This window comes from Streptomyces sp. NPDC088732, assembly GCF_044751205.1.
GTDB lineage: Bacteria > Actinomycetota > Actinomycetes > Streptomycetales > Streptomycetaceae > Actinacidiphila.
Genome location: NZ_JBIVLI010000013.1, coordinates 170,768 through 272,505 on the forward strand (window position 1 = coordinate 170,768; position 101,738 = coordinate 272,505).

The 101,738-nt window shown below is 73.2% G+C and carries 77 protein-coding genes, 1 tRNA gene and 1 pseudogene (1 of these 79 cut by a window edge); 38 read left to right on the forward strand and 41 right to left on the reverse strand.

The window, feature by feature from the left end; genetic code table 11:
• On the forward strand, positions 1–12,776 hold the 3' portion of the coding sequence (locus ACIP9H_RS22730; RefSeq protein WP_401960405.1) for a non-ribosomal peptide synthase/polyketide synthase. Its footprint begins 10,318 nt before the window's first position; only the last 12,776 of its 23,094 coding nucleotides appear in the window; the start codon falls outside the window, past its left edge; the stop codon is at positions 12,774–12,776.
• A 390-nt stretch (positions 12,777–13,166) separates the two neighbouring features.
• Entirely contained in the window at positions 13,167–14,486 is a 1,320-nt protein-coding gene (locus ACIP9H_RS22735; RefSeq protein WP_401960408.1) for a DUF4419 domain-containing protein, read from the forward strand.
• A 21-nt stretch (positions 14,487–14,507) separates the two neighbouring features.
• On the opposite strand, the pseudogene ACIP9H_RS22740 reads toward ACIP9H_RS22735, so the two are convergent.
• The 3 genes and pseudogenes from ACIP9H_RS22740 to ACIP9H_RS22750 all read right to left on the reverse strand — a co-directional run.
• A pseudogene (locus ACIP9H_RS22740) lies at positions 14,508–14,630 on the reverse strand (IS5/IS1182 family transposase); the annotation flags it as partial.
• 230 nt (positions 14,631–14,860) lie between these two features.
• Positions 14,861–16,111 carry an MFS transporter gene (locus tag ACIP9H_RS22745; protein WP_401960410.1) on the reverse strand — a complete coding sequence of 417 codons (1,251 nt, stop codon included), beginning with the start codon at positions 16,109–16,111 and terminating at the stop codon, positions 14,861–14,863.
• Between the two features lie 415 nt (positions 16,112–16,526).
• Positions 16,527–17,048 (reverse strand): cupin domain-containing protein, encoded by a 522-nt coding sequence (locus ACIP9H_RS22750; protein ID WP_401590464.1) that lies wholly within the window; start codon positions 17,046–17,048, stop codon positions 16,527–16,529.
• 294 nt (positions 17,049–17,342) lie between these two features.
• On the opposite strand from ACIP9H_RS22750, the gene ACIP9H_RS22755 reads away from it, so the two are divergent.
• The 6 genes from ACIP9H_RS22755 to ACIP9H_RS22780 all read left to right on the forward strand — a co-directional run bounded on the left by ACIP9H_RS22755 (position 17,343) and on the right by ACIP9H_RS22780 (position 23,114).
• Positions 17,343–17,996, forward strand: a complete 654-nt coding sequence (locus ACIP9H_RS22755; RefSeq protein ID WP_401590467.1) for a TetR/AcrR family transcriptional regulator — start codon at positions 17,343–17,345, stop codon at positions 17,994–17,996.
• Positions 17,997–18,062: 66 nt separating this feature from the next.
• Complete coding sequence (locus ACIP9H_RS22760; RefSeq protein ID WP_401590470.1) at positions 18,063–19,595, forward strand: FUSC family protein; 1,533 nt, start codon at positions 18,063–18,065, stop codon at positions 19,593–19,595.
• Positions 19,596–19,609: 14 nt separating this feature from the next.
• Positions 19,610–20,161 carry a MarR family winged helix-turn-helix transcriptional regulator gene (locus tag ACIP9H_RS22765; RefSeq protein WP_401590473.1) on the forward strand — a complete coding sequence of 184 codons (552 nt, stop codon included), beginning with the start codon at positions 19,610–19,612 and terminating at the stop codon, positions 20,159–20,161.
• Positions 20,162–20,296: 135 nt separating this feature from the next.
• On the forward strand, positions 20,297–21,088 hold the full coding sequence (locus tag ACIP9H_RS22770; RefSeq protein ID WP_401590476.1) for a GNAT family N-acetyltransferase: 792 nt from the start codon (positions 20,297–20,299) through the stop codon (positions 21,086–21,088).
• Positions 21,088–22,041, forward strand: a complete 954-nt coding sequence (locus ACIP9H_RS22775; protein ID WP_401590479.1) for a lysophospholipid acyltransferase family protein — start codon at positions 21,088–21,090, stop codon at positions 22,039–22,041. The genes ACIP9H_RS22770 and ACIP9H_RS22775 overlap by 1 nt, the downstream gene beginning before the upstream one ends.
• A 191-nt stretch (positions 22,042–22,232) precedes the next feature.
• Complete coding sequence (locus tag ACIP9H_RS22780; protein WP_401960415.1) at positions 22,233–23,114, forward strand: serine protease; 882 nt, start codon at positions 22,233–22,235, stop codon at positions 23,112–23,114.
• A gap of 15 nt (positions 23,115–23,129) precedes the next feature.
• Here ACIP9H_RS22780 and ACIP9H_RS22785 read toward each other — a convergent pair whose 3' ends face one another.
• Complete coding sequence (locus ACIP9H_RS22785; protein WP_401960418.1) at positions 23,130–24,953, reverse strand: AMP-dependent synthetase/ligase; 1,824 nt, start codon at positions 24,951–24,953, stop codon at positions 23,130–23,132.
• A 151-nt stretch (positions 24,954–25,104) separates the two neighbouring features.
• Between ACIP9H_RS22785 and ACIP9H_RS22790 the strand changes: the two genes are divergently transcribed.
• From ACIP9H_RS22790 to ACIP9H_RS22800, 3 genes are all read left to right on the forward strand, one after another.
• Positions 25,105–25,347: a hypothetical protein gene (locus ACIP9H_RS22790; protein WP_360899803.1), complete on the forward strand. Its 243-nt coding sequence runs from the start codon at positions 25,105–25,107 to the stop codon at positions 25,345–25,347.
• 173 nt (positions 25,348–25,520) lie between these two features.
• A complete protein-coding gene (locus ACIP9H_RS22795; RefSeq protein WP_401590488.1) occupies positions 25,521–26,996 on the forward strand; it encodes an SDR family NAD(P)-dependent oxidoreductase in 1,476 nt (491 codons plus the stop codon).
• Positions 26,997–27,044: 48 nt separating this feature from the next.
• Positions 27,045–29,384 (forward strand): FHA domain-containing protein, encoded by a 2,340-nt coding sequence (locus tag ACIP9H_RS22800; RefSeq protein ID WP_401590491.1) that lies wholly within the window; start codon positions 27,045–27,047, stop codon positions 29,382–29,384.
• A 1,108-nt stretch (positions 29,385–30,492) separates the two neighbouring features.
• Here ACIP9H_RS22800 and ACIP9H_RS22805 read toward each other — a convergent pair.
• From ACIP9H_RS22805 to ACIP9H_RS22815, 3 genes are all read right to left on the reverse strand, one after another.
• Positions 30,493–31,782 (reverse strand): streptophobe family protein, encoded by a 1,290-nt coding sequence (locus ACIP9H_RS22805; RefSeq protein WP_401960421.1) that lies wholly within the window; start codon positions 31,780–31,782, stop codon positions 30,493–30,495.
• A gap of 70 nt (positions 31,783–31,852) precedes the next feature.
• Entirely contained in the window at positions 31,853–32,308 is a 456-nt protein-coding gene (locus ACIP9H_RS22810; RefSeq protein WP_401960424.1) for a Crp/Fnr family transcriptional regulator, read from the reverse strand.
• 45 nt (positions 32,309–32,353) lie between these two features.
• Entirely contained in the window at positions 32,354–33,628 is a 1,275-nt protein-coding gene (locus tag ACIP9H_RS22815) for an alpha/beta family hydrolase (protein WP_401960427.1), read from the reverse strand.
• 84 nt (positions 33,629–33,712) lie between these two features.
• Between ACIP9H_RS22815 and ACIP9H_RS22820 the strand changes: the two genes are divergently transcribed.
• Both ACIP9H_RS22820 and ACIP9H_RS22825 read left to right on the forward strand, forming a co-directional pair.
• On the forward strand, positions 33,713–34,450 hold the full coding sequence (locus ACIP9H_RS22820) for a DUF72 domain-containing protein (protein ID WP_401590501.1): 738 nt from the start codon (positions 33,713–33,715) through the stop codon (positions 34,448–34,450).
• The gene (locus tag ACIP9H_RS22825; protein ID WP_401590503.1) at positions 34,447–34,731 is read left to right on the forward strand and encodes an acylphosphatase; all 285 of its coding nucleotides are present in this window, start codon (positions 34,447–34,449) and stop codon (positions 34,729–34,731) included. The genes ACIP9H_RS22820 and ACIP9H_RS22825 overlap by 4 nt, the downstream gene beginning before the upstream one ends.
• Here ACIP9H_RS22825 and ACIP9H_RS22830 read toward each other — a convergent pair.
• A complete protein-coding gene (locus ACIP9H_RS22830; protein WP_401590506.1) occupies positions 34,691–35,653 on the reverse strand; it encodes a DUF3800 domain-containing protein in 963 nt (320 codons plus the stop codon). The genes ACIP9H_RS22825 and ACIP9H_RS22830 overlap by 41 nt on opposite strands.
• Positions 35,654–35,923: 270 nt before the next feature.
• Between ACIP9H_RS22830 and ACIP9H_RS22835 the strand changes: the two genes are divergently transcribed.
• A complete protein-coding gene (locus ACIP9H_RS22835) occupies positions 35,924–37,120 on the forward strand; it encodes an amidohydrolase family protein (RefSeq protein WP_401960431.1) in 1,197 nt (398 codons plus the stop codon).
• A gap of 19 nt (positions 37,121–37,139) precedes the next feature.
• On the opposite strand, the gene ACIP9H_RS22840 is transcribed toward ACIP9H_RS22835, so the two are convergent.
• The 4 genes from ACIP9H_RS22840 to polX all read right to left on the reverse strand — a co-directional run bounded on the left by ACIP9H_RS22840 (position 37,140) and on the right by polX (position 41,693).
• The gene (locus ACIP9H_RS22840) at positions 37,140–38,570 is read right to left on the reverse strand and encodes a lipase maturation factor family protein (RefSeq protein ID WP_401960434.1); all 1,431 of its coding nucleotides are present in this window, start codon (positions 38,568–38,570) and stop codon (positions 37,140–37,142) included.
• 15 nt (positions 38,571–38,585) lie between these two features.
• Complete coding sequence (locus ACIP9H_RS22845) at positions 38,586–39,368, reverse strand: VOC family protein (protein ID WP_401590514.1); 783 nt, start codon at positions 39,366–39,368, stop codon at positions 38,586–38,588.
• A 119-nt stretch (positions 39,369–39,487) separates the two neighbouring features.
• Entirely contained in the window at positions 39,488–39,895 is a 408-nt protein-coding gene (locus ACIP9H_RS22850; RefSeq protein ID WP_401590516.1) for a hypothetical protein, read from the reverse strand.
• Between the two features lie 64 nt (positions 39,896–39,959).
• The gene (gene polX, locus ACIP9H_RS22855) at positions 39,960–41,693 is read right to left on the reverse strand and encodes a DNA polymerase/3'-5' exonuclease PolX (RefSeq protein WP_401960436.1); all 1,734 of its coding nucleotides are present in this window, start codon (positions 41,691–41,693) and stop codon (positions 39,960–39,962) included.
• A gap of 124 nt (positions 41,694–41,817) precedes the next feature.
• On the opposite strand from polX, the gene ACIP9H_RS22860 reads away from it, so the two are divergent.
• Positions 41,818–42,033 carry a dodecin gene (locus ACIP9H_RS22860; protein WP_360899761.1) on the forward strand — a complete coding sequence of 72 codons (216 nt, stop codon included), beginning with the start codon at positions 41,818–41,820 and terminating at the stop codon, positions 42,031–42,033.
• 104 nt (positions 42,034–42,137) lie between these two features.
• Positions 42,138–42,587: a VOC family protein gene (locus ACIP9H_RS22865; RefSeq protein ID WP_401960515.1), complete on the forward strand. Its 450-nt coding sequence runs from the start codon at positions 42,138–42,140 to the stop codon at positions 42,585–42,587.
• Positions 42,588–42,632: 45 nt separating this feature from the next.
• Here ACIP9H_RS22865 and ACIP9H_RS22870 read toward each other — a convergent pair whose 3' ends face one another.
• Entirely contained in the window at positions 42,633–43,271 is a 639-nt protein-coding gene (locus tag ACIP9H_RS22870; RefSeq protein ID WP_401590522.1) for a DedA family protein, read from the reverse strand.
• Between the two features lie 529 nt (positions 43,272–43,800).
• Between ACIP9H_RS22870 and ACIP9H_RS22875 the strand changes: the two genes are divergently transcribed.
• Together ACIP9H_RS22875 and ACIP9H_RS22880 are read left to right on the forward strand one after the other, a co-directional pair.
• The gene (locus ACIP9H_RS22875) at positions 43,801–45,039 is read left to right on the forward strand and encodes an aromatic acid exporter family protein (protein WP_401590524.1); all 1,239 of its coding nucleotides are present in this window, start codon (positions 43,801–43,803) and stop codon (positions 45,037–45,039) included.
• A gap of 363 nt (positions 45,040–45,402) precedes the next feature.
• Positions 45,403–46,764: a hypothetical protein gene (locus ACIP9H_RS22880; RefSeq protein WP_401590526.1), complete on the forward strand. Its 1,362-nt coding sequence runs from the start codon at positions 45,403–45,405 to the stop codon at positions 46,762–46,764.
• A gap of 70 nt (positions 46,765–46,834) precedes the next feature.
• Here the strand turns inward: ACIP9H_RS22880 and chvE are convergent, their stop codons facing one another.
• Positions 46,835–47,935: a multiple monosaccharide ABC transporter substrate-binding protein gene (gene chvE / locus ACIP9H_RS22885; protein ID WP_401590529.1), complete on the reverse strand. Its 1,101-nt coding sequence runs from the start codon at positions 47,933–47,935 to the stop codon at positions 46,835–46,837.
• Positions 47,936–48,206: 271 nt separating this feature from the next.
• Positions 48,207–48,629, reverse strand: coding sequence for an aspartate 1-decarboxylase (gene panD / locus ACIP9H_RS22890; RefSeq protein WP_401590532.1), 423 nt, complete (start codon positions 48,627–48,629; stop codon positions 48,207–48,209).
• Positions 48,630–48,859: 230 nt separating this feature from the next.
• On the opposite strand from panD, the gene ACIP9H_RS22895 reads away from it, so the two are divergent.
• Together ACIP9H_RS22895 and ACIP9H_RS22900 are read left to right on the forward strand one after the other, a co-directional pair.
• Positions 48,860–49,849: an alpha/beta fold hydrolase gene (locus ACIP9H_RS22895; RefSeq protein WP_401590534.1), complete on the forward strand. Its 990-nt coding sequence runs from the start codon at positions 48,860–48,862 to the stop codon at positions 49,847–49,849.
• 204 nt (positions 49,850–50,053) lie between these two features.
• The gene (locus ACIP9H_RS22900; RefSeq protein WP_401960440.1) at positions 50,054–51,883 is read left to right on the forward strand and encodes an AMP-dependent synthetase/ligase; all 1,830 of its coding nucleotides are present in this window, start codon (positions 50,054–50,056) and stop codon (positions 51,881–51,883) included.
• Between the two features lie 137 nt (positions 51,884–52,020).
• Here the strand turns inward: ACIP9H_RS22900 and ACIP9H_RS22905 are convergent, their stop codons facing one another.
• The 3 genes from ACIP9H_RS22905 to ACIP9H_RS22915 all read right to left on the reverse strand — a co-directional run bounded on the left by ACIP9H_RS22905 (position 52,021) and on the right by ACIP9H_RS22915 (position 54,301).
• Positions 52,021–52,539 carry an NUDIX domain-containing protein gene (locus tag ACIP9H_RS22905; RefSeq protein ID WP_401960443.1) on the reverse strand — a complete coding sequence of 173 codons (519 nt, stop codon included), beginning with the start codon at positions 52,537–52,539 and terminating at the stop codon, positions 52,021–52,023.
• 17 nt (positions 52,540–52,556) lie between these two features.
• Positions 52,557–53,756 carry a globin domain-containing protein gene (locus tag ACIP9H_RS22910; protein ID WP_401960446.1) on the reverse strand — a complete coding sequence of 400 codons (1,200 nt, stop codon included), beginning with the start codon at positions 53,754–53,756 and terminating at the stop codon, positions 52,557–52,559.
• Positions 53,757–53,851: 95 nt separating this feature from the next.
• Positions 53,852–54,301, reverse strand: a complete 450-nt coding sequence (locus ACIP9H_RS22915; protein ID WP_401590544.1) for an RrF2 family transcriptional regulator — start codon at positions 54,299–54,301, stop codon at positions 53,852–53,854.
• Between the two features lie 158 nt (positions 54,302–54,459).
• Here ACIP9H_RS22915 and ACIP9H_RS22920 point away from each other — a divergent pair, with 158 nt between their 5' ends.
• On the forward strand, positions 54,460–57,408 hold the full coding sequence (locus tag ACIP9H_RS22920; protein WP_401960449.1) for a SpoIIE family protein phosphatase: 2,949 nt from the start codon (positions 54,460–54,462) through the stop codon (positions 57,406–57,408).
• A 90-nt stretch (positions 57,409–57,498) separates the two neighbouring features.
• A complete protein-coding gene (locus tag ACIP9H_RS22925; RefSeq protein WP_401960452.1) occupies positions 57,499–58,443 on the forward strand; it encodes a D-2-hydroxyacid dehydrogenase family protein in 945 nt (314 codons plus the stop codon).
• Between the two features lie 61 nt (positions 58,444–58,504).
• Here ACIP9H_RS22925 and ACIP9H_RS22930 read toward each other — a convergent pair whose 3' ends face one another.
• From ACIP9H_RS22930 to ACIP9H_RS22950, 5 genes are all read right to left on the reverse strand, one after another.
• Positions 58,505–59,134: an MBL fold metallo-hydrolase gene (locus ACIP9H_RS22930; RefSeq protein ID WP_401960454.1), complete on the reverse strand. Its 630-nt coding sequence runs from the start codon at positions 59,132–59,134 to the stop codon at positions 58,505–58,507.
• Positions 59,134–60,219 (reverse strand): S-(hydroxymethyl)mycothiol dehydrogenase, encoded by a 1,086-nt coding sequence (locus ACIP9H_RS22935; RefSeq protein WP_401960457.1) that lies wholly within the window; start codon positions 60,217–60,219, stop codon positions 59,134–59,136. Before ACIP9H_RS22935 ends, ACIP9H_RS22930 begins: the two co-directional genes overlap by 1 nt.
• Before the next feature lie 186 nt (positions 60,220–60,405).
• Entirely contained in the window at positions 60,406–62,715 is a 2,310-nt protein-coding gene (locus tag ACIP9H_RS22940; RefSeq protein WP_401590557.1) for an FtsX-like permease family protein, read from the reverse strand.
• 5 nt (positions 62,716–62,720) lie between these two features.
• Positions 62,721–63,497, reverse strand: coding sequence for an ABC transporter ATP-binding protein (locus ACIP9H_RS22945; RefSeq protein WP_401590560.1), 777 nt, complete (start codon positions 63,495–63,497; stop codon positions 62,721–62,723).
• Positions 63,494–64,000: a PadR family transcriptional regulator gene (locus ACIP9H_RS22950; protein ID WP_360899707.1), complete on the reverse strand. Its 507-nt coding sequence runs from the start codon at positions 63,998–64,000 to the stop codon at positions 63,494–63,496. Before ACIP9H_RS22950 ends, ACIP9H_RS22945 begins: the two co-directional genes overlap by 4 nt.
• A 170-nt stretch (positions 64,001–64,170) precedes the next feature.
• Here ACIP9H_RS22950 and ACIP9H_RS22955 point away from each other — a divergent pair, with 170 nt between their 5' ends.
• From ACIP9H_RS22955 to ACIP9H_RS22975, 5 genes are all read left to right on the forward strand, one after another.
• Positions 64,171–65,448, forward strand: a complete 1,278-nt coding sequence (locus ACIP9H_RS22955; RefSeq protein ID WP_401960461.1) for an ABC transporter substrate-binding protein — start codon at positions 64,171–64,173, stop codon at positions 65,446–65,448.
• A 219-nt stretch (positions 65,449–65,667) separates the two neighbouring features.
• Positions 65,668–67,005, forward strand: coding sequence for an ABC transporter substrate-binding protein (locus ACIP9H_RS22960; RefSeq protein ID WP_401590565.1), 1,338 nt, complete (start codon positions 65,668–65,670; stop codon positions 67,003–67,005).
• A 9-nt stretch (positions 67,006–67,014) separates the two neighbouring features.
• Positions 67,015–68,364, forward strand: a complete 1,350-nt coding sequence (locus tag ACIP9H_RS22965) for an ABC transporter permease subunit (RefSeq protein WP_401590568.1) — start codon at positions 67,015–67,017, stop codon at positions 68,362–68,364.
• Entirely contained in the window at positions 68,361–69,287 is a 927-nt protein-coding gene (locus tag ACIP9H_RS22970) for a carbohydrate ABC transporter permease (protein ID WP_401960463.1), read from the forward strand. The genes ACIP9H_RS22965 and ACIP9H_RS22970 overlap by 4 nt, the downstream gene beginning before the upstream one ends.
• Positions 69,288–69,450: 163 nt before the next feature.
• Positions 69,451–70,722: an alpha-L-fucosidase gene (locus ACIP9H_RS22975; RefSeq protein ID WP_401960465.1), complete on the forward strand. Its 1,272-nt coding sequence runs from the start codon at positions 69,451–69,453 to the stop codon at positions 70,720–70,722.
• Positions 70,723–70,740: 18 nt separating this feature from the next.
• On the opposite strand, the gene ACIP9H_RS22980 is transcribed toward ACIP9H_RS22975, so the two are convergent.
• The 4 genes from ACIP9H_RS22980 to ACIP9H_RS22995 form a co-directional block, all read right to left on the reverse strand.
• Positions 70,741–71,721 carry a hydroxyacid dehydrogenase gene (locus tag ACIP9H_RS22980; RefSeq protein ID WP_401960468.1) on the reverse strand — a complete coding sequence of 327 codons (981 nt, stop codon included), beginning with the start codon at positions 71,719–71,721 and terminating at the stop codon, positions 70,741–70,743.
• A gap of 154 nt (positions 71,722–71,875) precedes the next feature.
• Positions 71,876–72,961, reverse strand: coding sequence for an adenosine deaminase (locus tag ACIP9H_RS22985; protein ID WP_401590577.1), 1,086 nt, complete (start codon positions 72,959–72,961; stop codon positions 71,876–71,878).
• Positions 72,958–73,386: a VOC family protein gene (locus ACIP9H_RS22990; RefSeq protein WP_401960470.1), complete on the reverse strand. Its 429-nt coding sequence runs from the start codon at positions 73,384–73,386 to the stop codon at positions 72,958–72,960. The genes ACIP9H_RS22985 and ACIP9H_RS22990 overlap by 4 nt, the downstream gene beginning before the upstream one ends.
• A 78-nt stretch (positions 73,387–73,464) precedes the next feature.
• Entirely contained in the window at positions 73,465–75,117 is a 1,653-nt protein-coding gene (locus tag ACIP9H_RS22995) for an amidohydrolase (protein ID WP_401960472.1), read from the reverse strand.
• Positions 75,118–75,267: 150 nt separating this feature from the next.
• Here ACIP9H_RS22995 and ACIP9H_RS23000 point away from each other — a divergent pair, with 150 nt between their 5' ends.
• Complete coding sequence (locus ACIP9H_RS23000) at positions 75,268–76,260, forward strand: NAD-dependent epimerase/dehydratase family protein (RefSeq protein ID WP_401590585.1); 993 nt, start codon at positions 75,268–75,270, stop codon at positions 76,258–76,260.
• A gap of 21 nt (positions 76,261–76,281) precedes the next feature.
• Here the strand turns inward: ACIP9H_RS23000 and ACIP9H_RS23005 are convergent, their stop codons facing one another.
• Positions 76,282–77,079 carry a tyrosine-protein phosphatase gene (locus ACIP9H_RS23005; RefSeq protein ID WP_401590587.1) on the reverse strand — a complete coding sequence of 266 codons (798 nt, stop codon included), beginning with the start codon at positions 77,077–77,079 and terminating at the stop codon, positions 76,282–76,284.
• 224 nt (positions 77,080–77,303) lie between these two features.
• Here ACIP9H_RS23005 and ACIP9H_RS23010 point away from each other — a divergent pair, with 224 nt between their 5' ends.
• A complete protein-coding gene (locus ACIP9H_RS23010) occupies positions 77,304–78,764 on the forward strand; it encodes an MDR family MFS transporter (protein ID WP_401590590.1) in 1,461 nt (486 codons plus the stop codon).
• Between the two features lie 107 nt (positions 78,765–78,871).
• Positions 78,872–81,295 carry a SpoIIE family protein phosphatase gene (locus tag ACIP9H_RS23015; RefSeq protein WP_401590593.1) on the forward strand — a complete coding sequence of 808 codons (2,424 nt, stop codon included), beginning with the start codon at positions 78,872–78,874 and terminating at the stop codon, positions 81,293–81,295.
• A 780-nt stretch (positions 81,296–82,075) separates the two neighbouring features.
• Here the strand turns inward: ACIP9H_RS23015 and ACIP9H_RS23020 are convergent.
• From ACIP9H_RS23020 to ACIP9H_RS23040, 5 genes are read right to left on the reverse strand one after another with little or no spacing between them, the layout of a single operon-like run.
• Complete coding sequence (locus tag ACIP9H_RS23020; RefSeq protein ID WP_401960477.1) at positions 82,076–83,110, reverse strand: lysylphosphatidylglycerol synthase transmembrane domain-containing protein; 1,035 nt, start codon at positions 83,108–83,110, stop codon at positions 82,076–82,078.
• The gene (locus ACIP9H_RS23025) at positions 83,107–83,994 is read right to left on the reverse strand and encodes a methyltransferase domain-containing protein (protein ID WP_401960480.1); all 888 of its coding nucleotides are present in this window, start codon (positions 83,992–83,994) and stop codon (positions 83,107–83,109) included. Before ACIP9H_RS23025 ends, ACIP9H_RS23020 begins: the two co-directional genes overlap by 4 nt.
• The gene (locus ACIP9H_RS23030; RefSeq protein WP_401960482.1) at positions 83,991–85,103 is read right to left on the reverse strand and encodes a glycosyltransferase family 4 protein; all 1,113 of its coding nucleotides are present in this window, start codon (positions 85,101–85,103) and stop codon (positions 83,991–83,993) included. Before ACIP9H_RS23030 ends, ACIP9H_RS23025 begins: the two co-directional genes overlap by 4 nt.
• On the reverse strand, positions 85,100–85,498 hold the full coding sequence (locus ACIP9H_RS23035) for a 6-pyruvoyl trahydropterin synthase family protein (RefSeq protein WP_401590604.1): 399 nt from the start codon (positions 85,496–85,498) through the stop codon (positions 85,100–85,102). The genes ACIP9H_RS23030 and ACIP9H_RS23035 overlap by 4 nt, the downstream gene beginning before the upstream one ends.
• 22 nt (positions 85,499–85,520) lie before the next feature.
• The gene (locus ACIP9H_RS23040; protein ID WP_401960485.1) at positions 85,521–86,501 is read right to left on the reverse strand and encodes a zinc-binding alcohol dehydrogenase; all 981 of its coding nucleotides are present in this window, start codon (positions 86,499–86,501) and stop codon (positions 85,521–85,523) included.
• Between the two features lie 92 nt (positions 86,502–86,593).
• On the opposite strand from ACIP9H_RS23040, the gene ACIP9H_RS23045 reads away from it, so the two are divergent.
• Entirely contained in the window at positions 86,594–87,385 is a 792-nt protein-coding gene (locus ACIP9H_RS23045) for a CDP-alcohol phosphatidyltransferase family protein (RefSeq protein WP_401960487.1), read from the forward strand.
• Here the strand turns inward: ACIP9H_RS23045 and ACIP9H_RS23050 are convergent.
• The gene (locus ACIP9H_RS23050) at positions 87,364–88,044 is read right to left on the reverse strand and encodes a RibD family protein (protein ID WP_401590612.1); all 681 of its coding nucleotides are present in this window, start codon (positions 88,042–88,044) and stop codon (positions 87,364–87,366) included. The genes ACIP9H_RS23045 and ACIP9H_RS23050 overlap by 22 nt on opposite strands.
• Before the next feature lie 696 nt (positions 88,045–88,740).
• Between ACIP9H_RS23050 and ACIP9H_RS23055 the strand changes: the two genes are divergently transcribed.
• Positions 88,741–89,601, forward strand: a complete 861-nt coding sequence (locus tag ACIP9H_RS23055) for an aminoglycoside phosphotransferase family protein (protein WP_401590615.1) — start codon at positions 88,741–88,743, stop codon at positions 89,599–89,601.
• Between the two features lie 406 nt (positions 89,602–90,007).
• Here the strand turns inward: ACIP9H_RS23055 and ACIP9H_RS23060 are convergent, their stop codons facing one another.
• From ACIP9H_RS23060 to ACIP9H_RS23075, 4 genes are all read right to left on the reverse strand, one after another.
• Positions 90,008–91,030 carry a TIGR03617 family F420-dependent LLM class oxidoreductase gene (locus ACIP9H_RS23060; RefSeq protein ID WP_401960490.1) on the reverse strand — a complete coding sequence of 341 codons (1,023 nt, stop codon included), beginning with the start codon at positions 91,028–91,030 and terminating at the stop codon, positions 90,008–90,010.
• 56 nt (positions 91,031–91,086) lie between these two features.
• A complete protein-coding gene (locus ACIP9H_RS23065) occupies positions 91,087–91,434 on the reverse strand; it encodes an MmcQ/YjbR family DNA-binding protein (protein WP_401585601.1) in 348 nt (115 codons plus the stop codon).
• 335 nt (positions 91,435–91,769) lie between these two features.
• Entirely contained in the window at positions 91,770–92,135 is a 366-nt protein-coding gene (locus tag ACIP9H_RS23070; RefSeq protein WP_401585599.1) for a PH domain-containing protein, read from the reverse strand.
• Positions 92,136–92,209: 74 nt separating this feature from the next.
• Entirely contained in the window at positions 92,210–92,770 is a 561-nt protein-coding gene (locus tag ACIP9H_RS23075) for an NADPH-dependent FMN reductase (protein ID WP_401585596.1), read from the reverse strand.
• 240 nt (positions 92,771–93,010) lie between these two features.
• On the opposite strand from ACIP9H_RS23075, the gene ACIP9H_RS23080 reads away from it, so the two are divergent.
• Positions 93,011–93,982 (forward strand): helix-turn-helix domain-containing protein, encoded by a 972-nt coding sequence (locus ACIP9H_RS23080; RefSeq protein ID WP_401960493.1) that lies wholly within the window; start codon positions 93,011–93,013, stop codon positions 93,980–93,982.
• 137 nt (positions 93,983–94,119) lie between these two features.
• Here the strand turns inward: ACIP9H_RS23080 and ACIP9H_RS23085 are convergent.
• Positions 94,120–94,193 (reverse strand) — tRNA-Pro (locus ACIP9H_RS23085).
• A gap of 183 nt (positions 94,194–94,376) precedes the next feature.
• Between ACIP9H_RS23085 and ACIP9H_RS23090 the strand changes: the two genes are divergently transcribed.
• Positions 94,377–94,667, forward strand: a complete 291-nt coding sequence (locus tag ACIP9H_RS23090; RefSeq protein ID WP_401960496.1) for a YiaA/YiaB family inner membrane protein — start codon at positions 94,377–94,379, stop codon at positions 94,665–94,667.
• On the opposite strand, the gene soxR is transcribed toward ACIP9H_RS23090, so the two are convergent.
• Positions 94,648–95,178 carry a redox-sensitive transcriptional activator SoxR gene (gene soxR / locus ACIP9H_RS23095; protein WP_401585588.1) on the reverse strand — a complete coding sequence of 177 codons (531 nt, stop codon included), beginning with the start codon at positions 95,176–95,178 and terminating at the stop codon, positions 94,648–94,650. The two genes, ACIP9H_RS23090 and soxR, sit on opposite strands and share 20 nt — an antisense overlap.
• Before the next feature lie 54 nt (positions 95,179–95,232).
• Here soxR and ACIP9H_RS23100 point away from each other — a divergent pair, with 54 nt between their 5' ends.
• Both ACIP9H_RS23100 and ACIP9H_RS23105 read left to right on the forward strand, forming a co-directional pair.
• Positions 95,233–95,934 (forward strand): transketolase, encoded by a 702-nt coding sequence (locus ACIP9H_RS23100; protein ID WP_401585585.1) that lies wholly within the window; start codon positions 95,233–95,235, stop codon positions 95,932–95,934.
• A 66-nt stretch (positions 95,935–96,000) separates the two neighbouring features.
• A complete protein-coding gene (locus ACIP9H_RS23105; protein ID WP_401960499.1) occupies positions 96,001–96,936 on the forward strand; it encodes a transketolase family protein in 936 nt (311 codons plus the stop codon).
• A 16-nt stretch (positions 96,937–96,952) separates the two neighbouring features.
• Here ACIP9H_RS23105 and ACIP9H_RS23110 read toward each other — a convergent pair whose 3' ends face one another.
• Positions 96,953–97,918, reverse strand: coding sequence for an aldo/keto reductase (locus tag ACIP9H_RS23110; RefSeq protein ID WP_401960502.1), 966 nt, complete (start codon positions 97,916–97,918; stop codon positions 96,953–96,955).
• Positions 97,919–98,053: 135 nt separating this feature from the next.
• Between ACIP9H_RS23110 and ACIP9H_RS23115 the strand changes: the two genes are divergently transcribed.
• Both ACIP9H_RS23115 and ACIP9H_RS23120 read left to right on the forward strand, forming a co-directional pair.
• On the forward strand, positions 98,054–100,729 hold the full coding sequence (locus ACIP9H_RS23115) for an alpha/beta fold hydrolase (RefSeq protein ID WP_401960505.1): 2,676 nt from the start codon (positions 98,054–98,056) through the stop codon (positions 100,727–100,729).
• Positions 100,726–101,616: an ABC transporter permease gene (locus ACIP9H_RS23120; RefSeq protein WP_401960508.1), complete on the forward strand. Its 891-nt coding sequence runs from the start codon at positions 100,726–100,728 to the stop codon at positions 101,614–101,616. The genes ACIP9H_RS23115 and ACIP9H_RS23120 overlap by 4 nt, the downstream gene beginning before the upstream one ends.
• Positions 101,617–101,738: the final 122 nt, after the last annotated feature.

The window sequence follows — 101,738 nt, forward strand, 5'->3', positions numbered from 1 at the left end:
GTGCCGAGGGCGTCACCATGTTCATGGTGCTCAACGCCGCGCTGGCGACCCTGCTGTCCCGCCTCGGCGCGGGCACCGACATCCCGATCGGCACGTCGGTCGCCGGCCGCACCGACGAGAGCCTGGACGAGCTCGTCGGGTTCTTCGTGAACACCCTGGTGCTCCGTACCGACGTGTCGGGCGACCCGTCCTTCCGCGAGATGCTGCGCCGCGTCCGCGAGCAGAACCTGGGTGCCCTCGCCCGCCAGGACGTGCCGTTCGAGCGGCTGGTGGAAGACCTCGCCCCCGCCCGGTCCATGGCCCGCCACCCGCTGTTCCAGGTCATGCTGGGGCTGCAGAACACCGCCACGCCCGTCCTCGACCTGCCCGGGCTCGGCACCGCCCCGCTACCGGCCGGCGAGCAGCCGGCCAAGTTCGACCTCGACGTCCAGCTCCAGGAGACCTTCGCCCCCCACGGCGGGCCGAACGGCCTGACCGGCGTCATCACTTACGCGGCCGATCTGTTCGACCACAGCACGGTCGCCACGCTCGTCGAACGGCTCGTCCGGCTCCTCGACGCCGTGGCCGCCGACGCCGAGCGGCCCGTCACCGGCATCGACCTGCTCAGCGCGGCCGAGCGCCGCCAGGTCCTCGTGGAGTGGAACGACACGGCCCACGAAGTACCGGCGTCCTCGCTCCCGGAGCTGTTCCAGGCGCAGGTGGCCCGCACGCCGGACGCCACCGCCGTGGTGTTCGAGGACACGGAGGTGTCCTACGCCGACCTCAACGCGCGCGCCAACCGGCTCGCCCGCCTCCTGGCCGCACAGGGCGCCGGACCGGAACAGCTCGTCGCCCTGGCGCTCCCCCGCTCGACCCATCTCATCGTCGCGCTGCTCGCCGTACTGAAAACGGGCGCCGCCTACCTGCCCGTCGACCCCGACCACCCCGCCGACCGCATCGCCCACCTGCTCACCGACGCGCGGCCGGCGCTCCTGGTCACCACGGAGGCCGTCAACCCGCAGGGGAACGTGCCGCAGGTCGTCCTCGACGACCCGGACACCGCGGGCGTCCTCGACGGCCTGCCCGCCGGCGACCTCGACGACGGCGAACGGCACGGCCCGCTGCTGCCCGCGCACCCGGCGTACGTCATCTACACCTCCGGCTCCACAGGACGGCCGAAGGGCGTGACCATCACCCACCAGGGCGTGGTCAACTACATCGCCCGCACCTGGGACGCCTATCCGCACCTCGGCGGAAGCACCCTGCTGCACGCGTCCATCGCCTTCGACCTCGGCGTCACGGCCCTGTACGGCGCACTCACCAGCGGTGGACGCCTCCACATCGCCACCTGGGACGAGACGCTCCCCGCCACCCTCGCCGGCCACGAGATCACCTTCCTCAAGGCCACCCCCAGCCACCTGGCGTTCCTCCAGACCCTCCCCGGCGACTGGGCGCCCACCGGGCAGCTCATGCTCGGCGGGGAACCGCTGCGCACGGCGCAACTCCAGCAATGGCACCGGGACCACCCGGACGTGCCCGTCGTCAACCACTACGGACCGACGGAGACCACCGTCGGCTGCACCGACCACCCCGTCGACCTCGCCGCCGGCGACGCCGGCCGGGGGATCACGCCCATCGGCCGCCCCATGTGGAACACCCGGACCTACGTACTCGACACGGCCCTGCGGCCGGTTCCCCCCGGTGTCCCCGGCGAGCTGTACGTCGCCGGCGCCCAGCTCGCCCGCGGATACCTGCACCGCCCCGCGCTCACCGCCGAGCGCTTCGTCGCCAACCCCCACGGCACGCCCGGCGAGCGCATGTACCGCACCGGCGACCTCGCCCGCTGGAACACCGACGGCCGGCTCGAATACCTCGGCCGCGCCGACGACCAGGTCAAGATCCGCGGCTTCCGCATCGAGCCCGGCGAGATCGAGGCCGCCCTCACCTCCCATCCCGCCGTCGCCCAGGCCGCCTTGATCGTCCGTGAGGACCAGCCCGGGGACAAGCGCCTCGTCGGCTACGTCGTCGCGGAAACCGACCTGGACGCCGCCGAACTGCGCGCCCACGTCGCCGGAATGCTGCCCGACTACATGGTGCCGTCGGCGGTCGTGGTCCTGGACGCGCTGCCGCTCACCTCGAACGGCAAGCTCGACCGCCGCGCGCTCCCCGCACCCGCGTACGGGACGACCGAGGAGAGCCGGGAGCCGCGGACCCTCCAGGAGCAGCTGCTGTGCCAGGTGTTCGCGGGCATCCTCGGCCTGCCGCACGTCGGGGTGGACGACAACTTCTTCGCATTCGGCGGCCATTCGCTGCTCGCCGTACGGCTGGTCAGCCGCATCCGCACGGTTCTCGGGGTCGAGGTCCCCATCCGGGCCCTGTTCGAGAGCCCCACGGTCGCCGGGCTCGCGGCTAGGCTGGGCGACGCGGGCGAGGCACGGCCCCGGATCACACCCAGGCCGCGGCCGGACGTCCTCCCGCCGTCCTTCGCCCAGACCCGGCTGTGGTTCCTGCGTCAACTGGAGGGCGAAAACGCCAACTACAACATCCCGGTGGTCCTGCGCCTGACGGGCGCCCTGGACGCCGAGGCGATGCGTGACGCCCTGCGCGACGTCCTCGTACGGCACGAAGTGCTGCGGACCGTGTTCCCGGCCCCCGACGGCACACCGCGGCAGTCGGTCCTCGCGCCGGAATCCTTGGCCTTCGACATGCCGCTCGTCGACATCGCCGAGGAGGACCTTCGGGACCGTATCGAGCGGGTCTCGCGCTCCGCGTTCGAGCTGCGCACCGACATCCCGCTGCGCGCCCGGCTCTTCAGGCTGCGCCCGCAGGAGCACGTGCTGGTGATCGTGGTGCACCACATCGCCGCCGACGCCTGGTCGTTGGGCCCCCTGGCGAGGGACGTGTCGGCCGCCTACGCCGCCCGTTCGGCAGGCCACGTTCCCGCCTGGGCACCGCTGCCCGTGCAGTACGCCGACTACACCCTCTGGCAGCGCGACCTCCTCGGTGCCCCCGACGACCCCGCGAGCCTGCACAGCGCCCAACTGGCCCACTGGCGGGAGAGACTGGCGGGGCTGCCGGAAGAACTCGCCCTGCCCGTCGACCGCCCCCGGCCCCGTACGGCCACCTACCGGGGCGGCACCGCCGCCCTGCACATCGACGCCGCCCTGCACCAGCGGATGACCGCCCTGGCCCAGGCCGAGGGCGTCACCATGTTCATGGTGCTCAACGCCGCGCTGGCGACCCTGTTCTCCCGCCTCGGCGCGGGCACCGACATCCCCATCGGCACCCCCGTCGCCGGACGCACCGACGAGAACCTCGACCAGCTCGTCGGCTTCTTCATCAACACCCTCGTCGTCCGCACCGACCTGTCCGGCGACCCCGGCTTCCGCGACGTGCTCCACCGCGTCCGCGACGAGAGCCTGGGCGCCCTCGCCCACCAGGACCTGCCGTTCGAACGCCTGGTGGAGGACCTCGCCCCCGCGCGGTCCACGGGCCGGCACCCGCTCTTCCAGACGATGCTCGTGCTGCAGAACGTCGCACCGGCCACGCTCGACGTGCCCGGCCTGGACATCGAGAGGATCGAGGTCGGCGACAACCCCGTCTTCGACCTGTCCTTCGTCGTCGCGGAGGCCTTCGACACCGGGGGCGATGCGGCCGGTGTGAACGGAATCGTCACCTACGCCGCGGATCTCTTCGACCAGGCGACCGTCGACGTGCTCGTCGCACGACTCGTCCAGGTGCTGGAAGCGGCAACGGCCGATCCGGACCTTCCTGTTGACCACCTCGATGTGCTGGGTGCGGATGAGCGCCGGCGTGTCCTGGTGGAGTGGAACGACACGGCGCGGGACGTGCGGGCGGTGACGCTGCCCGAGCTTTTCGAGGGGCAGGCCGCCCGTACGCCGGACGCGACCGCGGTCGTGTTCGAGGACGTCGAGGTGACCTACGCCGAACTCAACGCCCGCGCCAACCGGCTCGCCCGCCACCTCGCCGGACACGGCGTCGGACCCGAACGACTCGTCGCCGTGGCACTGCCGCGATCCGTCGACCTCGTCGTCGCCCTCCTGGCCGTGACCAAGGCCGGTGGCGCCTACCTGCCCATCGACCCCGCCTACCCCGCCGACCGCATCACCTACCTGCTCGGCGATGCCCGGCCCGCACTCGTCATCAGCAGCGAAACCACCCAGGACAAGCTGCCCGCAGCCGACGCCACGCACCTTTCCCTGGACTCCCGGTTGGGTCAGACCCTGGCGGCCCTGCCCGACCACGACCTCACGGACACCGAACGACACGGTCCCCTGCTGACCGCGCACCCCGCCTACGTCATCTACACCTCCGGCTCCACCGGCCGCCCCAAGGGCGTCACCGTCACCCACCACGGCCTGGCAAGCCTGATCACCGCCCAAACGGAAACCTTCGCCATCACACCCGCCAGCCGCATCCTCCAATTCGCCTCACCCAGCTTCGACGCCGCCATCGCCGAACTCACCGTCACCCTCGGCAGCGGAGCCTGCCTCGTCCTCGCAGCCCAGGACCACCTGGTGGACGAGCGGGCGCTGACCCGCCTCCTCGCCGCCGCCAAGGTGACGCACGTGACCCTGCCGCCCGTCATGCTGGCGGGGCTCGCGGCGGACAGCCTGCCCACGGTGACGACCTTGGTGACCGCCGGCGAGGCGCTGCGGCCGGACCTGGTCGGCCGGTGGACGGCTGGGCGGCGCCTCGTCAACGCGTACGGTCCGACGGAGTCCACCGTCTGCACAACGATGGCGGTGCTGGCCGACGACAGCGCGGTCCCGTACATCGGACAACCGATCGCCAACACCCGGGTGTTCGTGCTCGACGCGGCCCTTCGGCCGGTGCCGGCCGGCGTGGCCGGAGAGCTGTACGTGTCCGGGGCCGGCCTGGCCCGGGGATACCTCGACCGGCCGGGCCTGACCGCGGAACGCTTCGTCGCCAACCCCTACGGCGGTGCGGGCGAGCGGATGTACCGCACCGGGGACCTGGTCCGGTGGACCGCCGACGGGCAGCTCGAATACCTGGGCCGTACCGACGACCAGGTCAAGATCCGCGGCTTCCGCATCGAACTCGGCGAGATCGAGGCCGCCTTGGCCGCCCACCCGTCCGTCGCCCAGGCGGCGGTGGTCGTGCGCGAGGACCAGCCCGGCGACAAACGCCTCGTCGGCTACATCGTCCCGACCACCAACACCGACAACACCGAACTGCGCGCCCACGTCGCCAGCATGCTGCCCGACTACATGGTGCCCGCGGCGATCGTCGCACTCGACGCCCTCCCGCTCACCGCGAACCGCAAACTCGACCGCAAAGCCCTCCCCGCCCCCGACTACACCACCACGGCCACCAGCCGAGGCCCGGCCAACGCCCAGGAAGAAATCCTGTGCGCCCTGGCCGCCGAGACACTCGGCCTGCCAACCGTCGGAATCGACGACAACTTCTTCGAACTCGGCGGCCACTCCCTCCTCGCCACCCGCCTGATCAGCCGCATCCGATCAACATTCGCCGTCGAGGTCCCCATCCGGACCCTGTTCGAGGCACCCACCCTCCGCGAACTCGCACACCGCCTCACGGCCACCAGCCCGTCACGGCCTGCCTTGGTCCCGGCACAGCGACCGGACCTCCTGCCGCTGTCCTTCGCCCAGCAGCGCCTGTGGTTCCTGAACGAACTCGAAGGCCCCTCCCCCACCTACAACATCCCCATGGCCCTGCGGCTGACCGGCGCACTCGACACCGACGCCCTGCACGCCGCACTCCGTGACGTCGTGGCCCGGCACGAAGTCCTCCGCACCGTGATCACCACCGTCGACGGCCGGCCCCACCAGCGGATCACTCCCGCCGACGCGGTCGGTGACCTGCTCAGCGTCACCCCGGTGACGGAGGACGCTCTGCGAGCGTGGGTGAGCGAGGCCGCCAGGCACCGGTTCGACCTGGCCACCGACATCCCCGTGCGCATGTCGCTGGCCGAGATCGGTCCCGATGAGCATGTGCTGGTCGTGGTGCTCCACCACATCGCGGGCGACGGATGGTCCCTGGGCCCGCTGGCACACGACGTGTCGACCGCCTACACCGCCCGCACCACCGGCACCGCACCCACCTGGGAGCCCCTGCCCGTCCAGTACGCCGACTACGCCCTCTGGCAGCGCGAACTCCTCGGCGACGCGTCCGATCCCAGCAGCCTCCTGACCGAGCAACTCACCCACTGGCACAACGCCCTCCACGGAGCCCCCGAAGAACTGGCACTGCCCACCGACCGGCCCCGGCCCCCCATGGCCTCCCACCGCGGCGCCACCGTCGACCTCCACATCGACGCCGACATCCACCAAGCCGTCGTGGACCTGGCGCGCGCACACGGCGTGACCGTCTTCATGGTCGTCCAAGCGGCACTGGCCACCCTCCTGCACCGCCTCGGCGCCGGCGACGACATCCCCATCGGCACCCCCATCGCCGGACGCACCGACCAGGCACTCGACGACCTCGTCGGATTCTTCGTCAACACCCTCGTCCTGCGCACCGACCTGTCCGGCAACCCCGACTTCACCCAACTCCTCGAACGCGTCCGTGAGCACGCACTCCACGCCTACGCACACCAGGACGTGCCCTTCGAACGCCTCGTGGAAGAGCTCTCGCCCACCCGGTCGATGGCCCGCCACCCCCTGTTCCAGGTCATGCTCACCCTCCAGAACAACACGCAAGCCACGCTGGACCTGCCCGGCCTGGCCATCGAGGCCCTGCCCACCGGCGACAGCCCCGCCAAGTTCGACCTCGACCTCCAGCTCAACGAACACCTCACCGACGACAGCAAGCCCGCCGGCCTCCACGGCGCGATCACCTACGCCACCGACCTGTTCGACCACCACACCGCCGCCGCCCTCGCCGAACGCTTGACCCGGGTCCTGCACACCGTCACCGCGCATCCGTCAATGCCGGTCAACCGCACGGAGGTCATGGACGCCGCCGAGCGGGACCGGATCCTGGTCCGATGGAACGACACCGCCCGCGACGTTCCGCTCGCGACGCTTCCCGAGCTGTTCCAGTCGCAGGTCGCCCGTACCCCGGACGCGACCGCGGTGGTGTTCGAGGACACCGCACTGTCCTTCGCGGAACTCAACACCCGGGCCAACCGACTTGCCCGCCTGCTCGTCGACCGCGGCGTGCGGCCTGAGGACATCGTCGCTCTGGCACTGCCACGGTCGATCGACCTCGTTGTCGCCATCCTGGCGGTGATGAAGGCCGGGGGCGCCTACCTGCCGATCGATCCGCGCTATCCCGCGGACCGGATCGCCCACATGCTCACCGACGCCCGACCGGCGGTTCTCGTCACCGGTCAGGCAACGGAGGCCGAACTGCCGCCCACCGACGTCGTGCAGCTGTCGCTGGAGGACGCGCAGCTGCGGGAAGACCTGGCGGCCCGACCCGGCCACGATGTGACCGACGCCGAACGCCACGGCCCGCTGCTGCTCGGCCACCCCGCCTACGTCATCTACACCTCCGGCTCGACCGGCACTCCCAAGGGCGTCCTGGTCACCCACCGAGGGGTGCCGAACCTGGCCGCCGACCACATCGAACGCCTCCGGATCGGCCCGGACAGCCGGCTGCTCCAGTTCGCCTCGCCCAGCTTCGACGCCTCCGTGGCCGACATGTGGCCGGCGTGGCTGGCGGGTGCGGCCGTGGTGCTGGCTTCGGCGGACGACATGTCCCCCGGCGCGCCGCTGGCGCAGCTGGTCGCCCGCCAGCGCGTCACCCACGCGACCCTGCCGCCCGCGACACTGCCGCTGCTCGCCTCCGCGGGCGGTCTCCCGGAGGGGATGACGCTGGTGGTCGCCGGTGACGTGTGCCCGCCGGAGACCGCGGAGCGGTGGTCCCGCGACCGGCTCATGCTGAACATCTACGGGCCGACGGAAGCGACGGTCGCCTCGCTGGCCAGCACCCCCCTGTCCGGCGCCGGCGTTCCCCCCATCGGCGCGCCCCTGTGGAACATGCGCGCATACGTGCTGGACTCCGCTCTGCGACCGGTACCCCCCGGCGTCGCGGGCGAGTTGTACCTGGCGGGCGTGCAGTTGGCCCGGGGATACGTCAACCGGCCCGCGCTGACAGCGGAGCGGTTCGTCGCCAACCCGTACGGCACGCCGGGCGAGCGGATGTACCGCACCGGCGACCTGGCCCGCTGGAGCACCGACGGGCAACTCGAATACCTCGGCCGCACCGACCACCAGGTCAAGATCCGCGGCTTCCGCATCGAACCCGGCGAGGTCGAGGCAGCCTTGGCCGCCCACCCGTCCGTCACCCAAGCGGCAGTGGTGGTGCGCGAGGACCAGCCCGGCGACAAGCGCCTCGTCGGCTACGTCGTCACGGGTACCGACACGGACGGCGCCGAACTGCGCGCCCACGTCGCCGGCAAGCTGCCCGACTACATGGTGCCCTCGGCCGTGGTCGTCCTCGACGCCCTCCCGCTCACCGCGAACCGCAAACTGGACCGCAAGGCCCTCCCCGCCCCCGACTACGGTGCCGGTTCCACCGGCCGGGCCCCGGCCAACGCCCAGGAGGAGATCCTGTGCGCGGTGTTCGCCGACGTGCTCAACCTGCCCCGGGTCGGGGTCGACGACAACTTCTTCGAACTCGGCGGGCACTCCCTCCTCGCGGTGACACTGGTGGAGCGGGCTCGCGAGCGGGGCATCGCCGTGGATGTCCGCTCGCTGTTCGTCAGCCCGACGGTGGCGGCACTGGCCGCGGCCGTGAAACCGACGGCCGGGCAGGTGACCGTCCCGCCGAACGGCATCCCCGAGGGCGCCACGGCGATCACGCCGGAGATGGTGACGCTGATCGACCTCACCGCTGAGGAGATCGACCGGATCGCCGCCGCCGTTCCGGGAGGGGCAGCCAACGTCGCGGACATCTACCCGCTGGCCCCGCTGCAGGAGGGCATCTTCTTCCACTCGCTGATGGAGAGCGACAACGACAGCGACCCCTACGTCCTGCCGATCGCGCTGCGCTTCGACTCCCGGGCACGGGTGGACGCGTTCCTCGGCGCGGTGCAGCGGGTCGTCGACCGGCACGACATCCTGCGCACCTCCTTCGCCTGGGAGGGGCTGCGCGAGCCGGTCCAGGTGGTGGCGCGCCGGGCGACGCTCACCGTGCGCGAGGTGGACCTCGCGGCGGAGACGGACCATGACGGCCCGGACACGGCGGAACGGCTCCTCGCAGCTTGCCCGCCGAGCATGGACCTCTCGCGGGGCCCGTTGCTGCGCGCCCATGCGGCCCGGCAGCCGGGCGGGGACCACTGGACGGTGGTCCTCCAGGTCCATCACCTGATCCAGGACCACACCGCGCTGGACGTGGTCATGGGTGAGGTGGCCGCCTTCCTCGACGGGCGGCAGGACAGCCTGCCCGAGCCGCTGCCGTTCCGTGAGTTCGTCGGGCAGGCCAGGCTCGGAGTGTCGGCCCGGGAGCACGAGGCCTTCTTCGCGGCGCTGCTCGGCGACGTGAGCGAGCCGACCGCTCCGTACGGCCTGCTGGACGTGTTCGGGGACGGCCGTGACGTGACCGAGGCGCGGACGCCAATGGACGCGGGCCTCGCGGTGCGGCTGCGGGAGCAGGCGCGGAGCCTGGGTGTCAGCCCGGCGACGCTGTTCCACGTCGCCTGGGCGCGCGTCGTGGCGGCCACTTCCGGGCGTGACGACGTGGTGTTCGGCACCGTGCTGTTCGGCCGGATGAACGCCGGGGCCGGCTCGGACCGGGTGCCGGGACTGTTCATGAACACCCTTCCCGTCCGGATGGACGCAAGTGCCGGGGGTGTGCTGGAGGCAGTGCGGGGGATGCAGCGGCAGCTCGCGGAGCTGCTGGTGCACGAGCACGCCCCGCTGGCGGTGGCGCAGCAGGCCAGCAACGTGCCCGCCCAGACGCCGCTGTTCACCTCGCTCTTCAACTACCGCCACAGCGAGGCTGCCGCCGCCGGCGCCGGGCTTGACGGTGTCGCTCTGCTCCAGGCGCGCGAGCGCACCAACTTCCCCGTCGCCGTCAGCATCGACGACACCGGTGAGGGCTTCGTCGTGAAGGCGCAGGCCGTGTCCCTGATCGATCCGGGCGCCCTTGCCGCGATGGTGACCACGGCCGCCGAGGCCATCGTGACGGCACTGGAGACGGCACCGTCGACCGCGCTCGACCAGGTCGGGGTGCTGGAAACCGGCGAGCGGAAGCGGATCCTGGCCGACTGGAACGACACCGCGCGTGCCGTTCCTCCGGCGACGCTTCCCGAGCTGTTCCAGGCGCAGGCGGCCCGCACGCCGGTCGCGGCCGCGGTGGTCTTCGAGGACACCACGCTGTCCTACGCGGACCTCAACGCCCGGGCGAACCGGCTGGCACGACTGCTGACGGCGCATGGCGCGGGCCCGGAGCAGCGGGTCGCGGTGATGATGGACCGCTCGCCGGACCTCGTCGTCACGCTGCTCGCCGTCCTCAAGTCCGGCGCCGCGTACGTACCGATCGACCCCGAGTACCCGGCGGAACGCGTGGCCTACGTGCTGGGCGACGCCGCGCCGACCCTGGTGGTGACGACCCGCCAGTTCCAGGGCGCACTGCCCGAGGGCGCGGCACGGGTGGTGCTGGACGACCCCGCGACCGATCTGACGACGCAGGCCGACACCGACCCCGACCAGATGCCGCTGCCGGCCCACCCCGCCTACGTCATCTACACCTCAGGCTCCACTGGACGACCCAAGGGCGTCACCCTCCCCCACGCAGGCGTCGTCAACCGACTCGCCTGGATGCAGCACGCCTACCAACTCACCCCCAGCGACCGCGTCGTACAGAAGACCCCGTTCGGCTTCGACGTGTCCGTGTGGGAGTTCTTCTGGCCCCTCCTGGAAGGCGCCACCCTCGTCGTCGCCCGCCCCGGCGGCCACCGCGACCCCGACTACCTCGCCGAACTCATCCAGCGCCAGCACGTCACCATCGCCCACTTCGTCCCCTCCATGCTCCAGGTCTTCGTCGCCGAACCCGCGGCCCGCGAGTGCACATCTCTGCGCGCCGTGGTCTGCAGCGGCGAGGCGTTGGCAGCGTCGTTGCGCGACCAGTTCCACGCCGTGCTGCCGATCCCGCTGCACAATCTCTACGGGCCGACCGAAGCGTCCATCGACGTCACCGCCCACACCTGCGAACCCCACACGACCAGCGTCGTACCGATCGGCCGCCCCATCTGGAACACCCAGACCTACATCCTGAACGCCGCACTCCAACCCGTACCCCCCGGCGTCGCAGGAGAGCTGTATCTCGCAGGCAGCCAACTCGCCCGCGGCTACCTCAACCGACCCGCACTCACCGCCGAACGCTTCGTCGCCAACCCCCACAGCAGCACACCCGGCGCACGCATGTACCGCACCGGCGACCTCGCCCGCTGGAACACCAACGGAGAGCTCGAATACCTCGGCCGCACCGACCACCAAGTCAAAATCCGCGGCTTCCGCATCGAACTCGGCGAAATCGAAGCCGCGCTCCTCACCCACCCCGCCATCGCCCACGCCACCGTCATCGTCCGCGAGGACCAACCCGGCGACCAACGCCTCACCGCCTACCTCGTGCCGACGAGCGGCACGGACGGCGATGTGGACACCGCGGAGGTCCGCGCCGGCCTGTCAGCCGTACTGCCGGACTACATGGTCCCCTCCGCCATCGTCGTCCTGGACGAACTGCCGGTCACGGTGAACGGCAAGCTCGACCGCACCGCGCTTCCGGCCCCGGAGCACTCCACCGGGCACACGACCTGGCAACCGCGCACTACCGAAGAACACCTGCTCCGCGAGATATTCGCCGACGTCCTCGGCCTTCCCGCGGTCGGCGTGGACGACAACTTCTTCGAACTCGGTGGGCACTCACTGCTCGCCGTGCGGCTGTTGGGTGAGATCCGCAACGCCACCGGCATCCAGCTGTCCCTCGTGAGCGTGTTCCAGAACCCGACCGTGGCGGGCCTGGCGTCGCTGCTCGGCGCTGGCACCGAGGAGGACCTCTTCCAGCCGGTGGTCGCGCTGCGCGGGCACGGCGACCGGCCGCCGCTGTTCTGCCTGCCGCCCGCCAGTGGTTTCGGCCTGCCCTACGTGGGTCTGGTGCGGCACCTGGACGCCGACCGGCCCGTGTACGGACTGCAGGCTCCGGGCGTCACCCGGGCGGAGTCGGCCCCGTCCGACCTCGACGCGCTGGTCACCTGGTACGTCGACCACATCACGGGCGTCCAGCCGAGCGGCCCGTACCACCTGCTCGGCTGGTCCATGGGCGGCAACCTCGCGCACGCCGTCGCGGTACGGCTCCAGCAGGCCGGGCAGGAGGTGGCCCTGCTGGCCATGATGGACGCCTACCCGCCGGACGCCGACGCCGTCCATGAAGAGGCCGACGACCACACCGTCCTGGTCCAGCTCCTGCGTGCCCTGGGACGCCCGGTGGACACCGCGGACCACCCGCTCACCGTGCCCGGGACGCTGAGGATCATCAAGGAAGAGATCGCCGACCTGGAGGAGTTGACCGAGGACCACGTCCGCGGGGTTGTCCAGAACACCCGCGACAACTGGCGGATGGTCCGGCAGACGACGCCGGGACACTTCGCCGGCGACATCGTCCACTTCCCGGCGACCGGGACCGGCTACCCCCAGGAAGAGGTCCTCCAGCGGTGGGCGCCGCACTTCACCGGGCGCCTGCACATCCATCCCGTCGCCGCCGCGCACAACGACATGACCAAGCCCGAGCCCCTGCGTCAGGTGGGGACCGTGCTGGCCGCCGCCTTGGCGAGGCATCCGCAGTGAACGTCGTGGCCCACGCGCGATCTCGCGCGTGGGCCCCACGCGTCACGCGGCGTGCCCATCGAAGGCACCGATCGAATGCGGATCACGGCGTCGATTCCACCGCACCTGTGCCTTGGGCAGTCACTGCACGGGCACACCGTCGCGGGCGATGGTGTGCGACATCTTCGGAAGGTCGCGCAGCAAGCGCGGTGAGCGTCACGGCCAGCGGACTCCGCTGCTGCCGTCGGACACCGTCCTGATCGTCGAACGGCCCTCCGGGGTGGTCAAAGGTGGGACGAGGGGGGCTCACCGACACCGCTTGTCTCTTGGGTCACGCGAGCGGTGGGACAGAACCAAGGGGCTCATCAGCCTTTTAGGATCAGGGCCGATCACGGTTTCTGGGGGATACGGATGGCTTTCGAGATAGACCTGCCGCTCGCTGAAGACACCGAGGCCGCTCGGCTCGCTTCCGAGCTCACCGAACTCGGCAACGAGCGCTTCCTGCGGGCTGTGCTGCGCGACCAGGCGCGCTTCCACCACCGCAGCACCGATCGCCTCGTCGGCTGGTCCACCGACGTTCCGGAGATCACCGAGCCCACCTCCAGCCTCCTGCTGCGCGCCGTCCACCTGTGCTTCACGGCTCACCTGCCGCTGAGCCTCTCACCCGACCTGCTCTGGTACGCCGTCGTGCACGAGGTAGCCGTCCACGTCCGCCTGAACTCCAGAACATATGCGGGACTCTTCACCGAAACGCCGGAGCACCCGCAGACCATCGCCGTCCGCGACGACCTGGCCCCGCTGGATTGGGAGCGCTCGATCAACCTGGTCCAACAGTCCCTGCGCGCCCGCATCGGCGATGAGGTAGCCGACCTGTTCCAGCCCGACTTCTCGACCACCACCCCCACCGACGCCACTGCCGCGCTGGTGACGCTGATGGACGTGGTCAGCCCGTACTACCGCTTCCGGTGGACCTCGCTCTGCGGCATTCCCCGGATCCGGCTGGAGGGCACGGACCGGGACTGGCGCCTGCTGGCGGGCCGGGTGCGGGAGCTGGAGGGATGGTTCGAAGGCCTGCGGCCGTGGTTCGCCGCCTTGCACCCGGTGCTGGACTCGATCAGCGCGACGGCCTCGGGGTGGGGTGTCGACCAGGAGTTCTGGCGTTCGCTCTACAAGTGGGAGTCCGCGTCCGGCGGCGACAGGGTCACTGGCTGGATCACCGCTTTCTTCGCCCACCGATACACCGACGACGGACCGTCTCCCAAGCAGTCGTTCGGCCCGGGAACCACCGACGATGAGGACTTCCCTTCGCACGTCTCCCGCGTCCCGTTCCGCTGGGAGACGCCCACCGGGACATTCGAGATGGCCTTCCTCGGCGGTGTGCTCGGCACAGAACGCGACGGTGAGTGGATCCGGCCGTACCTGGGCCACGCCGTGGTGGAACTGCCCCCGGCTACCGAGCCCCGCGACGAGCGCCTGCCCGAGCCGTGGACCATGGCCGACATTCAGCGCGCCACTGGCTGCCCACAAGCCCAGTTTCTCACTACCCTCGGCACCGTCACCCTGCACGGCGAACCCCTCCAAGCCGACTGCGCGATAAACCTGGAGGGCCTCTGCGCGGTGCGGGCCGACGACGGCGACTGGTATCTCGGCGACCTTGTGTCCGACACCGGTGACATCCAGTGCTGGGGCAACTACGGCCCTGACCTCGGCCACGCCCTTCGCTCGCTCTAACTCTTTCCCTATTTGGTCTTGTCCGGCCCGGTAGCGGGTGGTGAGTCTGTCGAACCTGGTTGCCACCGATCGGAATTGCCTCAGCCTGGCGAAGCACCGCTCGACAATGTTCCGTCCCCTGTGAGCGGTCGCGTCGAAGGCTGGTCAGCCCGCCCCGGTACCGGCCAGCGCCTCGCGGCGAGCAACTGCCGCCGGAGCATCCGATTCATCCTCGAACCAATCCCCTTTACGGACGCCGGCGCGAGTCGATTGATACCGTCCACTCCGCGGACCCGGCCACGTCGCCACGGCCTTGGATCCTTGGCGCGCGTTGCTGCACCGCTCGACCTCGTTTCCGCGGGGCATACCGGGACCGGTCGAAAGCCGTGAGGCGCTCAGCGGGCCGGCGCCCCGGCGGGTTCGTCGACGGCGACCTCGACACGGGAGCCGATGAGAAACGCGCCGGCCAGGCACAGCAGGATCGCTCCGGCGAGGAAGGAAGCCCGGGGGCCGATGCCGTAGTAGACCAGCCCTGTCAGCAGGACCCCCAGGGCGCCCGAGCCCACATTGACCATCTGGAAGGTCATGGAGACCCGGCCCAGCAGACTCTCCGGAACCTGCGACTGGCGGAGTGTGGCCGCGGTGACGTTCCACACCAGGCTCACCGCCCCGTAGCAGGCGACGAACAGCACCGCTGCGGTGGCGGACCCGGCCAGGCCGAGGCCGGCGCAGATGCCCCCCATGATCAACGAGCCGAGCCACAGCACGCGGACCGGGCCGAGCCGGATCCCCAGGTAGGACGCGAGCGGCACACCCGCGATCCCGCCGACCGCGAACACCGACACCAGCAGGGCGTAGCCGGAGCTTCCCAGTTCCAGGGTCTGCCGCGCGTACAGCACCAGAACGGACATCAGGCCGGCCACCACGAGATTGACCAGAGCGGACATGGCGCACACACGACGCAGCAGAGCGTGCCGCCACAACCAGCCGAGACCGTTCAGGGCGTCCTCACGCAGGGACCGCCGCTCGGAAGGAGCGTCTCCGGGCCTGGCCGGAGGGCCGCCCGTCATCAGCAGAATGAATCCCGCGGATGCCATGAATGACAAGGTGTCAATGCCGAGCGGGAGTGCCGGTGTGATCTCGTAGAGCACCGCTCCCACCGGGGCGCCCAGCAGGCTCCCGGCGATCAACCAGCTCGCCTGGAGGCGGGCGTTCGCCTTGGTCAGCGATTCGGGCGCCACCAAGGAGGGCACGAGGCCGGCCCAGGAGCCGCTGTAGAGCGTGTGGCCGCAGCCGAGCAGAAAGGCGACCCCTGCCAGCAAGGGGATCGACAGGGCGTCGAACACCGTGAGCAGAGCGACACCGGCCATGGTCACTGCCCGCGCCATGTCGACGAGCCACAGCACACGACGGCGCTCGAGCCTGTCCGCGAGGACACCGGACAGCAAACTGACCAGGAGCCACGGAAGTTGTCCCGCGAAAGCCACCAGGGCGACCTGCCGGGCGTCGTCGGTGAGGTCGGCGGTGAGCAGGGGAAGGGCAACCTGCCGCATGCCGTCACCCAGACTGGAGACGGTCACGGCGGCCCAGACGCCGTAGAACTGCCGCGGCAGTTGCAGGCGGGGCTTTCGTCCTGGAAATCGCATAGGAGGTTTCGGTAGATCAGTGGACCTGGGACATCAGGGGTCGAGAGCGCGAATCCGGGAATCTCGAGGAAGGTCGCGACGACCGCGACGGCCGGATCGCAATCCAACCTCAATGGTTCGCCCATTTTTTCACCAAACGGAACACACCGGCGAGCACAAGATCATCGGCGGGTTTACGGTGCCCGAACTTTTGGAGATCCCCGACGTCACCCGACGTCACCCGACGTCCCCCAACACTGAACACGGGACGCGGACCGGATCGGGGCCCTGGGGCCGGCTGATCCGGTCCACGTCCGCGCGCGGGCCGCGGTAGTGCTGCCACCACTCGCTCTTGCGGGGCGCGACATCGATACGACCTGTAGGCGACTGGTCGCCTACTGCACCTCACGGAGATGCAGCCGTCGCGGACACCAGGTCAGCTCTCCGGCATCACGGGTGAGTCGACGTCCAGGTCGGCGAGCGATGCGCCGTACGCGGCGAACCGCTCGCCGTCCCACAGGGGCGCCGGCACGCCGGGTACGGGCTCGTCGCCCCGCATGAAGAGGACCTCGGGGCCGCCGGGGGTGAACAGGAAGAGCATCTTGGCGTGACGGGTGCTCTTGTTCAGGAAGCGGTGCCGGATGCCCGGCGGGACGTAGAGGAAGTCCCCCGACCGCGCGATGATCTTCTCGTCCCCGTTGAGGAACTCGAGTTCACCGTCCAGCAGGTAGAAGGCTTCGCTGTTGCGGTTGTGGACATGTGCCACCGGCCCCGCGCCGGGCGGTACATCCGCCTCGACGAAACCCAAGTGCCCGTCGGTGATGTCGGTGTGGACCTTGACGGAGTAGACGTTGTCGGACACCCACTTGGTGATGCCTTCGCCGGCGGGCACGTGGATGGCTCCACGTTTCGTCCAGCGAGGGTCGTCGGTGTCTATCTGCGGCATGGGAAGGCTCACCCAGGACTCCTCATAAGGGAAACAGGCGCGGTCGACCCCGGCGCCTGACAGCTGTCAGACCAGCCGCTCCTGACAGCTGTCAGGAGCGGGGGTCCCACCCCGATCCGCAGCACACCTGACCGGACCGCTACCTGCCCCCGTCAAGGGGCGGCGGTAATCTTCCGATCGGACGCCGCATCTCGTCGCCGGGAAGAGGGCCGTCGCGAACCATGTGGAAAGTGAAGGAACTTACGGTGTCCTCCGGCATTCCGCCGCTCGGCCCGTAAGAAATCAGAAGGATGAGTTGGGGTTTCAGTGGCGCAACAGGGCGCGATGGACGACAGGTCGGACCACCACCGCCGGACGAGAGCGCCGCAGGTCGACCTCGACGATTCCGAGATCCTTCAGCGCGGTCTTGAAGCATTCGCCGAATTGGGCTACTCGGGCGCGTCCGTCCGCGAACTGGCCAAGCGCATGGGCGTCAACCACAACTTCATCAACGACCGCTTCGGATCGAAGGAAAAATTCTGGCGCGCGGCGCTCGACCACGCCCTCAGGGCACCGATCCAGCAGCTCATCACCATCCTCGACGGCGACCTCGAGGACGTCGAGAAGTTCACGTGCGCCGTCAGAACCTTCCACTCCCTGGCCGCGAACATGCCCCACGCGAACCGCATCATCTCCGACGAGTCCGTTTTCGCGTCCGACCGGCTGAACTATCTCTACAGCGAGTACACCGGCCGATTCATGGCAAAGCTCGAACCACTCGCTCAGCGACTCATGACTTCGGGCCGAATGCCGGCCATGAGTATGGACGTCCTGTTCAGTGCACTCACCGGGCCCGCGGTCGTCATGACCCAAAGACAACTCGTGCACCGCATGAATGAAGCGGGAGATTCATCGACCGACGAGTGGCGGCAAAAGACCGCCGCCTTGGCCGAGGTGGTCCTTCGAGGCCTGCTCACCTGAACGACCGGCCCGCGTGCAGCCTTCGAGGATTATTTCACGAGTAAAACACCTGTTAAGCTTGTAGGCATGCCGAACCTCTTCCACCCCCTCCGCGACGCCCTGCGGCTGCGCACGGTCCAGGACCTCTGGCATCAGCGGGCCGTCAGCGTGGTCGTCGCCGTGGGGATCGTGGAGGGGGTGCTGCTGGCCCTGGGGCGGCTGGACCTGGTGCTCTATGCGGCGGGCGGTGGGCTGTGCGCGCTGTACGGGCACGGGCTGCCGTACGCCGCGCGGGCGCGGACGCTCGCGCTGGTCGTGCTGGGCATGGCGGCCGGCGGCGCGGTCGCGCTGACAACGGCCGCGCTGACGGAGGTGACGGCGGTGCGGGTCGCCGTCGCGGCGGCGCTTGCCGCGGCGCACAAGGTGGTGTGCGACGCGACGCGGATCGGGCCGCCGGGGAACGTGATCTTCACCTTCGTCGCGGCGAGCGCCGCGTTCGTGCCGCAGACCCCGGCGCAGGTGCCCGCGCACGTGGGGCTGATGGTGCTGGGCGGGGCCGTCGCCTGGCTGGTGGGCATGGCGCCGGCGCTGGTGCGCCCGCACGGTCCCGAGCGCGCCGCCGTGGCGCGGGCGCTGGAGGCCCGGGCGCGGGTCCTGGCCGACGACGGGAGCGCGGCGCGGGCCCGGCACGAGGCGACCGCGGCCGTGAACGCCGCGTGGCACACGCTGCGGGCCGCCGCGCCGGGCGCCCACCGCGCGGGGCTGGAGCGGCTGCTGGCCCGCGCCGATGCCACCGGCCCCGCGGGGGCGCGACGACTCGCCACCTGGGCCCGGGAACTGCGCACGGCACGGGCCTTGCCGGGGGCCGCGGGCGTCGCGACGGACAGGGAAGCCCGCACCGGGCCGCCGCCGGCGCCGTTCCACGGCCCCTCGATGCGGCACCTGGCCCCGATCGGCCTGCGGGTCGGCCTCGGCAGCGCGGCGGCGGGCTGGGTGTCGGCGGCGCTCGGCGTGGACCGTCCGTACTGGGCCGTCGTGACCGCCGCCGCCGTGCTGGCCGCCAACACCGCCCTGTCCTGGCGGCGGGCGCTCCAGCGCGTCGTGGGCAATCTGCTGGGCGTGCTGCTGTTCACCGCGCTCGTGCCCTTCACGGCCGCCGGCGCGGGTGCCCTGGTCGTGACCGCGCTGGCGTGCAACTTCGCGGCGGAGGCCACCATCGCCCGCAACTACTGGCTGGCCAGCGCGTTCGTGACGCCGATGGCCATGATCATGACCGAGTTCGCCGGCATGCAGCCCGCGGGCCGGCTGGTCGCCGATCGCTGGCTGGACACCGTCGTGGGCGCGGCCGCCGGGCTCGTGGTGTGCTTCGCGGTTCCGAACCGGCGCGCCGGACGGCGGGTCGGCACCGCCCTGGACCGACTGGAGGACGAGCTCGCCGCCCCGCTGCCGCGGGAGCCCCGGCTCACCGCGGCCCTGCTGGAGCTGCGCGAGGCGGCCGACACCGCCTCCGGCGAGTGGTGGAGCGGCCCCCTGCCCGAGGAGCGGATCACCGACGCGGAGCGGCGCGGGCACCTCGCGCTGGCGGGCCGCCGCGGTGGCCGGTCCGTCACCGCTGCTTGACGACGCGTACGATCATGCGGACGCCGCCGGAGCCGCCGGCGTACGAGGGAAGGACATCGCGCGTGGAGGACGCCGTCGCGACGGTGCTGCGCCAGTGGCAGGGCGTGCACCCGGAGCTGGACTTCGCGCCCGTCGCCGTGATCGGGCGCCTGAACCGGAGTACCGCGCTCCTGCAACTCGCCGTCGACGCGCCACTGAACCGCGAAGGCCTCACCCGACCGGAGTACGACATCCTCTGCGCGCTGCGCCGCGTCGGCGGCGAACTGACGCCCGGACGTCTGGCACGTGAAACCTTCGCGTCGGGGGCGGCGGTCACCAAGCGGATCAAGGTGCTGGAGGAGCGCGGCCTGATCGGGCGCCGGCCGGACGACCGCGACCGCCGGGTCTCGCACCTGCGGCTGACCCCCACCGGCCTGGCGCTGGTGGACCGCCTGCTCCCGGAGCAGCTCGCGTACGAGGAGGGTCTGCTGTCCGGGCTGCCGGACGGACGGCGCCACGAGCTGGCCGAAATCCTCGGCGAACTGCTGCTGCTGCTCGAAGGCCGCTTGGGCGCGCTTTCCGGGTGAAGCGGCACCGAACGGCACCGCGCCCCCAGTGATTCAGCGAGCGCACATCTCCACTCTCCGCAAAGGACATGCCAAGGCAAGGCGCCGACGGGACAGATAGGGGTGTCCCCGTCCCCCTGACCAGGGAATCGCGCCATGACCGCTTCGTACGAACTCGCTCCCGTTGTCGACAACGTCGTCGAACGCCCCCGCTATTCGGTGAGCCTCGCCCAGGACGAGGCCGAGGTGCGGGCCGCGCAGCGTCTGCGGCACCAGGTGTTCGCCGGGGAAATGGGCGCCGTGCTGGACACGCCCGAACCGGGCCTGGACGTCGACGCCCTCGACGCCTTCTGCGACCACCTGCTGGTGAAGGACGACCACACCGGCGACGTGGTGGGCACCTACCGGCTGCTGACCCCCGCCAACGCCCGCCGCGCGGGGCGCACCTACTCCGAGAGCGAGTTCGACCTCGCCCGGCTCGCCCCGATCCAGCACGACCTCGTCGAGGTCGGCCGCTCCTGCGTGCACCCCGACCACCGCGACGGTGCCGTCGTCGCGCTGATGTGGGGCGGCATCACCCGCTACATGGCGACCACCGGCCACAACTGGCTGGCCGGCTGCTGCTCGGTGCCGCTCGCCGACGGCGGCTCGACAGCGGCCGGCGTCTGGGACCGGGTCTCGGCCAAGTACATGGCCCCCGAGGAGTACCGGGTCACCCCGCACCGCCCTTGGGACCCGACGGGCCTGACCCGCCCGGCCCGTGCCGCGCTGCCCGCGCTGCTCCGCGGCTACCTGCGGCTGGGCGCCTGGATCTGCGGCGAGCCCGCCTACGACCCGGAGTTCGGTGTCGCCGACCTGTTCATCCTGCTGTCGCTGGAGCGCACGGACGAGCGCTACCTGCGCCACTTCGGCGCAATCGGTTCGCTCGGCTCCCTCGGAAGCTCCTGATGGCCGCGACATGGTGGTCGCCGGTCTCGCCCTGCACCCCGCAGGCCTGCGTGACCGGCGAAGGTCCCCTGGTGGGCCGGCTGCGCCGGACGGTGCGCTACGTCACCGTGGCCGTGGTGCTGCTGATCGGGATCGTCCTGGCCGTCCCGGTGGCCGTACTCTGCCCTCCGGCGCTGCGCGACTCCCTGGTCCGCACGTGGATGCGGTCGGTGGTGACGGCCTTCGGCATGGAGGTCCGGGTGCCGGTCCCACCGGCGGCGCGCGAGCGCGGCCGGGGGCTGCTGGTGGTCGCCAACCACGTGTCCTGGATGGACATCCTGCTGATCGCCTCCGTCCTCCCGGGACGCAACGTCGCCAAGTCGGAGATCCGGGGCTGGCCTGTGCTCGGCCCGCTGTGCGTGCTCGGCCGGACGATCTTCATCGACCGCGAGCGGTTCCGGACCCTGCCGGACACCGTCGGCGAAGTGCGGGAGGCGCTGCGCGGCGGGGCCACGGTCGTCGCCTTCCCGGAGGGCAGCACCTGGTGCGGCCGTGAGGAGGGCCGCTACCGCCGTGCGCTGTTCCAGGCGGCAGTGGACGCGGGTGCCGACGTGCAGCCCATCCGGATCCACTACCGGCTGGCGGACGGGTCGCGCAGCATGGCCCCGGCGTTCGTCGGGGAGGACACGCTGATGGACTCGGTGCACCGGGTGGTGGCGGGCCGCGGGCTGAACGCCGAGGTGTCGGTGCTCCCCGCGATCCCCGCGGGCACGTGGCCCGACCGCCGCGCCCTCGCCCTCGCGGCGGACCGGGCGGCGCACCGGGTCGAGGTGCCCGCCGCACGGCAGCCCGAGCTGCTGCCGGTACCGGTACCGGCGTCGGCCGAGGTGATCGAGGTCGTCGAGGTGGCGCCGCCGGTCGTCATCCCGTCCCCCGTCGTGCAAGCGGCCGAGCCGGCCGCGAGCCTCCCCTGACGCCCAGCGCCCGCGGATCCCACGGTGCCCGTCCCCGCCCCCGGGGGGACGGGCACCGTCGCGTCGTGCGCAACGGCCGCCGCCGGCCCCCGGGTTGGGGCTGCGCCATGCCCTCTTGTCCGGTCCCTCTCGAGTCATGACAATGTCCATGCCAAAACCGAAAGAACTTCGGTCTCGAGAGGACCCCCCACATGAAACGACCTCTCAGAGGTGCCCTGGCGGCCGTTCTGACCGCCCTCGCGGCAGTCGCCTGCCTCGGGTTGTCCACCGCGCCCGCCTCGGCCACGAGCCGGGACGCCACCGGTGTGCGCAACGCCGCGCCGGCCGCGCCCGCCGCGGTCACCGTGAACTTCGCCGGCACGGTGTCGCTCAGCAACTGCTCCGGCTCACTCATCCGCTTCCCGGCCTCGGCGTCCACCGACCCCGCTCTGGTGCTCTCCAACGGCCACTGCCTCACCAGCGGCTTCCTGGACCCCGGCGAGGTGCTGCTCAACCAGTCCTCGACCCGCACCTTCGGGCTGCTCAACGCCTCGGGCCGCAACATCGCCACGCTGCGGGCCACCAAGCTCGCCTACGCGACGATGACCGACACCGACATCTCGGTGTACCAACTCAACCGCACCTACGCGCAGATCCAGTCCTCCTACGGCATCTCCGCGCTGGAGCTCTCGGCCGCCCATCCCGTGCAAGGCGCCGCGATCAAGGTGGTCTCCGGCTACTGGAAGACCATCTACACCTGCAACATCGACGGCTTCGTCTACCGGCTCAAGGAGGGCGACTGGACCTGGAAGGACTCGGTCCGCTACACCTCCGCGTGCAACACCATCGGCGGCACCTCCGGTTCACCGGTGATCGACACCTCGACCGGCAAGGTCGTGGCGATCAACAACACGGGCAACGAGGACGGCGGCCGCTGCACCCTCAACAACCCCTGCGAGGTGGACCAGAACGGCACGGTCACGGTCCGCCAGGGCATCAACTACGCCGAGGAGACGTACGGGATCGGCGCGTGCGTGACCACCGGGAACCAGTTCAATCTCGGCCTGGCGGGGTGCACGCTCCCCAAGCCGTGACGCCCCCGGCGCCGCTCAGCGCCCGTACATCGCGTCGATCTCGGCAGCGTAGGCCTCCTCGACGGCCCGGCGGACGAGCTTGCGCGACGGGGTGACCAGACCCTCCTCCTCGGTGAAGGAGGCGGCCAGCACGCGGAAGGCACGGATCGACTCCGCCTTCGACACCCGCGTGTTGGCCGCCGACACCGCGCGCCGCACCTCCGCCTCCACCTCCGGGTCGCGCACCAGCTCGCGCAGCCCGGCCGGGGGCCTGCCGCGCAGCCGCAGCCAGCGTGCGGCGGCCTCGCCGTCGAGGGTCACCAGCGCGGTGACGTAGGGCCGGTCGTTGCCTATGACCAGGCAGTGCTCGATCAGCGGGTGCTCGCGGACGCGTTCCTCCAGGACCGCGGGCGAGAGGTTCTTGCCGCTGGTCGTGACGATGATCTCCTTCTTGCGGCCGGTGATGGTCAGATACCCCTGCTCGTCCAGGAAACCGAGGTCGCCGGTGGCGAGCCAGCCCTCGCGCAGCGCCTCGGCGGTTCCCTGCGGGTCGCCGAGGTAGCCGGAGAAGACCGTCGGGCCGCGCAGCAGGATCTCGTCCTGCTCGGAGATCAGCACCGAGGTGCCGGGCACGGGGTGCCCGACCGTGCCGTAGCGCACCTTGCCGGGTGGGTTGGCGGTGGCGGCGGAGGTGGACTCGGTCAGTCCGTACCCCTCGTAGACCGTCACGCCCGCGCCCTCGAAGAACAGCCCCAGCCAGCGCCCCATCGTCGAGCCGCCGCTGACCGCGTTGCGGACCCGGCCGCCCAGGGCCTCGCGCACCCTGGCGTACACCAGCCGGTCGTAGATCCGGTGCAGGACGCGCAGCGCCGCGCTCGGCCCGGGGCCGGTGCCGAAGGCGCGTCGCTCGCGGGCCTCGGCGAAGCGCACCGCGACGTCGGCGGCCCGGTCGAAGACGCCGAGGTTGCCGCCTTCCTCGGCCTTGGACCGCGCGGCGTTGAAGACCTTCTCGAAGACGTACGGGACGGCGAGCATGAACGTCGGCCGGAAGTCGGCGAGATCGGGCAGCAGCGCGGCCGCCGACATGTCCGGCTGGTGGCCCAGCCGCACCCCGGCCCGGACCGCGCAGATCTGGATCATGCGGCCGAAGACGTGCGACAGCGGCAGGAAGAGCAGCACCGAGGGCGGCTCCGCGGTGCCGGTCTCGAAGATCGTCCGCCAGTGGGCGATGACGTTGTCGCACTCGGCCATGAAGTTGCCGTGGGTGAGCACGCAGCCGCGCGGGCGGCCGGTGGTCCCCGAGGTGTAGATCACGGTGGCGACGGCGTCGGGGGTGACCGCCAGCCGGTGCCGGTGCACCACGTCCTCGCCGATCCGCTCGCCGTCCGCCATGAGCTGCTTGACGGCCCCGTTGTCCAGCTGCCAGACCCGCGTCACGGCGGGCAGGTGCTCGATCACCGAGCCGAGGGTCATGGCGTGGTCCTCGTGCTCCAGCACGCAGCCGACCGCACCGGTGTCGTGCAGGATCCAGCGCAGCTGCCCGGCCGAGGAGGTCGGGTAGACCGGCACCGGCTGGGCCCCGATCGTCCACAGGGCGAAGTCGAAGAGGGTCCACTCGTACCGGGTCCGCGACATGATCGCGACCCGGTCGCCGAAGCGCACGCCGTGCGCGAGCAGCCCCCGCGCCAGCGCCATGACCTCGTCACGGAACGTGGCGGCGGTCACGTCCTGCCACCGGCCGTCCTCCTTGCGGCCCATCCGCACCTCGTCCGGCACCCGCGCCGCGTCCTCGAACACGACGTCGGCGAGCCCGCCGACATGGGTCGCGGGGACCAGTGCGGGCAGACTGAAGGCACGCACACGTGCTCCTCGTGGGGTTGGAGCGGGCCGGGAGCGTAACGTAACCGATCTCTCACGCACTGTCCGGCCGAGGCCGGGCGGGACGGGGCTTCTTCACCAAACCTCCCCCCACGGGCGATCCCGAGAGATCATGGGATCAGGAGGTGACTCCATGACCACCAGGATCCGACTCCACGGCGGCCCCGGGGACGGTCTCACACTCGGCATCGCCCTGGTAGCCGGGGGCCCGCCCCCCGAGGGCATCCTGTACGACCCGATGGCGATCACCGTGCAGGACGCCGGGCTGCACCAGGCGTGGCCCGACAGTGCGGCCTTCTACAAGCGCCTGGAGCACATGGCCGACGAGCCCTGGGACTACGCGTACGAGAGCGAGGCCACCGCGCCCCTCGAGTGATCCCGCGCCCGGCGGCCGTCACGTCACGTGAGCGGTCACGCGGAGCGACCGCGCGGCGTGGGAGCACGGGACCAAAGTCCTCAAGGCCGCCGAGTTTTTGGCCGTCCGCCGCCGCGTTTCGTACAGTTCCCCAGGAAGCAGCGGGAACACACGAACCGGGGACGACGGCGGGCATGACGGCGACCGAGAACGAGCAGGGCACGGCAACGACGTGGGAGGGCGTCCCCGGCATCGACCCGGAGCGTCTGGAGCTGTGCCTCGGCGTCCTGCGGGAACTGGACGACCTGCCGGTGGACCACCCGGACGCGATCACCGTCCGCAAGGCCACGGCGGGCATCTACCGGACCGTGAAGCAGCGCCGCCGCCAGGAGCGGCGGGCGTCCAAGACCGCCCACGACAAGTTCGTCACCGAGGCCACCGCGACCGGCTCGGCGGAGCGCATCGACGACGAGACCCAGGGGCTGCTGCCCTCCTCGTCGACGCTGGGCGAGATCGCGGGCGTGCTGCAGCGGCCGCGCTCCTGCTACGTGTGCAAGCAGCGCTACGTCGAGGTGGACGCCTTCTACCACCAGCTGTGCCAGTCGTGCGCCGCCTTCAACCGCGCCCGCCGCGACGCCCGCACCGACCTGACCGGCCGGCGCGCGCTGCTGACCGGCGGCCGGGCGAAGATCGGCATGTACATCGCGCTGCGCCTGCTGCGTGACGGCGCGCACACGACGATCACCACGCGCTTCCCGGCCGACGCGATCCGCCGCTTCAAGGCGATGCCCGACAGCGACGAGTGGATCAGCCGGCTGAAGATCGTCGGCATCGACCTGCGCGACCCGGCCCAGGTCGTGGCACTGGCCGACTCGGTCGCCGCCGAGGGCCCGCTCGACGTCCTGATCAACAACGCGGCGCAGACCGTGCGCCGTTCCCCGCAGGCGTACGCCGAGCTGGTGGCCGCCGAGTCGGCGCCGCTGCCCGCCGGTGAACTGCCCGTCTCCGAGGTCCTCGGCACGTTCGGGAGCGGCGCCCAGCCGGCCCTGCCCGGCCCGCGCCGGGACGGCGCGGCGCGCGCCCAGGAGGTCACGGAGCTGGCGCTGGTCAGCGGTTCGGCCTCGCTCGCCCGGATCGAGGCGGGCACCGCGATCGACGCCGGCGGCCTGATCCCCGACCTGGACGCGGAGAACAGCTGGAGCCGCGCGGTCGGCGAGGTCGACCCGGTCGAGATGCTCGAAGTGCAGCTGTGCAACGAGACCGCCCCGTTCATCCTGGTCAGCCGGTTGCGCCCTGCCATGGCCGCCTCACCCGCGCGCCGCACCTACGTGGTGAACGTCTCCGCCATGGAGGGCAAGTTCAGCCGCGGCTACAAGGGCCCCGGCCACCCGCACACCAACATGGCCAAGGCGTCCCTCAACATGCTGACCCGCACCAGCGCGCGGGAGATGCTGGAGACCGACGGCATCCTGATGACCAGCGTCGACACCGGCTGGATCACCGACGAGCGGCCGCACCCGGAGAAGTCCCGGCTCGCCGACGAGGGCTTCCACGCCCCGCTCGACCTCATCGACGGCGCGGCCCGGGTCTACGACCCGATCGTCCGCGGCGAACTGGGCGAGGACCTGCACGGGGTCTTCCTCAAGGACTACGCGCCGACCGAGTGGTGAGGCCGCGCGGCCGGGCGGGACGGGCGGCGCGCGACTACGATCGACGGTGTGGCTGAGCGCCGACTCGCGCCGTCCGCGCCCGAACTCGTGCTGGAGACCGCCGGGGACACCCTGGTCCTGGTCCCGGGCAGGATGTACCGCGTCGGCCGTGATCCGGACAGCGACATCGTCCTCGACGACCCCCGTGTCTCGTGGCACCACGCCGTCCTGCGCACGGTCGCCGGGCAGTGGGTCCTGGAGGACGCCGGGAGTTCCAACGGCACCTTCGCGGACGGCAGGTACGTCCGCCAGTGGGGTGTGGGCGCGGGCAGTGTCGTCCGCTTCGGCCATCCGCTGACCGGGCCGTGGGCCCGGCTGACCCGGGCCTCGGCCGCACCGGTCTACCGGCCGCCCCCGATCGCCTCGCCGCTGGCGACCGGCACGTTCCGGCAGCCGACGTCGGTGCGGCCGCTGCCCGACGACACGATCCACATCGGGCGTGCGCCCGACAACGACCTGGTCGTCGAGGACCTGCTGGTCTCCCAGCACCACGCGGAACTGCGGGCGCTGGCCGGCGGCGGCTACGAGATCGTCGACCTGCACAGCCACAACGGCACCTATCTGGACGGCCAGCCCGTGGAGCGGGCGACGGTGCACCAGGGCGACATCATCGACGTCGGCCACGCGGTCTTCCGGCTGGTGGGCGACAAGCTCCAGCAGTTCACCGACACCGGCGAGGTGTCGCTGTGCGTCCGCGACCTGTCGGTGACGGTGGAGGGCGGCAGCAGGACGCTGCTGGACAACATCTCCTTCCCCGTCGGCGAGAAGAGCCTGCTCGCCGTCGTGGGCCCCAGCGGTTCCGGCAAGTCGACGCTGCTCAACGCGCTGACGGGGCTGCGCCCGGCGGACCGGGGCACGGTGCTCTACGACGGCCGCGATCTGTACCGCGAGTACGCCGATCTGCGCCAGCGCATCGGCCTCGTGCCGCAGGACGACATCCTGCATCTCCAACTGCCCGTCCGTCGCGCCCTGTTGTACGCCGCCGAGCTGCGCTTCCCCGGTGACACCGCCCGGGAGGAACGGGAGGCCCGGGTCGACGAGGTGATCGCCGAACTCGGGTTGCGGGCCCGTGCCGGCCAGCCCGTCCACACCCTCTCCGGCGGCCAGCGCAAGCGCGTGAGCGTGGCGCTGGAACTGCTGACCAAGCCGTCCCTGCTCTTCCTGGACGAGCCGACCTCGGGGCTGGACCCGGGCATGGACCGCTCGGTGATGACGATGCTGCGCGGGCTCGCCGACGACGGCCGCACGGTGGTCGTGGTGACCCACAGCGTGCTCAGCCTGGAGGTCTGCGACCGGCTGCTCGTCATGGCGCCGGGCGGACGCATGGCGTACTACGGACCGCCGGACGAGACACTGCCGTTCTTCGGCTTCCGGCAGTGGCCGGAGGCCTTCGAGGCGTTCGAGAACGAACGGCGGCGGGACTGGGCGGGCCAGTACGAGTCCTCCACGCTGCACGACGAGTACGTCACCGACGCGATGGAGCAGATGGAGCCGCCCGGCCCCACCTCCCGCCCGGCCGTGGCACCGCCCAAGCCCCAGCACTGGGGCGGCCAGTGGTGGACGCTGGTGCGCCGCTACACGGCGTCGCTCGCGGCCGACCGCACCTTCCTGGCGATCATGGTCGCGCTGCCGTTCGTCATGGGGGGCATGGCCCGCGCCCTGGCCGGCGGCGCGCTGACGCAGCAGAACACGCTCAACGTGCTGCTGATCCTGTGTGTCGGCGCGGTGCTCACGGGCGCCGCCAACGCGGTGCGCGAACTGGTCAAGGAACGGGTGATCTACCGGCGGGAGCGGGCGGTCGGCCTGTCCCGGTCGGCCTATCTCTGCTCCAAGATCGCGGTGCTGGGGCTGATCACGGTCGTCCAGGCGGTCGTCCTGACGATGGTCGCGCTCGTCGGGGCCCGGCTCAGACCGGGCGGCGGCAGCGGGGTCTTCACCAGCCCGCTGCTGGAGATCACGGCGGCCGCGGCACTACTGGCCTTCACGTCGATGATGCTCGGCCTGGTCGTCTCGGCGCTGGTGCGCAAGGAGGAGGTGACCATGCCGCTGCTGGTGCTCGTCGCCCTCGTGCAGGTTGTCTTCTGCGGCGCGCTGCTGAAACTGCACGGGGTGCCGGGGCTGGAGCAGTTCTCCTGGCTGGTGCCCGCGCGCTGGGGACTCGCGGCGATGGCCGCGACGCTCGATCTGGGCGCCCTGGTCCCGGGCCGCATCACCTCCGACCCGCTGTTCCGGCCCGACCCCTGGGTGTGGGCCCTGGACATGGGCGCGATGGCCGCCCTGTCGGTCGTCATGGCCTTCGTCGTCGCCCGCCTCCTGCGCCGCCAGGAGCCGACCGTGATGCGCCGGTAGGCCGTCGGCCCGTCCGCCCCGGCGGGCGGGGTCTCCCGCCCCGGGATCCGGCGGGCCGGCACTGCGCCCGCACGGCGGTGCCCGAGGCGTCCCGGATGCCGCACCGGCAGGCGAAGGCCGCCCGGCACAGGTAGGCCCGTCACCGCTGTGGGCCAGCCCCTCGACGTGCTGCGATCGGGCCCCGCCGCAGGGCCGACCACAAACGACGGAGCCGCCAAGGCCGGGGCGGCAGAAGCCGGCCGCCGTGCGCCGCGCCCCGCACGGCGAGGCTGCCGAGAAGACCGGTCGCGACACCTCACGCCCCGGCAACGCCGAACGCGGCCCCCAGGTCGAGGACGCGGATCACGAAACCGCCGAGACCGGCGGTGCCCGAGGCGTCCCGGATGCCGCACCGGCAGGCGAAGGCCGCCCGGCGCAGGTAGGCCCGTCACCGCGGTGGGCGGTGCGCCTCGGCGTGCTGCGATCGGGCCCCGCCGCAGGGCCGACCACAAACGACGGAGCCGCCGGTGCCAGAGGGGTCGCGGGTGCCGCGTCGGCAGAGGCAAGCAGCCATACGCGGGTAAGCCTGAGCAGGCGGCCCCGGCCGTCCCTCGATCCGCCCCGGCGGCGCTGCGCCCGCACGACGGTGACGGCACCCCACACCGCAGCACGGCCAACCGCCGACGGAGCCGCCGAGGCCGGGGCGGCAGAAGCCGGCCGCCGTGCGCAGACACGCCCGACGACCTGCCACCTCGGCGGACGGGCCCCCATCCATGCCCCGCGATCCGGCCCTGCGGCGCGCCCCGCACGGCGAGGCTGCCGAGAAGACCGGTCGCGATACCTCACGCCCCGGCAACGCCGAACGCGGCCCCCAGGTCGAGGACGCGGATCACGAAACCGCCGAGACCGGCGGTGCCCGAGGCGTCGCCAGTGCCGCGCCCGCAGAAGCCAGCCGTCATACGCAGGTATTGGCCCGGGCGGGCGGGCCCCCCGGCGGCGCCACGCCCGCACGGCGGTGACGGCACCCCACACCGCAGCAAGGTCAACCGCCGACGACGGAGCCGCCAGTGCCCGGGGCACCCCCGACGCCGTGCCGGCAGGGGAAGGCCGCCAGGCGCACGCAAGCCCGTCACCGCGGGGGGCGAGGTCTCCGGTCGCGCCGCGCTCGCGCGGCGAGGCTGCCGAGGAAGCCGGTCACCGCGCCCCATGCCGCGGCAAGGCCGACCGCGGCGGCCAGGTCGGGGACGAGGACGACGGAGCCGCCGAGGCCGCCGGTGTCCGAGGGGTCGCCGATGCCGAAGAGGGAGAGGCCGTAGTGGGCGTCGATCCAGGTGAGGAGGCCGACCAGCAGCATGGCGGCCGCGGCGGCCAGCGCCAGGCGGACGGCGTTGCGGAGGTGCCCCGCGCCCGGAGGGGCGCGGCGGGCGGAGGCCCAGCCGGCGGCGAGCAAGGCGACGGCGGCGGCCACGAGGAGCCACCAGGCGCGGCCGTCCTGCCGGGTGAGGGAGGCGAGGTCGAGGGTGACGTCGCCGTCGCCGCCGGTGCGCAGGACCCGGGCGAGCGGCTCGGGCACCGGTAGTCCGAGGGCGCCCTTCACATGGCCGTGCCAGCTCGCGCCGAGGCCCAGTCCGAAGGCGAGCCAGGCGAGGTTGGGCAGTCCGAGGAAGACGACGGCGAGGGTCTCGCCCGCGTCCGTCCGGGTGTCGGCCGTGACCAGGGCGGCGATCAGCGCCGCGACGACGTACGCCAGGAGCACCGCGGTCATCGCGCGGGCGGCGGGCCGCACCGCGGCGTGGGGCGGCCCGAGCCGGGGCGGCAGCGGGACGCGCCGGGACACGGCGAGGGCCAGCAGGAGGACGACGACCAGCCACAGCAGGCCCAGTCCCACGGTGGTGCCGACGAGGGCGTGGAAGCCGACGGTCGGGGTGGTGCCCAGCAATTGGGCGATCTCGTCGAGGTACTCGTTGCCCGCGGTGAGGGCGAAGCTGTGCCGGGCGCCGAAGGCGATCAGCAGCAGGGCGACGATCCACAGCAGGGCGGTTCGCAGGACGAGCCACAGCAGGTGGCCGCCCGACAACGCGGCGTGGGACCGCAGGGGCCGCAGGAACGCGTAGGCGGTCACGAGGGCCCCCGCCAGCGCCACGGAGAGCGGGACGGCGGTGATGCCCGCCTGCGTCTCGGCGATGAAGCCCGCGCCGCCGTCCAGGGCGACCCGTCCGCCGACGGCCATGACCACGGTCGCGGCTATGACGGGGACGAAGGCGCCCTGCGGCAGTTCCGAGGCGCCCGCGAGCCAGAGCCCGAGGGCGGCGACGACCAGCATGACGGCGAAACCGGCGACGACGACGCCGAGGGCGTGCAGCCAGCCCCGTGCCGGCCCGAGGACGGGGCGGGGAACGGGGGGCTCGTGGCGGCTCACGCTGTCAGGCTATGCAGCCGCGGCGCGGCCCGCCCGTCCGGAATGTCCTCTGTGTGGTGGCCCGCAGGGGCTAGGAGTGCTCCTGCAGACGGGGCCCGTACAGGTCGACCATCCGGGTGCGCGCCGCGCCGAGCCGCTGCGCGATCGTCTGGGCGGCGGCGAGCACCACGGCCTGGCCGAGCACGGGATCGTCCTTGAACAGCTCGCGGACCTCGGCCGCGACGAACTCGTACGCGCCCACCGTGCCCAGCGCGTGCGCGGCGAGCTGCCAGCGGTAGGGCGGGAACAGCCAGGACCAGCCGACCAGTTCGCCCGGGCCGAGAGTGTCCACGGAGACCGGGCCGCGGCCGGGCACGTCCATGTCGAGGGAGACGGCGCCGGACTCCACGACCCAGAAGCGGTCGGCGAACCTGCCCTCGTCGAAGATCCGCCAGTTCTGCGGAAAACTCACCCGCTTGGCGTGCTCCAGGAAGACCCGTCGGTGGTGCAGCGGCAATGAGTCCAGCATGGTCACCGTACTGCTCATGAACGTCCTCCCGTGCCGTCCGAGCCCTTTGACCTCAGGGTACGGTCACGGGCCGGGCGTCGCAGGAAGGTGTCCGGAGAACCAGTCACGCGCCAGGTGTGCGACCTCGTCGAGTGCGCCGGGTTCCTCGAACAGATGCGTGGCTCCCGGGACGACATGCAGCAGGCTGGGGCAGGTGAGCTCTGCCTGCGCGCGGCGGTTCAGTTCCAGGACGGTGTCGTCGCGGCCGCCCACGATGAGCAGGGTGGGGGCGCGCACCGTGCGGAGCCCGGGGCCGGTGAGATCCGGGCGGCCGCCGCGGGAGACCACGGAGGAGACCTCGGCCCCGGGGTCGGCGGCGGCCCGCAGCGCGGCGGCGGCGCCGGTGCTCGCGCCGAAGTAGGCGACGGGCAGGTTCTCCCGGCGGGCCCAGCGGGTGACGCCGGTGAGGCGTTCGGCCAGCAGTTCCACGTCGAAGACATTGGCCCGGTCGGTCTCCTCCGCGGGGGTCAGCAGGTCGAACAGGAGCGTGCCCAGCCCGGTCTGGTTCAGGGCGGCGGCCACGGCGCGGTTGCGGGGGCTGTGCCGGCCGCTGCCCGTTCCGTGGGCGAAGACCACCACGGCGCGCGCGTCGGCGGGCATGGTGAGCGTGCCGGCCAGCCGCACCCCGGCGGTCTCCACCTCGACGTCGGTGGTCCGGGGGCCGCGGGCCACGGCCTGCTTCAGCAGGCCCGAGACCTCGTCGTCCTGGGTCTGCGAGAAGTCGTGGTACCACTCCCCGACCGCGAAGAACACGGGCGGCACCGACAGGCACACCACGTCGTCGGCCGCGGCGCGCAGCGCGGGCATCGCCTGCGGCGCGGCCACCGGCACGGCCAGCACGACGCGTGCGGCGCCGCGGGTGCGGGCCACGGCGCAGGCGGCCAGCGCGGTGGCACCCGTGGCGACGCCGTCGTCCACGACGACGACCGTGCGGCCGGCCAGTTCCGTGCCCGGCCGCCCGTCGCGGAAGCGGTGCGCCTGCCGGGACAGCTCGGCCTCCTCGTGCCGCTCGACGGTGTCGATGTCGTCCGGGGAGACATGGCTCATCCGCACGATGTCGTCACTGAGCACCCGGGCGCCGCCCTCGCCGATGGCGCCGAAGCCGAGTTCGCGGTGGTAGGGGACGCCGAGTTTGCGGACCACGATGACGTCCAGGGGCGCGTGCAGGGCCTGGGCCACCTCGTAGGCGACGACGACGCCGCCGCGTGGCAGGCCGAGCACGACGGGGTTGTGGTCCTCCAGATGCCGCAGCCTCCCGGCCAGCTGCCGTCCGGCATCCGCGCGATCTGTGAAGTGCATGGTTCACCCCCGCGGGCGGGACATGCGGGACTCCTTACGGCCTACCCTGAATATGTCCAGCAAGCAAACGGCAGGGACCGCGCGATGCCCGTGCTCGTCGGAACGTCCGGGTGGCAGTACAAGGACTGGCGAGAGGTCCTGTACCCGCCGGAGGTCCCGCAGCGGCTGTGGCTGGAGGAGTACGCCCGGCACTTCCCGACGGTGGAGAGCAACAACGCGTTCTACCGCCTCCCGTCGCGGGACACCTTCGCCGCGTGGCGCGAGCACACCCCCGACGGGTTCGTCGTGGCGGTCAAGGCGAGCCGGTACCTGACGCACATGAAGCGGCTGCGCGATCCCGAGGAGCCGGTGCGCCGGCTGCTGACGCACGCCGAGGGGCTCGGCGACCGGCTCGGTCCGGTGCTGCTCCAGCTGCCGCCCAACCTGCGCGCGGACGGGCGCGTGCTCGACGGGTGCCTGCGGTGCTTCCCGCGCGAGGTGCGGGTGGCGGTCGAGCCCCGGCACCCCTCGTGGTGGACGCCGGAGATCCGGGCCCTGCTGGAGCGGCGCGGTGTCGCGCTGTGCTGGGCCGACCGGCGGGCCCGCCCCGCGACCCCGCTGTGGCGCACGGCGGACTGGGGCTACGTGCGGTTCCATGAGGGCATCGCCCGTCCCTGGCCGCGGTACGGTGCGCGGGCGCTCACCACGTGGGCCCACCGCATCGCGGACACCTGGCCGAAGGACTCCGACGTGTTCGTCTACTTCAACAACGACCCGGGCGGCGCGGCCGTCCTGGACGCCGACGCCTTCACCGCGGCGGTCCGCGGGGTGAGGCCGTCGTGATCCGGCGCAGTGTGCTCGTCTCCGGTGACGTGCAGGGCGTGTACTTCCGCGACACCTGCCGGCAGACGGCGCTGGAGGAGGGGGTGAGCGGCTGGGTCCGCAACCTGCCCGACGGCACGGTGGAATCGGTCTTCGAGGGCCCCGCCGACGCGGTCGGCCGGATGGTGGAATGGGCGCACGAGGGGTCTCCCCTGTCGATCGTGGACCGGGTCACCGTCCGCGAGGAGGAGCCCGAGGGCCTCACGGGTTTCGAGGTCCGCCCGACTCCGTGGCGGGGCTGAGCAGCAGTTTCCGGCTGGGCTCGTCGGCCCACAGGGAGTGCGGGTCCACGTGCGGGCGGAGCAGAGCGGTGAGCGGGGTGTCGGCGCGGCCGCCCAGGGCGTCCGAGGCGATCTTGCGGGCCACCCCGGCGAGGAAGTCCGCGAGCTGCACCCGGGGATCGGACCGGGACTCGACGAGGGTGAGCGACGCGAGCCGGGACGGCGGCGGCAGGATCGCCTCCAGCCGGTGGACGCGTTCCTCGGTGAGCGTGTTCTGCCGGTCGTGGACGACGGAGACGGGGTGTCCGTCGCGGCCGAAGTGGCCGATGGTGCGGGCCAGGGACGGGAGCAGCGGGTCGAGCTCCGGCAGCGGCGGCGGCCCGTCCGCGACGCGGGCCCGGAACGCCTCGGCGCGGGGCCGGGTGTGCCGCAGGCGCGCCGCGAGAGGCGTGCCGGGCAGCGCGTCGAGCGTGCGGAAGAAGGCGTCGACGGGCGCCGGTCCGGCGTCGCGGTTGCGGGTGCGGACGAGGTCGTTGGCCGACTCCAGGAAGCGGCGCCACTGCGCGGCCGGGAGGGCGGCCCGGCCCTCTCGGTAGAGCGGTGCGGCCTCGGCCCGGTCGTCCAGCAGCACCTCGGCGACGCGGCGCACGACGAGGAACGCCTTGTCGGTGAGGTGGACCCGGGCGTCGGGCGGGAGCGGCCCCGACGGGCCGAGGAACCACTCCAGGACCGGCCGGTGCTTCTCGCGGAGCAGGTGGTTGGCCTTGTACTCCTGGGCCGGTGAGCGGATCCGGTCGCGCATCTCGCGCAGGCAGGCGTCCGCGTCGGCGGGGTCCATCCGCACGCCGGCGTGGGCGAACACGTCGGTGTTGCCGCCGATGAGGTTCTCGCCGTCCGACCCGGACTCGTCGCAGGCGATCTCCAGGACGGGACCCGTCGTCACCGTGGCCTCCTCGGTCGTCCGGTCGTGGCCGCTCGCGGGCCATCCTCGGTGATCCGGGCGGCGCGCTCCAGGGGATTTCCGCGCGGTGCTCGGTACTTCTCCCGAGCCGCGGCCCGCCGGGCGCCCGTGTCCCGGCGGAAGATCGGGCATCCTCCCGATGCCCGCCGGTGTGTTCCCCTGTCAGCATCGGCAGGGCACGCGACCACGATCCGCACCCGCACGAGGCAAGCGAGGCCCCCTCCCGATGAACCACCGCACGCAGGGGGCGACATGACCCTCTCCCCCGCGCGGCCCCGGTCCGTCGCCGGAACCGGCACGGACGACGGCACCTGCGCGCTGCGCGCGGGCCGGATGTTCGACGGCTTCACCCTGTCCGGCGCGGCGACCGTGCACGTCAGGCGAGGCCGAATCGTCGCCGTGGACCGGACGGGGACGGTCCCGCCGGGCGTACCGCTGGTCGATCTGGGCGACGACGCGTGCCTGCTGCCCGGGCTGGTGGACGTCCGCGCCCATCTGGCCCTCGACGCGGGGCCGGACACCGCGGGCGCGCTCCTCGCGGCGGACGACGAGCGGCTCCTCGCGCGCATGCGTGTCGCCGCCCGCACGGCCCTGCGCGCGGGGATCACCACGGTCAGGGACGCCGGGGACCGCGGCTTCCTCGCCGCGGCCCTCGCGCGTGAGACCGCCGCCGATCCCGGTCTGGGGCCCGAGATCCTCGCCTCGGGGCCGCCGATCACCACACCCGGAGGGCACGGTCATCTCCTGGGCGGCGCGGCGGCCGGTACGCGCGCGCTGGTCGGCGCCGTACGGGAGCGGCACGCCCGGGGCTGCTCCCTGGTGACGATCATGGCGAGCGGCGACGCCCGCACGCCGGGCTCGGACCCGTCCCGGGCCCAGTACACGCGCGAGGAGCTGCGGACCGTGGTCTCCGAGGCCCATCGCCTCGGCCTCCCGGTGGCGGCCCACGCCCACGCCACCGAGGCGATCGCGGACGCGCTGGCCGCGGGGGCGGACAGCCTGGAGCACGCGTCGTTCCTCGGCGGCCGGGGGACGGTCGAGGAACTGAGGCTCCAGGCCCTGATCGCGGGCAGCGGCACCTTCGTCGGCATGACGCCGGTCCGGGAGGCGGGGGCGTACGCCGACGGCGTCCACACCGCGTACCGGGCCCTGGCCCGGCTCGGCGCCCGGATCACGGTGGGGTCGGACGCGGGCACGGCGCCCGACCGACCGCACGGCACCCTGCCGGACGCCGCGATGGAGCTGGCGGCACTCGGTGTGTCCCCGCTGACGGCGCTGAAAGCCGTCACCAGCCAGGCGGCGGCCGCGTGCGGGGCCGGGGGCCGCAAGGGCCGCATCGGCGCCGGTGCGGACGCCGACTTCCTCGTGATCGACGGCGACCCGCTCGCCGGGCTCACCTCGCTCCGCGACATACGCGCCGTCTTCCGCGCGGGCGTACGGATCCGCTGACACCCGCCATGGGGTTGCCCTACCCGTGGCGGCCCAAGCTGTCGCGGTCGACCGGCGGGAGGAAATCGCGCACCAAGGTGCGGTCCCACCAGGCACCGGTGCTGCGCAGGGTGCGCCAATCGGTGAAGCGGTACTGGTACAACCGCGCCCGCACATGCGTGGGCGGCGCCTGCGGGAACGGATTGCCGCGCAGCAGCCGCAGGGTCGCCGGGTCGTTGTCCAGGAGCTTGCCGACGAACGGCAGGAACCAGGGCCAGGCGTAGGAGGAGGAGATGGCGGCGAACCACATGAGCCAGTCCAGGCGCAGGTGGAAAGGGGCGAACTGGCGGGGCAGCCGGCGGGGGTCGGTGGGTTTGCCCTTGAAGCCGTACTCCTTCCAGACGGCACCGGGCCCGGGTTCTGCGGCGTCGGTGCCCTCGACGACGACCTCCATGCGCACGCGGTTGACGCTGCCGAAGGCGCCGTAGGAGTTCACCAGGTGCAGCCGGTTGAAGGAGACGTTCATCATCTGGCCGCGCGAGACCAGGTTGCGTGCCGGCCACCAGCTGAGCACGACGACCAGCGCGGTGGCGGCGAGCACCAGTCCCTCGTACCAGCCGGGCGCCGGGGCGGCCGCCCGCGCCGGGGGCGCGGCGAGCAGGGAGCCGTCGAACGCGGAGACGGCGAGCACGATGGTGAGCCAGTTCAGCCAGGCGAAGTTGCCGGACAGGACCAGCCACAGCTGGGTGACGATCACGATCGCGGCGGCGATGCTCGCGACCGGCTGCGGTGTGAACAGTGCGATGGGGACGACGAGTTGCGCGAAGTGGTTGGCCGCCGTCTCCACACGGTGCACCGGCCGGGGCAGCCGGTGGAAGAACCAGCTGAGCGGGCCGGGCATGGGCTGCGTCTCGTGGTGGTAGTCCAGGCAGGTCAGGTCGCGCCAGCACGCGTCGCCGCGCATCTTGATCAGTCCCGCGCCGAACTCCACACGGAACAGCAGCCAGCGCATCAGCCACAGGACGAGCACCGGGGGCCCGGTGTCGTCGTTGCCGAGGAAGACGGCGAGGAAGCCGGCCTCCAGCAGCAGGGACTCCCAGCCGAACGCGTACCAGGTCTGGCCGACGTTGACGACGGACAGGTAGAGCAGCCACAGCGCAGTCCACATCAGCATCGCCGCCCACAGCGGGACCATGTCGGCGGCCCCCGCGGCGACGGCGGCGGACAGCGCGGCGCCACCCCAGGCGACGGACGCGAAGAGGCGGTCGGAGTAGCGCCAGTGGAAGAGGCTGGGCGCCTGAGAGAAGGGGACGCGGGCGGTGAACCGGGGCACGGGCAGCAGCCCGTGCTCGCCGATGAGGGCGCGGAACTGGTGCGCGGCGCCGGTGAAGGCGACGAAGTACAGCACTGCGAGGCCGCGCTGGATGACGACGCGGCTCAGCCAGTACTCGGAGGCCGTGAACCACTCCATGGCGCTCCCGGCCGGTCAGGGGTGATCGCTGACCAGCGACAGCAGCCCGCCCTCGGGATCGCGGATGCCGGCGACGCGCCCGTAGGCGCTGTCGATGGGCTCGCCGGTGATCTCGGCGCCCAGTTCCTTGGCGCGGGTGACGGCCGCGTCGACGTCGTCGACGGCGAAGAACACATGCCAGCGCGGCCGCACCTTCGGGTCGGCCGCGGCCTCGACCCCGCCGCCCCGGATACCCGCCACGCTGTGCCCGTCCACGTAGAGCACGACACGGTCGTTCTCCCACTCCACCATGTAGCGGGGGCCGCGCCGGTCCCAGTGGAAGACCTCGCCGTAGAACAGGGCGGCGGCGAAGGCGTCACGGGTGCGCAGTTCGATCCAGGTGGGTGCCCCGTGCATGCGCAGTTTGCGCGGCGGGCCCTGCTCGCCCTCCCAGATGCCGAAAGCCGCGCCCATGGAGTCGGCGACGAGCGCCAGGCGCCCGGCGTCGAAGTCCAGCGGGCCCACGGCGACCGTGCCGCCGCGGTCGCGGATGTCGGAGGCGGTCGCGTCGGCGCTCTCCACGCCGAAGTAGGTCGTCCAGGCGACGGAGGTCTCCCAGTCGCGGGCGATGGCACCGATGCCCGCGACCTCGGTGCCGTTGATCATCGCCCGTTCGTACGCACCCCAGCGCGACGGGCCCGGTTCGAAGGTCCAGCCGAGCAGCGGCCCGTAGAACGCTTTCGCCACGTCCAGGTCGCGCGCCATCAGACTGACCCAGCAGGGTGCGCCGGCCACGCAGCAGATCTTCGTGGTGGACACGTCCTGGCCTCCTTGATCCTCGCCCGTTCCAAGGATGGGGGCAGTGGGTCAGGTGGGCATCTTCGACGGGTCCGCCGCACGGGGACGGCCGAAGCGGCCGCGCGCGCGGCGCAGGCGGTTCAGTGTCCGAACAGGTGCATGCGACTGCGGCGCGAGGGGACGGTGGCGGTGGTCTTCCCGGTGGTGGTCGTGGTGGTGTCGGCGGTCCGGTCGCCGGTGGTGGTGTCGGCAGGGGCCGCGGTGGCGGCGGTGGCGGCCTCGTGTGCCCGTGCCCGCCGGCGCAGGGCGCGCAGCTCGGCATGGCGGCTGCGCGAGCGCCCGGCGCCCGCCATCGCCATGCCCGCGGCCAGGCAGAACACCAGGCCGAGGGCGATGCCGGCGAGGAAGACGCCGAGGGTGTTGAGGGTGGCGATGTCGGTTCCGAACATCGTCACCGTGTAGTCGGGCCCTCCGGAAAGGTTGTCCGAGATCAGGAGCCCGGTGAAGGCGGCTGTCGCGCCCATGAGCAGAAGTCCCAGCAGCAGCATCGTGCTCTCCTCGATGTCCTGGCCGTGAATCTGGTCCGTTGTCGCTCGCCTACCCCGAGCGGGGTCACGGATGCGTCCCGCCCTCCTTGCGCAGGAAACGGCGCAGGCGGGTGAGGGGCCAGGTGTTGATCACGTCGTCCTTGGTGAGCCGGCCGCGCTGGGCGGTGCCGACGCCGTAGCGCATGAAGTCCAGGTGGAGCGTGGAGTGCGCGTCGCTGTCCACGGCGAACCGCACGCCGTGCCGGCGGGCGCGCAGGATCAGCTCGTCACCGAGGTCCAGCCGGTCGGGCTGGGCGTTGACCTCCAGCGCGGTGCCGGTGCGGGCGCAGGCGGCGAAGACCTCGTCGAAGTCGGCGTCGACGGCGGGGCGCCTGCCGAGCAGCCGGGTGGTGGGGTGGCCGATGATGTTGACGTGCGGGTTCTCCGCGGCCCGCACCAGGCGCCGGGTGAGGGCTTCGCGGCTCTGCCGGAAGTGCGAGTGGATCGAGGCGACGCACAGGTCGAAGCCCGCCAGGAAGTCGTCGGGCCAGTCGAGGCCGCCGTCCGGGCCGATGTTGAGCTCGGTGCCGTGCAGGACGCGCATACCGCGGTGGGCGCGGTCCAGGGCCCGGACGCGTTCGCGCTGGGCGAGGATCTTCTCGTCCGTCATCCGCTGCATGGCCAGGTCGGGCGCGTGGTCGGTGACGGCGTAGTAGGTGTAGCCGCGGGCCGCGGCGGCCTCGACCATCTCCTCCAGGCCGGCGAGACCGTCGGTGAGGTCGGTGTGGGTGTGCAGGTCGCCGCGGACGTCGCGGATGTCCACGGGCTCCGGGAGTCCACCCGCCAGCCCCTCCTGGATCTCCCCGCGGTCCTCGCGCAGCGTCGGCGGTATCCACGGCAGGCCGAGCCGCGCGTACACCTCCTCCTCGGTGCGGGAGACGATCAGCTCCCCGGTCCCGGCGTCGAAGAGTCCGTACTCGGAGAGCTTGAGCTTGTGGTGGACGGCCAGTTCTCGGGTGCGGATGTTGTGCGCCTTGGAGCCGGTGAAGTACTGCAGCGCGGCACCCCAGGAGTCCGGCGGCACCACCCGCAGGTCCACCTGGAGGCCCTTGGTCGTACGGATCGAGGTCTTCTTCTCACCGCGCACGACGGTCTCGGCGGCGTACGGCAGTCGGGTGAACGCCTCCATGAACGGGGCGGACCGCGCGGCGGCGACGAGGACGTCGACGTCGCCGATCGTCTCCCGCATCCGGCGCAGGGACCCCGCGAAGGCGCAGCGCCGGCAGCCGGTGACCTCCGACAGGGCGGCGACGACCTCCTCGGCGACCTCGGTGGCCACGTTCAGGGGGACCCGGCCGCCGGAGGACTGCATCAGGCCGATGCCGTGCAGGATGTTCTCCTCGGTCCTGGGGCCGAAGCCGGGCAGGTCACGCAGCCGCTCCTGCTCGATGGCGACGGCCAGTTCGCGCACGGAGGCGATGTGCAGCTCCTTGTAGAGCGTCATCGCGCGTCTGGGACCGAGGCTGGGGATCGCGGTCATCTCCCGGACGCCCGGCGGGATCCTGGCCCGCAGCTCCTCGACGGCCGAGACCGCACCGGTGCCCAGGTACTCGGCGACCTTCTCGGCGACGGACCTGCCGACGCCGGGGATCTCGCGCAGCGCCTTGCCGTCGAGCCGCGAGACGTCCTGGTGGTGGCCTCCGATGGCGCGGGCGGCCTTCTCGTAGGCGCGCGCCTTGAAGGCGTCGCCCCCGGTGATCCGGATGAGGTCGGCGTACTCATGGAGCAGGGCTTCGACCTCGTCGTTGGCCCTGGCCATGAAGGACGCCTTCCCGGCGACCGCCGCCCGCTAACGCGCCGCGGCTGTCGCCTCCCCTCGCGGGGGGACGGGCCGTGAGGCACGGTGGAGGGAGCGATCCGCCCCACGGCCCAAGGAGACCGCCATGACCGACCACACCTACCGGGTGACCGAGATCGTCGGCTCGTCGGAGGAGAGCATCGACGCGGCCATTCGCAACGGGCTCGCCCGCGCGTCGGAGACCCTGCGCAACCTGGACTGGTTCGAGGTCACCCAGGTCCGCGGCCACTTCGAGAACGGGCAGGTCGGCCACTACCAGGTCGGGCTGAAGGTCGGTTTCCGCCTGGAGTCCGCCGGCTGATCCGGCGGCGGACGTGACGGCCGCGGCCGTTGTCGGTGCCGTGGGGGAGCATGGCGGTCACCGGCACCGCCTCGGGCCGGCCGTATCCCCGGGAGGGACTGCCCATGGTCGCGTTCCAGCTGACGGTCGACTGCGCGGATCCGGCGGCGCAGGTGCGCTTCTGGGCCGCGGCGCTGCGGTACACGCCGGAGGAGGCACCCGGCGGTTTCCCCACCTGGCGGGAGTACTGGCTGAGCATCGGTGTTCCCGAGGAGGAGCTGGGCGACTCCGACTGCTGCGACTCCATCGTGGACCCGGAGGGGGCGGGCCCGCGGATCTGGTTCCAGCAGGTGCCCGAGGGCAAGTCCGTCAAGAACCGCCTGCATCTGGACGTGAAGGTGGGCGGCCGGCGGGAGGACGTACCGCTGCCGGTCCGCAAGGAGCGTGTCGACGCGGAGGGGGAACGCCTGCTCGCGGCGGGTGCCTCCCGGCTGCGGGTGCTCTCCACGCCGGGCATCGACCACTACGGGGTGGTGCTGCGGGACCCCGAGGGCAACGAGTTCTGCGTCGCCTGAACCGGCCGGGGCACGGAGCTCGACTTCCCTGCGGTAGCGGGGAGTTCACCGGGCGCCGCCGTCGCGACGGCGGCGCCGGAGGAGGTGCCGGGCCACGAGTGCCGCGACCAGCACGCCGAGGGCGATCAGCAGGTACAGCTGCGAACGGGTGACCCAGGAGTAGACCGAGCCCAGCCGGGTGCCCGCCGCGTAGCCGACCGCCGCCCAGGCCCCGACCCACAGCAGCGCCCCCAGCGTCGTGCAGGCGAGGAACCGCCACCAGGGCATGCGCGCGGTGCCGGCGATGATGCCGTTCGTCTGCCGCAGGACGTCCACGAAACGCGCGAAGACGATCACGAGGTCGGCGCGGCGGGCGAAGAACGCCTCCCCGCGCGCGAAGCGTGCCGGGGTCAGCAGCACGTAGCGGCCCCAGCGGTGCACGAAGGCCCGCCCGCCGCTGCGCCCGATGAGGTAGCCGAGGCTGTTGCCCAGCACGGCGGCGGCCAGGGCGACCGCGACGACACCGGCGAGGTCCATGCGGCCGGTGCCGGCGTAGGCGGCGGCAACGACCAGGACCGTCTGGCCCGGCACGGGGATACCGCAGTTGTCGAGCAGCACGAGCACGCCGACCGCCAGGTAGCCGTAGTCGTCCAGGAGCGGCGCCAGCCCGGCCAGTGGCCCGGGCAGCGGAGGCGGCCCGCCCATCCTCACCGTACGGCGGCGCGGCCGGCCGCCCCGGTCCCGCACCGGGCCCCCGCGCCACCCGACTCCCACCCGTCGGCGGGGACTCCGCTCCCGCGCACGGGCTGTACCGCTCGCGCCATGGGCACCTCGCTCGCCGGGACCGGACAAATTCCGCGCCGCACCATGAAGCGCCGAGCCGGGGCGGGCGACCCGGCTCCCGGGGCGTGTCGGGCAAGGGATTCACACCGGCGGGCTAGCCGGGCCGTGTCGTCGCATGAGCTCCCGGCTACCGCCGGAGGTGTCCCCAAGTGCGGTGCGTCCCAAGGCGCGGAGTCGTCTCACGATCGGCGTGGCCAGGCCGCTCGGACGATGCGACCACTCCCCCGGGCCGAGGGCTGCGTGAGTGCCGTGCCCGGGGGCACCTCCCGGCGATGTGACGACCCGGCCTCGCGCCACCGCGCGGTGCCCGCACCCGGGCACGTTCGGCAACACGCCTGGCGCGCCGCCCGCGGTCCGCTCCCCCGGCAGCACGGCCGGGGATAGTGACTGTGTGTCCGGTGGCCTCCCCCCACGCCTCGCCGACCTCGTGCGGCTCAACAGCGACCCGATCGCCGTGCAGACGGTGCGCTCGACGGTGGCCGCGGTCCTGTCCTACGCCGTCGCCGTCTGGGTGCTGCCCAACCCGGCGCCGTTGACGGCCCCGCTGACGGCGTTGCTGGTCGTCCAGGTCACCCTCTTCACGACGGTGACGACGGGAATCCGCCGGGTGCTCAGCGTGGTGGCGGGCGTGCTCATCGCGGTGGGGTTCAGTGAGCTGATCGGGCTCACCTGGTGGAGCCTCGGGCTCATCATCCTGGCCTCGCTGGTGACGGGGCACTTCATCCGGGTGGACGAGTTCGTCGCCGAGGTGGCGATCAGCGCGATGCTGATCCTGGCGGTGCCGGCGCCGTCCGGGGAGGCCGTGGACCGCGTCATGGAGACGCTGGTCGGCGCGGCCGTGGGCGTGCTGCTGAACGTGGTCGTGCCCCCGCCGGCGTTCGTCGAGCCGGCGGGTGAGGCGGTGCGGGAGCTGGCCGAGCACATGCGGCTGCTGATGATCCGTATGGGGGGCGAGCTGCGCGCCGGCGCGACCGCCGAACGGGCCCGCGCATGGCTGATGGAGGCCCGGCGGCTGGACAACGAGATCGCCCGCTTCGACGCGTCGTTGCGCCGGGCGGAGGAGGGCACCCGGCTCAATCCGCGGGTGAGGCCGGCGGAGGGGGCGATGGCCCGGCTGATCCTGCGCAGCGGCCTGGACACCCTGGAGGTCTCCACCGTCCTGCTGCGCACGCTGTGCCGGTCCCTGACGGAGATGGAGCGCGAGCGCGGGCCAGGGGAACCGCTCTTCTCCCGGGAGCTCGCGGACGGGATGGACGAGCTCTTCGCCGACATGGCCGATGCCGTGGACAGCTACGGCCGGCTGATCGCGGCGCAGGTGACCGCGGGCGCCGAGCAGGCGGAGGCACGGCTGGCGGACGCCCTGCGGCGCGGCCGCGAGGAGCGCGACCGGATCGCGGTGCTGCTCCGGTCGGAGACCGAACGGCGCTGGGAGAACTGGGACCTGTACGGGGCACTGCTGGCGAACATCGACCGGCTGCTGAACGAGCTGGACCTCGAACAGCGCTCCCGTTGGCTGTCCGAGCAGTTGGTCGCCGCCGCGCCCTCCTCGAAGGGAATGCCTGCCCGGCTGCACCGGCGGGCCCGGGCCATCGGCGGACGGCTTCGGCGCGGCGCGCGGCGACGGGGATGAATGTGCCGGACGGTCCCTCATACGGCTGGACGGGGAGGCGGGCGCACCTCCCGGACGACCCGCGGACCGGGCCGCCGCGGTCACGGGTACCGAGGTCCAGGACCGGGTCACGGAGGGCCAGTTCCCTTGGATTGAAGCGCAGTTGGACACGATCCCACGGCCGCACGACGGGGGCCGGTGGGCCGCCGGGACGCCCTGTCGCCGAGTCAGGAACGCCCTGATCACTTCGTGGCAGCGCGTCACTTCCTTGGCCACGTTGTCGCCCGGACGCTTCGCTCGACGGGCGGGCTCCGGCGGGGGGACGTACGACTGATCGCAGAGGCGGCGACCGCCGCCGACCACGCGTCCGAGGAGAGGACCCTCATGCGAACCAGTCTGACGCGCCGCACCGCTCTCGGTGTCGCCACCGGACTCCTGGCCACCGGCCTGATCGCCGCGAGCGCCGGCTCGGCCGCCGCCGCCGGCCACACGGTGCTCCGCGACAGCAGCAGCCAGACGCGGCTGCTCGACGAGGATGACAACAACGGCGGGAACGACAACGCCGCCGACAACGCGGCCGACAACGGCGGGAACATCGACCCGGCGGCCGACCCGGCCAACAACGGCGGCAACCTCGACCCGGCCGACGACGCGGCCGACAACGGCGGCAACCTCGACCCCGCCGACAACGCGGCCGTCGACCCCGCCGCGGACCCGGCCGGCAACATGGCCGCGGACCCCGCGAACAACGCGGCCGTCGACCCCGCCGCCGACCCCGCGGACAACGCGGCCGTCGACCCGGCCGCCGACCCCGCGGACAACGCGGCTGTCGACCCCGCGGACGACCCGGCCGACAACGGCGCCGACGACAACTTCGGTGACAACGGCGGCGACGACCTCGGCGCCCGCGACGGCGGCGGCCTCGGCGGCGAAGGCGGCGAGGGCTTCGGCGGCAACAGCGGCGGCTTCGGCGGCGGCGGCGAAGGCTTCGGCGGCAACAGCGGCGGCTTCGGCGGCGGCAACGGTGGCGGCTTCGGCGGCGGCGAAGGCGGCCGTGGCAACGGCGGTGGCTTCGGTGGCGGCGGCTTCGGCGGTGGCGAAGGCGGCTTCGGCGGTGGCGGCTTCGGCGGCGGCGGCTTCGGCGGTGGGTTCGGCGGCGAAGGCGGCTTCGGCGGCGGCAACATCGGGAGCGGCAACTTCGGCCGGGGCAACATCGGCAGCGGCAACTTCGGTCGCGGCAACATCGGCAGCGGCAACTTCGGCCGGGGCAACATCGGCAGCGGCAACTTCGGCGGCGGCTTCGGCGGCGGCTTCGGAAAGGGCGGTGGTCACGGGCGGAACGGGCACGGCGGCCGGAACAACGGCTTCGGGTACAGCGTGATCCGGATTGACGACTATGGCTTTGGCGGCGGCTTCGGCCGCGGGTTCGGCTTCGGCGGCTACGGCCTGGGCCGTGGCTTCGGCGGCTACGGCCTCGGCGGGTTCGGCCTGGGTCGCGGCTTCGGCTTCGGCGGCTACGGCCTGGGCGGTTACGGCCTCGGCGGGTTCGGCCTGGGTCGCGGCTTCGGCTTCGGTGAGGGCGGCCGCGGCTTCGGCGGCGGCTTCGGCGAGGGCGGCCGCGGTGGCCGTGGTGGCCACGGTGGCGGCAAGGGCCACAAGTTCGGCGGCCACGGTGGCGGCTACGGCGGTGGCTTCGGCTACGGCCGCGGCTTCTCGAACTTCGGTCTGCTCAACGTGATCTTCTGACACTCGTCCACGGCAAAAACAACGAGGGCCGGGCGGAACATTGTGTTCCGCCCGGCCCCGCGTCGTGGGTTCACTTCAAGTCGGAGGTCTTGATGTAGTGGCTGTCGACAAGCAGCTTCTTGTAGTTGGACTTGTCGACGCTGACCGGGGTGAGCAGGTACGCGGGCACGACCTTGTTGCCGTTGTCGTAGTCCGTGTCGTTGTTGATCTCCGGCTTCGCACCGGAGAGGACCGCGCCGGCCATCTCGACGGCACGGGCCGCGAGCTTGCGGGTGTCCTTGTAGACGGTCATCGACTGGTCGCCGTCGATGATCGCCTGGACGGACTCGACCTCGGCGTCCTGACCGGTGATGACCGGCATCGGCTTGGAGTCGGTCCCGTAGCCGTCCGCCTTGAGGGACTTGATGACACCGCGCGCGAGACCGTCGTTGGGCGCGAGGATGGCGTCGACGGTGGCCGACTTGTAGTAGTTGTGGAGCCGGGTCGTCATCGTCTCGGTGGCGATGTCGGCGTCCCACTTGAGCGTGGCGACCTGGCTGAGCCGGGCCTGGTCGCTCTTGATGACCAGCTGGCCGTTCTTGATGTACGGCTGGAGGACGTTCATCGCGCCGTTGAAGAAGAACTGCGCGTTGTTGTCGTCGGTGTCACCGGCGAAGATCTCGAGATTGTACGTGTTATCCGGGTGCTGCTTGAGACCGAGCTTGTCGACGATGTAGTCGGCCTGGAGCTGGCCGACCTTGTCGTTGTTGAAGCTGGCGTAGTAGTCCACGTTGCCGGTGCCAAGCAGCAGGCGGTCGTAGGCGATGACCTTGACACCGGCCCGGTGGGCCTGCTGCAGGACCTCGCCCAGCTCGAAGCCGTCGACCGCGCCGATGACGAGGACCTTGTCGCCCGCGTCGACCATCTTCTGGATCTGCTCGACCTGCGTGTCAACGTTGTCATCGGCGAATTGGAGGTCGGTCTTGTACCCCTTCGCCTCGAACTGCTTGACCATATTCTGGCCGTCGGCGATCCACCGCGTCTGCTTCTTGGTGGGAAGCGCGATGCCCACCGTGACAGGGCCCCCGTCGCTCCCCGACCCGCCGCCGCAGGCCGTGACGGCGGTCGACGCGGTGAGAGTGAGGACCACGAATATCGCGGTGCGCAGTCTGGCAGCTCTGCCAGCGTGCATGGGACTCAGTTCCTTTCGGGCCGAACAAAACGGTGCTCCGCCACCCGCTCACGCGGATGGCGGTGTCCGGGCCCGGGCACGAGGATTCCGTGTGCGCCCAGCCGGTTCACCGGGGCACGGAGAGCTGCTGGTACGTCAGGCCCGAGGCGTGCTGTGCGGGTACGGCCGCCGGCCGTGCTCCCCCACCGGTGTACCGCCCGTGGTCACGGGCTGTACCGAGACGGATACCTCGAAGTTGAGCGGACAATAGCACAGCCTTCACATGACCCCCTCAGGCCCCATACGCCACGTGCGGACTCGCCGTGGCGCCACCCCCCGGAACGGGCTCCGCGAGGTCGTCCCCGAGGCCCACCACGCGGTTGCCCGTGTCGACATGAACGACCTTGGGCCGCAGGTCACGGGCCTCCGCGTCGTCCACCTGCGCGTAGCTGATGAGGATCACCAGATCGCCCGGGTGCACCAGATGGGCAGCGGCACCGTTGATCCCGATGACCCCGGAACCGCGCCGGCCCTCGATGACGTAGGTCTCCAGCCGTGCACCGTTGGTGACATCGACGATGTGGACGAGCTCACCGGGGAGAAGGTCCGCGGCCTCCATCAACTCGGCGTCAATGGTGACGGATCCGACATAGTGGAGATCGGCCTCGGTCACCGTGGCACGGTGGATCTTGGACTTGAACATGGTGCGCAGCATCGCGATACTCCCGGACTCGGCTCCCTGCCCGCGTGATTGCAGGTCAAGGGCGCTCCCATGGTACGCCGGAGCGGGCACCGGTCAGCGGGCGCCCCCCGCGCCCCTTCTCTTGCGGGAACGGCAAGAAAACTCGCCCGCCGCACGGGACTCCGCACATGATCGGCCCTGGGCACGCAACGGCCGAAGGGCCGCGTGCCAGGACATTCCGGATCAGTGGTCGTGGAGGATGTATGACGCAACAGGGCGGTTCCGCAAGGCATCGTCTGGTCCCGTCGCCGGCGGGCCGGACCCATCTCGTGGAGCAGGGCGAGGGGCCGCTGGTGCTGCTCGTGCACGGCTTCCCGGAGGGCTGGTACTCCTGGCGCCACCAGTTGCCGGCACTCGCGGCGGCCGGGTACCGCGCGGTCGCCGTCGACGTCCGCGGCTACGGCCGGTCCTCCCGGCCGGACGCCGTGGCGGCCTACCGGATGCTCGACCTGGTGGCCGACAACGTGGCGGTGGTACGGGCTTTGGGCGAGGAGAGCGCCGTGGTGGTCGGCCACGACTGGGGTTCGGCCATCGCCGCCAACTCCGCGCTGGCCGAACCGGACGTCTTCCGCGCGGTGGGCATGCTCGGCGTCCCCTACACCCCACGCGGCGGACCACGGCCCGCCGAGGTCTTCGCGCGGATGGGCGGGGACGCCGGGCAGGAGGAGTTCTACGTCTCGTACTTCCAGGAGCCGGGCCGCGCGGAGGCCGAGATCGAACCCGACGTACGGGGCTGGCTGGCCGGCTTCTACGCGGCGCTGTCCGCCGGCACCATGCCGCCGCCGGGTGCCGCGAGCCCGTACTTCGTCGGCAGCGGCGGCACGCTCCGCGACCGGTTTCCCGCCGGACCGCTTCCGGCGTGGCTCGGCGAGGAAGGGCTCGACGTCTGCGCCGGGGAGTTCGAGCGAACCGGGACGACCGGGGCGCTGAACCGCTACCGGAACATGGACCGCGACTGGGAGGACCTCGCCGCCTTCGACGGCGCTCCCCTCGTCCAGCCGTCGCTCTTCGTCGCCGGTGCCCAGGACGCCTCCGTCGCGTGGCTGGCCGACGCCATCAGCGCCTTCCCCGACACCCTGCCCGGCCTGGCCGCCTCCCACCTCCTCGACGACTGCGGCCACTGGGTCCAGCAGGAACGGCCGGACGAGGTCAACCGGATCCTGACCGACTGGTTGGACGGGCTGCCCGCCTGAGGCGGCGTCGGGGCGCGGGGGCCGGGGCCCCCGGCCCCCGCCGGGTGGCCCCCCGGTCGGACGTCCGCGCCGACCGGAGGTTCCCCCTTCGCACCGGGACCGCCGCTTCCGCCCCACCTCTAGGCAGGTGGCCCATTGGCCGGATATCTTCCGTCCACGCCGGATCCGGGTGCGGCGTGGCACGGGCTCGGGGAAGGGGGCACCTTGCGCGAATTCGGCCTTCCGCCCCTGGCGGAGCCGCTGCGGTCGGGGGGACTGGCGGAATCGGTCTACGAGGCGGCCTGGAAGCGGCCCGGCGCGTCCGCCCTCGCCCGGCGCGACGCACCGGACGGCCAGGTCTGGCACGAGGTCTCCGCGGCCGGCTTCCGCGACGAGGTGGTCGACCTCGCGAAGGGGCTGCTCGCCGAGGGGATCAGGTTCGGCGACCCGGTCGCGGTGATGGCCAGGACCCGGTACGAGTGGACGCTGTTCGCCTACGCCCTCTGGTCGGTGGGCGCACGGATCGTGCCGGTCTACCCGACGTCGTCGGCCGAGCAGGTCCGCTGGATCCTCGCCGACTCCGGGGCCGTGGCCGTCGTGGTGGAGCACGAGGACCACGCCATGACCGTGGGCGCCGTCATCGGCACCCTGCCCGCGCTGCGCCGCATCTGGCAGCTCAACGCGGACTGCGTGCGGTGGCTCGGGGCACTCGGCGGGGCGGTTCCCTCGGTGCTGGTGGAGCAGCGCCGCTGGGAGGTGGAGCCGCAGTCGGTCGCGGTCGTGGCGTACACCTCGGGCACCACCGGGCCGCCCAAGGGCTGCCTGATCACGCACGCCAACCTGGCCGCCGAGTGCGACACCCTGCTGGCGGGCTACGGCTCCCTGTTCGCGCCGCCCGGGCGGCGGCCGTCGGTCCTGGCCTTCCTCCCCATGTCGCACATCTACGGCCTGATGATCTCGGTCTGCGCACTGCGCGGCGGTGTGCTGCTGGGCCATCAGCCGGACCTGTCCCCGCGCGCCTTGCTGCCGGCGTTCGCGACCTTCCGGCCGACGATCGTCCTGGCCGTCCCGTACATCTTCGAGAAGGTCCTCCAGGGGGCCCGCCGGGCCGCCGAGGGGGCCGGCAAGGCGCAGCTGTTCGACCGGGCCGCCGACGTCGCCGTGCGCTGGGCCGAGGCCGTGGAGCGGCACGCCGTGGACGGCGGGCCCGGCCCCGGTCCGCTGCTGCGGGCCGCGCACTCGGCCTTCGAGCGCATGGTCTACAGCCGCATCCGCGAGATCCTGGGCGGCCGGGTGCACTACACCGTCTCCGGCGGCTCCCCGCTCAGCCGCGAGCTGGCCCTGCTGTTCGCGGGCGCGGGGCTGACGATCTACGACGGCTACGGGCTGACCGAGACGACGGCGGCCGTCACCGCCCAGCCGCTGGGCCGGGTGCGCTTCGGCACGGTGGGCCGCGCCCTGCCGGGCTGCAGCGTGCGGATCGCCCCGGACGGCGAGGTGCTGGTGCGCGGGAGCACGGTCTTCGCCGGGTACCACGCCAACCCGGCGGCGAACCAGGCCGTCTGGCGGCCCGGCGGCTGGATGGCCACCGGCGACGTGGGGCGGCTCGACCCGGACGGCTATCTCACGATCACCGGGCGCAAGAAGGACATCATCATCACCAGCAGCGGGAAGAGCGTCGCCCCGCTGGTGCTGGAGGAGCGGCTGCGGGCGCACCCGTTCGTCTCGCAGTGCGTCGTCATCGGCGACAACCGCCCGTTCATCGCCGCGCTGATCACGCTGGACCGGGACGCCGCGCAATTCGGGGCGAACATGGCCGAGCGCGACTTGCGGGCCGAGCTCCAGCGCGCGGTGTCGGTCGCCAACGCCGCCGTCTCGCGCGCCGAGTCCATCCGCGCGTTCCGCGTCCTGCCGGAGGAGTTCTCCGTGGCCAACGGACTGCTCACGCCGTCCCTGAAGCTGCGCCGGGAGGCGATCCTGCGCGAGTACGCGACGCAGATCGAGTCGATCTACTCCTCCCAGCGCGGCAATGGGGGCCCGGGCGGGGATCTTTGAGGCTTCCCCGGCCGCGCGTGGCCGGGCCGGACCCGGCACCACCGCCGGGACCCCACGCCGCGTCGTCGCGTGGTCCGGGCAGCCCGACCGGCCGCGGGCCGACTCCCCGCCCCGCGACGCACCGCGACCGGCGGAGCTCAGATGACGACGGCCCCGCCGTCCCCCGCGAGGAACCCGCCGAGCCGGTCGAGGAAGGTGCGCTGCGCGGGCAGGATGCGGTCGGCGGCCACGTCGAGGGGGAACCACTCGGCGCGGTCGACCTCGGGGAACTCCCGGAGGTTCCCCGAGCCCCGGGGCCACTCCATGGTGAAGGTGCCGGGTACGACGAGGGCGGTGTCGAGGTCGCCCTCCAGGGCCCAGATAGTGACGATCTTGCCGTTGGGCTGGGTGGTCTCCCCCAGCGGCAGCAGCTCGCCGTCCGGGACGGGCAGGCCCAGCTCCTCCAGGAACTCGCGCCGGGCGGCCGCCTCGGCGGTCTCGTCCGGCTCGTACTCGCCCTTGGGGATGGTCCATCCCCCGGCGTCCTTCGACGCCCAGAAGGGGCCGCCCATGTGCCCCAGCAGCACCTCGGGCCCGGGGCCCGGGGTGCCGCGGAAGAGCAGGATTCCCGCGCTGCGCTTGACCGCCTTGCCGCCGGCCTTCCCCGCTGCTGTCATCCGACCAGTCTGGCCGGTCAGTCCCGGCCCAGCCACAGGTCGGGGCCGAAGACCTCGTAGTGCACGGCGGAGGCGGGGACTCCGCGCTCCAGCAGCTGGGTGCGGACGGCGCGCAGGAACGGCAGCGGGCCGCAGAGGTATGCCTGGAGCCCGTCGGGCAGCGGGACGTCGCCGAGGTCCACCCGGCCGCTCCGGTCCCCGGACAGGGCCCCCTGGAGGTCCTCGTACCAGAAGTGGGCGCTGCCCCGGGGCAGCTTGCCGGTCAGGGCGCGGTGGTCGTCGGCCAGTGCGTGGTCGGCCGGCGAGCGGTCGCCGTGGACGACGGCGACGGGCGCCTCGTAGCCGGTCCCGGCGAGCCGGTGGAGCATCGCGAGCATCGGGGTGCAGCCGATGCCGGCGGACGCCAGCAGCAGCGGGGCGCCCTCGTCGCGCAGGACGACGTCGCCGTAGGGGGCGGACAGTTCGAGCCGCGCGCCCTCGGCCACGTGGTCGTGGAGGTGCCCCGAGACCTCGCCCGCGGGGTTGCCGGCGTCACCGCGCACCCGCTTGACGCTGAACCGGCGGGTGGCCTCGCCCGGGGCCCCGGACAGGCTGTACTGGCGGATCTGCCGGGCGCCGTCGGGGAGTTCGACGCGCACGGACACGTACTGGCCGGGTCCGAAGTCGGGCAGGGGGCGGCCGTCGGCGGGGCGCACCCGGAAGGTGACGACGTCCTCGGTCTCGCGGACCCGCTCGACGACCTCCCACGGCCGCCAGGTGTCGCCGAGGAGGACGCCCTTCTCGGCGTACAGGCGCTCCTCGATGGCGATGAGGGCGTTCGCCATGAGCCAGTAGACCTCGCCCCAGGCGGCCGCGACCTCCTCGGTGACGGCGTCGCCCAGGACCTCGGCGATGCCGGCGAACAGGTGCGTGTGGACGACCTCGTACTGGCCGGGGCTGATGCCGAGGGAGGCGTGCTTGTGCGCGATGCGGGCCAGCATGGCGTCCGGCCGCTGCTCGGGGTGCTCGACGAGGGCGGTGGCGAAGTGGGCGATGGCCGCCGCGAGCGCCTGCCGCTGGGTGCCGTCGGCCTGGTTGCCGCGGTTGAACAGGTCGCGCAGCAGCTCGGGGTGGGCGGTGAAGAGCCGGTCGTAGAAGCGCTCGGAGATCTCGTTGATCGCCGCGCCGACGGCGGGCAGGGTGGCGCGGACGATCGTGGCGGACTTCTCGCTGAGCATGGACGGCTCCTTAATAGGCATATGACATTCGCATTAAAAGGCGCGCGAAGGCCCGCCCTCGGTGCATCGGCGAAGGGGACGCGGAACGGACCGCCTCAGGCGCCGGGACCGGACGGACCCCGCCCGACCAGCCCGACCAGGAGCGGCCCCGTCGGCGCGGCCGTCAGGTCCTCGACCGTGAGCGGGTCGAGGGAGGCGTAGAAGGCCTCCTGCGCGCGGCGCAGCGCCCCGCGCAGCCGGCAGGCGCCGGCCAGCGGGCACGGCACCTCCCCCTCGCAGTCCACCACGTCCCCGGCCCCCTCCAGCTCCCGCACCAGGGCGCCGATCGAGGCCGTGCGCCCGGCGGCGGTGAGGGTCAGGCCCCCGCCGCGGCCGCGCCGGGTCTCGACCATCCCGAGGTGCTGGAGCCGGGCCACGACCTTGGCGAGGTGCGAGTACGGGACCCGTACCGCGTCGGCGACGTCCCGCGCGGTGGACGGCTCGCCCTTGACGGCGAGGGCCATCACCGCGCGGAGCGCGAGGTCGGTGGACTTGGTGAGGCGCATACGTCGAGGCTAGATAATGCGCATCTGAGATTCAAGTTAAGGCGGGCCTGCTGCGGCCCATGTCACACGAGCCCCGCCGCGCACGGCGGCCTCGCACTGACGGCGCGCGCGCTCGGCGCTATGTTGGCCTCCGGAGGAACATCCGACGGAATGAGGGCATGATCCCGAACGAAGCCTCCGCCCAGGAACCGCGAGCGCCATCGGAGCAGCCCGGAGAGGACAGGCTGCGGCTGCTCCTGTCCACGGGCGACGACCAGGGCGAACGCGATGCGCTGCGGCTGGGGCTGCAACAGGCGGTGGGCGCCCTGGCAGGGCTGGGCGGGCTGGTGCACCTGCGCGGACGGCAGGCCCGCGGCGGGATCCCGCTGCGACTGGCCACCAGCATCGGGCTCCCCCGCAATCTCACCCGCGGCTGGGTCTACCTCGCCGACCACGACCGCACCGCACCCGGCCGGGCCACCGCGGAGAACACCCGGCTGTGGCTGCCCACGACCGCGGTGACCCCCGGCCCCCTCCCGCCCCGCTCCGGCGTCGCGGCGGTCCCGCTGCCCGGCCCCGAGGGTCCGCTCGGCGCGCTGTCCGTGGTGACGACCGGCGATCTGCCGCCCACCGACAGCCAGTGGGACCTGCTCGAACGGGTCGCGGCCTGGGTGGCCGACCGGCTCGGGCGTCCCGAACCGGCCGAGTCGCGCGAGCGCTGGCGGCTGGCCGAACGCAGGCCCGGCACCCGGCTCCCCAGCACCGCCACCGACGTGGGCGTGGGCACCTGGGAGTGGAACGTCCGCACGGGCGAGGCCTTCCTCGACGACACCGCCCAGCACGTCTTCGGCATGTCCCCCGACATGTACGACGGGCGTATCGAGACCTGGGTGGAACTCGTCCACCCCGAGGACCTGCCCTGGGTGATCGCCGACGCCGAGGACGCCGCCCGGGCGGTCGGCGGCTACGCCTCCGAGTACCGGGTCCGGCGCCCCGACGGCGGCTTCCGCTGGGTCCAGGCGCGCGGGCGCAGCGTGCACGGCGACGACGGCAGGCCGCTGCTGCTGCGCGGGGTGCTGTGGGACAGCACCGAGACCAGGGTCGCGATGGACACCGTGGGACGCGCGCTGCGGCACATGAGCGACGGCTTCCTCGCCCTCGCCCCGGACGGGCGGATCGTCTTCGCCAACGCCCAGGCCGAGCGGCTGCTCGGCGTCCACGGCAGGACCGGCGGCCGGATCCTGTGGGACCTGCCCGGGGTCCGCCCCTCGGGGCTGGAGGCCCGCTGCCGGGAGGCCGCCGACTCCGGGCACCCGGTCAGCGGCGACATCGCCTGGGACGGCGCGCACCGCAGGTACCGGGTGCGGGTGATGCCCGTGCCCGACGGACTGACCGTCTACCTCACCGACGTGTCCGAGCAGCGCCGGGCCGAGGAGGCGCGGGCCAAGGCCGCGCAGGCCGCCGCCGACCGCGCCGCGCACATCGGACGGCTGACCACGGCGCTCGCCGAGGCGGTGACCGTGAACGACGTCGTGCACGCCGTCGCCGAGCGCGTGCTGCCGCTGTTCGACGCGACCGGGCTGATCGTGCAGACCCTGGAGGGCGACCTCCTGCACGCCGTCGGCTTCGTGGGCTACCCCCCGGACCTCCTGCGGCGCACCGGACTGGAGCGGCTCGACCCCGGAACCCCCGGCGCCGACGCCCTCCGCGGCCGGGTGCCGCTCTACATCACCTCGGCCCGCGAGTACGACTCCCTCTACCCGGCCCGTGCCGAACTGCGCGAGTGGGCGCAGAAGCACGCCTGGGCGTTCCTGCCGCTGATCGTCTCCGGCAAGCCGGTCGGCTGCTGCGTCGTCTCCTTCTCCGAGCCGCGCCCCTTCGCCGAGGAGGAGCGGACCCTGCTCACCGCGCTCGCCGGGCTGATCGCCCAGGCGCTGGAGCGCGCCCGGCTGTACGACGCCGAGCACGGCAGGGCCCAGGAACTGCAGCGCGGCCTGCTCCCCCGTACGCTGCCGGTGCTGCCCGCGGTCACTGCCGCCGCGCGCTACCTGCCGGCCACCGAGGGGACGACGGCCGGCGGCGACTGGTACGACGTCATCCCGCTCTCCGCCGACCGCACCGCGCTGGTCATCGGCGACGTGATGGGCCACGGGATCTCCGAGGCCGTCACGATGGGCCGGCTGCGCACCGCCGTGCACACCCTGGCGGGTCTCGAACTGCCGCCGGACGAGCTGATGGCGCATCTCAACGACCTGGTCAGCGATCTCGGCGACGACTTCTACGCGACCTGCCTGTACGCCGTGTACGACCCCGCGGCGGGGCGCTGCGCCCTGACGCGGGCGGGCCATCCGCCGCCCGCGCTGGTCCGTCCCGACGGCACCGTCCACTTCGTCGGCGGCCCGCCCGACCCCCCGCTGGGGGCGGCCACCCCGCCCTTCGCCCTCGTGGAGTTCGCAGTGCCGGACCGGAGTCTGCTGGCCCTGTACTCCGACGGCCTGGTCGAGTCCTCGCAGCGGGACATCGACACCGGCATGGCCGAGCTCGCCGCTGCCCTGACCGGGGCCCTCGCGCAGGCGCCCGCCCAGTCCGGCGGCGGCCGGCACGACGAGCGGCGGGAGGAGGTGGACCGTCTGGAGCGGCTGTGCGAGGAGGTCTCCGCGGCCCTCGACATCGGCAAGGGGCACGCCGGCGACGACGCGGCGCTGCTGATCGCCCGCACCCACGCGCTGGCCCCCGGGGACATGGCCTCGTGGTCGCTGCCCGAGGACCCGGTCGCCGCCGGCGAGGCCCGCGACCACGTGCGGCGGCAGCTGGAGCGGTGGGGCCTCGACGACCTGGTCACCACCACGGAACTGATCGCCAGCGAGCTGGTCGGCAACGTCGTCCGGCACGCGCGCGGGCCGGTGGTGCTGCGGCTGATCCGCAGCCGGTCCCTGGTGTGCGAGGTTTCGGACGGCAGCCTCACCACCCCGCGCATCCGGCACGCCGCCCCCAGCGACGAGGGCGGCCGCGGGCTGCAGCTGGTCGCCGCGCTCTGCCTGCGGTGGGGCACCCGCTACACCCCGTACGGGAAGAGCATCTGGACCGAGCAGGCGATCCCGGCTCCGGACGCGCTGCGCGAACCCTGAGGCGGGCGGCGCGACCGGGCGGATTACCCTCGGCGGCAGCGATCAAGAACCGGCCGGCGCAGCACCGGTCCCGAGCCAAGGAGCCGAGCGATGCGCATCGCAGTGCTGGACGACTACCAGAGGGCGGCCCACCGCTTCGCCGACTGGAAGGCCCTGGGCGCGGAGGTCGTCTTCCGCCAGGACCACCTCGACACCACCGAGGCGCTGGCCGCGGCGCTGGACGGGTTCGACGTCGTGGTGGCCATGCGGGAGCGCACCCCGTTCACCGCCGAGCGCTTCGCGGCGCTGCCCGCGCTGCGGCTGCTGGTGACGACGGGCATGGCCAACGCGTCCATCGACCTGGAGGCGGCCCGGCGGCACGGGGTGACGGTCTGCGGCACCGACAGCCCCTCGCACGCCACGGCGGAGCTGACGTGGGGGCTGATTCTGTCGCTCACCCGGCACATCCACCAGGAGGCGGCCGGGATGCGGCGCGGCGAGTGGCAGCACAGCATCGGCGGGGACCTGTACGGCCGCACCCTCGGCGTCGTGGGCCTCGGCCGGCTCGGGGCGCGTGTCGCGGCGATCGGCAGTGCCTTCGGCATGCGGGTGCTGGCGTGGAGCACCCACCTCGACCCGGACCGGGCGGCCGAGCACGGCGCCGTGGCGGTGGACAAGGCGGAGCTGTTCTCGGCCTCCGACGTCGTCACCGTCCACTACAAGCTGAGCGAGCGCAGCACGGGCCTGGTCGGTGCAGCGGAACTGGCCCGGATGAAGCCGTCCGCACTGCTGGTGAACACCTCCCGCGGTCCGCTCGTCGACACTCCCGCGCTGGTCGCCGCGCTGCGCGAGGGCCGGATCGCGGGCGCGGCGCTGGACGTGTACGACACCGAGCCGCTGCCCCCGCGGGACGAGCTGCGCACCCTGCGCAACACCCTGCTCACCCCGCACCTCGGCTATGTCACGGAGGCCACGTACGACGTCTTCTACCGTCAGGCCGCCGAGAACATCGCGGCCTTCCGCGACGGGACGCCGCTGCGGGTGCTGACGTCCTGACAGCGGGCGGGACACGGCTCGGGGGAAGACCGGCGACCGGTCCTCCCCCGCCGTGTGCGGTTCAGTGGCCGCGGGCGATCCACTCGTCGAGATGCGGTGCCTCCGCGCCGATCGTCGTGCTGTCCCCGTGCCCGGTGCGGACGACCGTCTCCGGCGGCAGCGTCAGCAGGCGGTCGCGGATCGAGTCGACGATGGTGGGGAAGTCCGAGAAGGACCGCCCGGTGGCACCCGGGCCGCCCTGGAAGAGGGTGTCGCCGGTGAAGACCGTGCCGAGCCCGGGCGCGTACAGGCAGACGGCGCCCGGGGCGTGGCCCGGGGTGTGCAGGACGGTGAGGCCGGTGCCGGCGACGGCGATCTCCTGACCGTCCGTCAACTCGCCGTCGGGGGCGCGGTCGGGGTGGGTGTGCTTCCACAGCGGCAGGTCGTCGCCGTGCAGCAGGACCGGTGCCCCCGTCAGCGACGCGAGCGCGGGTGCCGCGTCGATGTGGTCGTTGTGCGCATGGGTGCTGACGATGGCGAGCAGGCGCCGTCCGCCGAGCGCGCGGGCGATGGCCTCGGCGTCGTGGGCGGCGTCGATGACGATCGCCTCGCTGTCGTCGCCGACGATCCAGACGTTGTTGTCGACGTCCCAGGTGCCGCCGTCGAGGGAGAACGTGCCGGAGGTGACGAGGTGGTCCACGCGGGCGGCCATCAGAGGACCACCACCGAACGCAGGACGTCGCCGCCGTGCATGCGCTCGAACGCCTTCTCCACCTCTTCCAGGGCGATGGTCTCGGTGACGAAGGCCGCCAGGTCGAGCCGGCCCTGCTGGTACAGGTCGATCAGCATGGGGAAGTCGCGGGAGGGCAGGCAGTCGCCGTACCACGAGGACTTCAGGGCGCCGCCGCGGCCGAAGACGTCCAGCAGCGGGAGCTCCAGCTTCATCTCCGGGGTGGGGACGCCGACCAGCACGACGGTGCCGGCCAGGTCGCGGGCGTAGAACGCCTGCTTGTACGTCTCGGGGCGGCCGACCGCCTCGATGACGACGTCGGCGCCGAAGCCGCCGGTCAGCTCGCGGATCGCCTCGACCGGGTCGGTCTCCTTGGAGTTGACGGTGTGGGTGGCCCCGAGCTTCCTGGCCGTCTCCAGCTTCCGCACGTCGATGTCGACGGCGATGATCTTCGACGCGCCCGCCAGCCGCGCGCCCATGACGGCCGCACCGCCGACGCCGCCGCAGCCGATGACGGCGACGCTGTCCCCGCGGCCGACGGCGCCGGTGTTGATTGCGGCGCCGAAGCCGGCCATGACGCCGCAGCCGAGCAGTCCGGCGACGGCCGGGCTGGCGGCGGGGTCGACCTTGGTGCACTGACCCGCGTGGACCAGGGTCTTCTCGGCGAAGGCGCCGATGCCCAGAGCCGGGGACAGCTCGGTGCCGTCCAGCAGGGTCATCTTCTGCTTGGCGTTGTGGGTGTTGAAGCAGTACCAGGGGCGGCCGCGCAGACAGGCGCGGCACTGGCCACAGACCGCGCGCCAGTTGAGGACGACGAAGTCGCCGGGGGCCACGTCGGTCACGCCCTCGCCGACGGACTCCACGACACCGGCCGCCTCGTGGCCGAGGAGGAAGGGGAAGTCGTCGTTGATGCCGCCCTCGCGGTAGTGCAGGTCGGTGTGGCACACCCCGCACGCCTGGACGCGGACCAGCGCCTCGCCCGGCCCCGGGTCGGGCACGACGATCGTTTCCAGGCTGACGGGGGAACCCTTCTCCCGGGCGACGACGGCACGGACCTGGTGGGCCATGGGGCACTCCTCGGCTGCTGCTGATCCTGGGACGGACGTTTCTCGACGCGGCACACAACGCGCATATCGCACCGCAAGCATCGGCGACCGCGGACAGGGCGGTCAAGGACCGCACAGCCCGGCCGGCCGCGTCCATTCTTACCAGGGATCTTCCCGGTGGGCGCCGCACGGCGGGGTGTTCGCCCCTCAGCCGGTGTGCAGCAGCAGCCGCGCACTCCGGTCGCCCGCCGCGCGGGCGGCCGGGAGGAGCGCGGCCGTCACGGCGACCGCCACGCACACGAAGCCGACCAGCAGGAGCGCGGTCCACGGCGGCGACTGGGCGATGCCCGCGCCGACGCCGCTGGAGCGGCCCTGGAGGTCGATCAGCCAGTCCGACGCGTACACCCCGGCCGTGACACCGGCGACCGCGGCCGTCAGCGCGGTCAGCCCGATGCCCGTCACCACCGTCGCCACGGTCTGCTGGGGCGTCAGGCCCACCGCGCGGTAGGCGCGCATGTCGCGGGCGTGGTCGCGGATGCCGGTGCCGACCGCCGTGGAGAGCTCGGCCAGCGCGATCAGCGCCAGCACGGTCACCAGGCCGATGACGACCCCCCGCACCGGGGAGAGTTCGGCGCCGGGGCCGGCGACCTCGCGGACCTCCAGCGCGCCGCCCGAGGCCTCCGACAGCCGGGTGCGCACCGACGTCCGGTCCGCGCCCGGCCGCAGGGCCAGGCTGTAGTACTCCGGGCGGATCGTGTCGTCCTGGGCGCGCAGCACGTCCAGCGGCGCCGAGATCACCCGGCCGCCGTGCGCGGTCTCGATGCTGCGCCCGACGATGTGCAGGATGTGCGGGGTCCCGCCGACCGTCACCCGCACCCACTGGCCGACGCCCGCGTGCAGCGCGTCGAGCAGTCCCTGCCCCGCGACGGCCTCGTCCGGCCCGGTGGGGCGGCGGCCCTCGACGACGGCGAACGGGTAGGGGTCCGCGGCGGTGCCGATGCCGCGCAGCGTGACGGACTGCGACTGGCCGGGCGCCAGCGCGGTGAGTTCCGCGCCCGGGTGGACGGCGCCGACCGCCGGGTCCGCGGCCAGCAGCCGGCGCGCGGCCGCGTCGGTCAGCCCGTTCGGCCGGGCGGTCAACGCCCCGGCCTGGCCGACCTGTTCGGGGTGGCGCTCGAACCGGTCCAGGGTGGCCCAGGTCCCCAGCGCGACGGTGATCATCAGTACCGGCAGCGCGAGCCGGGCGACCGCGACCGCGGAGCGCAGCGGACGGTGCAGCACCCCGCGGCAGCCCAGGACGAGGGCGGGCGGGGTGCGCAGCCGCAGCGCGGCCCTGGCCGCACCCGACATCCGCCGCCGCCCGGGAACGGCCCCGCGCGCGGCGGGAATCGGCGGCACCTGGCCGGCCCGCCACGCGGCGAGCACGGTGGCCAGGGCGATGACCAGCACGGTCGCCGCGGCCGTGCCGGGCAGCGCCCAGGTGTGCTGCGGCAGCCCCCGCCACAGTGCCACGGCCTCGCCCATCGGGCCGGGGATGCCCGGTGCCAGGGTCTCCGCCGCCACCGCGCCGAGCAGCACCCCGGCGGTGGCGAGCACGGCATGCTGGACCAGGAACATCCGCACGACCTGCGCCGGGGTGAAGCCGACGGCCTTGAGCACCGCGATGTCGCGCACGTAGGCCAGCACACGGGTGCCGATGCCGCCGGTCACCGCGATCGCCGCGGCCAGCAGCGCGGCGAGGCCGAACAGCCCGAGCAGCAGCCCGAGAAGGTGGTTGTCGCCCTCGGCGTCGGCGCGCGCCTCGCGCCAGGTGGAGACCGTCAGCACATGGTCCGAGCCCACGGCGGTGACAGCCCGTTGCACGACGAAGGCCGTGTCGGCGGGGTCGGCGAGCCGCAGCCCGACCGTCTCCCCGGGGCGTCCGGCGCCCGGGCCGAGCGCGCCGACCAGCGCGGAGGAGGCCCAGCCGGTGCCCGGCCCGTCACCCGGCGTGTAGTGCGGCTCGGCGGTCTCCGCGACGCCCACCACCCGCACGGTGCCGCGCCGTCCGCCGCCGGTGACGGTGATCTCGTCCCCGGGCTCGGCCCACAGCGCGGTGGCCACCGACCGTTCCAGCACCACCCCGTCGCCGGCGCCGCCGTCGAGCCAGCGGCCGCGGTCCAGCAGCGGCCGGCCCACCTCCGGCGGGGTCGGGCCGGCGGCACGCAGGTCCAGGGCGGCCTTCTCCCGGCCGTGCTGGGCGGTGACGGTGAGCGTGCGGTAGGGGCCGGAGACGCCGGTCACGCCGTCCAGCCGGGACAGCGAGGCGGTGCCGGTGGCCGTGCCGTCGGTGCGCAGCCACACGTGCGCGCCCTGCGTGGCGGCGAACATCCGCTGCCAGGGGTTGGCCGCGTAGACCAGCAGCGCGACCGACAGCAGCAGCGCCACGGTGATCCCCGTGGTGGCCAGGACGATGGACAGGGCCTGCCCGCGGTGCGTGCGCAGATCGGCGAGGGCCCAGCGGACGGTGGCGCGCACGGCGGTCAGCCCTGCAGCTTCACGACGTCGGCGGCGGCGCGGGAGGGACGGGCGGCGGCCGACGGGGCGTCGAGGACGACGTCGTCGACGATCCGGCCGTCGAAGAGGCTGATCACCCGGTCCGCGGCGCTGGCCACCTTGGCGTCGTGGGTGACCAGCAGGATGGTCTGGCCGCGTTCGTGGCAGCGGGCGAGCAGCCGCAGCACCTCCCGGCTGCCCCTGCTGTCCAGGCTGCCGGTGGGCTCGTCGGCCAGCAGCAGCGCCGGGCGGTTGACCAGGGCACGGGCGAGGGCGACGCGCTGCTGCTCGCCGCCGGAGAGGTCGGCGGGGGTGCTGTCCTCCTTGCCCTCCAGGCCGAGTTCGGCCAGCAGCTCCTGCCGGGCGGCGCGTACCTGGCGCGGCGAGCGGCCGGCCAGCAGGGCGGGCAGTTCGATGTTGTCGGCCACGGTGAGGGTGGAGACGAGGTTGAAGAACTGGAAGACGATGCCGACGCCGCGCCGCCGCAGCACCGCCCAGCGCGCCTCGCTGAGCTGGTCGACCCGCTGCCCGTCCAGCCATATCCGCCCGCGGTCGGGCCGCTCCAGCCCGCCGAGCAGATGCAGCAGGGTCGACTTGCCCGCGCCCGACGGCCCGGTGACGGCGACGAACTCGCCGGGCCGGACCTCCAGGTCGACCCCGCGCACCGCCCTGACCTCGTTGCCGTCCACGCGGTGCGTCTTGACCAGTCCCTCGACCCGGAGCATGTGGGACGCCTGCGGGAGGGGCGGTTCGGCCCGTCTCATTCCAGCTCCTCCTGGCAGCGCTCCAGCCAGTCGAGGTCGGCCTGCAGATGCAGGGTCGCGCCCTCGATGAGCAGTTGCGCGATGCGGTTGTCCCGGTCCTCCGCCGAGGCGAGCCGCGACATGGCCCGCATCAGGTTGAGGTAGTGGCGGCGCTGCTTGTTGATCAGGGAGACCTGGTCGGCCATTCCCGTGGCGGGGGCGAGGGCGAGCTTCATGAAGAACTCGTCGCGCACCCGGGGCTCGCTGGACGGCTCCTCGAACCAGGCGGAGACCGCCTCCCGCCCGGCGTCGGTGAGTTCGTAGATCCGCTTGTTGGGCCGGCCGGACTGCGTGACGTCCTCGCCCCGGATCAGTCCCGACTTCTCCAGGCGGGCCAGTGTCACGTAGATCTGGCCGATGTTCGGCTGGGGATAGGCGGCGCCGAAGACCTTCTCGAGCTCGGTCTTGAGCTCGTAGCCGTGGGCGGGCCCCTTGGCGAGCAGTGCCATGAGGGGAAGGCGCACGCTCGTCCCGCCTCCTCCCCGGCTACCTGCCTGTTAGGGGCCGCAGTTGCCCCGGCCCGTCGTCGAGCAGGCCATATTGCCGCAATGGCTAGTATCGCGCATGTCCAACAGGTATACATGGCCCTTCGGACGACGACGACGTCGCACCGGGGCGGGACCTGGAGGATCGGATGCGCTGGGCGCGGGCCGCGGGAAGAACGCTGCTCGTCGCCACGCTGCTGGCGACCGGGTACGGGGGCGCGGGCGCGCGTGCCGCCGACGGGCCGCCCGGCGAGGGCGGCCGCGGGCCGGTGACGCTGGCCACCGGCCGGGATCTGACCGGGTACCTCCAGCACGTCCTGGACGGCTGGAACCGCGCCCACCCGCTGGAGCGGGCCACCCTGGTGGAGCTGCCGGAGGCCGCCGACGAGGTGCACGCGCAGATGGCGGACAGCCTGCGGTCCGGCAGCGACCGCTTCGACGTGCTCAACATCGACGTGGCGTGGACATCGGAGTTCGCGGGCGCGGGCTGGATCGCGCCGGTCGACCCGCGCGGGCTGCCGCTGGACCGGCTGCTGCCGTCGGTGGTGGACACCGCGACGTTCCACGGGCGGCTCTACGCGGTGCCGTACGTGACCAACGCCGGGCTGCTGTACTACCGCAAGGACATCCTCGACCGGGAGCACCTGGCCCCGCCGCGCACCTGGGCGCAGTTGGAGGACGAGGCGGAGACGCTCGCGCCGAAGTACCGGATCGGCGGCTACGCCGGGCAGTTCCTGCCGTACGAGGGGCTGACGGTCAATGTCACCGAGGCCGTGCAGTCGGCGGGCGGCGGCATCCTCGGCGGCGAGGGCACCCGTGTCACCGTCGACTCGGCGGCGGCGCGGGAGGGGCTGGACTTCCTCGTGCGCGGGGTGCGCGAGGGCTGGATCCCGCGTGCTGCCCTGCGGTTCAAGGAGGAGGAGTCCCGGCGCGCCTTCCAGGACGGCGAGTTGCTCTTCCTGCGCAACTGGCCGTACGTGTACGACCTGGCGTCGGACCCTGACTCGAAGGTGGCCGGCCGGTTCGGCGCGGTGCCGCTGCCGGGCCCCGGCGGTCCGGGCTCCAGTGTGCTCGGCGGGTCCAACCTCGCGGTCAGCACCCACGCGCGGCATCCGCGCACGGCGGCCGATCTGATGGCGTACATGACGGGTGAGTCCGTGCAGCGCCAGGTGCTCACCGAGGGTTCGCTGCCGCCGGTGTGGGCGGACCTGTACCGGGACCCGGTGCTGGTGCGACGCTATCCGTACCTGCCGGTGCTGGAGCAGAGCGTGCGGGCGGCCAAGCCGCGTCCGAAGAGCGCGCGTTACGAGCAGGTGAGCCTGGCGGTCGCGGCGGTCAGCCGGGACGCGCTGGCGCAGCACACGACGCCGGGGCAGGCGGTGGCGCGGCTGGACCGCGAGCTGCGGGAGATCGTACGGGGCGGCTGAACCTCCTCGCCATAGTTACTTGTTAAGTAGCGAGTTGACGTCCCTCCCGCCGTACGTCTTGCACCTTTCCTGACAAAACCCCGCACTGCACGCTGTTTTTGGCAGCTCCATTGACATCTCCTGGAAACAGATACCTAACATGCATGCATAACCGGCCAGTTGACGCGGCGTGCCGTGTCCGTTCATGCGCCGTTCCACCGAGGAGAGGACACCGTCCCGATGAAGCGCACGCTCGTCGTGGCCACCGCACTGTGCGGTCTGGCCCTCACGACCACCGCCTGCGGCGGCGACACGAAGGCCGCCTCCGACTCCGGCGCCGGCAAGGGTTCGGGCGGTCAGGAGCTCAAGGGCCAGACGGTGACGGTCGCCGCCGTGTGGACCGGCACGGAGCAGAAGAACTTCCAGAAGGTCCTGGACGGCTTCACCGCGAAGACCGGGGCGAAGGTCGCCTACGTGTCCACCGGCGACAACTTCGCCACGGTGCTGGGCAGCAAGATCGAGGGCGGCGACTCGCCCGACGTCGCCATGGCCCCGCAGCCCGGTGTGGTCCAGCAGTTCGCGGGCAAGGGCTGGCTGCTGCCGCTGTCCCCGGCCGTGAAGAGCGCCGCGGAGCAGAACTTCGCCAAGGTCTGGCAGACGTTCGGCACCGTCGACGGCACCTACTACGGCCTGTACTTCAAGGCCTCCGACAAGTCGACCGTCTGGTACAGCCCGCAGGCGCTGGACACCGCCGGCGTGCAGCCGCCGAAGACCTTCCAGGAGCTGCTGGACGCCGCCGGCGCGATCTCCGACTCGGGTCTGCCGGCCTTCGCCGTGGGCGGCTCGGACGGCTGGACGCTCACCGACTGGTTCGAGAACGTCTACCTCTCGCAGGCGGGCCCGGAGAACTACGACAAGCTGACGCAGCACCAGATCCCGTGGACCGACCCGACCGTGGTCAAGGCGCTCGGCACCCTGGCGAAGGTGTTCGGCAAGGACGACCTCATCGCGGGCGGCCGCAAGGGCGCCCTGGCCACCAGCTTCCCCGACTCCGTCGCCCAGGTCTTCGGCAAGACCCAGAAGGCCGGCATGGTCTACGAGGGCGACTTCGTCGGCGGCGTCGTCTCCGGGGACCTCGGCCGCACGGTCGGCGAGGACGCCAAGTTCTTCCCGTTCCCCTCCGTCGACGGCGGTCCCGCGCCGGTGGTCGGCGGCGGCGACGCCGCGGTGGCGCTGAAGTCCGGCAAGAACACCAAGGCCGGGATGAAGCTGCTGGAGTACCTGGCGACCCCCGAGGCCGCGGCGATCTGGGCCAAGGCGGGCGGCTACCTGTCGCCCAACCAGAAGCTCGACCCGGCCGCCTACGCCGACGACACCACGCGCGAGACGGCCAAGTCCCTCGTCGGCGCCGGGGACACGGTGCGCTTCGACATGTCCGACCAGACCCCTCCCGCCTTCGGCGGCACGCCCGGCAAGGGCGAGTGGAAGATCCTCCAGGACTTCCTGGCCGACCCGAAGGACCCCAAGGCCACCGCGGCGAAGCTCGAGGCCGCGGCCGCCAAGGCCTACCAGGGCTGAGGTCCCGTCATGTCCACCGCGCTCACCCGCAAGGTGCCGTCCGCCCCGGCGGGCGGCACCACCCCGCCGGCCGTACGGCGCCGCTCGCGCCGGGCCAAGGCCGTGGCCGTCGTCTTCGCGCTGCCGGCACTGGCGCTGCTCGGCGCCCTCGTCGGCTACCCCATCCTGTTCTCGGTCGGCCGCAGCCTCTTCGACGCGAGCGGCGACCGCTTCGTGGGACTCTCCAACTACCAGGAGATGTTCACCGATCCGGCCACCCTCAAGGCGATCCGCAACACCGCGATCTGGGTCGTGGTCGCCCCGGCGCTGCTCACCGGCGTGGGCCTGGTGCTGGCCGTGCTCACCGAGCGGATCCGGTGGGCCACCGCGTTCAAGCTGCTGATCTTCATGCCGATGGCGGTCTCCTTCCTCGCCGCCGGCATCACCTTCCGCCTGGTGTACGACCAGGACCCGCAGCGCGGCGTCCTCAACGCCGCGGCGGTGGCGATCCACGACTCCTTCACCGACGCCTCGGCGTACCCCGGTGCCCGGCCGCGCGGCAACGACGTGCTCACGGCCTCCGACGGCGGATTCCGGACCGTGCGTCCGGCGGAGGCCGGCACGACCGTCACGCTCCCCCTGGTCGGCCTGCCGCCGCAGTCGCTGCCCGGCGGGGCCCGTCCGGCCGCCCCCGCGCCCGCGCGCGACGGAGAGGTGACCGGCGTGGTCTACCTGGACTTCGTGCCGGGCGGCGGCGGCACGCCGGGCAAGGTCGACCCGCAGGAGAAGGGCCTGCCGCACATGGCGGTCGAGCTGATGAAGGACGGCGGGGTCGTCGCCACGACCACGACCGCCGACGACGGCTCGTTCCGCTTCACCGACGCGGCCGGCGGCGGCGAGGTCCGCCTCCCGGCGCGCAACTTCGCGCCGCCGTACGACGGCGTCTCCTGGCTCGGCCCGACGCTGATCACTCCGGCGATCATCGGCGCCTACCTGTGGATCTGGACCGGCTTCTCGATGGTGCTGATCGGCGCCGGGCTGTCCTCGCTGCCCCGCGAGACCCTGGAGGCGGCGCGGATGGACGGCGCGAACGAGTGGCAGATCTTCCGCCGCATCACGGTCCCGCTGCTCGCCCCCGTACTGGGCGTGGTCTTCGTGACACTCGTGATCAACGTGATGAAGGTCTTCGACCTCGTCTACATCATCGCCCCGGGCCCGGTGCAGGAGGACGCCAACGTGCTCGCCCTCCAGATGTGGCTGGTCTCCTTCGGCGGCGGCAACAACCAGGGTCTGGGCAGCGCGATCGGCGTCGTCCTGCTGCTGCTCGTGCTCCCCGCGATGGCCCTCAACATCCGACGCTTCCGCAGGAGTTCGCGATGACCGTGCAGAGCGCCGCGCCGCGGCCCGCCCCGCCCCGCACCTCCGCCGCCCGGTCCGGCGGCGGCCCCGGCCGGCCGTCGGCCGCCCGCCGGATCGCGTCCTGGCTGCGCGGCGGGCTGGTCCAGGCACTGCTGACCGTCGTCGCGCTGATCTGGCTCACCCCGACCGCCGGGCTGTTCATCTCCTCGCTGCGCAACTCCGACGACACCTCCGCGTCCGGCTGGTGGACCGGGCTGCTGCACCCGGGGTCGCTGGGGTTCGGCAACTACACGGCCATCCTCGGCGACAGCAGCATCACCCAGGCGTTCTGGAACACCGTGCTGATCTCCGTGCCGGCGACCGCGGCGGTCGTGGTGCTCGCCGCGCTCGCCGGATACGCCTTCGCCTGGCTGGAGTTCCCGGGGCGGGACTGGGTGTTCCTGGTGGTCGTCGGCATGCTGGTGGTGCCGGTGCAGATCGGCCTGCTGCCGGTCGCCCGGCTCTTCGGGGCGGTCGGCCTGTTCGGGACGACCGCCGGCGTGGTCCTCTTCCACGTCGCGTACGGACTGCCGTTCGCGATCTTCCTGCTGCGCAACTACTTCGCCGAGATCCCGCGCGAGATGCTGGAGGCGGCGCGGATGGACGGCGGCACCGACTGGACGATCTTCCGCAGACTCGTGCTGCCGGTGGGGCGTCCGGCGATCGCGAGCCTGGCCATCTTCCAGTTCCTGTGGGTCTGGAACGACATGCTCGTCGCGCTGATCTTCGCGGACAGCGGTTCGCAGCCGCTCACCGTCGCCCTCCAGTCGCAGATGCGGCAGTTCGGCTCCAACATCGACGTGCTGGCGCCGGGCGCCTTCCTGTCGCTGATCGTGCCGCTGGCGGTCTTCTTCGCCTTCCAACGGCACTTCGTGGAGGGGGTCATGGCCGGTTCGGTGAAGTGACGTCGCGCGGACACGGCCGAGGGCCCGGGGCGGCGCAGACGTCGGAGGACTTGCTTGCCAGGTGGTCCATACCACTTTAGAGTCGGCCCGGCAGGCCGGATCCCTCCGACGTCTGCGCCGCCACGGCCCGCCCGTGCGTCCCCGACCGGCAAGGACCCGCCCCATGCCCATGCAGCCCTGGTTCGCCGACGCCAAGCTCGGCATCTTCGTCCACTACGGGATCTACGCGGTCGACGGCGTCCCCGAGTCGTGGTCGTTCTACACCGGGCAGGTCAGCCACGAGCAGTACATGCGCCAGCTCGACGGCTTCACCGCCGCCCGCTACGACCCCCGGTCCTGGGCCCGGCTGTTCGCCCGCGCGGGCGCCCGGTACGCCGTCCTCACCGCCCGCCACCACGACGGCGTGGCGCTGTGGGACACGGACCAGGGCGACCTGTCGGTGGCCCGCCGCACCCCGGCCGGGCGCGACCTGATCGGCCCGTACGCGCAGGCACTGCGCGAGGAAGGACTGAAGGTCGGGCTGTACTACTCGCACTCCGACTGGAACCACCCCGACTACGCCAGCGTGGTGCATCCGCAACCCCCGATGCCGGACGTGTCCACCAGCCGCTGGGTCGTCCCCGCGGACGGCCGGCAGGACCCGGCGGCATGGCGGCGCTACCTCGCCTACCGGGACGCCCAAGTGGCGGAACTCGTCACCCGGTTCCGCCCCGACCTGCTGTGGTTCGACGGCGAGTGGGAGCGCAGCGAGGAGCAGTGGGGCATGGACGCGCTCGCCGCCACGATCCTGGCAGGGAACCCGGACACCGTGCTCAACGCCCGGATGCTGAGCCACGGCGACTACGCCACCCCCGAGCAGGGCATCCCGGTCGAGCCGCCGTCCGGGCCGTGGGAGCTGTGCCTGACGGTGAACGACTCCTGGGGGTTCCAGCCCGGCGACCACCACCACAAGTCGGTGTCCCGGCTGGTCCGCTACTTCACGGAGACCATCGGCGCGGGCGGCAACCTGCTGCTGGACGTCGGCCCCCGCGAGGACGGCACCGTCACGCCGGAGCAGACCGAGCGCCTGGAGGGCCTCGGGGCCTGGATCCACGCGCACTCCGACGCCGTCCACGGCACGGTCGCCGGACTGCCCCCCGGCCACCACTACGGCCCCAGCACCCTGTCCGCGGACCGCCGCACCCTCTACCTGGTCTGCTTCGACGCCCCGCGGGAAGCCGTGTCGGTGCGGGGCCTGCGCAACCGCGTCCGCCGCGTCTCGGTGGTCGGCACCGGCACCGAGCTCGGCCACGACGTCACCGGCGGGCTGCACGAGGTGCCCGGCGTCACCTGGATCGACGCCCCGCCCGCGGCGGACGTCGACCCCCACGCCACCGTGCTGGCGGTCGAACTCGACGGCGAACTCGACCTGTACCGCGGCACCGGCCGCTCCTGACCCGCGAAGCCCGGCGGGTCAGGCCGAGCGGTCGAGGTCCTCGGCCCGTACGGGGTGCGCCAGGGGCAAGCCGCGGGCCCAGCGCTCGATCTCGCCGGTCGCCGTGTCGGCCAGCCGGGTCAGCTCGGTGCCGAGCGAGCCCGCGACGTGCGGGGTGAGCAGCACATTGGGCAGGTCCCACAGCGGGGAATCGGCCGGCAGCGGCTCGGGGTCGGTGACGTCGAGGACGGCGTGCAGGCGCCCGGCGACCAGCTCGGCGGTCAGCGCCGCGGTGTCGACCAGCGAACCGCGCGCGGTGTTCACCAGGGTCGCGCCGTCCCGCAGCAGCGCGAGCCGGGCGGCGTCGAACAGGTGCCGTGTCGCGGGGAGTTCGGGGGCGTGGATGCTCACCACGTCGCAGGTCCGGCACAGGTGGTCGAGGCCGGCCCATTCCGCGCCCAGCCCCGCCGCCGCGGCCGGATCCAGGTACGGGTCGTGGACCAGCAGCCGCAGGTCGTACGGGCGCAGCAGTTCCAGGACCCGCCGGCCGACCCGGGAGGCGCCGACCACGCCCACCGTGCGACGGTAGTTGCCCGCCCCGGCCAGTGCCTCGAACGCCCCGATGTCTCCCCGCGCCCGGCGGAAGGCGCTCGCCGTGTCCAGCACCCGCTTGTTGGACAGGAGCACCGCCGCGACGGTGTACTCCGCGACCGGCAGCGCGTTGGCCGCGGCCGCGGTCGAGACGAGCACGCCGCGTCGCCACACGGCGTCGGTGACGTGCTGCTTGACGGTACCGGCCGCGTGCGCGACCAGCCGCAGCCGGGGCATCCGGTCGAGGGCGGCCTCGTCCAGCGGCGGGCAGCCCCATCCGGTGAGCAGCACCTCCGCCGCGGCCAGCGCCTCCCGCGCCCCCGGGGCGGCGAAGTCCTCCACGAGGAGGCCGGGTTCGAAGCGCGCGACGCGCGCCAGCCGTTCCAGGGCGCCCGCGCCGAACACGGCGTCGCGGGTGCGCGCGCGCATCGCCAGGACGGTACGCGGGGCAGGCTGCACGAGGGGACCGTCCTGTGGCCGGGGTGGGCGGGCGGACAAGGCGAGCGACCGCCATCCTTCGCGGGCCGCCGGACGAAGTCAAGGACGCACGAACCCGGCGAAGGGGACAGCCCCCCGGCCCCGGTCAGAGGCCGCCGGCGAGCGCGGCCTCGTAGCCCGGCAGGACCACGTCGCGAATGAGCGCGTTGCGCTCGTCGAAGGGGATGAACGCGCTCTTGAGGGCGTCCACCGTCACTGTCCGCAGGTCCGCGACGGTCCAGCCGGCCTCGGTGACCAGGCGCTCCGTCTCGCGGGTCATCGTCGTACCGGACACCAGGCGGTTGTCGGTGTTGACGGTCACCCGGAAGCCCAGGTCGCGCAGGAGGGTGATGGGGTGATCGGCCACGGAAGTCGCCGCGCCCGTCTGCAGGTTGGAGGTGGGGCAGACCTCCAGGGCGATGCGCCGGTCGCGTATCCAGTGGGCGAGGCGGCCCAGTTTGCCGTCCACGATGTCGTCGACGAGGCGGACGCCGTGGCCGATCCGCAGCGCCCCGCAGACCTGCACGGCCTGGTGGATGCTGGGCAGGCCGTGGGCCTCGCCGGCGTGGATGGTGAACGGCACGTTCTCCTCGCGCAGGTACGCGAAGGCGGCCAGGTGGTCGGCGGGCGGGAAGCCGTCCTCGGCGCCCGCGATGTCGAAGCCGACGACGCCCGCGTCGCGGTAGGCGACGGCCAGCCCGGCAACCTCCCGGCTGCGGTCGGCCATCCGCATCGCGCACAGCAGCGTGCCCACCCGGACCGGGGTGCCCGCCGCGGCGGCCTTGGCCATGCCCGCGGCGAGGCCCTCCTGCACGGTCTCCACGACCTCGGCGAGCGCCAGCCCGCTGTGGACGAGCAGTTCGGGGGCGTAGCGGACCTCACCGTAGACGACGCCGTCGGCCGCCAGGTCGAGCACGTACTCCTCGGCGACGCGCAGCAGGCCCTCGCGGGTGCCCATCACGGCGATGGTGTGCTCGAAGGTGGCGATGTAGCGGACGAGGTCGCCGGAGTTCGCGGCGTCGTAGTACCAGGCGGCCAGCGCGGCGGGGTCGGTGGCGGGCAGCGTGTGCCCGATCCGCGCGGCCAGTTCCACGAGCGTCGACGGGCGCAGGCCGCCGTCGAGGTGGTCGTGGAGCACGGCCTTGGGCAGCCGGCGCAGGAGATCGGTGTCGGGGGCAGCGGCCGTGGTCACGCGGTGGACTCCTGGTCGGGGGTGGCGGCGGGGGCGGCGGCGGGCTGGAGGAGGTCCCAGCGGTTCCCCCAGGGGTCCTGGAAGACGACGACCGAGCCGTACGTCTCGTGGCGGGGCTCCTCCAGGAAGGTCACCCCGGCGGCGCGCATCCGCGCGTAGTCGCCGGCGAAGTCCTCGGTGTGCAGGAAGAAGGCGACCCGTCCCCCGGTCTGGTCGCCGACGCGGGCGAGCTCCGCCTCGTTCTTCGCCTGCGCGAGCAGCAGCCCGCTGCCCTCGTCCGCGCCGCGGGGGCGCACGACCACCCAGCGGCCGCCGCCGGGGCGCGGCTCGTCCTCGACCAGGTCGAAGGCGAGCGGGCCGGTGTAGAAGGCGATGGCCTCGTCGTGGTCGGGCACAACGAGGGTGACCAGGGCTATGCGGGACATGGGCCAACGTTATACGTAACACTCCACGACGGGCAAGGCGCGCCCTCCCGCCCCGGCGCAGCCCGGCGGCGGCGCGCCTCAGGCGTCCGCCGCGGCGTACACGCGGCGGCCGTCGACGAAGGTCTGCAGCACACGGGTCTCCGCGACGGCCTCCGGGGGTCCGGCGAACGGGTCGCGGTCGAGGACGACCAGGTCGGCGAGCTTGCCCGGGGTGACGGTCCCCGTGTCGTCCAGGTGGTTCACGTGCGCGGAGCCCGCGGTGTACGCGGCGACGGCCGCGGCGAGGTCGAGGCGCTGCCCGGGCAGGAAGACCGGGGTGCCCTCGGGGGCCCCGGGCAGGCGGCGGTTGACGGCCACATGGAGCGCCTGGAGCGGATCGGGGCTGCTGACCGGCCAGTCGCTGCCGGCGGCCAGCGTCGCCCCCGCGCGCAGCAGGTCGCCGAACGGGTACTGCCAGGCGCCCCGTTCGGGACCGAGGAAGGGCAGGGTGAGCTCGTCCATCTGCGGCTCGTGGGCGGCCCACAGGGCCTGGATGTTGGCGGTGGCGCCGAGCGCCCGGAAGCGGGCGACGTCGTCGGGGTGGACGACCTGGAGATGGGCCAGGTGGTGCCGGGTGTCGCGGAAGCCGTTGGCGGCGCGCGCGGCCCGCACCGCGTCCAGGGCCTCGCGCACCGCGCGGTCCCCGAGGGCGTGGAAGTGCACCTGGAAGTCGTGGGCGTCGAGTTCGGCGACGTACGCGGCGAGGCCGGCCGGGTCGACGAAGCTGATGCCGCTGTTGCCCGAAGCGCAGCCGCAAGCGGTGAGATAGGGGTCCAGCAGGGCGGCGGTCCCGTTCTCCGCGATGCCGTCCTGCATGACCTTTACGGTGCCGGCACGGAACCGCCCGCGGCTCACCTCGGCCCGCCGTGCGAGGAGTTCGGGGATCTGCTCCGCGCCCCGGTCCCGGTCCCACCACAGGGCCCCGACGACCCGGGCGGTGAGCAGCCCGTCGTCGATGACGGCGTGGTACGCGGGCACGGGGTCGGTCATGTTGGCGTACGTGCCGACGATGGCGTCCTGCCACGCGGTGACACCGAGCGCGTGCAGCACCGACTGGGCACGCAGCAGGGCGGCCTTCTGCTCGGCCAAGGTGACGGCGGGCAGCAGACGGCCGACCAGGTGCTGGGCGCCTTCCTGCAGCATGCCGGTGGGGTGGCCGCCGGCGTCCCGCTCGATGCGGCCGTCCGCCGGGTCCGGGGTGTCCCGGGTGACCCCGGCGAGTTCCAGGGCACGGGAGTTGACCCAGGCGCCGTGGTGGTCCCGGTTGGGCAGGAAGACCGGGCGGTCGGGCACGACCGCGTCCAGGAGGGCGGCCGTGGGGTTGCCACCGGGGAACGCCTCCAGCGACCAGCCGCCGCCGGTGATCCACTCCGCCCCGGGGTGCGCGTCGGCGTAGGCGCGGACCAGGCGCACGTACTCCCTCGCGTCGTGGGCATCGGCGAGATGGCACTGCCCGAGTTCGAGGCCCGCGCCGAGCGGATGGACGTGGGCGTCCTGGAATCCGGGCAGCAGCAGCCGTCCGGCAAGGTCCACCACCTCGGTGCGGGGGCCGATGAACCCGCGGACCTCGTCGTGGCCGACGGCGGTGATCCGGCCGTCCGTCACGGCGACACCGGAGGCACGGCCCAGGACGGCGTCGACGGTGTGCACCGGGCCGCCGGTGAACACCAGGTCGGCAGGGGGTCGGGACATGGGCGCGCTCCACATCGGGGGCTCGGGGCAGGGCATCGAGCAGCCGTTGTACACCCGCCCGCGCCGGACGCACCACGCCCCGCCGGCCCCGCGGTTGCGCTCAGAGCGTGACCGGCCCCGCGGCGGCCTCCGGCACGGCACAGTGGCCGCATGAATGTGCTGATCCTGGGCGGTACGGAGTTCGTGGGGCGCGCGGTGGCGGAGGAGGCCCTGACGCGCGGTGAGAAGGTCACGGTGTTCCACCGGGGACGGCACTCGCCGCCGCCGGGGGCCGCCGTGCTGCACGGGGACCGGGTCGCCGAAGGCGGCCTCGCGGAGCTCGCGCGGGGCGAGTGGGACGTGGTGGTCGACACGTGGTCCGGTGCGCCGTCGGCGGTCCGGGACAGCGCCGCCCTGCTGGCGGGCCGCGCCGGGAGCTACGCCTACGTGTCCAGCCGCTCGGTGTACACCTACCCCGCGCCCGCCGGCCTCGACGAGGACGGACCGGTGGTCGACGCGTCGCCCGACGACGGCGCGGACGTCGACTACGCACGAGCCAAGCGGGGCGGCGAACTGGCCGCCATCGGGGCCTTCGGCGACCGCGCGCTGCTGCTCCGGGCGGGGCTGATCCTCGGCCCGTACGAGAACATCGGCCGCCTGCCGTGGTGGCTCACCCGCATGGCCCGCGGCGGCCCCGTGCTGGCCCCCGGGCCGCGCGACCTGCCGCTGCAGTACGTCGACGCGCGCGACCTCGCCGCCTTCACGCTGGACGCCGCCGCGGCGGGACTGGGCGGCGCGTACAACATCGTCAGCCCGTCCGGGCACACCACGACGGGCGAACTGCTCGGCCTCTGCGCCCAGGTGACGGGCGGTGCGGCGGACCTGCGGTGGGCCGAGCCCGCCGCCGTGCTCGACGCCGGCATCGAGCCGTGGACCGAGCTGCCCGTCTGGCTGCCGCCGGGCGAGCTGTACGACACCCTGCACGCCGGCGACGTCTCCCGGGCCGTCGCCGCCGGGCTGCGCTGCCGCCCGGTCGCCGAGACGGTCGCCGACACCTGGTCGTGGCTGCGCTCCCTGGGCGGGGTCGCACCGCAGCGCCCGGACCGTCCGGCGGTGGGGCTGCCGCCCGAGAAGGAGGCCGCGGCCCTGAAGGGTCTCGGGTGACGGCGGCCCGCGCGGGCGGCCTCAGCTCTCGGGGACGGCCACCAGCACGTCCTTGAGGCGGCCGAGTTCGGCACCCGTGAGGCCGCGTTCGCGCAGCCACCGGCCGGCGCCGCCGTGCCGCGTGCGCAGGGTGTCGAGGAAGTGGTGCATGACCTGGGGCTTCGAGGCCATGTAGTGGTGCTCGACGGCGGGCAGGTCGCGGTACGAGGGGAGCCGGGCGAGGCGCTCGCGGATCCGGACGACGCGCTGGGCGGTCAGGGCGTAGTCGGCGGCGATGGCGTCGGCCGGCACCCCGACCGCGTCGAGCAGCAGCGCCGCCAGGACACCGGTGCGGTCCTTGCCGACGGCGCAGTGGAAGACCACGGCGTGCTGCTCGGTGTCCGCGACGATCCGCGCGGCGTCGACCAGGGACGCGCCGCTGCCGTCGAGCAGGCCCTCGTAGAAGCCCGCCGTGTCGTCGGCGGCTTCCCCGCCTTCGCCGCGCACCGCCGGCACGGCGTCGGTCACGAGCGCCTGCACACGGCGCACGGGCAGGCTGACCCGGCGCACTGTGGTGCCCGCGAGCAGGCCGTGCCCCTCGCGGGCGGCCTCGTCGGGGCCGCGCAGGTCGACCACCGTCCGCAGCCGGTACCGCCCCAGCAGCAGTTCGACGTCGCCGGCCGTGGCGTCCTGGAGGGTGCTCGCCCGGAACACCACGCCGCGCCGGGTCCTGCCGCCGCCGAGGACGGGCAGTCCGCCGAGGTCGCGGATGTTGTCGACCTCGGCCAGTTCCACCCATCGGGCCGCGCCGCCGCCCGGGCCGTCGTGCGTCGCTTCCAAGACGGCCTCCTCGTGACGGGCTTCGTGTCGCCTGTTCTTTTGTACCAGTACGTCACGGCGGGAGGACGCGCATCCGGGTGCCCCCGGGGTGCGGACGGCGGCCGCACGGGTTTAGCTGAAGGCCGTGACCGGCCGGCCACCGTCCGTGAGGGGGCCCGGCCGGCAGGCGCCGTCCGGGCGCGGGCGACCGCGCGGGGACGGCGGCGAGAGCGAGGAGATCCCCCGTGGCCCGCAGGATTCCGCCGACGATCGCGGTCGCCGTCGTGTTCGTCTCCGCGCTCTTCATGGCAATCATGGACACGACGATCGTCAATGTGGCGGTCCCCGCGATCGGCCACGACTTCGGTGTCCCGGCCTCCGGCCTCGGCGCCATCAACATCGGCTACCTGGTCAGCCTCGCCGTCTTCATCCCGGTCGCCGGCTGGCTCGGCGACCGCTACGGCACGCGGCGGACCTTCCTGGCGGCGCTGGTCGTCTTCACGGGCGCCTCCGCCCTGTGCGCCACGGCCACCACCATGGACCAGCTGACCGCGTACCGGATCCTCCAGGGCGCGGGCGGCGGTCTGCTCACCCCGGTCGGTCAGACGATGCTCTTCCGGGCCTATCCCCCGGCCAAGCGGATCAAGGCCCAGCGGGCGCTGATGGTGCCCACCGCGGTCGCCCCGGCCGTGGGCCCGGTGCTCGGCGGCTGGCTGTCCGACGCGGTGTCCTGGCACTGGGTGTTCCTGGTCAACCTGCCCATCGGCGCCGCGGCCGTCGCCTTCGGCCTGCTGTTCCTGCCGGACTACCGGGTGGAGGCCCCGGGCCGCTTCGACCTCACCGGGTTCCTGCTGGCGGGCGGCGGTCTGTCACTGACGCTCTACTCGCTGACCGAGGGCCCCGACCGGGGCTGGGGCACGGCCGGCATCGTCGTACCGCTCGTGGCCGGCATCGCCGCGCTGCTCGCCATGGTGGCGGTGGAACGGCGCATCCCGAAGCCGATGCTGGACCTGGAGCTCTTCCGGGACCGGCTGTTCCGGGCCAACACCATCGTGATGTTCCCGCTGAGCGCGGTGTTCCTCGGCACGGTCTGGCTGTACCCGCTGTTCCTCCAGGAGGCGCTGGGCTTCGACGCCCTGCAGAGCGGGATGGCCACCTTCCCCGAGGCCCTGGGCGTGATGGCGGCCGCACAAGTGGCGCCCCGCCTGTACCGGCGGATCGGGCCGCGCTGGCTGATGGTGGGCGGCTCGGCGGGCATGGCCGTCTGCGTGGCCGTCATGGCGGGCTTCACCACCACCACATCGGAGTGGACGCTGCGGGGCGTGCTGTTCGTCCTGGGCTACTGCATCGGGCACGTGATGATGTCCGCGCAGAACGCCGCCTTCGCGACCGTCCCGGCCCCCTCGACCGGGCGGGCCGCCACCGTGTTCAACATGCAGCGGCAGCTCGGCGGCGCCTTCGGCACGGCCGTGATCGCCACCCTGCTCGCGGCGGTCGGCACGACCGCGCTGACCGCCGACGGCACGCCGACCGCCAACCTGACCGCCTATCACGCGGGCTTCGTCCTGTGCTCCGGCCTCGCGCTGATCTCCGCCGTCGCCGCCCTGTTCGTCTCCGACCAGGACGCCCTCGGAGTGGAACGGTTCGAGGCGGAGCGGCCCGCCCGGCCCGGCGCCGCCGAGGCGGCGACACCCGCGTCGCCCTGACGCTCCCCGGCCGCGGCGTCTGTTTGAGACGTTTTGGCCCGGGTGGGATGCTGGGGAGGATGGCGCGGGGTCCGGGCCTCGGAACCGACCAGGCGAGGACATCGGCGATGCCGGTACACGATCCGATGGACGACGGGCAGTCCGCTGCCGGGGCCGCGATGGCCGCCGTGGGCACCGACGGCGTCGTCACCGGCTGGACGCCCGGTGCCGCGCGGCTGCTGGGGTACCGGCGGGACGAAGTGGTGGGGCAGCAGGCACGGACGCTGCTCGCCGGTCAGCTCCCCGGTTCGGCGCTGCGGAGCCTGAGGCACCAGGAGGAGTGGCGCGGATGGCTGCGGCTGCGCCACCGCCGGGGCCACGACGTGGGGGCGAAGGTCGAGGCGGCGCCGATGGGCGGCGGATGGGCGGTGCGGGCGGAGGAGCCCGGGACACCACTCGCGGAGTGGGCCCTGGACCAGATGCCCGCGGTCTTCGGGGTGTACGACCACGAGAAGCGGCTGATCGGCAGCAGCGCCGAGGGCCGCCGGGTGATGGGGGTCCCGGAGCAGGAGGTCATCGGGCTGCGGGTGGTCGAGTTCTCCCCCGGCCGCCGGTCGGAGAAGCTCGAGGAACTGATGGACCGGGTCATGGAGAGCGGCGAGCGGATGACCGCCGAGACATTCACCCAGGCCCCCGGCGAGAGCCGCGCCCACGCGTGGTCGGTCTACCTCTACCCCCTCAAGGACCCGGACGGGCAGGTGCGCGGCGTGTCCGTGGCGGCGCTCGACACGACGTCGCAGTACAAGGCGCGCAAGCGGCTGAGCCTGGTCAACACGACCAGCGTGCGGATCGGGACCACCCTCGACGTCGTACGGACGGCCGAGGAACTGACCGAGGTCGTGCTCGGGCAGTTCGCCGACTTCGCCAGCGTGGACCTGCTGGACGCCGTCCTCGACGAGGCGGCCGACGACGGCGGCCCGCGGGCGCCGGGCCCGGTCGTCCTGCGCCGGGCGGCCCAGAGTTCCGTCCTGGCCGGGGCGCCGGAGACCTCCGTGCGCCCTGGGGAGCCGGACCGCTATCCCGAGGAGTCGCCCATGGTGCGGGCGCTGGTCACCGGGAAGGCGTCGCACCTGTGGTTCGAGGACCAGGACGTCCAGGACTGGCTGCGCACGGACCCGCTGCACGCGCGTACCGCGCACGCCTTCGGCGTCCACTCGCTCATCGTGGTCCCCTTGCGCGCCCGCGGCACGACGCTGGGGATCGCCCAGTTCGTCCGGCACCGCACGCCCGACCCGTTCGACCCCGACGACCTGATCCTGGCGGAGGAGATCACCGCGCGGGCGGCACTGTCCATCGACAACGCGCTGCGCTACACCCGTGAGCGCAACACCGCCCTGACCCTCCAGCGCAGCATGCTGCCGCAGCGCACACCCCGGCAGGCCGCGGTCACCGTCGCCTCCCGCTACCTGCCGGCCGACGCGCGGGTGGGTGTCGGCGGCGACTGGTTCGACGTGATCCCGCTGTCCGGGACGCGCGTGGCGCTGGTGGTGGGCGACGTGGTCGGGTACGGCATCCAGGCGTCCGCCACCATGGGCCGGCTGCGGACGGCCGTACGCACCCTCGCCGATGTCGACATGCCGCCCGACGAACTCCTCACCCACCTGGACGACCTCGTCCTGCGGCTCAACCGCGAGGAGCACCCGGACGGGCCCGGCGAGCACGCCGAGCACGCCCAGCACGCCGATGCCGGGAACATCGGCGCCACCTGCGTCTACGCCGTGTACGACCCGATCACCCGGCACTGCACCGTCGCCCGCGCCGGGCACCCGGCACCCGTGGTCATGCGTCCGGACGGTGCCGTCGAGGTGCCCGAGGTCCGCGCCGGGCCGCCGCTGGGCCTCGGCGGTCTGCCCTTCGAGTCCACCGAACTCGATCTGCCCGACGGCAGCATGATCGCCCTGTTCACCGACGGGCTCATCGGCGCGGGCCGGCGCGACCGCGTGCCCGAGGCGGGCCTCGCCGCGGGCGCGGCACGGCTGGCAGCGGCGATCGCCGACGGCCCGTCGGGGTCCCTGGACGACATGTGCGACCACGTGATGCGCACCCTGCTGCCCGACACCCCCGCCGACGACGACGTCGCGCTGCTCCTCGCCCACGCCAACGGCCTCGACGCGTCCCGCGTGTCGACCTGGGACCTGCCGCCCGACCCGGCCATGGTGGCCCACGCGCGCAGGCTCACCACGGAACAGCTCGCGGCGTGGGGGCTGGAGGAGATGGCGTTCGTCACCGAACTGGTGGTGAGCGAGCTCGTCACCAACGCCATCCGCTACGCCCGCGCCCCCATCCAGCTACGGCTGATCAACGACACGAGCCTCATCTGCGAGGTCTCCGACGCCAGCAGCACCGCTCCCCATCTGCGCCGCGCCCGCGTCTACGACGAGGGCGGCCGCGGCCTGCTCCTGGTCGCGCAGCTCACGGAGCGGTGGGGCACCCGCCACACCCTGCGCGGCAAGACCATCTGGACGGAACAGCCGCTGCCGCCTCCCGCGTGACGGCGGTTCCCGCCGACGCACGACGGGCCTGCCGTCGCGGCCCTGGCTTTTCCCCCGCCCGCCCACCCGTGTGCCCTGTGAAGTCAGGGCGCCCCGACGCGCGTTGTGCGGGGGCCGGGTTCGGGGCCTCCGGGGCTGCCATTCTGGACAGCACATTTAGGTGCCTCAGGCGCTTTCCGCTGCGCACTCCGCGTCACGCACCCAAATATGCTCCAGTGTCCAGAACGCCACCCCTACGACCCCGCCCCCTCAGGTCTCGTCAAGCGCCTGATCCCCGGTGGGTGGTCTGAAGCGGCACCGTGCTCGGGCACCCGTAGACGCCGCGCTGTCCAAGGGCGCAGCCGTCGCCGCCTGCAGACACCCCACCGGCCGTCAGTCGCCCCAACGACCCCGGGAGGGGGTGCGCCGCGGGAGGAACGGGCCGGAGCCCAACGCCACAACCGCGGTCCGTGCCGCCCCGCATCCACGGCGCGAGCGGCCGCGGCCCGCACCGAACGGTAGGACCCTGCGCGGCAGAACCGCCCGGCCTGCCGCCGCACCGCGGATCGGCCCGCCGGCGCCACGGCCCGACCGGCCCGCCCTCACGGCCCATGCCACGCATACGGGCGCCGAAGGCGGAACCGGCTGGAGGACGCCGACCCCGGCAGGCTCGTGACCACGCGGACACTGCGGACCACGGCGGCCCATGCCGCCCCCGCGTCCACGACGAGAGCGGCCGCCGGCCTGCTCCCGGCCACCCGAACGGCACAACCACCTGGCCTGCCGCCGCCGTACGACGGATCAGCTCTCCGGTGCGACGGCCACCGCGACGGGCCGGTGGTCGCGGCGCAGGCCGCGGATGCGGGCGGCGAGGGCGGGGCGGGCCGGCGCGGTGCCGGGGCGGGAGAGGAGGAGGACGGCGACGCCCGGCAGGCTCGCGACGAGGGTGAGGACGCCGTAGACGACGGCGGTGGACAGGCCTTGGGCGGCGCCGAGGCCGGCCGCGCCGAAGGCGAGTGTGGAGACGGCCTCGCGGGGGCCCCAGCCGCCGATGTTGATCGGCAGGCCCATCACGAGCAGGGCCAGGGTGAGCGGCGGGACGAGCTGGACGACCGGGGCGGCCGACCCGGCGGCGCGGGCGGCGACGACGAAGAGGGCGACATGCCCGACGAGGCCCGCCGCGGAGAGCAGGACCACGCCCGGCCAGGTGGAGCGGGCCAGCAGGCCGCGGCGCAGGTCGGCGAGACCGCCCGCGAGGGCGCCGGCGCCCTTGCCGGCACGGCGGCGGCGCCGCAGCGCCCACGCCGTGAGCAGTCCGGCGACCGCGGCCGTGCCGAGGGCCGCCGCGGTGAGCGCCAGGGCGCCGCCGCCGGGGAGGAGTTCGCGTGTCATGTCGGCCAGCAGCGCGGGCCGGCTGAGCAGCACGGCCGCACCGAGCGCGAGGACGACGATCTGTCCCCCGGTACGTTCCAGGACGACCGCCCGCACCCCGCGGCCGACGTCGCCCTCGGTGCGCCCGTGCTGGACCGCCCGGTGGACGTCCCCGAGCACGCCCGCCGGGAGCACCGCGTTGAGCAGCAGGGCGCGGTAGTAGTCGGCGACGGCCCGCCCGATGCGCAGCCGCAGGCCGAGGCGGCGGGCCACAAGGCACCAGCGCCAGGCGCTGAAGACAGTGGTGAGCAGGCCGATGCCGAGCGCGGCGAGTACGGACACGCCGTTGACCATGCGCAACCCGTCGAGGAACGCGCTCGTGCCGAGCCGGGCCACCAGGGCCGCCAGGATGCCGGCGCCGAGGAGCAGCCGGAGCCAGGGCCATGCGCGCTTCAGGAGCGTCATCGCACGTCACCGCCCGGTGCCCCGGGGAGTACGAGCAGGTCGGTGTGGCCGATCTCGGCCCGCAGTCCGCCGGCCGCGCAGGTGTCGAGCCGGCGGCGGAGGTAGCCCTCGGCGCGGGCGCTGAGCCCGGGGCGCTGCTCGACGGCCGCGCCGACCCAGCCGCGCAGCCATTCCGCGGTGAGGGCGGACTCGTCCGGGCCGAGCCGCCAAGGGCTCGGGCCGCTGAGCACGGTGGCGCCGTGCCGTTCGAAGGCCTCGGTGGCGGCCGCGACGGCGTCGGGCCCGAGCAGGCTCCGGCCGTCGCTCTCGCGCCGCTGGTGCTCGTCGAAGGCCTCGGCGATCTCGTGGTCGAGGGGATCGGCGGGGTCGAGCGTCACACGGCCGACGACGGACAGGGTCAGCAGCGCGGGGCAGCCCGCCCCGGTGCAGGCGGCGGCGAGGGCGTCCACCTCGTCGGCGGTGAGCAGGTCGAGCAGGGCGGAAGCGGTGACGAGCGAGGTGCCGGCGAGGTCGGCGGCGCGCAGCCGGGTCAGGTCGCCCTCGTGGACCGCGGCGGTGACGGCGGCGCCTGCCGCGGTGGTCCGGCCGTCCAGGCTCGCCCGGGCGAGGGCGAGCAGCCTCGGGTCGCGGTCGTGGAGGATCCAGTGCTGGGGGCCGGGCAGCCGGTCGGCCAGCCAGCGGCCCAGCGACCCGGTGCCGCAGCCGAGGTCGCGCACGACGAGCGTGCCGTCCGGGGGCGGCGCGGCGGCCAGCCGGTCCAGCAGCGGCGGGATGAGCGCGGCCGAACGCGCGGCGGCGTCGGCGCCCTCGCGCAGCGACAGCCACTGCGGGCTGAAGGCGGGCGCCTCGGCCGCGCCCGCCGTTGTCCCGGACCTGTCCGTCATGACCCCTCCCGCACCATCTTCCGGAGCACCGCGTCCATGCGCCGCGATGTCTCCTCCCAGCCCCGCAGGGTGTCGCGCCGGTCCCGTGCCGACGTCCGCAGGCGGCGCCGCAGCGCGTCCTCGGCGAACCAGCGGCGCAGTCCAGCGGCCAGCGCCGCCCGGTCGCCGGGGGGCACGAGGATGCCGGGGAGGCTGCCGTCGGGGGCCTGCCCGAGCGCGTCCGGCACACCGCCGACGTCCGAGGCGAGCACGGGGATGCCGCGCATCAGTGCCTCGGTCACGACCATCCCGAACGTCTCGGCGCGGGACGGCAGGACCAGCAGGTCGGCGGCGGCATACGCGCCGGCCAGGTCCTGGCCGGTGAGCGGGCCGGTGAGCCGGACCCGGCCGGTGAGGCCGGTGGCCGCGAGGAGCTCGCGCATCAGCTCGGTGTAGGCGCCGTCGCGATCGAGGGGCCCCACGAGTTCGCAGCTCCACGGCAGGTCGGCGAGGTCCGCCAGCGCCTCGATGAGCACGTCCTGCCCCTTGCGGGGCGTGACGGACGCGACGCACAGCAGATGTGACGACCCGTCGGTGCCCGGCGCGAGGGGCGCCGCGTCCGTGCCCGGGGGCACGACGTGCACGCGGCTCGCGGGCAGTTCGTGGTGCTGCACGAGCCGCCGTCCGGCCCAGGGGCTGGTGGCGACCACCGCGCCCACTCCGTGCAGGGTCTCCCGTTCCCGGGAGTCGAGTTCGGCGGCGACCTCGGGCGGCAGTCCCGTCTCGTCGGCGAGCGGCAGATGGACCAGGACCGCCAGCCGCAGCCGGCCCGACTGCGGGACGACGATGTCGGGCACGCCGCAGGCCACCAGGCCGTCGAGGAGGACGCAGGCGCCGTCGGGCACGGCCGCGAGCGACCGGGCCAGGCGTTCGCGGGCGGCGTCGTCGGGCCGCGGCCAGTCCCCCGTCACGGCGATCTCGTGGACGGTGCGCCCGCCCGCCGCCAGTGACTGGTTCAGCCGCCGGTCGTAGACGTTGCCGCCGCTCGGCACGGCCGTGTCGTCCACGTCGCCCGGCAGGACGACGTGGACGGTGCGCACGTCCGGTGCGACGGCGCCCGCGGCGCTCACAGGGTCCGCTCGTAGCTCGCCCAGGCGACGTGGGACTCGTGCAGGGAGACGCCGATGCCGGTGAGTCCGCGCGCGCCCTCGCCGAGGGCGCCCTCGGCCACCCGGTCGGCGAGCCGGTCGGCGATGTACCGGGCCAGGAACTCCGTCGAGGTGTTGATTCCGGCGAACTCCGGCTCGTCGTCCAGGTTGCGGTAGTTGAGGAAGGCGACCACCTTGCCGAGCTCCTGGGTGGCAAGGCCGATGTCGACGACGATGTTGTCGTCGTCGAGCTCGGGACGGCGGAAGGTCGCGTCCACCAGGAACGTCGCGCCGTGCAGTCGCTGCGCGGGTCCGAAGACCTCGCCGCGGAAGCTGTGGGCGATCATGATGTGGTCGCGAACGGTGATACTGAACACGGTGGAACCTTCCAGGGCTGAGCTATGCCGGTCGGTAGTCAATACGGTGGCAGAGCACGGATCGTTCACCGCCGGCGACACGGTTCATCACCTCGGGCAGCTGGTCGAACGGGCTCTGTCCGGTGATCAGTGTGTCGAAGGCGGGATCGGCCAGCAGACGCAGGGCCACCGCCATCCGGTCGGCGTAGCCGCGGTGCGTGCGGCGGTTGGGCGACACCGTGCCGACCTGGCTGCTGCGGACGACCAGGCGGCGGGAGTGGAAGGCCTCGCCGAGCGGCAGTGAGACCCGCCGGTCGCCGTACCAGCTCATCTCCAGCAAGGTGCCCTCCGGCTCCAGCAGTTCCAGGCCGCGGGCGAGCCCGGCCTCGGTGGCGCTGGCGTGGACGACGAGGTCGCAGCCCCCCTCGGCCTCGCCGGGCAGGGCGAATCCGACGCCGAGGGCCGCGGCCACCGCGGCCCGCGCCGGGTCGACGTCGACGAGCTGGACCCGCGCCCCGGGAATGCCGGCGGCGACCGCGGCGACGCTGCACCCGACCATGCCGGCGCCGATGACCGCGATCCGGTCGCCGACCAGGGGCGCGGCGTCCCACAGGGCGTTCACGGCGGTCTCGACCGTGCCGGCGAGGACGGCCCGCGCGGCGGGCACGTCGTCGGGCACAGGGGTGACCGCCGCGGCCGGGACGACATAACGGGTCTGGTGCGGGTACAGGCAGAAGACGGTGCGGTCCAGCAGCTCCCGCGGCCCGTGCTCCACCACGCCGACGTTCAGGTAGCCGTACTTCACCGGGCTCGGGAAGTCGCCCTCCTGGAAGGGCGCCCGCATGATCGTGTACTGGCTCTCCGGCACACCGCCGCGGAAGACCAGGGTCTCCGTGCCGCGGCTGATCCCGGAGTGGAGCGTGCGCACGACCACGTCGTCCGGTCCCGGCTCCGGCAGGGTCGCTGCGCGGATCTCGCCCTCGCCTGGTGTGCGAAGCCAGAAGGCCCGTGCCGAACGCTCCATGGGTTTTCTCCGTATCCCTCCACGACAGATGAGGCCGTACCGTACGCGGCGCTCCCGCGAATCCCGTAACCGGGGGAACAAAGATGACCGTGATGACCGTGGGAACCCGGCTCGACAAGGGGTCGGCGGGACGGGAACAAGCCGTCGCCGCGCTGGCCCAGTTCGGGCTGCTCGTCGCGCTGTGGGCCTCGGTGGGCCTGCGCGAGGCGGGCTGGATCGCGGGGACCGCCTACGGTGCCGCCGTGTGGGCGGTGCTTGCGGGCGCGCTCCGCCGTTCGGGGGTCACCGCGCTGGGTCCGGCCGACCGGGTGACCCTGGGGCGGGCGGTGCTGGTCGGCGGGGTCACGGCGCTGGCGGTGGTGGGCGCGGCCCACGGCCCGGTCTTCACCCTCGTGGCGTCGGTGGCGCTGGTGCTGGACGCGGTCGACGGCAAGGTCGCCCGGCGCACCGGGACCTGCTCGCGGCTGGGCGCCCGCTTCGACATGGAGGTCGACGCCTTCCTCATCATGGTGCTCAGCGTGCAGCTGGCCATGGTGCAGGGGCCGTGGGTGCTGGCGATCGGCGCCATGCGGTACGCGTTCGTCGCGGCGTCATGGGTGCTGCCCTGGCTGAACGCGCCGCTCCCGCCGAGCTTCGCCCGCAAGACGGTGGCGGCGTGCCAGGGGATCGCGCTCGTCGCGGCCTGCTCGGGGATCCTCCCGGGGGCGGCCGCCGCCGGGGTGGCCGCGCTCGCGCTGGGCGCGCTGGTGTGGTCCTTCGGCCGCGACATCGCCTGGCTGTGGCGGACCCGGCCGGTCGCGGCGCCCGGAGGCGGCCACGAGGCGCTTCCGGCGCCGGTGGCGCCGGTGGCATCGGGCGCCGGTCAGTCGTCCTGGCGCGGGTGATAGCGCAGCAGCACGACGTCCCCGATCTGCCGGGTCTCCGCGAGGCGCATGCGGTGGCCCGGCCCCTGGGGGAAGTCGGCCGGCTGGACCAGGCGCGGCGCGTCGGCCTGGCCCACGAAGAACGGGGCGTACACGAGCTGCAGCTCGTCGACGAGCCCGGCCGACAGGAAGAGCGTGTGGACCACGCCCCCGCCCTCGACCATCAGGCGCTCGATCCCGCGCCCGGCAAGGTCCTCCAGCACCTCGTGGACGTCCAAGGGGTCGCCCGCGCCGACCACCGTGGCCAGCCCGTCCAGCCGCTCGCCCAGCGCGGGCGCGACGCCGGTGGTGGTGTAGACGAGCTTGGCGCAGTCGCCGGTCGTGAAGAACCGCGCTTCCGGGTCCAGTTTGCCGCTCTCGGTCAGCGTGACCTTGACCGGCGTCGCCGGCCGGCCCGCCCGCAGCCGCTCGTCCTGCCGCTCCGGGCACACCAGCAGCCGGGGATCGTCCGAACGGATGGTGTTGGCCCCCACCAGGATGGCGTCCACCCCGGCCCGGACCTGGTCGATGCGGTCGAAGTCCTCGTCGTTGGAGAGCAGGAGGCGGGTCGTGCTCGTGTCGTCCAGGCACCCGTCCAACGAGGAGGCGACCGACAGCAGTACATACGGGCGCGATCTCATGTCGCCAATGATCCCCTCCCAGGTCCGCGCGGGCGATGGAACGTTCGTAAGCTTGCACGATTCGAGGCGGAGAGGTATGGGGGCGTCGCAGGTCAGCGCCCCGGCCGGGCAGACCCGGCCGCGTCCGGGCTCTCACGCCTGCGACCGCCGGCCCGTGCCGGGCGCGCTGGTTCTCCGCGCCAGGCTCTGCGAGGCAGCGACGCGGCACGCAGGCGGCCGTGACGGCCGCCGACCCGCGTCCAGGGCGAGCACTCACGACGGCGCAACCCGCGGCCGGAACCGGGCACGCCGGGCGACGTTACGGTGCCGACTGCTGCGGCGCGGCACGGTTCGCAGTCCGCCGTCCCGACCGCCAACGGCCCGGCAACGGGAAGACCGCCGGCACGGGGCCGAGGCCATGGTCGGCGGTGCCGGAACAGGTCGACGCCCCGGCACTCCTGCGGCCGCAGGAGCCGTGGCGACGGGGAGCGCGCGCCTTCGACAGCCACCACGCGGAACGCTGCCTGGTAAGCCTGGTGGTCGGGGGGATCGAGGGCACGCAGGTCAGTGCGGCTTTGCGGAGTCCCCAGCTCAGCCAGTCATCGCGACCGCGGTGCCTCGTCGTTGACCGTGGCCGGCCGCGCAATGTGGCACGGCTGTGGCACGCGCGGTAGCCGTCTCGACGTGCCGGCAGGGCTGCCTGGATAGGCTGCCGTGGTGCTTGATCACGTGCCTGAGGAGCTGCTTGCTGTTGCCGCTGCCGTGCTGCCCGGAGCGGATCTTCGCGCTGCGGCTTTCGCGAGTGGTGGCTCTCACCACGTGGTGCTGCTTCCCGGTGTCGCCGTCGTGCGCATCGCCAAGAACTCCACCGCGATCGCTGCGCTGCCGCGGCGTACGGATCTTCTGCGCCGTCTCACGAAGGTGGACTTGCCGTTCGCGGTACCGGTCCCACTGTCCGAGGTGGTGCAGGAGGAGGGGCATACCGCCGTCGCACTGTCGTGGCTGGAGGGAAGCCCCTGCCAGCGGGGGGAGGGGGGAGAGCCTAGGGAGCTCGCCCGCCTGCTGGACGCGCTGCGGCAGGTGGACTGCCACGACCTGGACGGTCTGCTGGGGGTGCCGCACGAATACGCTGGAGGTGAGCGGTGGGCCGAGATCATGGAGCAGGACGTGATACCCCGGCTACCCCGCACCTGGCAGCCCGAGGCACGTCGGCGCGTCCACGCGGCAATGGATCTACCCGCCACCGCGGCGTCGCTCGTCCACGGTGACCTGGCAGGCGCCAACCTGCACTGGAGCGGGGACGGCCGCCTGCTCGGCGTACTGGACTGGGACCTGGCCCAACCTTTCGACCCCGCCATCGATGCCGCCTGTCTGGCCTGGCACGGCTGGGACAAGGTCGGGGCCGCTGTCGACGGGCGGACGCTGCAGCGCGCATGGACCTGGTATCTCACCTTCGGCCTGGAGCAAGTCTCCTTCGCCCTACTCAACGGCGAGCCGGACGACGTCGTTGCGGAGCGGTGTGCCGCTGCCGCGGCATGGCTGGCCCGCACGGCCCAGCTGAAGCCACCCATGGCCTGACCGACTGCAGGCATACGGGTGGAGCGGTGAGAACGGCCTTGTAAGGACAGAGCTGCCAGCCCAAGCCCCCGGCGGTACGTGCCGGGCACGCCGGTTGGGGTGGTTCTCCGCGTCGGCCGCGGGGAGGCGGCTACCTGTTCGGGCACGGCCGCTGGGCCGAGTCCCCAGCGTCCGCTCACAGCGGAGCCACCAACAGCCCAGCCGGGCACCCCCGCTCGGTCACGGTGCCGGGCGCGGCGGCGCGGCATGGATCGCGGTCCGCTTCCCCGGGCCACCGGGAACCCTGCGGTGGGAAGACCGCCGTCCCGGAGCGGGACATCGCGCCGGCGCGGCAGCCAGGCCCCGGCGGTGGCAAGGGCCTGGCACCGCAGCGTCGTTCCCGACCCGCCCCCCGCAGGGGCAGGACTCACCCCTTGACGGCGTCGAGCACGTCGAGCGCGAGGGTGTCGTCCGCGTCGTGGGAGAAGGAGACGCTGACGCGGGTGTACAGGCCGCCGAAGCGCTCGCGCACCGCCCGGCCCACTGCCCGCGGTTCGCCGTGGAGGGCGAAGGCGTCCAGGACGCCGTCGTCCACCAGGCGTCCCATCTCCTGCCAGCGGCCGCGCAGGGACAGCCGGTGCAACTCCCGGTGGAGCTCGTCCCAGCCGTGCAGTTCGAGGACGGGGAGGTAGGCGGGCGTGGAGGCGTAGAACGCGATCCGCTCACGTGTGGCGGTCAGGGCGGCGGCGTACTCCTCCTCGGTGCGGCCGGTGGCGACCAGCACGGTCCCGGCGACGTCGAAGGGCAGCGCGGCCCGTCCTGCCGACTCCCGGGCGGCGTGCACGGCCGGGAGGCTCACCCGGCGCAGGTACTCCGGGGAGGTCAGGGGATGGCAGATCAGCCCGTCGGCCACCTCGCCCGCGACGGCCGTCATGCGCGGGCCGACGGCGGCCAGCCACACCGGCGGCGGCCCGGACGGCAGCGGTCCCGGGTCGAACATCGGGGTCATGAGGGTGTGGGTGTAGAAGTCGCCGCGGAAGGCGAGCCGGCCGCCGGTCTGCCAGCTGTGCCAGACGGCGCGCAGCGCCTGGGTGAACTCCCGCATCCGGGCGGCCGGTTGCGACCACGGCATGCTGTAGCGGCGGGTGATGTGCGGTTTGACCTGCGAGCCGAGTCCGACGACGGCCCGGCCGCCGGACAGCCGCTGGACGTCCCATGCGGCCGTCGCCACCGTCATCGGGCCGCGGGCGAAGGCGATGGCGACCCCGGTGGCCAGTGCGATCCGCCGGGTGATGCCGGCGGCGACGGCCAGTTGCAGGAAGGCGTCGTGCTTGAGCTCGTTCACCAGGAGGCCGTCGGCGCCGCGCGCCTCGGCCAGTTCCGCCGCGGCGGCGGCCCGCTCGATCGGTCCGGTGAAGGTGACGTCGGTCTTCAAGGGTGCGGTGGTCACGCGGCGGGGCTCCGGTCGGGCTGACGGCGGTTCGGGGGCAAGGGGCCGTGGCCGGTTCAGGACCCGGCGGGGTCCTGCGACTCCAGGAGCGCGGGCGGCGCGGCCTGCCGCCAGGAGTCCAGCAGGATGTCCCGCAGTTCGTCCAGATCCTCCAGCGCGGCCAGCCGTACCCGCACCCAGTGCGAGCCGGCCTCGTGCGGCGGGACCCAGAACTTCTCCGGCTCCGCCGCGATCAGCTCCTCCCGCTCGTGCATCGGGCAGCGCACGGCGAACGAGGTCTCGTCGTCCGGGACCGTCACGAACATCTTCCCCGCGACCCGGAACGTGGGCATGCTCCAGGCCTCCTTCTCCGCCGTCTCCGGCAGCGAGAGGGCGATACGGCGGACGTCTTGGGAGTCGGGCATGCACCTACGTTAGACACCGCCACTGACACCGACGCCCCGGGCACGCGAAAGGCCGCTCCCCCGTCACGAGGGGAACGGCCTTGCGCTGCGCCGTCGCCGGTTGACCGGCCCGGGCGGGCCGACCGACGGCCGGCGGAGACCGGTCAGTCGATGAGTTTCTCCACGACATCCTCCAGAGCGTCGCCGCCGATCTCCTCGGCGAGCTCTTCCACCACGCCCTCGACGACTTCCTCGAGGATCTCCCCGACCATGTCGTTCATCCGCTGGCACCTACCCGATCGTCGTGTCGTACGTGTACCGGTGACCCCACGGCGGAACCCGAAGGGGAGAAGCGGCTACCGCGCCGCGAACTTCGCGAGGATGCCCTGCATCTCGTAGACGTTGACACCCCGGGTGAAGCTCTTCTCGATCGGCTCGTGGCTGCCGGAGATCCAGATCTTGAGGTCGGCGTCCAGGTCGAAGGGGCCCGCGGTCTCGACCGAGAAGCGCGTGATGCTCCTGTAGAGCACGGAGAGGTACTCCACCTTCTTGCCGGTCACCCCCTCCTTGTCCACGAAGATCAGCCGGCGGTCGGTGAAGAGGATGCTGTCGCGCACCAGCTCGAACGCGGCGTGCAGCTGCTCGTCCTCCCCCAGCAGTCGCGCGAACTCCTCCTGCGCCGCCGTCACATCGACCGCGTGCGCGTTTCCGAACATCGCCATAACAGACCTTCCACAGCAGCAAGTTGACCGGAGATCATCACCTTATCGGAGCGCTGCGGGGCCGAACTCCACGCTCAGGCGTCGCGGAGCGGCTTCAGCGCGCTCCCCCAGGCGACGACCTCGTCGAAGACCGTGTTCAGGGCGGCCACGTGCTGGTCCGTGGGATTGAAGACGGTCCAGTTCTCGAAATCCGTCCGGGTGTTGATGAAAACGCCCTCACGCGTGGTGGCCACCTTGAGCTCGCCCAGTACCAGACGGAGGCTCTCGGCGGCCCGGGCGCCGCCCACCACGCCGCCGTAACTGACAATTCCGGCGGCCTTGTTGTGCCACTCGTGGAAGAGATAGTCGAGGGCGTTCTTCAGCGCACCCGGCACCGAGCGGTTGTATTCGGCCGCGATGAAGACGAAGGCGTCGTACCCGGCGATCGCGGCAGCCCAGTCCTTCGTGTGCTGGTGGGTGACCTGCTGCAATATGGGCGGCAGGGGCTCGTCCAGGAGGGGGAGCCGGTACGCGTCGACATCCACGAGTCCGAACTCCGCGTCCGTCCTCTTCTCGGCATGCTCCATGACCCACGAGGCGATGGAGGCCCCCAGACGCCCGGGGCGCGTGCTGCCGAGTATTACGCCGATCTTCATTACTGCATTCCCACCTGTCGATTGATGCGAGCACTTCACGGGGCGCGCCGCGGAATCCAGAAGCCTGAATCCGGCCCGGTCCGCCCCGAGAGCGACCGTATGCAAGGTCCCGGGTGCCGACTTGTCCGGCAGTGCCACGCGGAGCCGCATCCTTGTCCGCCTGTGCCACACCCGCCGAGGGATACTCGTCGTACAACCCGAACGTGCTCGCGGCGCTCGACGCCGCCGCTGGAGGAACCCTTGCCCCATCGATTCGACCTGCGGTCGTTCGCTCCGGGTGATCGCGCGGACGCCATACGTGAACAGTCGCAATCGCTGAACGGCCGCATCGAGGTGGGTCTTCCGCCGGACCCCGCGCAGCTCAGGGCCGTCGCCGTGACGACGGCGCTGCGCTCGGTCGAGGTGGCCGACATCAGCTGGAACCTGACCGGCCTGCGGCGCTCGCCCGGCCCGCTGAGCGACGACGTCGAGCCGCAGGTGTTCCTGGCGATCCAGGAATCAGGGGTGTCGCGGGTCACCCAAGGGGGCCGGGAGGCGGAACTGCGACCGGGCGGGCTCGTCCTGCTGGAGACCGCGAAGTCGTACTCCATCTCCTTCCACGGCTCGATCCGCACCGCCGCGGTACGCATCCCGACCCGGACGCTCGGACTCCCCTCCACGCTGCTCGACCGGAGCACCGCCGTGCTGCTCCGCCCCGACCTGCCGGTCGTGGACGCGGTGACGGCGTTCTTCGCCCGGCTGGTCCGCGGGCAGGAGGCCCTGGGAGCCGGCGAGGCCGACCTGCTGGCACAGCCCTCCGTCGAACTCGTCCGGGCCCTGGTCACAACGGGCCTCGGGCGCGAGGACCTGGCCAGGGAGCCGTTGCACCTCACGCTCCCGCAGCGCGTTCTGGCGTACGCACGTCTCCATCTGGCCGAGCACGACCTGAGTGCCGCGCGCATCGCCGCCGCGCACCACGTCTCGGTGCGCCACCTCTACCTCACGCTGTCCCGGGCCGGCATCCCGCTCGGCGAGTGGATCAAGACCGAGCGGCTGGAGGAGTGCAAGCGGGAGCTCGCCGCCCCGGCGAGCCGGTACGTGACGATCGAGGCGATCGCCCACCGCTGGGGGTTCGGGACCGCGGCCCACTTCAGCCGCGCCTTCCGGGCGGCGTACGGGATGAGCCCGAGCGAGTGGCGGCGCAGGGCGAACGAAATCCCGGACCCGCGCTGACGCCCCGCGGGGCTCCCGCGCCCCAACCACCCGCTGCCGGGGCGGAGTCCGGCTGCACCGGGCGAACGCGGTCCCCGCGCACGCAAAAGGGCCCGCGGAACTGGAAAAAGTCCAGTCCAGCGAGCCCTTCCACACCGTCGGGACGACAGGATTTGAACCTGCGACCCCTTGACCCCCAGTCAAGTGCGCTACCAAGCTGCGCCACGTCCCGGTGCCGGATCCCCCGGGATTTCCCGGGCTGACCGCGCACGAGAACAATACCGCACGTCGACCGGTGCTCGCTCGCAGGTATCGCCCGGCCCGCCGCGCGCCCCCGGCGCGGGTGCCGGCCCCCGTGGGGAGATGAGTAGCCGTACTCATGTGGCGGGCGTCACACGGGGCCGACACTGCTGCCATGGCGAATCCGATAAGACAGCAGACGACGGCGGCCTACTCCGCGCAGGCCGCGCTCTCGTTCGCCCTCGCCCTGACGGCGATGGTGGTGGGCATCGCCTACCTGCCCGTGGGCCCCTGGGTGCGGGGCTTCCTGGCGGTGGGACTGCTCTATGTGGTGACCTCGGCGTTCACCCTGGCCAAGGTCGTACGGGACCGGCAGGACGAGGGCCAGGTCACCAGCAGGGTGGACCAGGCACGGCTGGACAAGCTGCTGGCCGAGCACGATCCGTTCAAGGTCGACGGTCTGTGACCGCGGCACCGGCCTCCTGGCCCGCGGGCGCGTCACCGAGCAGGTAGCGGGCGCCCGCGCCGCCGGAGGCCGCGGTGTCGCCGGGGTTGTACAGACCGCATTTGCGCAGCGACAGGCAGCCGCAGCCGATGCAGCTGGTGAGGCGGCGCTTGAGGCGCTCCAGCTCGGCGATCTGCTCGTCGATGCGGCGGGTCCAGGTCCGGGCGACGCGGTTCCACTCGGTGGCACTGGGCGCGCGGTCCGCGGGCAGCCGGTCCAGGGCGCCGCGCGCCTCGTCCAGGGAGAGGCCGACGCGCTGCGCGGCACGGATGAAGGCGACACGGCGCAGCGTGGACCGCGGGTAGCGGCGTCGGCCGCCGGCGGTGCGTTCGGAGCGGATGAGGCCGATCTCCTCGTAGTAGCGCAGGCACGAGGCGGCCAGGCCGCTGCGGGCGGCGAGCTCGCCGATGGCGATGCGGTCCTGGGGGGTGGGACGGACCGGGTCCGGGGACTGCGGTACATGCGGGCTCATGTCCTCCGAGCCTACGCTTGACCTCAAGTCGGCTTGAAGTTGCACGCTCGATTCATGACCCCGACAAGCATCACCCCCGCGTACGGCTACCGGGACCTGCAGCGCCTGATGTCGCTGATGACGGGCGACGAGAAGCACGGCCCGGCCGCCACCTCCACGCTCGACGTGCTCTGGGTGCTCTACGACCGCGTGCTGCGCGTGCGCCGGGACACCGCGGACGACGAGGACCGCGACCGCTTCCTGCTGTCCAAGGGCCACGGCCCGATGGCGTACTACGCCGTGCTCGCGGCCAAGGGCTTCATCCCGGAGGAGTGGCTGCCCTCCTTCGGCTCCTGGGACTCGCGGCTCGGCCACCACCCGGACCGGACGCTGGTGCCCGGTGTGGAGATCGGCTCCGGATCCCTCGGGCACGGACTGGCGCTCGCGGTGGGCAGCGCCCTGGGGCTGCGGGCCCAGGGGCTGACCTGCGCCAAGGTGTGGGCGCTGGTCGGCGACGCCGAGATGGACGAGGGCAGCAACCACGAGGCGATCGCCTTCGCCGGCGCGATCGGCCTGGAGTCCCTGCACGTCGTGGCGATCGACAACTCCTCCGCCACGTACGGCTGGAGGGGCGGACTCGCCTCGCGCTTCGCCGCCGAGGGCTGGTTCGCGGAGACCGTGGACGGCCGCGACCACGAGGCGCTGTACGAGGCGTTCACCGCGCCGCACCCGGGTGTGCCGCGCGCGGTCGTGGCACGCGTCGAGTCCAAGTACTGACCGCCGTCCCCACGTCACCGAAGACCGCACGTCACCGAAGACCACGGACCGAGGAGTCTCCCCACGATGGACACCATGCGCGAGCGCTTCACCGCCGTCGCCACCGCCCTGCTCGACGAGGACCCGCGGCTGGCCGTGGTGCTGGCCGTCATCTCCGGCGACCGCTTCACGGACGCGGCCCGGGCCCATCCCGACCGCGTGATCGACGTCGGCATCCGCGAGCAGTTGCTCGTCGGGGCGGCGGGCGGGCTGGCCCTGACCGGGCTGCGGCCCATCGTCCACACCTTCGGCAGCTTCCTGGTGGAGCGGCCGTTCGAGCAGGTCAAGCTGGACCTGGTGCACCAGGAGGTGGGAGCGGTCCTGGTCAGTTCCGGCGCCTCCTACGACATCGCGGCCGGCGGGCGTACCCACCAGTCGCCCGGCGACGTGGCGCTGCTCGACACCCTCCCGGGGTGGACCGTCCACGTCCCCGGCCACCCCGACGAGGCCGAGGCGCTGGTCCGGCACGCGGCCGGCGATGGGGACCGCCGGGTCTACGTCCGGCTCAGCGAGCAGTCCAACCGCGCCCCGCTGCCGGTCTCACCGGGGCGGTTCCGCACCGTCCGGGACGGCCGCTGCGGAGTCGTGGTGGCCGTGGGTCCGCTGCTGGACGCGACGCTGGAGGCGGTGGCCGGACTCGACGTCACCGTGCTGTACGCCTCGACGGTGCGGCCCTTCGACGCGGCCCGGCTGCGCGCCGCCGCCGGGGCCGCGGAGCGGGCGGACGTCGTCCTGGTCGAGCCGTATCTGACCGGCACCTCGGCGCCGTTCGCCAACGACGCGCTGATGGATCTGCCGCACCGCGTCCTGGCGCTGGGCACCGCCAGGGAGGAACTGCGCCGCTACGGCACCTCGCGCGAGCACGCGCGGGCGCACGGCCTGGACGCGGCGGGCCTGCGCCGCCGCATCGGGTCCTTCCTCTCGGCGGCGCGGGCGGGCGCCGCGACGGCCGGGGTGCGCTGAGCGGCCCCCGGCGGGATCAGGTCCAGGGCAGGGCGGATCGCTCCCGCCAGTAGAGCGGGGCCGGTTCGGCGAGGGCGGTGAGCCGGGCGAGGCGTTCCGCGCTCAGGTGGAGGCCGGCGGCGGCCGCGTTGGCCTCCACCTGGGCGGTGGTGGCGGCGCCGGACAGGACGACGCCGGCCCAGGGGCGGTGCAGGATCGCGGCGAGGGCGACGGCGTCGGGGGCGGCGCCCGTCGCGGCGGCGATCTCGGCGAGGACCGAGCCGGGCGCGGCCTGCGCGAGACGGCCGTTCGCCATGCCCTCCTTGACGATGACGGCCATCCCCGCGGCGTGGGCCTCGGCGAGGGCGGCCCCCGCGGAGGGTTCGAGGAGGTTGTACGTCGCCTGGACGGCGGTGAACAGGCGCTGCCCGTCGACCGTCACCCCCATGGCGGCGCGGATGGCCTCCGCCTGCAGCGCGCCGCTGGTCGAGAAGCCGACGGCGACGCCCTCGGCGGCGAGGGCGGCCAGGCGCGCGTGCAGGGCGCGGTCGGTGAGCGCCGGGCTGTCCGGGGTGACGGAGTGGATCTGGTAGAGGGCGAGCCGGTCGCCGAGCAGGGCCCGGCTCTCGCCGATCTGCCGGTCGTAGGTGGCCGCAGTGTGGTCCTTGACCTCGTGCACCTTCGCGTCGGCGCGCCAGTCGGCGGTGTAGGTGTAGCCCCACTTGCTGCCGATCACGACGTCGGTGGCCCCGGGCCGGGCGGCCAGCCACCCGGCGAGGAACTCCTCCGCGCGGCCGTAGGAGCGGGCCGCGTCGAAGTAGCGCATCCCGGCGGCGTACGCGGTGTCGAGCACGTGGTGGGCCCGGTCGCGCATCGCGTCGACGGTGCGGTCGGCGGGCAGGTCGGCGTCCCGGTGCAGGTTGATGTAGCCGGGACGGCCGACGGCGGCGAGTCCGAGTCCGAGGCGGGGCAGGGGGGCGGCGGCGAGGCGGTCGAAGGGCACGGTCGCCACCGTACTCCCGGTGGAGTACGGCGATCCGGTGCCTGAGACGGACGTCGCGGGTGATCACCGGAATGCATAGTGGGAGGCACCGGAACTCCGCCGGCGCACGTGCCCTTCCCACCCGAGGATCACCGCATGCGATTGGCCCTGCCCAGGCCCCTGCGTACCCGGCGGCGTCTCGCCGCCGGGGTGGCCGCGCTCGCCCTGCTGGCCGGCGGCGGGGCGGTGACCCTGGCCGCGGCGGACGGTCCGGCGGCCGTCCACCGCCAGGACCGGGTGTTCTCCGTACCGGAGTCCCCCGGCAGCAGCCGTACGGTGCGGATCGACGCGTCGTACTTCACCTCCGGGAGCAGCGCGCCGCGGCCCGCCGTGCTCCTCGCGCACGGCTTCGGCGGCAGCAAGGCCGACGTCCGGCCGCAGGCCGAGGACCTGGCCCGGCACGGCTACGCGGTGCTGACCTGGTCGGCGCGCGGCTTCGGCCGGTCGGGCGGCCGGATCGGGCTCAACTCCCCGGACGCGGAGGTAGCCGACGTCTCGCGGCTGATCGACTGGCTGGGCAAGCGGCCCGAGGTGCTGCGCGACGGTCCCGACGACCCGCGGGTCGGCGTCACCGGCGCCTCGTACGGCGGTGCGATCTCGCTGCTCGCCGCCGGCCACGACCGGCGGGTCGACGCGATCGCGCCCGCCATCACCTGGTGGAACCTGTCCGACGCCCTGTTCCCGGGCGGCGTGTTCAAGAAGCTGTGGGCCGGGATCTTCTTCTCCACGGGCGCGGACGGGGCGTCCTGCGGCTTCACGGCCCAACTGTGCGCGATGTACGACCGTTCGGCGGTCTCGGGGCGCGAGGACGACGCGACCCGGCAGCTGCTGGAGCGCTCCAGCCCCTCGTCGGTGGCCGCGCGCATCAAGGTGCCCACCCTGGTAGTCCAGGGCCAGAACGACTCGCTCTTCCCGCTCGACCAGGGCGACGCCATCGCCCGCGCGGTCGAGGCGGGCGGCGCGCCGGTCGCCGTCGACTGGTTCTCCGGCGGACACGACGGCGGCGACCAGGAGACCGACCGGGTGCAGGGCCGGATCACGGCCTGGTTCGACCGCTACCTGAAGAAGGACAAGGGCGCCGACACCGGCCCCGCCTTCCGCGTCACCCGTGCCGGGGGCGTCGACACCACCGATGGCCGGGCGATCAAGCGCGGCGCCGACGCGCCCGCCTATCCCGGGCTCGGCGGTACGCAAACCCGCGAGATCGCCCTGACCGGCGGCGCCCAGCCGGTGGCCAACCCGGCCGGCGGCAACCCGCCCGCCATCTCGGCGGTGCCCGGTGTCGGCGCGCTGTCGCAGCTCTCCGACCTCGGCCAGGGGCTGTCCCTGTCGCTGGACTTCCCCGGCCAGCGCGCCGCGTTCGACTCCGCGCCGCTGCGCTCCCCGCTGCGGTTGACGGGCGCGGCGCACGTCCGGGTGGACGTGCGCACCGACGCCCCGGACGGCGCGGTGCTCTTCGCGAAGCTGTACGACGTTTCGCCGGGCGGATCGGAGTCGCTGCCGCACCAGCTGGTCGCGCCGCTGCGCGCGGACGGGAAGGGCACCGTGCCGGTGACGCTGCCCGCCGTGGACCACGAGTTCGCCGCGGGGCACCGGCTGCGGCTCGTCCTGTCCAGCACCGACCTCGGGTACTCCTCCCCCGCCCTGCCCGCCACCTACCGCGTGTCGCTGCCCGCGGGCGCGGCGCTGACCGTGCCCGTGGACCCTGCGCTGACCACCGACCAGGGCGCGCTGCCCGCGTGGGTGTGGGTGCTGCCCCTGGCGGCGGCCGCGCTGGCCGCGGCGCTGCTGCTGACCGGGCGGCGGCGGGCGGGCACCGTGCGGCAGGCCCCCGAACCCGCGCTCGCGGACGTGCCGTTGGAGATCTCCGGGCTGTCCAAGCGGTACAAGGGCGCGGCCGACCGCTACGCGGTGCGCGAGCTGTCGTTCCGGGTGGAGCGCGGCCAGGTGCTGGGCCTGCTCGGCCCCAACGGCGCCGGCAAGACCACGACGATGCGCATGATGATGGGCCTGATCCGGCCCGACGAGGGCGGCATCCGCGTCTTCGGGCAGGCGGTCCGGCCCGGCGCGCCCGTCCTGTCGCGGGTCGGCGCGTTCGTGGAGGGCGCGGGCTTCCTGCCGCACCTGACCGGGCGGGCCAACCTGGAGCTGTACTGGCGGGCCACCGGCCGCCCGGCCGCCGACGCCCACGTGGAGGAGGCGCTGGAGATCGCCGGCCTGGGCGAGGCCCTGGAGCGCGCCGTGCGGACGTACTCGCAGGGCATGCGGCAGCGGCTCGCCATCGCGCAGGCCATGCTGGGCCTGCCCGACCTGCTGATCCTCGACGAACCGACCAACGGCCTGGACCCGCCGCAGATCCGCGAGATGCGCGATGTCGTACGGCGCTACGCGGCCGCCGGGCGCACCGTCATCGTCTCCAGCCACCTGCTGTCGGAGGTCGAGCAGAGCTGCACGCACCTCGTCGTGATGGACAAGGGACGGCTGATCGCGGCCGGCCCGGTCGGCGAGATCTCCGGCGGCGGGGAGGCGCTGCTCGTCGGCGCCCCCGGGATGCCGGACGACGCGCGCGAGGCCGTCGCCGCAAAGCTGGCGGCGCTGCCGGGGATCGCGGCGGCCGAGTCCGTGGAGGACGGGCTGCTGGTGCGGCCCGGCACGATGACGGTGCCCGAGCTGCTGACCGAACTGCTGCGGCTGGATGTGCCGGTGGAGCGGGTCGGGCCGCACCGGCGCCTGGAGGACGCGTTCCTGACCCTGATCGGAGAGTCCGCATGACCGGCCCCTTGGAGACCGTGGACGCCACGAGCACGGAGGCCCCTGCGGAGGTCGCGCCGGGGTACCGGCCGGGCCGCACCCTGCCCTTCCGGGTCGAGGCGGTGCGGCAGCTCCTGCGGCGGCGCACCCTCGTCGCGCTGGCCGTCGTCCTGGGCCTGCCCGTCGTCGTGTGGGCCGCGTTCGCCATCGGCGGCACGCCCAGCGGCCGGGACTCGGTGCCGACGATGATCGACGTGGCCACGGCCTCCGGCGTCAACTTCGCGCTGGCGGTGCTCTTCGTCTCGTCCGGCTTCCTGGTGACGATCCCCGTCGCGCTCTTCTTCGGGGACACCATCGCCTCCGAGGCGAGCTGGTCCTCGCTGCGCTACCTGCTGGCGGCGCCCGTGCCCCGGGCCCGGCTGCTCACCAGCAAGCTGCTGGTCTCGCTGGTCTTCAGCGCGGTCGCGGTGCTCGCCCTGCCGGCGGTCTCCCTGGGGGTGGGCACCCTCGCCTACGGCTGGCACGACATGGAGCTCACCTCGGCCGGCTCGCTGCCGCCGGGCACCGCGGCCGGACGGCTGGCGATCGCGGCACTGTACGTCTTCGGCTGCCAACTGGCCGTCGCCGGCTTCGCCTTCTGGCTGTCGACGGTCACCGACGCCCCGCTGGGAGCGGTCGGCGGGGCGGTCGGGGTCGCGATCCTGTCGAACATCCTGGACGCCATCACGGCCCTGGGCTCGCTGCGCAGCGTCCTGCCGACGCACTGGCAGTACGCCTGGTTCGACGCCCTGCAGCCCAAGCTGGAATGGGCCGGGATGATCAAGGGCATCTCAGTGTCGGTGTCGTTCGCGGTGGTCTTCTTCGCCCTGGCCTACCGGGGCTTCCGGGGCAAGGACGTCGTGTCCTGAGCGTCCGGGGCACGCGGCCGGGGGGGGGGGCCCGACCGGGCGCCCCCCCCCCCCCCCGGGGTCAGCAACCCGAACCCCACGCGCCCACAGGAGCCCGGCCCGGCGCGGGAGCCCGGCGGGTG

What these genes read in the sequence shown, in the direction of transcription:
- ACIP9H_RS22735 (WP_401960408.1), top strand. Translation starts at nt 13,167, where the DNA reads ATGGCTTTCGAGATAGACCTGCCGCTCGCTGAAGACACCGAGGCCGCT.
- ACIP9H_RS22745 (WP_401960410.1), bottom strand. Translation starts at nt 16,111, where the DNA reads ATGCGATTTCCAGGACGAAAGCCCCGCCTGCAACTGCCGCGGCAGTTC.
- ACIP9H_RS22760 (WP_401590470.1), top strand. Translation starts at nt 18,063, where the DNA reads ATGCCGAACCTCTTCCACCCCCTCCGCGACGCCCTGCGGCTGCGCACG.
- ACIP9H_RS22765 (WP_401590473.1), top strand. Translation starts at nt 19,610, where the DNA reads ATGCGGACGCCGCCGGAGCCGCCGGCGTACGAGGGAAGGACATCGCGC.
- ACIP9H_RS22770 (WP_401590476.1), top strand. Translation starts at nt 20,297, where the DNA reads ATGACCGCTTCGTACGAACTCGCTCCCGTTGTCGACAACGTCGTCGAA.
- ACIP9H_RS22775 (WP_401590479.1), top strand. Translation starts at nt 21,088, where the DNA reads ATGGCCGCGACATGGTGGTCGCCGGTCTCGCCCTGCACCCCGCAGGCC.
- ACIP9H_RS22780 (WP_401960415.1), top strand. Translation starts at nt 22,233, where the DNA reads ATGAAACGACCTCTCAGAGGTGCCCTGGCGGCCGTTCTGACCGCCCTC.
- ACIP9H_RS22790 (WP_360899803.1), top strand. Translation starts at nt 25,105, where the DNA reads ATGACCACCAGGATCCGACTCCACGGCGGCCCCGGGGACGGTCTCACA.
- ACIP9H_RS22795 (WP_401590488.1), top strand. Translation starts at nt 25,521, where the DNA reads ATGACGGCGACCGAGAACGAGCAGGGCACGGCAACGACGTGGGAGGGC.
- ACIP9H_RS22810 (WP_401960424.1), bottom strand. Translation starts at nt 32,308, where the DNA reads ATGAGCAGTACGGTGACCATGCTGGACTCATTGCCGCTGCACCACCGA.
- ACIP9H_RS22815 (WP_401960427.1), bottom strand. Translation starts at nt 33,628, where the DNA reads ATGCACTTCACAGATCGCGCGGATGCCGGACGGCAGCTGGCCGGGAGG.
- ACIP9H_RS22820 (WP_401590501.1), top strand. Translation starts at nt 33,713, where the DNA reads ATGCCCGTGCTCGTCGGAACGTCCGGGTGGCAGTACAAGGACTGGCGA.
- ACIP9H_RS22835 (WP_401960431.1), top strand. Translation starts at nt 35,924, where the DNA reads ATGACCCTCTCCCCCGCGCGGCCCCGGTCCGTCGCCGGAACCGGCACG.
- ACIP9H_RS22840 (WP_401960434.1), bottom strand. Translation starts at nt 38,570, where the DNA reads ATGGAGTGGTTCACGGCCTCCGAGTACTGGCTGAGCCGCGTCGTCATC.
- ACIP9H_RS22850 (WP_401590516.1), bottom strand. Translation starts at nt 39,895, where the DNA reads ATGCTGCTGCTGGGACTTCTGCTCATGGGCGCGACAGCCGCCTTCACC.
- polX (WP_401960436.1), bottom strand. Translation starts at nt 41,693, where the DNA reads ATGGCCAGGGCCAACGACGAGGTCGAAGCCCTGCTCCATGAGTACGCC.
- ACIP9H_RS22860 (WP_360899761.1), top strand. Translation starts at nt 41,818, where the DNA reads ATGACCGACCACACCTACCGGGTGACCGAGATCGTCGGCTCGTCGGAG.
- ACIP9H_RS22865 (WP_401960515.1), top strand. Translation starts at nt 42,138, where the DNA reads ATGGTCGCGTTCCAGCTGACGGTCGACTGCGCGGATCCGGCGGCGCAG.
- ACIP9H_RS22870 (WP_401590522.1), bottom strand. Translation starts at nt 43,271, where the DNA reads ATGGGCGGGCCGCCTCCGCTGCCCGGGCCACTGGCCGGGCTGGCGCCG.
- ACIP9H_RS22880 (WP_401590526.1), top strand. Translation starts at nt 45,403, where the DNA reads ATGCGAACCAGTCTGACGCGCCGCACCGCTCTCGGTGTCGCCACCGGA.
- chvE (WP_401590529.1), bottom strand. Translation starts at nt 47,935, where the DNA reads ATGCACGCTGGCAGAGCTGCCAGACTGCGCACCGCGATATTCGTGGTC.
- panD (WP_401590532.1), bottom strand. Translation starts at nt 48,629, where the DNA reads ATGCTGCGCACCATGTTCAAGTCCAAGATCCACCGTGCCACGGTGACC.
- ACIP9H_RS22895 (WP_401590534.1), top strand. Translation starts at nt 48,860, where the DNA reads ATGACGCAACAGGGCGGTTCCGCAAGGCATCGTCTGGTCCCGTCGCCG.
- ACIP9H_RS22905 (WP_401960443.1), bottom strand. Translation starts at nt 52,539, where the DNA reads ATGACAGCAGCGGGGAAGGCCGGCGGCAAGGCGGTCAAGCGCAGCGCG.
- ACIP9H_RS22910 (WP_401960446.1), bottom strand. Translation starts at nt 53,756, where the DNA reads ATGCTCAGCGAGAAGTCCGCCACGATCGTCCGCGCCACCCTGCCCGCC.
- ACIP9H_RS22915 (WP_401590544.1), bottom strand. Translation starts at nt 54,301, where the DNA reads ATGCGCCTCACCAAGTCCACCGACCTCGCGCTCCGCGCGGTGATGGCC.
- ACIP9H_RS22920 (WP_401960449.1), top strand. Translation starts at nt 54,460, where the DNA reads ATGATCCCGAACGAAGCCTCCGCCCAGGAACCGCGAGCGCCATCGGAG.
- ACIP9H_RS22925 (WP_401960452.1), top strand. Translation starts at nt 57,499, where the DNA reads ATGCGCATCGCAGTGCTGGACGACTACCAGAGGGCGGCCCACCGCTTC.
- ACIP9H_RS22930 (WP_401960454.1), bottom strand. Translation starts at nt 59,134, where the DNA reads ATGGCCGCCCGCGTGGACCACCTCGTCACCTCCGGCACGTTCTCCCTC.
- ACIP9H_RS22935 (WP_401960457.1), bottom strand. Translation starts at nt 60,219, where the DNA reads ATGGCCCACCAGGTCCGTGCCGTCGTCGCCCGGGAGAAGGGTTCCCCC.
- ACIP9H_RS22945 (WP_401590560.1), bottom strand. Translation starts at nt 63,497, where the DNA reads ATGAGACGGGCCGAACCGCCCCTCCCGCAGGCGTCCCACATGCTCCGG.
- ACIP9H_RS22955 (WP_401960461.1), top strand. Translation starts at nt 64,171, where the DNA reads ATGCGCTGGGCGCGGGCCGCGGGAAGAACGCTGCTCGTCGCCACGCTG.
- ACIP9H_RS22960 (WP_401590565.1), top strand. Translation starts at nt 65,668, where the DNA reads ATGAAGCGCACGCTCGTCGTGGCCACCGCACTGTGCGGTCTGGCCCTC.
- ACIP9H_RS22965 (WP_401590568.1), top strand. Translation starts at nt 67,015, where the DNA reads ATGTCCACCGCGCTCACCCGCAAGGTGCCGTCCGCCCCGGCGGGCGGC.
- ACIP9H_RS22970 (WP_401960463.1), top strand. Translation starts at nt 68,361, where the DNA reads ATGACCGTGCAGAGCGCCGCGCCGCGGCCCGCCCCGCCCCGCACCTCC.
- ACIP9H_RS22975 (WP_401960465.1), top strand. Translation starts at nt 69,451, where the DNA reads ATGCCCATGCAGCCCTGGTTCGCCGACGCCAAGCTCGGCATCTTCGTC.
- ACIP9H_RS22980 (WP_401960468.1), bottom strand. Translation starts at nt 71,721, where the DNA reads ATGCGCGCGCGCACCCGCGACGCCGTGTTCGGCGCGGGCGCCCTGGAA.
- ACIP9H_RS22990 (WP_401960470.1), bottom strand. Translation starts at nt 73,386, where the DNA reads ATGTCCCGCATAGCCCTGGTCACCCTCGTTGTGCCCGACCACGACGAG.
- ACIP9H_RS22995 (WP_401960472.1), bottom strand. Translation starts at nt 75,117, where the DNA reads ATGTCCCGACCCCCTGCCGACCTGGTGTTCACCGGCGGCCCGGTGCAC.
- ACIP9H_RS23000 (WP_401590585.1), top strand. Translation starts at nt 75,268, where the DNA reads ATGAATGTGCTGATCCTGGGCGGTACGGAGTTCGTGGGGCGCGCGGTG.
- ACIP9H_RS23015 (WP_401590593.1), top strand. Translation starts at nt 78,872, where the DNA reads ATGCCGGTACACGATCCGATGGACGACGGGCAGTCCGCTGCCGGGGCC.
- ACIP9H_RS23020 (WP_401960477.1), bottom strand. Translation starts at nt 83,110, where the DNA reads ATGACGCTCCTGAAGCGCGCATGGCCCTGGCTCCGGCTGCTCCTCGGC.
- ACIP9H_RS23025 (WP_401960480.1), bottom strand. Translation starts at nt 83,994, where the DNA reads ATGACGGACAGGTCCGGGACAACGGCGGGCGCGGCCGAGGCGCCCGCC.
- ACIP9H_RS23040 (WP_401960485.1), bottom strand. Translation starts at nt 86,501, where the DNA reads ATGGAGCGTTCGGCACGGGCCTTCTGGCTTCGCACACCAGGCGAGGGC.
- ACIP9H_RS23045 (WP_401960487.1), top strand. Translation starts at nt 86,594, where the DNA reads ATGACCGTGGGAACCCGGCTCGACAAGGGGTCGGCGGGACGGGAACAA.
- ACIP9H_RS23050 (WP_401590612.1), bottom strand. Translation starts at nt 88,044, where the DNA reads ATGAGATCGCGCCCGTATGTACTGCTGTCGGTCGCCTCCTCGTTGGAC.
- ACIP9H_RS23065 (WP_401585601.1), bottom strand. Translation starts at nt 91,434, where the DNA reads ATGCCCGACTCCCAAGACGTCCGCCGTATCGCCCTCTCGCTGCCGGAG.
- ACIP9H_RS23070 (WP_401585599.1), bottom strand. Translation starts at nt 92,135, where the DNA reads ATGGCGATGTTCGGAAACGCGCACGCGGTCGATGTGACGGCGGCGCAG.
- ACIP9H_RS23075 (WP_401585596.1), bottom strand. Translation starts at nt 92,770, where the DNA reads ATGAAGATCGGCGTAATACTCGGCAGCACGCGCCCCGGGCGTCTGGGG.
- ACIP9H_RS23090 (WP_401960496.1), top strand. Translation starts at nt 94,377, where the DNA reads ATGGCGAATCCGATAAGACAGCAGACGACGGCGGCCTACTCCGCGCAG.
- soxR (WP_401585588.1), bottom strand. Translation starts at nt 95,178, where the DNA reads ATGAGCCCGCATGTACCGCAGTCCCCGGACCCGGTCCGTCCCACCCCC.
- ACIP9H_RS23100 (WP_401585585.1), top strand. Translation starts at nt 95,233, where the DNA reads ATGACCCCGACAAGCATCACCCCCGCGTACGGCTACCGGGACCTGCAG.
- ACIP9H_RS23105 (WP_401960499.1), top strand. Translation starts at nt 96,001, where the DNA reads ATGGACACCATGCGCGAGCGCTTCACCGCCGTCGCCACCGCCCTGCTC.
- ACIP9H_RS23115 (WP_401960505.1), top strand. Translation starts at nt 98,054, where the DNA reads ATGCGATTGGCCCTGCCCAGGCCCCTGCGTACCCGGCGGCGTCTCGCC.
- ACIP9H_RS23120 (WP_401960508.1), top strand. Translation starts at nt 100,726, where the DNA reads ATGACCGGCCCCTTGGAGACCGTGGACGCCACGAGCACGGAGGCCCCT.